104 protein-coding genes and 1 other RNA gene (1 of these 105 running past the window's edge) are annotated in these 115,343 nt (G+C 37.1%); 30 read left to right on the top strand and 75 right to left on the bottom strand.

The genetic code is table 11. The features are described 5' to 3' along the window. The 4 genes from Q0371_RS02535 to Q0371_RS02520 form a co-directional block, all read right to left on the bottom strand. On the bottom strand, positions 1 to 143 hold the 5' portion of the coding sequence (locus Q0371_RS02535) for a hypothetical protein (protein WP_169361415.1). The gene continues 85 nt to the left of window position 1, outside the view; the window shows 143 of its 228 coding nt (coding positions 1-143); the start codon lies at positions 141 to 143; its stop codon lies off the left edge, out of view. A 125-nt stretch (positions 144 to 268) separates the two neighbouring features. After that, complete coding sequence (locus tag Q0371_RS02530; protein WP_251553182.1) at positions 269 to 664, bottom strand: sporulation protein; 396 nt, start codon at positions 662 to 664, stop codon at positions 269 to 271. Between the two features lie 5 nt (positions 665 to 669). Then, positions 670 to 1,866 carry an AI-2E family transporter gene (locus Q0371_RS02525; RefSeq protein ID WP_169361413.1) on the bottom strand — a complete coding sequence of 399 codons (1,197 nt, stop codon included), beginning with the start codon at positions 1,864 to 1,866 and terminating at the stop codon, positions 670 to 672. 67 nt (positions 1,867 to 1,933) lie between these two features. After that, the gene (locus Q0371_RS02520; RefSeq protein WP_298467843.1) at positions 1,934 to 2,884 is read right to left on the bottom strand and encodes an LCP family protein; all 951 of its coding nucleotides are present in this window, start codon (positions 2,882 to 2,884) and stop codon (positions 1,934 to 1,936) included. A gap of 175 nt (positions 2,885 to 3,059) precedes the next feature. Between Q0371_RS02520 and msrA (Q0371_RS02515) the strand changes: the two genes are divergently transcribed. Next, on the top strand, positions 3,060 to 3,581 hold the full coding sequence (gene msrA / locus Q0371_RS02515) for a peptide-methionine (S)-S-oxide reductase MsrA (RefSeq protein ID WP_298467841.1): 522 nt from the start codon (positions 3,060 to 3,062) through the stop codon (positions 3,579 to 3,581). Between the two features lie 131 nt (positions 3,582 to 3,712). Here msrA (Q0371_RS02515) and Q0371_RS02510 read toward each other — a convergent pair whose 3' ends face one another. Next, the gene (locus tag Q0371_RS02510; RefSeq protein ID WP_298467839.1) at positions 3,713 to 3,952 is read right to left on the bottom strand and encodes a hypothetical protein; all 240 of its coding nucleotides are present in this window, start codon (positions 3,950 to 3,952) and stop codon (positions 3,713 to 3,715) included. Between the two features lie 424 nt (positions 3,953 to 4,376). On the opposite strand from Q0371_RS02510, the gene Q0371_RS02505 reads away from it, so the two are divergent. Continuing rightward, complete coding sequence (locus tag Q0371_RS02505; protein WP_169361410.1) at positions 4,377 to 5,978, top strand: ATP-binding cassette domain-containing protein; 1,602 nt, start codon at positions 4,377 to 4,379, stop codon at positions 5,976 to 5,978. 95 nt (positions 5,979 to 6,073) lie between these two features. On the opposite strand, the gene Q0371_RS02500 is transcribed toward Q0371_RS02505, so the two are convergent. The 4 genes from Q0371_RS02500 to Q0371_RS02485 all read right to left on the bottom strand — a co-directional run bounded on the left by Q0371_RS02500 (position 6,074) and on the right by Q0371_RS02485 (position 8,404). Continuing rightward, entirely contained in the window at positions 6,074 to 6,562 is a 489-nt protein-coding gene (locus tag Q0371_RS02500; RefSeq protein ID WP_298467836.1) for a DUF1232 domain-containing protein, read from the bottom strand. 182 nt (positions 6,563 to 6,744) lie between these two features. Beyond that, on the bottom strand, positions 6,745 to 7,557 hold the full coding sequence (locus Q0371_RS02495; protein ID WP_251553210.1) for an STAS domain-containing protein: 813 nt from the start codon (positions 7,555 to 7,557) through the stop codon (positions 6,745 to 6,747). A 178-nt stretch (positions 7,558 to 7,735) separates the two neighbouring features. Further along, positions 7,736 to 7,936: a cold-shock protein gene (locus Q0371_RS02490; protein ID WP_169360097.1), complete on the bottom strand. Its 201-nt coding sequence runs from the start codon at positions 7,934 to 7,936 to the stop codon at positions 7,736 to 7,738. A gap of 192 nt (positions 7,937 to 8,128) precedes the next feature. Next, positions 8,129 to 8,404, bottom strand: coding sequence for a DUF1033 family protein (locus tag Q0371_RS02485; protein ID WP_169360098.1), 276 nt, complete (start codon positions 8,402 to 8,404; stop codon positions 8,129 to 8,131). Between the two features lie 245 nt (positions 8,405 to 8,649). Between Q0371_RS02485 and Q0371_RS02480 the strand changes: the two genes are divergently transcribed. After that, the gene (locus Q0371_RS02480; protein ID WP_251553186.1) at positions 8,650 to 9,321 is read left to right on the top strand and encodes a 5-bromo-4-chloroindolyl phosphate hydrolysis family protein; all 672 of its coding nucleotides are present in this window, start codon (positions 8,650 to 8,652) and stop codon (positions 9,319 to 9,321) included. Beyond that, positions 9,299 to 10,495: a toxic anion resistance protein gene (locus tag Q0371_RS02475; protein WP_169360100.1), complete on the top strand. Its 1,197-nt coding sequence runs from the start codon at positions 9,299 to 9,301 to the stop codon at positions 10,493 to 10,495. The genes Q0371_RS02480 and Q0371_RS02475 overlap by 23 nt, the downstream gene beginning before the upstream one ends. Before the next feature lie 488 nt (positions 10,496 to 10,983). On the opposite strand, the gene Q0371_RS02470 is transcribed toward Q0371_RS02475, so the two are convergent. The 7 genes from Q0371_RS02470 to Q0371_RS02440 form a co-directional block, all read right to left on the bottom strand. After that, the gene (locus Q0371_RS02470; RefSeq protein WP_298467827.1) at positions 10,984 to 12,864 is read right to left on the bottom strand and encodes a VWA domain-containing protein; all 1,881 of its coding nucleotides are present in this window, start codon (positions 12,862 to 12,864) and stop codon (positions 10,984 to 10,986) included. A 9-nt stretch (positions 12,865 to 12,873) separates the two neighbouring features. Further along, positions 12,874 to 13,725, bottom strand: coding sequence for a MoxR family ATPase (locus Q0371_RS02465; protein WP_298467870.1), 852 nt, complete (start codon positions 13,723 to 13,725; stop codon positions 12,874 to 12,876). A 60-nt stretch (positions 13,726 to 13,785) separates the two neighbouring features. Then, on the bottom strand, positions 13,786 to 13,983 hold the full coding sequence (locus Q0371_RS02460; RefSeq protein WP_169360102.1) for a DUF6501 family protein: 198 nt from the start codon (positions 13,981 to 13,983) through the stop codon (positions 13,786 to 13,788). 400 nt (positions 13,984 to 14,383) lie between these two features. Next, positions 14,384 to 15,625 carry a 2-oxoglutarate dehydrogenase complex dihydrolipoyllysine-residue succinyltransferase gene (odhB, locus tag Q0371_RS02455; protein WP_298467824.1) on the bottom strand — a complete coding sequence of 414 codons (1,242 nt, stop codon included), beginning with the start codon at positions 15,623 to 15,625 and terminating at the stop codon, positions 14,384 to 14,386. 26 nt (positions 15,626 to 15,651) lie between these two features. Continuing rightward, the gene (locus tag Q0371_RS02450; RefSeq protein ID WP_298467821.1) at positions 15,652 to 18,453 is read right to left on the bottom strand and encodes a 2-oxoglutarate dehydrogenase E1 component; all 2,802 of its coding nucleotides are present in this window, start codon (positions 18,451 to 18,453) and stop codon (positions 15,652 to 15,654) included. A gap of 276 nt (positions 18,454 to 18,729) precedes the next feature. Further along, entirely contained in the window at positions 18,730 to 20,100 is a 1,371-nt protein-coding gene (locus tag Q0371_RS02445) for a HAMP domain-containing histidine kinase (protein WP_298467819.1), read from the bottom strand. Continuing rightward, a complete protein-coding gene (locus Q0371_RS02440; RefSeq protein ID WP_298467817.1) occupies positions 20,097 to 20,774 on the bottom strand; it encodes a response regulator transcription factor in 678 nt (225 codons plus the stop codon). The genes Q0371_RS02445 and Q0371_RS02440 overlap by 4 nt, the downstream gene beginning before the upstream one ends. 677 nt (positions 20,775 to 21,451) lie before the next feature. Between Q0371_RS02440 and Q0371_RS02435 the strand changes: the two genes are divergently transcribed. Continuing rightward, a complete protein-coding gene (locus Q0371_RS02435) occupies positions 21,452 to 21,997 on the top strand; it encodes a GNAT family N-acetyltransferase (RefSeq protein WP_298467814.1) in 546 nt (181 codons plus the stop codon). A 38-nt stretch (positions 21,998 to 22,035) separates the two neighbouring features. On the opposite strand, the gene Q0371_RS02430 is transcribed toward Q0371_RS02435, so the two are convergent. Further along, complete coding sequence (locus Q0371_RS02430) at positions 22,036 to 23,112, bottom strand: undecaprenyldiphospho-muramoylpentapeptide beta-N-acetylglucosaminyltransferase (protein WP_251553193.1); 1,077 nt, start codon at positions 23,110 to 23,112, stop codon at positions 22,036 to 22,038. Between the two features lie 40 nt (positions 23,113 to 23,152). On the opposite strand from Q0371_RS02430, the gene Q0371_RS02425 reads away from it, so the two are divergent. Continuing rightward, complete coding sequence (locus tag Q0371_RS02425; RefSeq protein WP_169360109.1) at positions 23,153 to 24,505, top strand: MATE family efflux transporter; 1,353 nt, start codon at positions 23,153 to 23,155, stop codon at positions 24,503 to 24,505. A gap of 290 nt (positions 24,506 to 24,795) precedes the next feature. Here Q0371_RS02425 and Q0371_RS02420 read toward each other — a convergent pair whose 3' ends face one another. The 6 genes from Q0371_RS02420 to Q0371_RS02395 form a co-directional block, all read right to left on the bottom strand. Next, positions 24,796 to 25,731 carry a CAP domain-containing protein gene (locus tag Q0371_RS02420; protein ID WP_298467808.1) on the bottom strand — a complete coding sequence of 312 codons (936 nt, stop codon included), beginning with the start codon at positions 25,729 to 25,731 and terminating at the stop codon, positions 24,796 to 24,798. A gap of 160 nt (positions 25,732 to 25,891) precedes the next feature. Continuing rightward, positions 25,892 to 26,146 carry a hypothetical protein gene (locus tag Q0371_RS02415; protein WP_298467806.1) on the bottom strand — a complete coding sequence of 85 codons (255 nt, stop codon included), beginning with the start codon at positions 26,144 to 26,146 and terminating at the stop codon, positions 25,892 to 25,894. Then, on the bottom strand, positions 26,139 to 27,044 hold the full coding sequence (locus Q0371_RS02410) for a GTP-binding protein (protein ID WP_298467867.1): 906 nt from the start codon (positions 27,042 to 27,044) through the stop codon (positions 26,139 to 26,141). The genes Q0371_RS02415 and Q0371_RS02410 overlap by 8 nt, the downstream gene beginning before the upstream one ends. Positions 27,045 to 27,174: 130 nt before the next feature. Continuing rightward, a complete protein-coding gene (locus tag Q0371_RS02405) occupies positions 27,175 to 28,701 on the bottom strand; it encodes a S41 family peptidase (RefSeq protein WP_340883628.1) in 1,527 nt (508 codons plus the stop codon). 73 nt (positions 28,702 to 28,774) lie between these two features. Further along, positions 28,775 to 29,476 carry a purine-nucleoside phosphorylase gene (gene deoD / locus Q0371_RS02400; RefSeq protein ID WP_169360112.1) on the bottom strand — a complete coding sequence of 234 codons (702 nt, stop codon included), beginning with the start codon at positions 29,474 to 29,476 and terminating at the stop codon, positions 28,775 to 28,777. A 72-nt stretch (positions 29,477 to 29,548) separates the two neighbouring features. After that, positions 29,549 to 29,770, bottom strand: coding sequence for a YozE family protein (locus Q0371_RS02395; protein ID WP_298467800.1), 222 nt, complete (start codon positions 29,768 to 29,770; stop codon positions 29,549 to 29,551). 119 nt (positions 29,771 to 29,889) lie between these two features. On the opposite strand from Q0371_RS02395, the gene Q0371_RS02390 reads away from it, so the two are divergent. Next, positions 29,890 to 31,734 carry a methyl-accepting chemotaxis protein gene (locus Q0371_RS02390; protein ID WP_298467797.1) on the top strand — a complete coding sequence of 615 codons (1,845 nt, stop codon included), beginning with the start codon at positions 29,890 to 29,892 and terminating at the stop codon, positions 31,732 to 31,734. Positions 31,735 to 31,987: 253 nt separating this feature from the next. On the opposite strand, the gene msrB is transcribed toward Q0371_RS02390, so the two are convergent. The 12 genes from msrB to Q0371_RS02330 form a co-directional block, all read right to left on the bottom strand. Next, positions 31,988 to 32,398, bottom strand: coding sequence for a peptide-methionine (R)-S-oxide reductase MsrB (gene msrB, locus Q0371_RS02385; RefSeq protein ID WP_169360115.1), 411 nt, complete (start codon positions 32,396 to 32,398; stop codon positions 31,988 to 31,990). Continuing rightward, a complete protein-coding gene (gene msrA / locus Q0371_RS02380; RefSeq protein ID WP_298467794.1) occupies positions 32,388 to 32,918 on the bottom strand; it encodes a peptide-methionine (S)-S-oxide reductase MsrA in 531 nt (176 codons plus the stop codon). Before msrA (Q0371_RS02380) ends, msrB begins: the two co-directional genes overlap by 11 nt. A 10-nt stretch (positions 32,919 to 32,928) precedes the next feature. Beyond that, positions 32,929 to 33,504, bottom strand: a complete 576-nt coding sequence (locus tag Q0371_RS02375; protein ID WP_169360117.1) for a YpmS family protein — start codon at positions 33,502 to 33,504, stop codon at positions 32,929 to 32,931. Between the two features lie 13 nt (positions 33,505 to 33,517). Next, the gene (locus tag Q0371_RS02370; RefSeq protein WP_298467791.1) at positions 33,518 to 34,330 is read right to left on the bottom strand and encodes a GDSL-type esterase/lipase family protein; all 813 of its coding nucleotides are present in this window, start codon (positions 34,328 to 34,330) and stop codon (positions 33,518 to 33,520) included. 91 nt (positions 34,331 to 34,421) lie between these two features. Further along, entirely contained in the window at positions 34,422 to 35,261 is an 840-nt protein-coding gene (locus tag Q0371_RS02365) for a DegV family protein (protein ID WP_298467788.1), read from the bottom strand. Between the two features lie 55 nt (positions 35,262 to 35,316). Then, the gene (locus Q0371_RS02360; protein WP_298467785.1) at positions 35,317 to 36,060 is read right to left on the bottom strand and encodes a lysophospholipid acyltransferase family protein; all 744 of its coding nucleotides are present in this window, start codon (positions 36,058 to 36,060) and stop codon (positions 35,317 to 35,319) included. Beyond that, positions 36,053 to 36,544, bottom strand: coding sequence for a dihydrofolate reductase (locus tag Q0371_RS02355; RefSeq protein ID WP_298467783.1), 492 nt, complete (start codon positions 36,542 to 36,544; stop codon positions 36,053 to 36,055). The genes Q0371_RS02360 and Q0371_RS02355 overlap by 8 nt, the downstream gene beginning before the upstream one ends. Positions 36,545 to 36,558: 14 nt before the next feature. Further along, entirely contained in the window at positions 36,559 to 37,503 is a 945-nt protein-coding gene (locus Q0371_RS02350) for a thymidylate synthase (protein ID WP_298467781.1), read from the bottom strand. Positions 37,504 to 37,542: 39 nt separating this feature from the next. Next, positions 37,543 to 38,118: a YpjP family protein gene (locus Q0371_RS02345; protein ID WP_169360121.1), complete on the bottom strand. Its 576-nt coding sequence runs from the start codon at positions 38,116 to 38,118 to the stop codon at positions 37,543 to 37,545. A gap of 300 nt (positions 38,119 to 38,418) precedes the next feature. After that, positions 38,419 to 39,198 (bottom strand): class I SAM-dependent methyltransferase, encoded by a 780-nt coding sequence (locus Q0371_RS02340; protein ID WP_298467776.1) that lies wholly within the window; start codon positions 39,196 to 39,198, stop codon positions 38,419 to 38,421. Further along, positions 39,199 to 39,630 carry a BrxA/BrxB family bacilliredoxin gene (locus tag Q0371_RS02335; protein WP_298467774.1) on the bottom strand — a complete coding sequence of 144 codons (432 nt, stop codon included), beginning with the start codon at positions 39,628 to 39,630 and terminating at the stop codon, positions 39,199 to 39,201. It lies immediately after the preceding gene. A 465-nt stretch (positions 39,631 to 40,095) separates the two neighbouring features. Next, complete coding sequence (locus Q0371_RS02330) at positions 40,096 to 40,293, bottom strand: alpha/beta-type small acid-soluble spore protein (protein ID WP_169360174.1); 198 nt, start codon at positions 40,291 to 40,293, stop codon at positions 40,096 to 40,098. Between the two features lie 247 nt (positions 40,294 to 40,540). Between Q0371_RS02330 and Q0371_RS02325 the strand changes: the two genes are divergently transcribed. Next, positions 40,541 to 40,843: a DUF1805 domain-containing protein gene (locus Q0371_RS02325; protein WP_169360175.1), complete on the top strand. Its 303-nt coding sequence runs from the start codon at positions 40,541 to 40,543 to the stop codon at positions 40,841 to 40,843. A 227-nt stretch (positions 40,844 to 41,070) separates the two neighbouring features. On the opposite strand, the gene Q0371_RS02320 is transcribed toward Q0371_RS02325, so the two are convergent. The 5 genes from Q0371_RS02320 to ssrS all read right to left on the bottom strand — a co-directional run bounded on the left by Q0371_RS02320 (position 41,071) and on the right by ssrS (position 49,321). Next, positions 41,071 to 41,640 carry a hypothetical protein gene (locus tag Q0371_RS02320; protein ID WP_169360176.1) on the bottom strand — a complete coding sequence of 190 codons (570 nt, stop codon included), beginning with the start codon at positions 41,638 to 41,640 and terminating at the stop codon, positions 41,071 to 41,073. A gap of 127 nt (positions 41,641 to 41,767) precedes the next feature. After that, positions 41,768 to 46,162: a S8 family peptidase gene (locus Q0371_RS02315; RefSeq protein ID WP_298467864.1), complete on the bottom strand. Its 4,395-nt coding sequence runs from the start codon at positions 46,160 to 46,162 to the stop codon at positions 41,768 to 41,770. Positions 46,163 to 46,936: 774 nt separating this feature from the next. Continuing rightward, positions 46,937 to 47,692, bottom strand: a complete 756-nt coding sequence (locus Q0371_RS02310; RefSeq protein ID WP_169360177.1) for a DUF2071 domain-containing protein — start codon at positions 47,690 to 47,692, stop codon at positions 46,937 to 46,939. Between the two features lie 422 nt (positions 47,693 to 48,114). Continuing rightward, positions 48,115 to 48,843, bottom strand: a complete 729-nt coding sequence (locus Q0371_RS02305; RefSeq protein WP_169360178.1) for a LysM peptidoglycan-binding and 3D domain-containing protein — start codon at positions 48,841 to 48,843, stop codon at positions 48,115 to 48,117. Between the two features lie 283 nt (positions 48,844 to 49,126). Next, a non-coding RNA gene (gene ssrS, locus Q0371_RS02300) (6S RNA) lies at positions 49,127 to 49,321 on the bottom strand. A gap of 121 nt (positions 49,322 to 49,442) precedes the next feature. Between ssrS and Q0371_RS02295 the strand changes: the two genes are divergently transcribed. After that, positions 49,443 to 50,249 (top strand): serine protease, encoded by an 807-nt coding sequence (locus Q0371_RS02295; protein ID WP_298467766.1) that lies wholly within the window; start codon positions 49,443 to 49,445, stop codon positions 50,247 to 50,249. A gap of 157 nt (positions 50,250 to 50,406) precedes the next feature. On the opposite strand, the gene Q0371_RS02290 is transcribed toward Q0371_RS02295, so the two are convergent. Both Q0371_RS02290 and Q0371_RS02285 read right to left on the bottom strand, forming a co-directional pair. After that, complete coding sequence (locus Q0371_RS02290) at positions 50,407 to 51,156, bottom strand: hypothetical protein (protein WP_169360180.1); 750 nt, start codon at positions 51,154 to 51,156, stop codon at positions 50,407 to 50,409. Between the two features lie 2 nt (positions 51,157 to 51,158). Further along, entirely contained in the window at positions 51,159 to 54,995 is a 3,837-nt protein-coding gene (locus Q0371_RS02285; RefSeq protein ID WP_298467762.1) for an AAA domain-containing protein, read from the bottom strand. A 419-nt stretch (positions 54,996 to 55,414) separates the two neighbouring features. On the opposite strand from Q0371_RS02285, the gene Q0371_RS02280 reads away from it, so the two are divergent. After that, positions 55,415 to 55,807 carry a DUF485 domain-containing protein gene (locus Q0371_RS02280; protein WP_169360182.1) on the top strand — a complete coding sequence of 131 codons (393 nt, stop codon included), beginning with the start codon at positions 55,415 to 55,417 and terminating at the stop codon, positions 55,805 to 55,807. A 5-nt stretch (positions 55,808 to 55,812) separates the two neighbouring features. After that, entirely contained in the window at positions 55,813 to 57,336 is a 1,524-nt protein-coding gene (locus Q0371_RS02275) for a sodium/solute symporter (protein ID WP_251556403.1), read from the top strand. A gap of 34 nt (positions 57,337 to 57,370) precedes the next feature. On the opposite strand, the gene Q0371_RS02270 is transcribed toward Q0371_RS02275, so the two are convergent. Next, a complete protein-coding gene (locus Q0371_RS02270) occupies positions 57,371 to 57,919 on the bottom strand; it encodes a YhcN/YlaJ family sporulation lipoprotein (protein WP_251556375.1) in 549 nt (182 codons plus the stop codon). Positions 57,920 to 58,094: 175 nt separating this feature from the next. On the opposite strand from Q0371_RS02270, the gene Q0371_RS02265 reads away from it, so the two are divergent. The 12 genes from Q0371_RS02265 (at position 58,095) to ugpC (ending at position 70,819) form a co-directional block, all read left to right on the top strand. Beyond that, on the top strand, positions 58,095 to 59,264 hold the full coding sequence (locus Q0371_RS02265; RefSeq protein ID WP_251556373.1) for a M20 family metallopeptidase: 1,170 nt from the start codon (positions 58,095 to 58,097) through the stop codon (positions 59,262 to 59,264). Positions 59,265 to 59,519: 255 nt separating this feature from the next. Further along, positions 59,520 to 60,131, top strand: coding sequence for a TerD family protein (locus Q0371_RS02260; protein ID WP_169360185.1), 612 nt, complete (start codon positions 59,520 to 59,522; stop codon positions 60,129 to 60,131). A 16-nt stretch (positions 60,132 to 60,147) separates the two neighbouring features. Next, complete coding sequence (locus Q0371_RS02255) at positions 60,148 to 60,723, top strand: TerD family protein (protein WP_169360186.1); 576 nt, start codon at positions 60,148 to 60,150, stop codon at positions 60,721 to 60,723. Positions 60,724 to 60,866: 143 nt separating this feature from the next. After that, positions 60,867 to 61,931 (top strand): HpcH/HpaI aldolase/citrate lyase family protein, encoded by a 1,065-nt coding sequence (locus tag Q0371_RS02250; protein ID WP_251556372.1) that lies wholly within the window; start codon positions 60,867 to 60,869, stop codon positions 61,929 to 61,931. Continuing rightward, on the top strand, positions 61,882 to 63,249 hold the full coding sequence (locus Q0371_RS02245) for a phosphoribosyltransferase family protein (RefSeq protein ID WP_298467754.1): 1,368 nt from the start codon (positions 61,882 to 61,884) through the stop codon (positions 63,247 to 63,249). Before Q0371_RS02250 ends, Q0371_RS02245 begins: the two co-directional genes overlap by 50 nt. Then, positions 63,242 to 64,351, top strand: coding sequence for a cysteine protease StiP domain-containing protein (locus tag Q0371_RS02240; protein ID WP_298467752.1), 1,110 nt, complete (start codon positions 63,242 to 63,244; stop codon positions 64,349 to 64,351). Before Q0371_RS02245 ends, Q0371_RS02240 begins: the two co-directional genes overlap by 8 nt. Continuing rightward, positions 64,348 to 65,163 carry an HAD hydrolase family protein gene (locus Q0371_RS02235; protein WP_169360189.1) on the top strand — a complete coding sequence of 272 codons (816 nt, stop codon included), beginning with the start codon at positions 64,348 to 64,350 and terminating at the stop codon, positions 65,161 to 65,163. Before Q0371_RS02240 ends, Q0371_RS02235 begins: the two co-directional genes overlap by 4 nt. A 15-nt stretch (positions 65,164 to 65,178) precedes the next feature. Next, positions 65,179 to 66,792: a YceG family protein gene (locus Q0371_RS02230; protein WP_298467748.1), complete on the top strand. Its 1,614-nt coding sequence runs from the start codon at positions 65,179 to 65,181 to the stop codon at positions 66,790 to 66,792. 39 nt (positions 66,793 to 66,831) lie between these two features. Then, a complete protein-coding gene (locus tag Q0371_RS02225) occupies positions 66,832 to 67,887 on the top strand; it encodes a toxic anion resistance protein (RefSeq protein ID WP_169360220.1) in 1,056 nt (351 codons plus the stop codon). A 41-nt stretch (positions 67,888 to 67,928) separates the two neighbouring features. After that, a complete protein-coding gene (locus Q0371_RS02220) occupies positions 67,929 to 68,507 on the top strand; it encodes a TerD family protein (protein ID WP_169360191.1) in 579 nt (192 codons plus the stop codon). 209 nt (positions 68,508 to 68,716) lie between these two features. Next, the gene (locus tag Q0371_RS02215) at positions 68,717 to 69,613 is read left to right on the top strand and encodes a helix-turn-helix domain-containing protein (RefSeq protein WP_298467746.1); all 897 of its coding nucleotides are present in this window, start codon (positions 68,717 to 68,719) and stop codon (positions 69,611 to 69,613) included. Positions 69,614 to 69,721: 108 nt separating this feature from the next. Then, positions 69,722 to 70,819, top strand: a complete 1,098-nt coding sequence (gene ugpC / locus Q0371_RS02210) for a sn-glycerol-3-phosphate ABC transporter ATP-binding protein UgpC (RefSeq protein WP_169360193.1) — start codon at positions 69,722 to 69,724, stop codon at positions 70,817 to 70,819. A 127-nt stretch (positions 70,820 to 70,946) separates the two neighbouring features. Here the strand turns inward: ugpC and Q0371_RS02205 are convergent, their stop codons facing one another. The 13 genes from Q0371_RS02205 to Q0371_RS02145 all read right to left on the bottom strand — a co-directional run bounded on the left by Q0371_RS02205 (position 70,947) and on the right by Q0371_RS02145 (position 87,267). Then, positions 70,947 to 74,027, bottom strand: coding sequence for a carbohydrate binding domain-containing protein (locus Q0371_RS02205; protein ID WP_298467744.1), 3,081 nt, complete (start codon positions 74,025 to 74,027; stop codon positions 70,947 to 70,949). 127 nt (positions 74,028 to 74,154) lie between these two features. Continuing rightward, entirely contained in the window at positions 74,155 to 75,114 is a 960-nt protein-coding gene (locus Q0371_RS02200) for a GNAT family N-acetyltransferase (RefSeq protein ID WP_298467742.1), read from the bottom strand. Positions 75,115 to 75,133: 19 nt separating this feature from the next. Continuing rightward, positions 75,134 to 76,726, bottom strand: coding sequence for an FAD-dependent oxidoreductase (locus tag Q0371_RS02195; protein ID WP_298467740.1), 1,593 nt, complete (start codon positions 76,724 to 76,726; stop codon positions 75,134 to 75,136). A 17-nt stretch (positions 76,727 to 76,743) separates the two neighbouring features. Then, the gene (locus Q0371_RS02190) at positions 76,744 to 78,408 is read right to left on the bottom strand and encodes an alpha-glucuronidase family glycosyl hydrolase (RefSeq protein ID WP_298467738.1); all 1,665 of its coding nucleotides are present in this window, start codon (positions 78,406 to 78,408) and stop codon (positions 76,744 to 76,746) included. 84 nt (positions 78,409 to 78,492) lie between these two features. Further along, positions 78,493 to 79,467 carry a Gfo/Idh/MocA family oxidoreductase gene (locus tag Q0371_RS02185; protein ID WP_298467736.1) on the bottom strand — a complete coding sequence of 325 codons (975 nt, stop codon included), beginning with the start codon at positions 79,465 to 79,467 and terminating at the stop codon, positions 78,493 to 78,495. Continuing rightward, entirely contained in the window at positions 79,464 to 80,150 is a 687-nt protein-coding gene (locus Q0371_RS02180) for a hypothetical protein (protein WP_298467734.1), read from the bottom strand. The genes Q0371_RS02185 and Q0371_RS02180 overlap by 4 nt, the downstream gene beginning before the upstream one ends. 13 nt (positions 80,151 to 80,163) lie before the next feature. Next, a complete protein-coding gene (locus tag Q0371_RS02175) occupies positions 80,164 to 81,006 on the bottom strand; it encodes a sugar phosphate isomerase/epimerase family protein (RefSeq protein WP_298467732.1) in 843 nt (280 codons plus the stop codon). A 23-nt stretch (positions 81,007 to 81,029) separates the two neighbouring features. Further along, positions 81,030 to 82,001: an alpha/beta fold hydrolase gene (locus Q0371_RS02170; protein WP_298467730.1), complete on the bottom strand. Its 972-nt coding sequence runs from the start codon at positions 81,999 to 82,001 to the stop codon at positions 81,030 to 81,032. A 37-nt stretch (positions 82,002 to 82,038) separates the two neighbouring features. Then, positions 82,039 to 83,091, bottom strand: a complete 1,053-nt coding sequence (locus Q0371_RS02165; RefSeq protein WP_298467728.1) for a Gfo/Idh/MocA family oxidoreductase — start codon at positions 83,089 to 83,091, stop codon at positions 82,039 to 82,041. Positions 83,092 to 83,124: 33 nt separating this feature from the next. Continuing rightward, complete coding sequence (locus Q0371_RS02160) at positions 83,125 to 84,126, bottom strand: zinc-binding alcohol dehydrogenase (RefSeq protein WP_298467727.1); 1,002 nt, start codon at positions 84,124 to 84,126, stop codon at positions 83,125 to 83,127. 42 nt (positions 84,127 to 84,168) lie between these two features. Further along, entirely contained in the window at positions 84,169 to 84,972 is an 804-nt protein-coding gene (locus tag Q0371_RS02155) for a carbohydrate ABC transporter permease (RefSeq protein WP_169360204.1), read from the bottom strand. A gap of 16 nt (positions 84,973 to 84,988) precedes the next feature. Next, entirely contained in the window at positions 84,989 to 85,885 is an 897-nt protein-coding gene (locus tag Q0371_RS02150) for a sugar ABC transporter permease (RefSeq protein ID WP_251556402.1), read from the bottom strand. 119 nt (positions 85,886 to 86,004) lie between these two features. Further along, on the bottom strand, positions 86,005 to 87,267 hold the full coding sequence (locus tag Q0371_RS02145) for a sugar ABC transporter substrate-binding protein (RefSeq protein ID WP_169360206.1): 1,263 nt from the start codon (positions 87,265 to 87,267) through the stop codon (positions 86,005 to 86,007). Positions 87,268 to 87,598: 331 nt separating this feature from the next. Here Q0371_RS02145 and Q0371_RS02140 point away from each other — a divergent pair, with 331 nt between their 5' ends. Then, on the top strand, positions 87,599 to 88,273 hold the full coding sequence (locus Q0371_RS02140; RefSeq protein WP_251556357.1) for a DUF624 domain-containing protein: 675 nt from the start codon (positions 87,599 to 87,601) through the stop codon (positions 88,271 to 88,273). Between the two features lie 45 nt (positions 88,274 to 88,318). Here the strand turns inward: Q0371_RS02140 and Q0371_RS02135 are convergent, their stop codons facing one another. Continuing rightward, on the bottom strand, positions 88,319 to 89,548 hold the full coding sequence (locus tag Q0371_RS02135) for a sugar ABC transporter substrate-binding protein (protein WP_298467720.1): 1,230 nt from the start codon (positions 89,546 to 89,548) through the stop codon (positions 88,319 to 88,321). Between the two features lie 313 nt (positions 89,549 to 89,861). On the opposite strand from Q0371_RS02135, the gene Q0371_RS02130 reads away from it, so the two are divergent. After that, positions 89,862 to 90,779 carry a DMT family transporter gene (locus tag Q0371_RS02130; protein ID WP_298467718.1) on the top strand — a complete coding sequence of 306 codons (918 nt, stop codon included), beginning with the start codon at positions 89,862 to 89,864 and terminating at the stop codon, positions 90,777 to 90,779. A 26-nt stretch (positions 90,780 to 90,805) separates the two neighbouring features. Here the strand turns inward: Q0371_RS02130 and Q0371_RS02125 are convergent, their stop codons facing one another. The 3 genes from Q0371_RS02125 to Q0371_RS02115 form a co-directional block, all read right to left on the bottom strand. Next, complete coding sequence (locus Q0371_RS02125; RefSeq protein WP_251556353.1) at positions 90,806 to 91,036, bottom strand: hypothetical protein; 231 nt, start codon at positions 91,034 to 91,036, stop codon at positions 90,806 to 90,808. 13 nt (positions 91,037 to 91,049) lie between these two features. Then, on the bottom strand, positions 91,050 to 92,306 hold the full coding sequence (locus Q0371_RS02120; RefSeq protein WP_298467712.1) for a cytochrome P450: 1,257 nt from the start codon (positions 92,304 to 92,306) through the stop codon (positions 91,050 to 91,052). Positions 92,307 to 92,603: 297 nt separating this feature from the next. Continuing rightward, complete coding sequence (locus tag Q0371_RS02115) at positions 92,604 to 93,842, bottom strand: MFS transporter (RefSeq protein ID WP_298467709.1); 1,239 nt, start codon at positions 93,840 to 93,842, stop codon at positions 92,604 to 92,606. Between the two features lie 174 nt (positions 93,843 to 94,016). On the opposite strand from Q0371_RS02115, the gene thrC reads away from it, so the two are divergent. Together thrC and thrB are read left to right on the top strand one after the other, a co-directional pair. After that, positions 94,017 to 95,075 (top strand): threonine synthase, encoded by a 1,059-nt coding sequence (gene thrC / locus Q0371_RS02110; protein ID WP_298467707.1) that lies wholly within the window; start codon positions 94,017 to 94,019, stop codon positions 95,073 to 95,075. After that, a complete protein-coding gene (thrB, locus tag Q0371_RS02105; RefSeq protein WP_298467704.1) occupies positions 95,075 to 96,016 on the top strand; it encodes a homoserine kinase in 942 nt (313 codons plus the stop codon). Before thrC ends, thrB begins: the two co-directional genes overlap by 1 nt. A 73-nt stretch (positions 96,017 to 96,089) precedes the next feature. Here the strand turns inward: thrB and zupT are convergent, their stop codons facing one another. The 6 genes from zupT to Q0371_RS02075 all read right to left on the bottom strand — a co-directional run bounded on the left by zupT (position 96,090) and on the right by Q0371_RS02075 (position 102,009). Continuing rightward, a complete protein-coding gene (gene zupT, locus Q0371_RS02100; protein WP_169358489.1) occupies positions 96,090 to 96,899 on the bottom strand; it encodes a zinc transporter ZupT in 810 nt (269 codons plus the stop codon). An 83-nt stretch (positions 96,900 to 96,982) separates the two neighbouring features. Continuing rightward, on the bottom strand, positions 96,983 to 97,609 hold the full coding sequence (locus Q0371_RS02095) for a uracil-DNA glycosylase (RefSeq protein ID WP_366518554.1): 627 nt from the start codon (positions 97,607 to 97,609) through the stop codon (positions 96,983 to 96,985). 70 nt (positions 97,610 to 97,679) lie between these two features. After that, positions 97,680 to 98,297 carry a phosphatase PAP2 family protein gene (locus tag Q0371_RS02090; protein ID WP_169358488.1) on the bottom strand — a complete coding sequence of 206 codons (618 nt, stop codon included), beginning with the start codon at positions 98,295 to 98,297 and terminating at the stop codon, positions 97,680 to 97,682. Between the two features lie 190 nt (positions 98,298 to 98,487). After that, a complete protein-coding gene (locus Q0371_RS02085) occupies positions 98,488 to 99,393 on the bottom strand; it encodes an NAD(P)/FAD-dependent oxidoreductase (protein WP_298467859.1) in 906 nt (301 codons plus the stop codon). A 211-nt stretch (positions 99,394 to 99,604) separates the two neighbouring features. Further along, positions 99,605 to 100,447: a DUF6612 family protein gene (locus Q0371_RS02080; RefSeq protein ID WP_298467694.1), complete on the bottom strand. Its 843-nt coding sequence runs from the start codon at positions 100,445 to 100,447 to the stop codon at positions 99,605 to 99,607. A gap of 74 nt (positions 100,448 to 100,521) precedes the next feature. Beyond that, a complete protein-coding gene (locus tag Q0371_RS02075) occupies positions 100,522 to 102,009 on the bottom strand; it encodes a peptide MFS transporter (RefSeq protein ID WP_251553304.1) in 1,488 nt (495 codons plus the stop codon). 133 nt (positions 102,010 to 102,142) lie between these two features. Here Q0371_RS02075 and Q0371_RS02070 point away from each other — a divergent pair, with 133 nt between their 5' ends. Then, positions 102,143 to 103,861 (top strand): ABC transporter ATP-binding protein, encoded by a 1,719-nt coding sequence (locus Q0371_RS02070; RefSeq protein WP_298467690.1) that lies wholly within the window; start codon positions 102,143 to 102,145, stop codon positions 103,859 to 103,861. 79 nt (positions 103,862 to 103,940) lie between these two features. Here the strand turns inward: Q0371_RS02070 and hflX are convergent, their stop codons facing one another. The 3 genes from hflX to Q0371_RS02055 all read right to left on the bottom strand — a co-directional run bounded on the left by hflX (position 103,941) and on the right by Q0371_RS02055 (position 106,997). Further along, a complete protein-coding gene (hflX, locus tag Q0371_RS02065) occupies positions 103,941 to 105,212 on the bottom strand; it encodes a GTPase HflX (protein WP_169358484.1) in 1,272 nt (423 codons plus the stop codon). Positions 105,213 to 105,227: 15 nt separating this feature from the next. After that, positions 105,228 to 105,968: a VOC family protein gene (locus Q0371_RS02060; protein ID WP_298467685.1), complete on the bottom strand. Its 741-nt coding sequence runs from the start codon at positions 105,966 to 105,968 to the stop codon at positions 105,228 to 105,230. Positions 105,969 to 106,361: 393 nt separating this feature from the next. Beyond that, positions 106,362 to 106,997, bottom strand: coding sequence for a redox-sensing transcriptional repressor Rex (locus tag Q0371_RS02055; RefSeq protein ID WP_298467683.1), 636 nt, complete (start codon positions 106,995 to 106,997; stop codon positions 106,362 to 106,364). A gap of 127 nt (positions 106,998 to 107,124) precedes the next feature. On the opposite strand from Q0371_RS02055, the gene Q0371_RS02050 reads away from it, so the two are divergent. Next, positions 107,125 to 109,056, top strand: a complete 1,932-nt coding sequence (locus Q0371_RS02050) for an ABC-F family ATP-binding cassette domain-containing protein (RefSeq protein WP_298467681.1) — start codon at positions 107,125 to 107,127, stop codon at positions 109,054 to 109,056. 503 nt (positions 109,057 to 109,559) lie between these two features. On the opposite strand, the gene tsaD is transcribed toward Q0371_RS02050, so the two are convergent. The 6 genes from tsaD to Q0371_RS02020 form a co-directional block, all read right to left on the bottom strand. Further along, positions 109,560 to 110,579 carry a tRNA (adenosine(37)-N6)-threonylcarbamoyltransferase complex transferase subunit TsaD gene (gene tsaD / locus Q0371_RS02045; RefSeq protein WP_169360462.1) on the bottom strand — a complete coding sequence of 340 codons (1,020 nt, stop codon included), beginning with the start codon at positions 110,577 to 110,579 and terminating at the stop codon, positions 109,560 to 109,562. Beyond that, complete coding sequence (rimI, locus tag Q0371_RS02040) at positions 110,576 to 111,034, bottom strand: ribosomal protein S18-alanine N-acetyltransferase (protein ID WP_298467676.1); 459 nt, start codon at positions 111,032 to 111,034, stop codon at positions 110,576 to 110,578. The genes tsaD and rimI overlap by 4 nt, the downstream gene beginning before the upstream one ends. Continuing rightward, positions 111,024 to 111,710 (bottom strand): tRNA (adenosine(37)-N6)-threonylcarbamoyltransferase complex dimerization subunit type 1 TsaB, encoded by a 687-nt coding sequence (tsaB, locus tag Q0371_RS02035; RefSeq protein ID WP_298467673.1) that lies wholly within the window; start codon positions 111,708 to 111,710, stop codon positions 111,024 to 111,026. Before tsaB ends, rimI begins: the two co-directional genes overlap by 11 nt. Next, positions 111,707 to 112,159: a tRNA (adenosine(37)-N6)-threonylcarbamoyltransferase complex ATPase subunit type 1 TsaE gene (tsaE, locus tag Q0371_RS02030; protein ID WP_298467671.1), complete on the bottom strand. Its 453-nt coding sequence runs from the start codon at positions 112,157 to 112,159 to the stop codon at positions 111,707 to 111,709. The genes tsaB and tsaE overlap by 4 nt, the downstream gene beginning before the upstream one ends. 364 nt (positions 112,160 to 112,523) lie before the next feature. Beyond that, positions 112,524 to 112,934 (bottom strand): YugN family protein, encoded by a 411-nt coding sequence (locus tag Q0371_RS02025; RefSeq protein ID WP_298467668.1) that lies wholly within the window; start codon positions 112,932 to 112,934, stop codon positions 112,524 to 112,526. Positions 112,935 to 112,996: 62 nt separating this feature from the next. Next, a complete protein-coding gene (locus Q0371_RS02020) occupies positions 112,997 to 113,623 on the bottom strand; it encodes a GDSL-type esterase/lipase family protein (RefSeq protein WP_298467665.1) in 627 nt (208 codons plus the stop codon). A gap of 99 nt (positions 113,624 to 113,722) precedes the next feature. Between Q0371_RS02020 and Q0371_RS02015 the strand changes: the two genes are divergently transcribed. Beyond that, on the top strand, positions 113,723 to 114,775 hold the full coding sequence (locus Q0371_RS02015; RefSeq protein WP_298467662.1) for an acyltransferase family protein: 1,053 nt from the start codon (positions 113,723 to 113,725) through the stop codon (positions 114,773 to 114,775). The last annotated feature ends 568 nt before the right edge of the window (positions 114,776 to 115,343 follow it).

Here is a 115,343-nt window from a genome sequence, read left to right as displayed (position 1 = left end):
TCTGCATTTCCTGATTCAGGCCCATAATTTTGCCTATTATTATCAATGATTTCAGGCGGTGGAAGTTCATTGGATGTGCGGTCTTCACCGCAGGCACTCAAGGGCAACAAAGTAAAAATCAATATAGCTATAATTTTTTTCATGTCATACTCCTTTTGATACTGCAACTAAAAATGACAAGCTGCAATTCCTTTTCACATAGAATGGACCAATCCAATCATTTTATCCACAAAAAAACCAGCATTAAAAATGCTGGTCTTTTTGCTAATTATTCTTCAATGTCGAAATGTATCTCATCTTCATCGTTATATTCAGAGCCATTTTCAAACAATACAGTCGTTCTCAATATAAGCGTTGTCATTTCCTCTGCACCATCTGGAAGCCATCTTTCATCTGGCATGATTTCAAAAGGAATCATTTGCATATCCTTTGAAGCTACTGTGCCTACCAGTTCTATAGAATGCTTGGAAACAACTTTGGGAGCTTCTCCATTAATCAATTTAAAGACTTCTAACTTAATATTCTCGATTTGCTCATAGTCATGAACTCCATCAATATAAATCGTACCTGAAAGATTGATCCCATGTTCAATATAAGGATGATCCACCACAGTATCAATCTTTATGGATTTCACTTCAATACTGGAGTTGAATTTTTTGGCCATTATTCTCATTCCACCTTGTTATTTGTGTACTCATAGTGTTTTTCAACAATTGGTTCAAATTTATTGTACCTCTTTTTAAACATTGTGTAAAAATGGGAAACGATAACTTTTAAAATAGCATAGCCAGGTATACCCAAAATTACTCCAGGAACTCCGAACATTGCACCAGAAGTAATCAATACAAAAATTATTGTAATCGGATGCACATGCAATGATTTGCCCATAATTTGTGGCGATATAAACTTCCCTTCAATTAACTGAACAATTGTCCAGACTACTGCAAGTTTGATAAGCATGAAAGGAGAGGTAACTAAGGCAATAATTGCAGCCGGAGTTATCGCTATAACTGGACCTAAGTATGGAACAACGCTCGTAACCATTGCTATAACACCCAACAATAATGCATAATCCATCCCAATGATGGTGAAACCAATAAAGATCATAATACCTATACACATAGAGACAAGAATTTGACCCTGAATATACGAGCTGATCTGCTTATCGATGCTAGTAAAAACCGACTTTATGTCATCTCTCATGCGGGGTGGAAAAATTTTTAGTACATAAGCAGGAAGCTTTTCCCCATCCTTTAAAAGATAGAATAAGATAAAAGGAACAGTAACGATTGCCAGTATAAAGCTAGTTAATATACCGATAACAGAGGAAATTCCTGTTGCAATTCCTGTAAAGGTTTCCTGGAAAAATGCACCTAGCTCCTTCGGTAAATCATACAGAAGATTAGCAACATCGGTTTCTATTTGCAAATAGTAGGTGCTTATAAGAGAGTTCGTTCTCAAGAATGAGTCTAAGCGGGTTAAGACTTCTATAAAATAACCTGGAAGCTCTTCTGCCAATTTAAAAAATTGAGCTTTTAAAAATGGAAACACTAAGAAAACTAATAAGGTAATAATACCAACCAAAGCTAAGAAGATGAGTAGTATACCAATCACTCGTTTAACTTTAATTTTTTCTAGCATACGCAATATTGGTCTAAGTAAATAATAGATGATGACTGCTAATATGATTGGTAGGATGACATTCCCTAGAAAAACGGTTAATGGGACAAATATGAAGGAAATTTCATCATAAATCATGATAATTAAGCCAATCATTAAAAGCAGTATAAGCGTAAATATAGTATTACGACCACCTAAAAATTTTATGTATCTAGTTGAGAAAAAAGAAGGTTTTTCAGGTTCCAATTTTACATAACATCCTTTCCTAACTTAATTTTACGAATGAATAAATTTTATCGCAAATTTAAAAGTCCTATTCCCCTAAAAAATCTTCTATGGCCTTTCTATTCTGATCCTCGTCAATCACTAAAACATCTCCTGCGTGACTATAGTTCTTATCGTAATAGCTTCCTGGTACAGGGACAGTCATTTTATCCATTTCTAGTTTTCCACTAACTATAGCATCCATGACTCGAATAACTTTATCCTTACGTGAATAGTCTGTTTGAATATATCCTTCAGCTGCACCTATAAATTTGGGTACATTAGAAACATTTTGTATGGAGATTACCTCGTCCTTTAATGCTTCCATTACTTTTTGTTGACGGGCAACCCTTCCAAAATCACCTTCTCCGTCGGCTCGGAATCGTGCATAACCAAGTATTTCCTGTCCATTGAGCTGTTGTTTACCTTTTGTAAGTGAAACTCCAATTTTTTCAGACATATCCTTTTCTACATCCATTGTAATTCCTTCAGGAGCGAGAATATCTACCAATGATTCAAAGCTTCTAAAATCTATTAATGCATAATGATGGATAGGTATATCAAACATATTCTGAAGAGTTGCCTGCAATAATGGCACTCCGTCTAAATAATAGGCTGTATTAAGCTTATAAGACTTGTAGTTAGGTATATCCGCATAAATATCTCGCATAAATGAAATGACTTTAACGTCATTTTTTTCTTTATCCCAAGAAATGACCATCATTGTATCTGTTCGGGATCTCTCTTTCCCTCCCGCTCCGGAATCTGCTCCAAGGACTAGAATATTTTCTCGTTCACCTTTTGACCAAGCATCCCCTTCAAAGTCAATATCCTGTTTTACTTTTGTTTCATTAGCTAAATTATAGCCTTCCCGATATTGTAAAAATGAGTAAATACCAATTGTTAACCCAGCTAGTAACAGAACAGTAAGGAATACTCTTCCTTTCCGTAGTTTTTTTTTCGGTTTATATCGTCTTTCTGTATTTCTTTCTTCAGTCATATTAAATCTCCCCTTGAGCTCTTCATAGATGCTGTTTTGATGGTGCACGTATTTAGTTTCCCATATTTATATCATACTCTTATAATAACGTATTTACAGTGCGTTGGTTTCAGAATTTTGTACAACTTGAAAAGTAATGGTAAAATCATTTTACTATAATAGGAGGGATATAAAAATGATAGAAAGAGCTACGTTCGCAGGAGGCTGTTTTTGGTGCATGGTAAAACCGTTTGATACTTGGGAAGGCATACATAAGGTAACATCAGGATATATGGGTGGTCATATCGAAAATCCCACATATGAACAAGTGAAAAAAGGGGACTCAGGTCATTTAGAGGTGGTAGAAATCCAGTATGACTCCTCTATCTTCGATTATGAGAAACTACTAGAAATATATTGGCAACAAATAGATCCAACGGATGCTGGTGGTCAATTCCAGGATCGAGGCGAAAGCTATACGACAGCAATATTCGTATATAATGAAGAACAACGTATGCTCGCAGAAAAGTCTAAAGAGCAGCTAGCGGCTAGCGGTAAATTTTCCAAACCGATTGTTACGGTAATTCGAGATGCTGAAACGTTTTACGAAGCAGAGGACTATCACCAAGACTTCTATAAAAAAAGTCCTGATCATTATAAAGAAGATCTTGCTCAATCAAGACGCGTGGAGTTTATCGAAGAACACTGGGAGAAATAATTAAAACTTAACGTCAGATTTTCAAGGTAAGATGCTGCAACTATGAGTGTATGGACTGCTGTCGTTCATACACTCGTAGGCATGTTCATTTAGCTTTCCAATGATTGATCCCTAACTATTTTTTTTCATGATTATTTAAAACCTTTTCCAACTACGGTTTCTTTATCCAAATCTACAAACACAGTCAAATCCGCGTTTTTATCAGAATCCGTATGATTAAATGTAACTGAATATACTTTGTCTCTGTCATAATCATCAAAAAGATATTTTTTATTTTCTTCTGTTACGTTAATCTCTTCAACCACAGAATCCATGGGAGAAGTTGGTATTAAATCTTGTTCAGATTCCGAAAGACTATTGAATGCTACCATCTCAATTTCAAGTGAAGAACATCCGAATAAAGTGATCATTAATAAAGATAATAGATGTAGCTTTAAAATTTTCTTTATAATCGTTTCCTCCCTATCATTTACCGTATACCTATCATAACATTAACATGCCCTTACTAGGGTTAGTGTCAGCCTTGACGTAGCAGTCTTATACTGATGACCAGGTAAACGATTTTTCTAAAAGTATTACTATATCCACCACGCCATACTTCTATCTTAAAACCATCAATATCTACCATATTGATTTCTCCATTAAATACACTCTGGATGGTTTCAACATTTTTAGGAATTTCCTTTAAAATATCCCACCAATAGGGTTAATATAAGCCCAACAAATCAACGTTTGATAGCTTTTGTTTGAACACCGTGCTATAATAAGAGCATTGTGAATTTTAGGAGGTATAGCATGATTGCAGTAAGTAATGTAAGTCTTCGATTTGGTGATCGTAAATTATTCGAAGATGTAAATATAAAGTTTACACCTGGTAACTGTTATGGGTTAATCGGTGCAAACGGAGCTGGTAAATCTACATTTATCAAAATCTTGTCGGGGGAAATTGAGCCACAAGAAGGTAATGTGATTATGAACCCAGATGAGCGCTTAGCGATTTTGAAGCAAAATCACTTTGAGTATGAAGAATACAATGTGCTTGAAACAGTGATCATGGGTCATAAACGTTTATATGAAGTAATGAACGAAAAAAATGCAATTTACATGAAGGAAGACTTTTCTGACGAAGATGGTATGCGTGCCGCTGAGTTAGAAGGAGAATTTGCAGACCTTAACGGTTGGGAAGCTGAATCAGAGGCAGCCATCCTTTTACAAGGACTAGGTATTCCTGATAGCATGCACCAAAAGAAACTGTCTGAATTAACTGGGTCAGAAAAAGTAAAAGTACTTTTAGCTCAAGCTTTATTTGGCAAACCAGATGTACTTTTACTAGATGAGCCTACCAACCATTTAGATATCAAAGCAATTCAATGGCTAGAAGATTTCCTTATCAACTTTGAAAATACTGTAATCGTAGTTTCGCATGACCGTCACTTTTTAAACAAAGTATGTACACACATTGCAGACCTAGATTTCAGCAAAATCCAAGTTTATGTAGGAAACTATGACTTCTGGTATGAATCAAGCCAGCTTGCTACTAAAATGGCTCAGGATCAAAATAGTAAAAAAGAAGAAAAAATTAAAGAACTACAAGCCTTCATTGCTCGCTTTAGTGCGAATGCATCTAAATCAAAGCAAGCAACATCTCGTAAAAAAATGTTAGATAAGATTGAACTAGATGATATTAGACCTTCTTCTCGTAAATATCCATATGTGAACTTCTCTATGAAGCGTGAAATTGGTAATGACGTATTACAGGTTCAAGATTTAGGTTACTCGCTAGAGAACGAAAAACTATTCTCAGGTATGAACTTCACTATGAACAAAGACGATAAAATTATCTTGTTAGGTGATGAGCTTGCTAAATCTGCTTTACTTCGTATGCTTGCAGAAGAGGAAGAGCCACAAGAAGGCTCTATTCGTTGGGGTGTAACTACATCTCGTGCGTACTTCCCATTAGACAATGCAAAATACTTTAACGGTACAGAAACTTCACTAGTTGATTGGTTACGCCAATATTCACCTGATGATGAAAGTGAAACATTCCTTCGTGGTTTCCTAGGACGTATGCTTTTCTCTGGGGAAGAAGTGAAGAAGAAACCTTCTGTCCTTTCTGGTGGAGAAAAAGTTCGTTGTATGCTTTCTAAAATGATGCTTTCCGAAAGTAATGTTTTATTGCTAGATGAGCCTACTAACCATTTAGACTTGGAATCCATCCAAGCATTGAATAATGGATTAATTGCGTTCAAAGGCGCTATGATATTCACTTCTCATGACCATCAGTTCATCCAAACGATTGCAAATCGTGTAATCGAAATCCGCAAGGACGGCTCTATTCTAGATAAACAGCTGACATACGATGAATTCTTAGAATGGAAAGAATCTCAAAAATTATAATACGTAAAAAGGGTATTCGTAAATATTTACGATACCCTTTTTTTTATATCCCATGGTACTTTTTTCGTATAAAAAAGGGTGTTAGACGTATAGTCTTACACCTTCTTAGATGTTTTTATAAAACGTCCTAGCAATGAACGTGCTGGTAATTTCCCAAGCAAGCTATCACTTGTTTCCGATACCTTTTTCATTGTATCTAACAGCTTATGTTCTCCAGCCCAATGCTCTTCTACGATCTCAGGGGAAAACTTATTTAAAAGCATATTGACAATAAATGCTGCAACAATAATATCATCCATGTATCCACCTGGTCCTATTAAGCCCTCGGGTAACATATCAATTGGAGTAATAAAGTATAGGATACCGCTACCAATAAGTGTTTTACTTTTTGCGTCAATGCGATCATCTAGCATAGATTTTATAAGTAAATGGAAAAAATCTGGAGCAAAAAGAAGGTATGGAGTAAACTTACCTAACTTGTTTGATTTGGAATCTACATATTTCGTTATTTTAGCACGTAGTTTTGTGTAAAAGTCTTGTTGCTCCTCATAGGAAGGTAATTCCTTTTTTAACTCTAAACTCATACAAAGCTCCCCTTTCTTGTTCTCACTATACCAAAAATTTTGGAAAAAGAAACTTAAATAGCACTCATTCGAGTATATTAATGAGCACTTCAAAGAGTTAGTTTTATAATTAGCCCTTTACTATAAAAAAATCATAGTAGTAAACTGGTGAAATCTATTTATATCTTACTTAAATATGGCCATTATTGTAAATACATTTTATCTAGTTTCAAGTATTCATTTAAAGCCTGCTGTAATGTGCCATAAGTTCTTGTATCTTTATCAAATAGCATGCCTAATCGAATCATTTGTCGAACAACCTCAGGTCTTAAACCAGTAATTACTGTTTGGCATCCCATCATTGATGTACCATAAATTGTCTTTAACAGATGTTCTATTACTTCTGTCTCCATTTCTGCTATACCTGATAAATCTATTATTAAAGTTTGGATTCTGAGTTTACTAATTTCAGTTAATACTTTTTCTTCTAGAATTGAAGTTCTATATGTATCTACTGATCCAATTAAAGGTAAAATACAAATGGAAGGTGTGATCGGTATTATTGGTACCGATAAAGTTTCAACTACTTTTTTCTGAGAGGATATCAAAGCATCTTTATAAGTTGAATAATTAATAAAAAATTCATTTAAGAAGTTGTCAATTCTATTATTTAGCTGCTTTTCAATTTTAAAGAAGTCCTCTAGGTCCATCATTTGATCGGAATCATTCAATTCCTTTATAAACCTCCACATGGTTCGACGGATAGCTTGCACCCATTCTAATTTAAAAGAAAGCGTTAAAGAATGAGTTGCCCACGCAATTCCTTCTTGTTTAGCAAATAGATCTAACTCCTCATCATTACCCTCGATAATGTTTTTAATAAGATGATGTGCATTGTTGATAAGGTCAATATCACCAACTCTTAAAATATCATTTATCTTATCTTTAACATTTACTGCCTCTGATAAAAGATTATCTTCGACTTTCCCCTTGTTACCTTCGAAATATTCTTTAATTCCTCCGTCTAATAATAGCTTTTCCAAGTGACATCCCCCTATAATTTAAATAAAATTAAACACTCGATTCTTATACCCAAATTCTTTGAATATTAAACACTATGTAGATAGTGTTTTCTTTAGAGTTTAATATATTTTTAGGAAAAAAAATAGCCCATCATAATGATGGGCTTCCTACTTATAGTTTTGTTACATTTGCAGCTTGTGGCCCGCGATTTCCTTCTACAACTTCAAATTCTACACTTTGGCCTTCTTCAAGTGATTTGAAGCCATCACCTTGAATAGCAGAGAAGTGTACGAATACATCATTTTCTCCTTCAATTTCGATGAATCCAAATCCTTTTTCTGCATTAAACCATTTTACAGTACCTTGTTTCATGTTATTACCTCCAAAAATAAAATTAACAATATGTAAACTAAAAATTCACATATTCCATGAAGTACCGACATCACATCATCGATCACTACATGGGATATGTGAATTGCTCAACCGGTTTATACTTTATTGTTACTATAAATTATAGCAGTTGGATAAATTTAGTCAACAAATAATTACATTATTCTAAATCGTTTACTTGATATTAAATATTATTCCATGGAAAATTTGTAAGTCATCTTCACACGACTCACAATAACATTGTTCCTTTACTGACCAAAATGCCCAGTACTTATTGTTTCTCATCTCTTCTTTTGGGAACTTCCTTCTTAATTCGGTTAGTTTTTTTTCTAAAAATGAGCGAGCTTGGTCCTCTTGATCAAATTCCGCTTTTTCCATTATAAACTCTTCCCAGCCCTCAAAAGCCCACCACGGCTCATAGTCTGCTTTCATATAAATAACCTCATACATATTGTAATCGCCTCTAATACTTTTTATTAATACATATTTTACTGCTCACAAAGAAAATGTCTACTCTTTTGACTTTTGAAACTGAATAAATTGAAAAAATTTGCTATTTACGTTAAGTTATAAATAACATCAAAGTAAATAAAAGAGAAATTAAACGGTAATATGCTCCCATTAATTTCGACATATATGAAACCTTCTTTTCTCTCGTTCGTATAATGTAGTGTATATATAAGGAGGTCTTGACTATGACACAAGTAATACAAACCGTCATTCGTCATATTATTAATGTTCCTGTCATGATTACATCATGGCTAATTTTCTTCTTCCCAGTTGAATTAGGTTTTTTTGTAAGCTCAGCGTTAGCAGTAGTTACCTACCTAACTTCTAATTTTGCTATCAAAAAAATTCAACAGAGATCTATTATGAAGAAATATGATTTAACTTCATCAGAGTATTTTCATATTCGAAAGCAGATTAAGGAAGCAACAGCAAAAGTTCGTACACTTAATAACCATTATTTAAAAGTACGATCAGTGAGCTCTTTTAAACAGCTTTTCGAATTAAATAGATTAGCAAAACGAATTATTGCTTTAGTTAAAGCAAACCCAAAGAAATTTTACCAAGCTGAAAACTTCTTCTACGCTCATTTAGATTCGGCAGTAGAGCTAACATCTAAGTATACATTCTTAGTTTCTCAGCCATCAAAGAACAAAGAAATGAAAATTGCTTTGCAGGATACTCGTGAAACACTAGAATCCATTAACTCTGTCATGGAAGATGACTTAAAAAATGTTCTTGCTAGTGACATGGAGCACTTAAGAATGGAACTTGATTTTGCTAAACTATCCGTATCTAAAAACGAAAAACCCTTATATCTAAAAGGAGAGACAACAAATGAGCGAAAATATCTCGAATAAAACAGACGATCTTTTAATGGACGAACTACTTAATAATCCATTTTCTCTAAATGAAACAAAGCCTCAAACTTTAACTAAACAAGCAAATGAGGCGCTACCAACTAAATTAATTGATCGCTTATCGGAAGAAGAGAAACAAAAAGCTAAGCAGCTAGCAGATCAAATACCTGCTGGTAATTATGAAGCGATTTTAACATATGGAGCCAATGCTCAAACAGAGCTTACCCGCTTTTCACATCAAATGCTGGACCATGTGCAAAAGAAAGATATCGGACCAGTTGGAGATATATTAGGCGATTTAATGAAAAAACTTTCAGAGCTAAATCCTGAAGAGCTTTCCAACGAAAAGAAGAGTGGCATTAAAAAGCTTTTTAATCGTGTAAACAGATCTGTTCAAGAAATGATGACAAAATATCAAAAGCTTAGTACGCAAATCGATCGTATCGGTATTCAATTAGAGCATTCAAAACGTGGTCTAGTAGAGGATGTTCAAATGTTAGATAAGCTATATGATCAAAACAAAACATATTTTCAAGCATTAAACGTTTATATTGCAGCTGCTGAACTAAAAAAAGATGAAATACTCAACGTTACGATCCCAGAACTAAAAAGAAAAGCAGAAATGTCAAACGACCAAATGGCTTACCAGGAAGTTAATGATATGGCCCAATTTGTAGATCGACTTGAAAAACGAGTTTATGACCTACAGCTTTCACGTCAGATTACCATTCAAAGTGCGCCACAAATACGTATGATCCAACAAACGAACCAAACGTTAGCTGAAAAAATACAATCTTCTATCATGACATCCATTCCATTATGGAAAAACCAGATTGCGATTGCCTTAACGTTAAATCGTCAGCAAAAAGCAGTAGCAGCTCAAAGACAAGTTACAAAAACAACTAACGACTTACTATTGAAAAACTCGGAAATGCTCAAAGTGAATAGTATTGAAACAGCTAAAGAAAATGAGCGAGGTATCGTAGAAATCGATACATTGAAGAAAACACAGGAAAATCTTCTGCAAACAATCGAGGAAACGATGCGTATTCAAGCAGATGGCAGAGTTAAGCGAAAAGCTGCTGAAATTGAAATTGGTCGAATGGAAGAAGAATTAAAACAACGTCTCCTTCTTATTGCAGACCAATCTAAAAACAGATCCGTACAACCATAAATTGCATATCAATAAAATAAAGACTGGAGTCCAACTCAGAATCTTGAGTTTGACTCCAGTCTTTTTATTTGGCTATGTTAAAGGATAATGTTTATATTTTTAAAATGATTTGGTGTTCCCTACTTCTATAAACAAAGGAACTTTTAAATGGCTATTAAGAACATAAATAGATTGTGAAATTGACAGTTTTTTAGCTTTGTTTATGCGAGTAAATTTTTTTAATGCTTTATAGATGCTAAAGCTGTTCCAGTTATTGATCGGAACGCCATACGGCGACTCCTACTGGATGAGTGAGAGTGAGACAGATAAGACATCACAACCACGCGCGTAAGCGATGGGTGATGGCTTATCGTTCAACCCGAGGAAAGCGTCCGGCTGGTGCGAAAAATCAATACTACTCTCTGATCTAAGATTTGTTTGCATTATAAATCAACCATAACCTTTAACATAGCCTCTTTATAAAACAATACTGAGATTGACTATTCTTCTTAGCTTTTTACGACATGCTGAAGCATTTTACGCAGTAAGCGCAACGTTTCATCTGAGAACCTCTCCATAGAGGAAGCTGTCGCTGTTTTCTTACCGAAGATAAGCTGGAACAGGTTAATTTGTTCGTCTGTTGGGTCCTCTTCATTAAGAAATAAATGAAGTATAGAAATCTGCTTTCGCTCGACTTCCAATACTGCCTCAGCAGTATCCATAATACCATTTTGTGCATAGCCAAAAGCTGAGGGCTCTCCGTCTGAGAAGACAAGTAGAAATTTATGTGTCTCTGGTCTAGTTTCTAAACGTTTGCCTATCCAACGGATTGCAAATCCATCTCGGTTATCCTCATGAGCTTCCATGGCCAAAATGTTTTGGCCACTATCCTTTTGTCCATCTTCTAATCGATGAATCCATTCAAATGTATTAGGCTGGCTAGTTTCAGTTGCCTCATAGGCATCTTCATAATGAAGTACGATTTCATGAACAATGTTTAATTCTCTTAGTACATCGTGGAATAATAAAACAGCCTTTTGGGTCTCTGGCATTTTATCCTGCATAGATGCAGACCCATCTACCAGTAAACCAAATACGGCGTTGAGTCTTGTACTTGGAGCATCTTTTTTGTAGAACGGCTTAGGTCTTTCCTCTGTCCATATAGACGTCATTCGAGTAGAAAGTCGACCTTTTGATAAATTGGTCCGCTTATCTACCTTTTTTTGTTCCATACGTTTTTTCATTTCATGGACAAAGGCCTTAACAAAGGGAGCTTGCTCCTGCCGGATTGTCTGCAGTTCTAATTTCGTATGTGGATGGAGCATGCTTTCAATTCTCTTTTCTTCGTATATCACATTTAAATGTTCATATCCAAAGCTCTTGCCTGCCTTCTTGGTACTTCCCATTTTATCCTCTACTTGATCTGACGAAAGATTTTCCTTCGTATTCCCAGAGGATTGTCCCCTACCCGTTTCCGTAATGTCATGACCCTCTCGGCCTTCTTCAGCGTTGACATTTTGTTCAGCTTTCCCATCTGTTCCGTGTTCCAGCTCATACTGTAGATGGACTCCGCTTTCCTGTTCATTTTCTCTATGCCAGGATCTAAATACTTCCTCGATTGTGTCTTTCCTTTCATCCTCACCTTTTATAGAATCCTTCATGCCTTGATGATAATGAAAGTCTTTATTCATTAAAGTATTAGGAGAAAGAATCGCATAAAATTGTAAAATAGAATCAGTCGAAATATATTCCCTTAAAAAATTTACAAGCTGATACGCTAAATTAATAGAGTCATTTGTAGATCTGTGATCGTATACTCTTTGAATCATGCTGTTAGTTTGAACAAACGAATCAGGACCTTTTGCATTAATTGTACCTTCATATAAACTAATATAAAGGTAACTAATATAAGCATCTGCTAAAAACCCTTTTTGAAGATTAACAATTAACTGTTGCTTATGAAAGGCAAGGTATGTCTCCACTCTTGCAATAAAGATTTTCCTTGTACCAATACGTCTTTTTTGTATATTTTCCATAAGGCGAAATTCCTCAAGACAAAACACTAGTTGATCCATTAATCTAGACAGAGTGTCATCTCTATCTTTTAAGTAGTCTAGCCAAGCGCCTATGCTGAAGTATTTCCAGAACCCTTCGGTTAAGAGATAGATGTCTGAAAGTCTCCCTTTATGCATCACCTCTTCACTTCGATGTCTCCAAAACACACTAATGGATATTGTTTGCTCCTCCGGCTGGAATTCTATTAGCTTTCGTTCATTAATAGTAATTCCCAGGTCTTTGGTCATTGCACGAGCAATTGTCTCGTAATGCATCAGTTGTCTAGCATCAATCGTTTCGTTGTTAAATTGTATAAAGCGATTTACTGAAGACATTATACCGCCTCACTTAACCCAAGAGGAAGCAAGCTCTAAAACGAGTCTCTTCTCTTGCTCATCATCTAGCTTTTCAGCAATTGCATATTCAATTGCTCTTAAAGGATCCATATATTGTGCTAAATCCATTGCATATTGGAGACTCCGAATAGATGCAGCATCCTCTGCTAAAAGACCTTGCTGCACTTGTGCCATTAAATCCTCTGCTAGGTTAAGCATTAGAGTATGAAGATCTTTAGGAGCATTTGGGAATAAATTATTAAACAGTTCTTCAAGTAATTCTCCGGTGATATAGGGAATAGAAAAAGAAACAAAACGATTTTTTAAAGCTTCATTCATAGGAGTAGTTCCAATATATCCTTCATTTATTGCTGCGATAACAGAAAAATCAGGATGTGCCTTAATAACCTCACCCGTATATGGATTAGTCAACATACGACGGTAATCTAATACACTATGTAAAATTGGCAAGGTTTCAGGCTTAGCCATGTTTATTTCATCTATATAAAGAATATGTCCCTTTTTCATCGCCTCAACTACAGGACCATCTACAAATTCAATCACATTAGTCCCTTCCTTAATGACAATCGTTTTAAAACCAAGCAATGCCTCCGCATCTAGGTCTACAGAACAGTTGATACTTTGTATTGGCTGTGAAAAAAAATGGGACACTGTTTCAGCTAGCTTAGTCTTTCCTGCTCCCGTTGGCCCCTTTAATAAAACAGGTTTTTTTAAGGAAACCGCTATTAGCACATCTTCATATAAATGGTCGATAGGCGAAACATATCCTCCCGTGCCAATCAGATCTATATCTTTCTCACTGTGTAATCGGCTAGTTCTTAGCTCTTTTTCATTTTTTATTAACTCAATCACGCTATTGTCCTCCTTAACAAAAAAAACTGATGAAGGCTCATCAGTTTTTTATTGAAAATATTCCTTGTAGTATCCGCCGACCTTACCGGTATTATCAATGACGAATAAAAATTCTTCTGTTTCATTTTTTACTTCGTATGTCTTTCCAACTGTCAATACATTGCTAACTAAGAATTTTTTAGCGTCTGTATGAATACATGTTACTGTCTTAGTAGTTGGCTTTAAAGCCCAATTAGTATGTATCATTTCAACCACTTCCTTTACCTATAGTATACGATTGAATTCATGAAAATTCAATCATGTTACTGCTGTATTTAGGTGTCACTTGCTCTGGTTTAGGTGACAGTTCTACTGCCTTTAGGTTCGCTTACTAATGATTTAGGTGTCAATGGTCAACGTATAGGTGCACTTTTACTCTTTAGGTGACATTCGCTCCCTTTTACGTGCGCTTTCCACGGGTTTAGGTGACTCTTCCACGCTTTTAGGTGCGCACCTCCTCTTTAGGTAACACTCCTTGGAAAACGCATACCGTATAGAACACACATGTAAGAAGTAGACAAAAAAAACACCGGAAAATCTACATACGTAGAATTTTCGGTGCTTTGAATATTTAAGGCTGGGTATATGCCAGCCTTAAATAAATATATTAAGAATTTAACATTAAGTCTTCTGGGCTTTCAAGAAGTTCTTTTACTGTTTTTAAGAATCCAACAGAATCTTTTCCATCGATAACACGGTGGTCATAAGAAAGAGCCACATACATCATTGGACGGATTTCAACTTCATTTCCAACAGCGATTGGACGTTTTTGGATTGTGTGCATTCCAAGAATACCAACTTGTGTACCATTTAAAATTGGTGTTGATAATAGTGAACCGAATACTCCACCGTTTGTGATAGTGAAAGAACCACCAGCCATGTCTGAAAGAGCTAACTTGTTATCGCGAGCTTTTTTAGCAAGACCAGCAATATCTCCTTCGATTTCTGCAAAGTTTTTACGGTCTGCATCACGTACGATTGGCACTACAAGCCCGCCTTCTGTAGATACAGCGATACCAATATCATAGAAATTATTTTTTACAATATAATCTCCATCAATTTGAGAATTTACGTAAGGATATTTTTTCAATGCTGCAACGACAGCTTTAGTAAAGAATGACATGAATCCTAAACGTACATCGTTATCATCAAAGAATTTATCTTTTTTACGAGAACGTAATGCCATTACATTCGTCATATCAATTTCATTAAATGTTGTTAACATTGCTGTGCTTTGTCTAACTTCTAACAGACGAGAAGCGATAGTTTGACGACGACGTGACATTTTCTCGCGAGTTGTGCGTCCATCATCTTCTTTTACTGGAGCTGCAGATTTTGAAGCTTCAGCTTTAGGTGCTGCAGGTTTAGAACCGTGAGCAGATACATCTTGAACTCGAACGCGTCCCATTGGATCTACTGGAGAAATCTCGCTTAAATTAATACCTTTTTCACGAGCTAACTTACGAGCAGCTGGGCTAGCAATTGTGCGGTCTTGTTCTTTAGAAGCGTCTTCATTAGCTTTAGCTACCTCTTCAGCTTTATTGCCACTTACTGCAGGTGTTTTTTCTTCTTTCGGTTCTTCCTTAGTTTCAGCTTTAGCTGCTGGTGCGCCTGAACCTGCACCTACGATAGCAATTACTTCGCCTACTTGTACCGTATCGCCTTCAGCAAAAAGTAATTCGCTAACAACTCCAGCTTCTTCTGAAATTACCTCTACATTTACTTTATCTGTTTCTAACTCAACGATAAACTCGCCTTTTTCCACTGTATCACCGGGTTGTTTTAACCATTGTGCAATGGTACCTTCTGTAATTGATTCTGCTAATTCGGGAACTATAATTTCTGCCACTTGATTTTCCTCCTCTATTGCTTTTCTTACAAGCTTTTCAATGCTTCTTCAATAATTCTTGCTTGCTCTACTTTATAAGTGTCGATATCACCTTCAGCAGGACTTGAGCGATGTACTCGCCCTACGTACTTAATATCTTTTCCTTTTGCAATATCCAGTAAATATGGAAGTGCAAAATTCCATGAGCCCATATTTTCTGTTTCTTCTTGAGCCCAAACAATTTGTTTAAGGTTTGGATAACGATCTACAATCGTTTGAATTTTCTCTTCTGGGAATGGGTAAAGTTGCTCCACACGAACTATATGCATGAAGTCATATCCTTCTCCATCCTTCACTTTGTCTGCTAAGTCAATTGCTAGTTTACCACTTGCAAAGACTACTTTTTCGACCTTGTCAGGTTGTTGGCCTAAGCCTGGCTGTTCAATAATAGTCTCAAACTTACCTTCAGTCAAATCTGCTACCTCTGCACCGACTAAAGGATGTCGAAGTAATGATTTAGGAGAAACGATTATTAATGGTCGAATTGCGTCTTCTTTTAGCATTTTAGCTTGTCTTCTAAGGATATGGAAATAGTTTGCGGCACTTGATAGATTCGCAACTGTCCAGTTATTTTCTGCAGCAAGCTGTAAATAACGCTCTAGACGTGCACTTGAGTGCTCTGAGCCTTGACCTTCTGAACCATGCGGTAATAGCATCACAAGTCCAGATTTCAATCCCCATTTAGATCGAGCCGAACTGATAAAATTGTCAAACATAACTTGCGCCATATTTGCGAAGTCCCCGTATTGGGCTTCCCAAATAGTTAATGAATTAGCATTCTCCAAGTTATAACCAAACTCATAGCCCAACACTGCTGTTTCTGTTAATGGACTGTTGTGAACGGTAAAGGAAGCTTTTGCATCACTAATATAGTGAATTGGTGTAAGTTCTGCACCTGTATTTTCATCATGTAACACTAAGTGTCTATGTGAGAATGTACCACGTTGTGCATCTTGACCAGTTAAGCGAACAGAGTTCCCTTCCTGAATAATCGTTGCTAGGGCAAGTGTTTCTGCATGACCCCAGTCGATTTTACCTTTCCCTTTAAATGGCTCTTCTCTACGTTTTAAAATTTTCTCTAATTTTTTGAACGCTTTGAAATCAGATGGCCAGCTTAATAATTCTTCATTGATTTTCTTCAGTCTGCCTTCCTCAACTCCAGTAGGTAGCTCAGGCATTCCCTCTAATACAGCATCAGGAATAATAATCTCATGTGCAGTAGTCTGTGGAAGCTCTTTCACGCGATCGTATGCTTCTTGCATTCCACTGAAGATAGTTTCATCCAGCTTTTTCACTTCGGCTTCTTGGATAACGTTTTCATTTACTAACTTTTGTCCGTAAATATTACGTACAGTCGGGTGTTTATGAATAATATGATACATTTGTGGATTAGTCACAAGTGGCTCATCCATTTCATTGTGGCCATATCTACGATAACCAAGTAAGTCAATAACAATGTCCTTACCAAATTTGTTACGGTATTCGTGAGCAAGTTTTGCTACGCCGATAACAGCCTCTGGATCATCTGCATTTACATGAATAACAGGAACTTCATATCCTTTAGCTGGGTCAGAAGAATAGAAAGTAGAACGTGAATCGTAATGCTCCGTTGTAAATCCGATCATATTATTTGCGATGATATGGATCGAACCTCCAGTTTGGAAGCCTCTTACTCTACTATAGTTTAACACTTCTGTGACGATACCTTGACCAGGGAAAGCCGCATCTCCATGAACTAAAATTGCATAAGCAGCATTTTTATCTTGAACTGGCAAACCTGCTTGATCCGTTGTTTCTTGAGCAGCACGAGTTTGCCCTGTTACTACAGGACTTACTACTTCTAAGTGAGAAGGGTTATATGCTAATTTAATCGTTAATCCAGATGGAGAATGGTAAGCAGCACCTTTATGGTATTTCACATCACCATACCATCCCTCAGAAAGCTCTAAAGAGCCGTCTTTTGGTTGAAAAGCTTCAGAAGGTACGTGTGCAAACTCTGCGAACATCATCTCATAAGGCTTGTTTAAAACGTGTGTTAATACATTTAAACGTCCACGGTGGGCCATACCAATGTTTACTTGTTTTGTTTTAGTGATATTAGATTGTCTAACAAGCTCGTCTATCAAAACCACTAATGAATCTAAACCTTCAATAGAGAAGCGTTTTGCTCCCACAAACGTACGGTGAATAAATTTCTCAAAACCTTCAATTTGAGTTAAACGTTTCAATAATTCCTTTTTTGTATCAGCAGATAAGTTTTCTAATACAACACCTTTTTCAATCTTGCCCTGTAACCACTTGCGCTCTTCTACATTCACAATATGAGAAATCTCAAAAGCTATTTTATTCGTATAAACAGATTTTAAGTACTCAATTGCCTCTAAACCGTTGGTAACTGTGTTTGGTGCATCAGCTAATAAAAAAGCTACAGGAACTTCTTTTAAATCAGCAGGAGTTAGACCGTAAGTCTTAAAATTGATTCGAGAATCATTTTTTTCTCTGTCATTTAAAGGATAGATATCTGCAGATAAGTGCCCGTGAGCTCGTATAGCATCAGCCAACTCGATTGCACGAATCACTTTATCGAAGTTGTTGGATTCCACAGTTGGTAAAGCAGCTCCTGTACCATTTGTAGTTGTATCCAGAACTGGTGCCCCATACTCTTCAAATAAGCTAACTAGTTCTTGATCCACTTCTTCTGGTGATTGAAGGTATAAATCATACTGCTCCATCACATAACCAAGATTGGGTCCTGAGAAAATGGACCAAGGTGTTTGATTGTTCGACATTTAAAAAAACCTCCAACATATTGTGCCACAATAGGCATTAATGAATTTGCATAAAAATAAGTGCAAAAGCCTGAAAATGAAAGATGTACATTTTTATTCTTTAAATCTTCACATTAATAGTTTACCACTCTTTTCATGAGACTTAAAGAATTCAAGAATTCAAGTATAAGAACAATTTTTCCATATCCATCTTACTACTCTCACTAAAAAATACAATCCTTTTTGGTAAATTAAATTAATCTTTTCTAAATTTTTTTATACATTTGAAATGAATGATTATTCACTTGTAAATTTAGGGAAATATATGGAAAATTTTGTTCCGTTTTGATTACTTTCTACGTTAATACTACCTTTATATGCAACAACTAGTCGTTGCACAATGCTAAGGCCCAATCCTGAGCCTCCTTTATTCTTTGAACGTGCCTCGTCTGCTGTATAGAAACGATCGAAGATTTTAGAAAGGGATTCTTTTTTAATACCAATCCCATTATCTGAAACAGTAATTACTACTTTGGAAGTGTCTTCCCAAGCTTCTATAATTATTTTCGGATCGTTTTCATTATATTTTATTGCATTCTCCATAAGGTTTCTAAGAATTTGCTCCAATGTCGTTGAGGGGATATTAACTGATATATTTTCATTTCCACGGTAAACAATTGATGAAGTTGGAGATAGCACCTCCAGTTGTTGTTCCAATTCCTTGACTACACTTAATAGACGGGTATTTGTATTCTCAAATGTTTGTTCATTTTTTGCAAGCTTTAACATTTCTTCTATTAAAACTTTCATTTTTTGAACTTCTGCTAAGGAAATGTCCAGGGATTCGTCCAGAACATCTCGTTGTTCCTTGCCCCATCTATTCAGCAGAGCCAGATGTCCTTCCACAACTTGAATAGGTGTTCGAAGTTCATGAGATACATTATGAATAAACTCGTCTTGTCTGGTGATTGTTTCATTTACCTCGTCCATTAATTCCTTATAGATTTTCATCAGCTCACCGATTTCATCTTTTGACAAACGTTCAAAATTAACTTCCTTAGAAAACCTTGTCCGTTTTGCCTCCTGCATTTCATCACGTAATTCCTTAATTGGACGTAACATGAATGCAGACAACGAATACCCTATAAATGCAGATAGTAATAGCGCTATGAGAGAAAATAACGTTATAGCCAACAATATATAGCGCATTAGTTCTTCAAAATTAGAAAGGCTGTGGGAAATTTCTATATATCCCTTAAATAATCCGAAGTCAATTTCAGCAGATTTATGAAAAATAGTCTGTCCTTCTACTTTGTCTTTTTCAAATTCATTTATTGAAGTGGGTTCGAATGCTGAAAATGGACTCGCATCATTAATGCGGAGAAGCTCGATTCCATCTGCATTTAAAACCCTTATAGACTGCTCTTGGTTAACAAGCTGGTTAATAAGTGTGCGATTTCTTTGAATGTCTTGAACGCTAATCACAGGACCCTGTGACTCAAAGAAGCTTACAACTTCGTTTAATGTGTTATGGGCCACTCTCTTTTCAGACATAAGCATCCAGTTGTATAGCGAAAAATATAAAATGGCACTCATCATTAAAAAACTTAAAAAAATAGACAGAGCAGAAGCATATGTCCATTTTTTTTGTAAAGTCCAGTTTTTCATGAACGAATCACGTATCCCACTCCTCTAACTGTTTCTATTAAAGCTGCAATTTCCTTCGGCAATTTCTTTCTAAGATGCCTAATATAAACATCCACTACATTTGTCTCTACTTCTGATTCATAACCCCATACAATTTCTAAAATCTGATCCCGAGTTAATACGATGTTAAGGTTTTGCATAAAACATACAAGAAGGTCATACTCTGTTTTCGTTAAAATAATCTCCTGCCCAAAATACGTAACCCTATATGCTTTTTGATTGACCTGTAAGCCACGTATCGATAAAACAGATTCCTGATTTAATGTGGTATGCCCCACCCTTCTTAATACAGCACGAATTCTAGCCAAAAGCTCTTCTATAGCGAATGGCTTGACCACATAGTCATCTGCTCCAGCCTCTAATCCTGAAACACGATCTATAACTGCATCTCTCGCAGTTATTAAAATAATAGGAATATCTTTAACTTTTCTAAACCTGCGACATATTTCTAAACCGTTTAAATTAGGTAGCATAACATCTACTAATAACAAATCGTAATGGTTTTCTAAAGCTAATTCATATCCCTCTCTTCCATCAAAAGATACGGTTACCTCAAAATTTTCATGTTTCAGCTCAAGTTCCACAAACTTCGCTATATTAATTTCATCTTCTATTAATAAAATATGATGTTTCACTTTCACACTTCCTTTAAAAATACCGTTCACTTTATATGAACGGCAGTAAAATTATATGAATTGTTTCTTCTCATCGATTTCAAATTCTGAAAAGAGAATTTAGGTCATAGTTATTATAATAAAATAAAGTGTATCGCGTGCTAAGCGGAGAAGCTTTTTGAGAGATGAACAATAGGTCTACCCTCTATTAACTTTTATACTATTTGTATAGAAAATCATCAGGTGAAAAGCATTCGTTTAAAACGATAAAGTACAATTACATGAACTAAAACCTCCTGTTGAAAATCCAAACAAATAAATAGAAAAATATAGGAAGATTTGATATATTCATTTATAATAGCTGTACTAGTAAATCATTTTCTATGTATCTTTTGTTTATGTAAATTAATCATATGTATTAATTGTGAAACATACAAGTATTAACAATATTTTTTTTAAAAATGTATAATTTAACTCTATGCAAAATGAAAAACTTAAAGTATATTATTCTATGCAAATAATTTTATAAGGCAAAGTATTTCTTTGCCGAGGGAAGGCAAATGGTGCGCCACCGGTTCTTGAGCTGGTTCTAGTAGGTTCGATTCCTACCCCGAAATTTTTTATGCAATTCAAATGAAAAATTTCAGGGGAACTAGAATGACTCTGCTCATTTTCAGTTCTGGAGGAGGCGTTTTTTTGTGTTGAAAAAAAGAGACTTACATGAGTGTACCGCTCTATTTGAGCTTATGTCAGATCCAACTATTATGCCATTCGTTCGTCATAAAGCTAATACCGCAGACGAATACTGGTTTTTAACCAAACAAATGATTGAGGAAGAATTAGCTGGAACGACTATTTCTCGAACAATCATCAGTGACTATGGACAACCAATAGGAACCATAAATCTATTTGATATTGAACACGGTGCTGGATTTTTAGGAACATGGATCGGCACACAATTCCAAGGTCAAGGTTATAATAAGAAAGCGAAGGAACAATTTTTAGAGGAATTGTTCTTTGAGCAGAATATACAAACAGTATTTTTACGTATTAGAAAAAATAATATTAAGAGCATCCGTGCAACTGAAAAGCTTGGCTATGCTTTAAAAGCAAATGATTCCCACCAAGTAATATACGAAGAGATTAATAAGGGTAATAACCATTTCGATTTATATTATATACCTAAGGACCTCTTCCTAATGAAAACACTTCAGCAGAATTCGGAAGAAGAACAAGCTATGTAACAGAAGAAACTCCCGTCAACTTTATGACGGGAGTTTCATTAGTTTTTATATGTTAGTAGTAGTTCCGTAAATTGCTCAGGTGTTTTGGAAGAACTCGCCAGACACTGTGCATCAATTATTTTTTCTTTGTTTAATGCTAAAGCTGAAAGAGAATTCATAAATGTCTCAGCGGTGAGACCCTCTTCTTCAAGGACAATAGCATAGCCTAATTTTTCAAAGAAGTTTGCATTTAATACTTGGTCTCCCCTGCTGGCGTTCTTGGACAAAGGTATTAATAACATAGGTTTTTTTAACTCTAAAAATTCAAAAATGGAGTTAGAGCCAGCTCGGCTTATTACATAGTTTGTGATTTTCAACAAATGGGGTAATTCATCCGTTACGTATTCAAAGGCTTTATAATTTGGTTTATCTATCAATGAAGGGTCTAGGTTTCCTTTACCACAAAGATGAATAATCTGAAATCGCTTGGTTAAAGTGTCTATATTATCTTTAATCGCAGCATTAATACTTTTAGAGCCCTGGCTTCCGCCCATAACGATAATTGTTTCTTTAAAAGGACTAAAGCCTGTCAGCTCTCTTGCAATTTTTTCATCTCCTTGAAACAGATCAGGGCGAATGATTGCTCCTATAGCGGAAGACTTATCCCTTGGAATATACTTTAATGTCTCTTCAAAAACCGTAAATATATGTTCTGCAAATGGTGTTGCAATTTTGTTTGCTAAACCAGGTGTGATGTCGGACTCATGTATTACGACTGGAATATTAGAAAGCTTTGCCGCCACTACAACTGGCACAGAAACAAATCCTCCTTTGGAAAATACAAGCGAAGGCTTTATTTTTCTTAAGGTTCTCATGGCTTGCATTGTTCCGTATAGGACTTTAAATGGATCTGAGAAATTTTTAATAGAGAAGTACCTTCTTAACTTACCATTAGAAATAGTGTGATAAGGTAAAGTGGGAAAGCTTTTTTCAATAATTGATTTTTCAATTCCATCAGCAGAACCAATATAATGGACTTCATATCCGTTTCTTAATAATTCTGGGATAATGGCTTCATTTAAAGATACATGACCAGCTGTTCCCCCGCCTGTCAGTACTATTTTGTTATTGTTCATGATAATCTCCTAACTATTTATCTAAAGGATGTATGCCCATATGGTAGAAACAAAAAACTTACAAGAAAAAACCAAGATAATGATTCAAATGGTACTACCAATTTTAATCACTCAGGTCGCACTCTATTTAATGACTTTCTTTGATATCTTGATGACAAGTAAATACAATATCAATCATCTAGCAGGCGTTTCTATAGGTTCTTCATTATGGGTGCCAGTATATACCGGGTTGACTGGTATTCTACTAGGCATTACGCCAATTGTAGCACAATTAATCGGTGCAAAAAAGCAAGAAGATGTGAGAACCTTTGTTCAACAAGGTTTATATATTGCTATTCTATTAGCTATTTTAGTTTTTATAGGAATTATTTTGTTTCTGGACCCTATCCTTCAAGCAATTCCTCTTGAAACTAGTGTACGCATAATAGCGGAAAAATATTTATGGATGATGTGCATCGGACTACTTCCTTTATTCCTATACAGTGTCCTACGATCGTTTATAGATGCATTAGGCAAGACCCGCATCTCCATGTTCATCACGTTACTGTCTGCACCAATTAATATCGCACTAAATTATGTGCTGATTTACGGTAAATTTGGATTGCCAGCTTTAGGTGGTGTTGGGGCTGGATTAGCCTCAGCAATAACTTATTGGCTCATTTTAATTATTACTATTTTCATCATAAAATACAATAAACCGTTTGCTGATCTACAAATATTCCAAGAATGGACGAAACCGTCGTTGGCCAAGTTAAAAACATTAACAGTGATCGGTTTACCAATAGGACTATCTATTTTTGCAGAGACTACTATTTTTTCTGCAGTCACGATTATGATGAGTGTATTTTCCACAGCAGTAATTTCAGCTCACCAAATAGCTATGAATTTTACTTCGTTGTTATATATGATTCCCTTAAGTATTGCAATGGGAGCTACTATTTTAGTAGGTCAAGAAGTAGGGGCTAAACGCTATCAGGATGCAAAATCCTACAGTTGGCTAGGAGTCGGGACAGCTGTGTCCTTTAGCTTTGTGTCAGCTACTATTTTACTTGTTTGGCGAGAACCTATAGCAGCCATTTACACAAACGATGTAGAGGTCATTAACTTAACCGTTCAATTTTTCTTTTTTGCTGCCCTCTTCCAATTATCTGATGCCATTCAAGCACCAGTTCAAGGAGCATTAAGGGGCTATAAGGATGTTACAATTACGTTTATCATGGCGATTATATCTTATTGGATAATAGGTTTACCTATTGGCTATATACTAGGTACTTACACAGCATACGGCCCATTTGGCTACTGGATAGGCTTAATTGCCGGCTTAACGGTCGGTGCACTTACCCTGGGAACACGTTTAGTATACTTACAGCGCAAGTTTGCTAAGCTTTATTAAATGATATTTGACAATAATCATAAACTTTATGGATAGCTAAACAGTTATATTTTAGATATTGATGTAATCCAAATCTAACTACAAGAAAAAGTGAAATCCATTTTTCCGATTTCACTTTTTTCTTCAATATTAAAAACTATGTCAATCTGGTAATTTCTCGTTAGTGCCCATGGAAAGCAATTACCGGAACGGTTATCAACTATAGATAAAATGAAAGCCTCGAAATATTTTACCAGGGTAAAATATTTCGAGGCTTTTGTTTTGAGAAGAGCTGTCTTAGCCTCTTTTAATTATTTGCTAATAAATTGTTGTGTCCAGTAATAACCACTATCAGATAATCCTACTCCAATATGTGTATAGCTACCGTTCATGATATTCGCTCTGTGACCAGCTGAATTCATCCAGCCTTGTACCACTTCTTGAGCTGATCGTTGTCCCATTGCAATATTTTCTGCAGCTGACTTGTAGCTAATCCCTAAAGATTTCATTTGATCAAAAGGTGAGCCATATGTAGGACTTGTATGTGAAAAATAATTATTATCCTTCATGTCCTGAGATTTAAGCTGTGCTGACTTAGTCAATGCAGAGTCGATTTGTAGAGGTGCTAAGCCTTCCTTTGCACGCTCGGCATTAGTTAGATCTACCACCTGTTGGATAACAGAAGATACTTGAGCTTGATTGGAATTACTGTTTGTTTCCGTTTTTTTAGTAGCTTGCTGAGTAGTTGGAGAAGTTGTAGCTACCTCTTTTTTTGGTTGAGCCGCTGGCACTGTTGATTCTTTTTTTACTGGAGCCTTCGCAGTTGTAGCTTCTTTTTTAGCAGCATTTGGTTTAGTTACTTCTACTTTTGCTGCAGTTTGTGTTTTTTCAACGACTGGTTTTTCTTTTATTTGATTGTTGGGTTTAGTAACCTCTTTTGTTTCTTTTTGTACCTTTTGGGTATTTTGTGCCACGTCATTTTTCTTTGCAGCCTCTGTTTTAATAGTATTTGCTAGGTTAGCAACGATTAACTCTTTATTTATATTAAACTTTTGAAGCATTTTGTTTATTTCTGTCTCACTTAAAGACAATTTTTGAGAGTTAATCTTTAGAGACTTCCATTCGATGGATGTTTTTGCCTCAGAAGTAGTTTTTGAATTACCAGCTGTTTCTGCTGATGCTGTTGCTGTTGTAGCAGTAAGTAATAATCCTCCTGCTAGCATACCTGCTAAAATCTTTTTGTTCATTTTCATTTCCTCCTTCTTTTGTGCTCTCTCATTTTATACACAAAATCAAAAGAAAAAATTATATAATATCTTCCATCTCGTCCATTCGAGTATTAAAAGATGGACGGGAGAAAGGATTCCGTTCCTTTGGTATGGTAGGATAAACCAATACATAAAAATATTAGTTTTCTAAAGCTCTTGACAATTTCATATATTCTTCGTGAATTACCAAAAGTATATCTTCTTGCTGTGAAATAGATAGTTTGCTATTTTTAACTCGTTCTGTGATCATTTCACGTTTTTTTTCAATGCTCTGCCTTACCCTCGGGTGAGTATATTCGTCTAGGAGCTCCGATTTAATGACATTACGTACTTCTTCTTCGGTAATATCATTCGTGGTGCGATTTTTATATAGCAATTTAAAAGCATCAATCATTAACCGAATCCCCTATAATCTCAAGCTTATTTATTTGCTCTCCGATAATTACAAGTTGGGGCTCCATTTTCATGTATTCAGGGAGCCATTGGATCATTCCATAAGCATATTGAAATAAATAAGGATATTTGTGTCCCTTAAGTGGAACATAACCCTTCATCCGATAGACGGAGTCAGGAAGACCTCTAACCCAATCCTCGAAGGCTTCTTGATCTATTGGTCCGTTAAAGGTATGAAGCCTTGAAGACAAGGAAAGTTGCTTGCCTATTGCCGCTTCTTTAACTTCTTTTTCATGAAAGGTAGCTTCCAAGTTAGCAAGTGCTTTTATAGAAATTTTACTGTTTGAGGCTTGAATGATCGGTGCATCCCCATTAATACCTTGGAGTTCCATAGAGGCAGTCGCAATCTCGTCATCAGTTAGTAAATCTACTTTATTGGCAACAATTAAATGTGCATGTTTGATTTGCTCAAGGAAGAGCATCCGTGTTCTGGGTGACAGCTTGTCGCGTTCTAACCATCTTTTGCAGTCGGCAACAGTAATAATACCTTTTATATTTAACTGATTTGCAAATATCGGTGAGAATACAGCATCTAATGCTTCAACAGGGTGTGCAGCTCCAGTAGTCTCTATTAATAACACATCAAAATCTTCCCCAGCCAACAACATTTGAAGCTGTGCTTCCATCTTCTCAGATCCTGTACAGCATATGCATCCTTCTAGCATTTCTTTAAGAGGGATGTCTTCCTCTACTGCTCTACTATCAAAAGCCAATTTACCTAACTCATTCATAATTACTGCTGGTTTAATACCTTCATTTTTGAATTGTGAGATTAAATTGGTTAACAAGGATGTTTTCCCGCTTCCTAAAAATCCACTCAATAAATATACATCTTTCAACATCCACACCTCTTCCTATGTATTTCCTAAAGAAATTCATCGTCAACTCGGCAACGTCAAAACTTCTTCTCTTGAATAAAGAGCTGACCATTGCAGGTCAGCTCTTTTAAGAAATAGATTATGCTATTACTTATTTTTTAATTAAATCCTTTGCTATCTCTTCTGCCTTTAATAATTGAGGATCTTCGTTTAGTAATTTTTCACGAAGCTTATTCATCAATGTATTAGCAGAATCACCGGTAAGCTCACCTGTAGCATCCAGTTTGTTGTCAGCTTGGAATTTTTTCACCGCAGAAACCATAGTCTCGTCAAAGCTAGTATTAATAGTACCTGGATCGTATCCAACTGCTTTTAACATTTCCTTAGCATTTTTAATAGCATCTGATGTCATACCTGTCTTTAAAACTTCAGAAGTATTTAAAGGAGATAACATCGCATAAGAAGGATATTGTACTTCGTAATCTGGTGCAATACCTTTATCATGTATCCAGTTACCTTTCGGTGTTAACCATTTTGCTGTTGTTATTTTAATATTAGAGCCATCAGGTAAATTGTTAAGAGACTGCACAGTTCCTTTACCAAACGAATTTACACCAACAATAGGCATATTTGCTGATTCGCTTAATGCTCCTGCAAGTATCTCAGATGCAGATGCACTCCCTTCGTCGATCAACACTGTAACAGGAAGATCCACTCGGAGACCAGGTGATGCAACAATCGCCTCTTTTACAAGTTTGTTTTTATCATCTTTTGTTTCAATTTGTACAATATTCTTGCCTTCTTCAACAAAAAGGTTTGAAATATCAACTGCCGAATCTAGCAGGCCACCTGGATTTTGTCTTACATCCAGAACTAATGACTCCATGCCTTCTTTTTTCAGATCATCGATCGCAGTAACTAACTCATCATACGTATCGTCAGAAAAGCTAGAAATCATAATATGCCCTACTTTGTCACTTAACATCTCAGGATAAACTGTTTCTATAGGGATATCATCTCGAACTATTGTCGTTTCAATTAATGCGCCTTCACCACGTTGAATCGTTAATGTAACTTCAGTGCCTTTTTTACCGCGAATTAATAAAACAGCTTCCGAAACACTGTAGCCTTTAATATCTTTCCCATCTACTTTTAAAACCTTATCATTAGGTAACAACCCAGACTTTTCGGCTGGAGAATTTTTAATAGGAGAAATAACCGTAATGATACCATCTTGCTCCTGTATTTCCGCTCCAATTCCTTGGAAGCTCGAATGAACACTGTCTTCAAACATAGATGCCTCTTCTGTATCCATGTATTCAGAATAAGGATCTTCCAGTGCATCGACCATGCCATTGATGGCACCATTAATCACTGTATCCTCATCAATATCCTTATAGTAATCTTTTTTTAATTTGTCATAAGCCATATATAACTTAGTGAATTCTTTTCGTTCACCTACATATTGTACCTGTGATTCTTGCCCTTTTATTTCACTAGCTTCATCCTCTTTTCCAAACATAAATAGAAGTGATGTAACGCCAGCCGTGATTATCATGAGACCAAAAATCATTAACCAAAGCATCAAAGGTTTAATCTTTACATATTTGGAAGATTCAGGCGATGATTGTTCCTGTTCTTCGTTTGTTCGTTGCTCTTGTTCGTCCAAAATCTTCACCCTTTTCACACAATTCGTTTTTCAAAAAATAGACTGCCAAAAATGACAGTCTGTTTTTTTTAAAATTACATCCTTATTTTAATGCTGCTTCTAATGCCACTACGATCATGTCATTAAATGTTGTTTGTCTTTCTTCTGAAGAAGTAACTTCTCCAGTAATAATGTGATCACTAACAGTCAATACGGCTAGAGCTTGTCTTCCGTATTTAGCAGCTAGTGTATATAATGCAGCAGCTTCCATTTCAACTGCAAGTACACCGTAGCTTGCCCATTTTTCATTTTGAGCATTTTCATTATAGAATAAATCAGCTGTAAATACATTACCTACGCGTAGGTTTAGTCCTGCTTCTTTACCTGCATTATATGCATTGTATAATAAATTGAAATCAGCAGTAGGAGCAAAGCTAATATCATCTAAAAGTACTTTATTCATAGAAGAGTCAGAAGATGCTGATTGAGCAAGAATAACGTCACGTACTTTTACGTCTTTTTGGATAGCTCCACAAGTTCCAACACGGATTAATTTTTGTACATCATATTCAGCCATTAATTCAGTTGTATATATAGAAATGGATGGTACTCCCATTCCTGTTCCTTGTACAGAAACTCTTTTCCCTTTATATGTACCTGTGTAACCAAACATATTACGCACTTCATTATATTGCACAACATCCTCTAAGAAAGTTTCAGCAATATATTTTGCACGAAGTGGATCTCCTGGTAGTAAAATCGTGTCAGCTATTTCACCTTTTTTTGCATTAATATGAATACTCATTAATATAACCTCATTTCTAAAACTTATCGTGTTTATGATACCTTTTTTTACTATAAAATGCAATGTAGAAGCCTAGAGGTTATTGTCTTCGTATAACTCCCATATTTCATCAAAAACTATTGCCGGCATCTCTGGATGCGCGAGCTCCTCAATATACTCGGAAAGTGGCTGAAAAGATGTTTCTGCTTTTGGAAAATCATGCTGTAAAAACATTTGTTCCGCAAATAGAGCTTTGGCATCGGTCTTTTGACCTCCCCGGAATTTTAATGCAAATAAATAAAACGATTGATTCATATTATTTTTCCTCCTTTAGTCCTGAAGTAGTATATTAATTTAAAATTTTGTAGATAATTCAGTCTAAAACAATTAAACTAAAAATTATGATGATAAAACATTAGAAAGGAATGGCTCAATTGAAATATGGATTTAAATCGAAAAAAAACAAAATACCTAGTACGCCCAAAGTACCTAAACCAAAGAAACAGCGCAAATCCCTTAGTAGTCGTTCATTTTCCCTTTTTAAAAGGAATGCAAACAAAAGCTTTCAAAATACCAATTTGTTAAATTCCATACGTGGCAGAGTACTCATCATTTTTTCCGTCCTTATTATAATTCTATTTTCCATGCTTGTCCTTACTTCGGCCAACATGCAATCATCTCAGAAGGAACTAGAAAACTTTATAAACGTGGACATAAAAGAGCAGTTAATGGTCAATCAAATATCTGCGGATATTGCTAAACTTTCAAATGCAGAACAAAGCTATATCATCACAGGTAAATCAAATTATATGTCAAGTTATAGAAGTTATAAAGATGCAATCGTTACTCGCTTTAAAGAATTGCAGACTATTTTTAAAAATCGTCCTGATGAGCTCAAAAAAGTAACGGCGATTAACGAGCATTTTAATACATACCTTCAATATTCTGAACGTGCATTAAGCCTAAGAGACCAAAAAGGATTTGAGGCTGCTCAAAAGCTTGTAAATGCAGGAAGTGGACGCGCAGCCATGAGCCATGTAGATGTCCAAATCGAAGCGATGAACGAAGTGTTAGCTAAAAAGAACGCTAAGCAAATTGCACTCTTAAAGAGCGAAAATCAAAACGCTTTGAACATATTTATAGGCTTAACGATTTTCTCTGTATTATTAACATTAGTATTTGGAATTGTACTATTTAATTCTATTAAAAGAAGCACTTACTCTATTAACCGTTCGATTTTAGAAATCGCTCAAGCTGGCGGTGATTTAACGAGAAGAGTAAAAGTAAGAACGAAAGACGAATTTGCTGAAATTGCTTCCAATACAAATGTTTTAATCGCTTCTATTGCTGATTTAGTTAGACGTGTAAGCCATTTAACCGAAAATGTATCAGCTAGCGGTCAGGAATTGATGGCCTCTTCTGACGACACTGCTATTACAATTCAGTCAATAGCGGATTCTACAAATGAGATAGCATCTGGTAGTGAGCAGACTATGAAAAGCATGACCTTAGCTATTCAAAAAATGAATTCACTAGAAGAAGCAACAAGATATTTGAATGAGGATGCACAAGCTGTAAAAGTAGCGACTGATCACATGACTGCCGCTGCCAAACAAGGAGCATTGTCTGTTCAACATTCTTCAAATGTTATGTTAAATATTGAAGAAACGATGGCTAATACCTCTCAGACTGTTCAATCTTTAGGAACTAAATCGTATGAGATAACTTCTATTATTAAAACCATCACTGCAATTGCAGAGCAAACTAACCTACTGGCTCTAAATGCGGCAATTGAGGCTGCACGTGCCGGAGAACATGGAAGAGGTTTTGCAGTAGTAGCAGATGAAGTAAGGAAGCTTGCAGAGCAATCTCAAAAAGCAGCAAAAGAGGTAACAGGAATTGTAACCTCCATTCAAACGGAGGTAACCTCTATTGTTAAACAAAATCACGAAGGGGTCGAAAATGTTATAAAAGGCGTTGAAGTAGCGAATGAAACAAGCACTTCCCTTGAACAAATTATGAAACAAACAGACGAAACGATTAGTATTATTAATAAAATGGTCAATCAGATAGAAAAAACACTGGAATTTAGCCAGGAAGTAGCTGCTTCCTTTATAGAAGTGACTCATATTGCAGAAAACACTGCGTCAAATACTGAAAACTCTGCTGCCGCCGCTGAACAAGGTAGTGCTGCCATGCAAGAAATCAATGCTTCCGCTGTAGAATTATCACACCAAGCGGACGAGCTTAGAAAAGTAGTAAACGAGTTCAAGTTATAATTTGTAAGGCATATAACCGTTTTAGCTAGCACTGAAAAATATAGTGCTAGCTTTTCTTATGTAAAAACCAAAAAAATTTGTGATAAATCACTTTGTGAAGGCTCTACTCTTGTGCAAGGACCATCTCTGCAAGGTTTGGATCCATTAACCCAATGCTTATGCATATCTCCGCAAGGTCCCCTTCCTCATTACACCCTCTACCTTTACCAATTACATAGAAAAAGCATGGATATGAAATCCATGCTTTTTTACATTAGAATAGTTTTAAGTATTCTCCATAGCCTTCTTCCTCTAGCTTGTCCTTGGGAACAAAACGCATAGCAGCTGAATTAATACAGTAGCGTAAGCCTGTTTCTTCTTTTGGACCATCAGGGAATACGTGACCAAGATGAGAGTTTGCTGTTTTACTTCTCACTTCTACTCTTCTCATACCATGAGAATCATCAAAATGCTCAGTTACCTCGTGGCTCTCGATTGGTCTAGTAAAGCTTGGCCAGCCACAACCAGCATCATATTTGTCCTTTGAATGGAATAATGGTTTGCCTGAAACAACATCTACATAAATTCCTTCATCAAAATGCTTATCATATTCTCCTTGAAAGGGTGGTTCTGTTCCATTTTGCTGAGTCACATAATACTGCATTTCAGTTAATTTATCCTTCATTTTGTAACCTCCTATTGTTTTCAACGAAGTTTGCTCTACCAGAACCAACAAAGTATCTATTATAATGACTTGGATTCTTTTTATAATAGTCTTGATGATATTCTTCTGCCTCATAAAACTCAGATGCAGGCAAAATTTTGGTAGCTATTTTTTTCGGAAATCGTCCAGAAGCATTTAAAGCATCCTTTGATTGTTCTGCTTTTTCTTGTTGCTCTTCATTATGATAAAAAATAGCCGTTTGATAGGAAGATCCCTTGTCGAAAAATTGCCCTTCTTCATCTGTTGGATCGATGTTTAGCCAAAATATATCCAGTAGTTGATCGTAAGAAAATTTTTCCGGATCATACGTAATTTGAACTGCCTCAAAGTGTCCGGTAGCATTTGAACACACTTGTTCATAAGTAGGGTTAGGTAAATTACCACCCGTATAACCGGAAACAACTTTTTCAATGCCGTCATAAGAATCAAACGGTTTTACCATACACCAAAAACAGCCACCTGCAAATGTTGCTTTTTCCATTTTATATCCCTCATTTCGATGGAACTATAATTTCTAAAACAATTTTGTCTTCTTGAAGATTCAATTCCTTCGCTCGAACATTCACACCAGACGCCATAGGAATACTAGCCAACTGAATTAAAACTTCTTCTTCATCAGGCTTCACTACCATCCAGCGAGGGAGGTCTATTGAATCTCGTAATAACTTTAACACAGTATCGGGTGGTAATTGAAGCTGTCCGACTTCAACCGACGATTGCTCCAAACGAATATTCCCATTCTCTTCGACAAAAGGTTCGAAATACATCTTTACAGGAAGAGTTAATGAGAAAATGGTTAACTCAGAGCTTAAAATAATTTGCTCCTCTACACTCAATTGAAGGGGAATAGGCTTATCATCCATCGCTGTAGCTATAAAAGTATTTGCTATTCCCTGAAAATCTTCCTTAGAGACATTTACAGTTAATACATGTCCGGAAGGGTCAGGTGTAGTAATACTTTCAACGTCAACATTTTCCGTTGGAGATGTAATCCAGTACAAAAGGGTTCCTATACTCCCTGCAATGATTAATAATAATAAAAAAAAGGCAATCATCCACTTATTCATCTAAACCAGCTCCTCAAAAGAACAATTCCCTACTTTGCTCATCTATCAAACCACAATTTTCTAAAGAATTTACTACGTTATCTACTATCAGCTCATACCCCTTGCTGTTCGGATGAAAAAAGTCGGTATGATAGACTAAGTTTGCATTAGAATCAAACAAAGTATCAATAGGTGCATAACAAGCATTTGTATTACTATAGGATAGCGATTCTATAGTGTCGTTCCAATCTGTTATGATTTGATCTACTTCGCTCGTTTCATCTGTAACTATGGTAATAGGGTTATAAATTCCAATCATTATTATTGGAGCACTACTATTAACCTCTCGAATTTGCTCTAAGATTTCATCATAATTTCGCTCAAAACGCTGTAATTCCTTTTGAAATGCCTCAATCTGAAGGTTAAAGAGATCTTTTCTAAATACCTTCATGACATCATTTCCACCAATGGTAATAGTGATTAAGTCTGCTTTACGAAGTTGATGATCGATTTCTCCATCTTTTAACAACTTTAGAAGTTGGTCACTTCGTCTTCCTCTTTTAGCAGTATTGGTTAACACGACATCTTCTATTCCCTTGTATTCTAAGATTTGATTTTTTAATCTTCCAACGTACCCATTCTTCTTTAGTTCATCTCCTACCCCTTGAGTAAGAGAATCTCCAAGACCTACAAGTTCTAATGTTCTCGGGAAAAATTCAGGCGGAATAATATATTCTTCAAATAAGACCGTTTCCTTTATCGGAAAGCTAACTTCTTCTATTTTTTCTGGCGCACAGCTAGCTAATAAAGAAATACAAACAAGAATAATTAAAAATTTATATTTCATATCTAACCCCTTTATTTAACTCCATTTATATACAAGATGATGTAAAACTATAAATAAAAGCAGGGAAAATTTGATCTTCCCTGCTTTGGCATTATTCTGTCATATACATAAATCCAATGGCACCTGGACCAGTATGCGTACTAATCACCGGGGAAGTAAAGGACACTTGAATATCTTTGAAACCCGAGTCTTTTATTAATTCCATTAAGGGTGTAGCCATAGACAATCCATTAGCATGAGAAATACCTACCGCTTTTACAACTTTACCTTTAGTGTCTTCCATAAACTGTTTAAACAAATAGTTGACTACTTGCTTATGACTTCTAGCTTTTGCCACAGGAGTATAAACTCCATTCGCAAGGCTCGCAATGGGTTTAATAGAAAGTAAAGATCCAATCATTGCTTTTCCCTTTCCAATACGTCCACCTTTCACTAAATTATCCAAAGTATCTACTACTACATATAGATCTGTTTTAGTGCATATGTCTAATACCTTCTCAACAATTGCATCTTTTGTAGCTCCATTAACAGCCATTTTAGCAGCTTCTTCCACCTGGAAATATAAAGCAAAGGAGATAAACTTGGAGTCAATAACAGTCACATCAGAATCTGTCAGGTCAGCAGCTGTTTGAGCAGATTTGACAGTACCACTCATACCACCGGTCATATGTATTGAGATAACTTGATCTCCATTCTTACCAAGTCTATCGTATAGCTCTTTGAACACCCCTACTGCAGGCTGGGAGGACTTAGGAAGTTCTTTAGAAGTACTCATCTTTTCTAAAAATTCCTCTGGTTGAATATTAACCCCATCAATATATGACTCCCCATCAATCTGAATCGTCAAAGGTACTACATGTATATTATACTTTTCAATTATCTCTTTAGTTAAATCAGCTGTAGAGTCTGTAACTATATGAACCTTTGGCACTGTATATCCCTTCCTTCCTAAGTATATTATAAGAAGAAAGATGTTAATCTGTAAACTATTTATGCCTGCTTTGAAGCTCATTAATTTTATTTGCAATAATTATATGTAAGTCTTCTTTTATTTGTTCTGAATTACTTACTTGAATCGTTTCTTTACTATATGAAGGAAGGATACTAATTTGAACATGTGCTGGACTAATTTTATTATTATTTTTCTCCATAATATTAGAGGTTCCATGAATCGCGATAGGAACAATAGGAACATCTGCGTCTTTAGCAATACGGACAAATCCCGATTTGAAGGCTCCTATCCCCTGTCCCTTACTTCTAGTTCCCTCCGGAAACATTAAAATAGAATGACCGTTTTGTAAATGTGATACTGTATCCTGAATTGATCGATAACTACTTTTTCGGTTTGTCCGGTCTAAAAACACACAATTCATTTCTTCCATCCATTTAGCTACTAGTGGGACCTTTTTTATCTCTATTTTAGAAATAAAGCCAAAAGGTTTTGGTATGTGTGTTAAAAGAGTAGGAATATCAAAGTTTCCTTCATGATTGCTTACGAATAAAACCGAGCCCTCTGGGAGGTTTTCCAATCCTTCTACAGTGAATTCGCTTTTTGTTCTTTTAAGAACACCACTGGCCCATTTTTGTGGTACTTCGTGGACAAGCAAGTCATATTGCTCTACTGATAGTAACCCTTTTTTAGACTTAATTTTGTTTAGTTTTGGAATGCTTATTGGTAAATAGCCAAACAAAAACCCAAAAGTTCTTAAAGAAGAAAACAACTTATTCACTAACCTTTCTATCGTAAACCAAATATACGTAAGTTATTCCGTCAGATGTCTTCATCTCTTCCGACTTCTCAGTAAGTACCCATTCATCGGAGCTATATGGTGGGAAGTAAGTATCACCTTTGAATGTTTGTTGAATGAATGTGATATATAGTCTGTCCGCTTTTGGTAGGATTGCTCTAAAAATCTGCTCTCCTCCAATTACCATAACCTCGTCGTGGTGACTCTTCGCCAATTCGATTGCATCCACTAAATTGTTTACTACCTCTGCTCCCTCGACTTTATAAGAGGAGTTTCTAGTAACAATTATACTTTTTCTACCTGGTAATACTTTCCCTATCGATTCATATGTATTCCGTCCCATAACCATTGCCTTGCTCATTGTTTTTTCTTTGAAATATGCTAAATCACCAGGTATATGCCAAGGCAAGTCTTTGTTATAGCCAATTACTCGATTTGGATCATGAGCTACGATTAGTGATATCATTAGTAATCTCTCCTTTATACAGCAATTGGTGCTTTGATTTTTGGATGTGGATCATAGCCTTCTATAGAAATGTCTTCGATTTCAAAATCAAAGATGGAAGCTTTTTCTTCATTTAAGACTAATGTCGGCAAAGCACGTGGTGTTCGTGATAGTTGCGTTTCCACCTGTTCATAGTGATTTGAATAAATATGAGCATCACCTAAAGTATGCACAAAATCTCCAACTTCTAATTTACATTCTTTTGCTATTAAATGAACAAGTAAAGCATAGGAAGCAATATTAAAAGGAACTCCTAAAAAAACATCAGCACTTCGTTGATAGAGTTGACAGGACAATTTTCCGTTCGCTACATAGAATTGCATAAAGGTGTGACAGGGCGGTAATGCCATATCATCGACCTCAGAGGGATTCCAAGCAGTAATGATATGTCGTCTGGAATCAGGGTTCTTTTCTAATCCATCTATCAAATTTGCAAGCTGATCAATCGTTTCACCGTTTTTACCAGGCCATGAGCGCCATTGTCTACCATACACCGGACCAAGGTCTCCAAATTCTTCTGCGAAACCCTCATCAGATAGAATGTTGTCACAGAAAACCTTCATTTGTTGATCCACTAAAGCCTTAAATTCAGGATCCTTCGAAGCTCGAACACCAAAGTTTGTCATATCTGGACCATTGTAAGCATCACTATTTACCCACTTTTCAAATGCCCATTCATCCCAAATATGGTTATTGGCCTTAATTAAGGTTTTAACGTTGGTATCTCCCTTTAAAAACCATAATAATTCACTTACTATCAAGCGAAAAGCAGTTTTTTTAGTAGTCATAAGAGGAAATCCTTTTGAAAGATCAAAACGCATTTGATAACCAAAAACACTTTTTGTTCCCGTTCCTGTTCGATCCCCTTTTTCAATCCCATGTTCTATAATGTGCTTACATAAATCTAAGTATTGTTGCATTTCCTTGCTCCTTTCCTTTTATAGCAAAAAAGCTCTCATCTAGGAGAGCCATTTAGGTGGGGTGTTCTTAGACCAATAAATTTCACCTAAAGCATAATGCTTTGAATATTTATCCTCTGCTAGGTGATAATGAAAATTAAAGTAGTAACCATCTAGCGGTTTTTTATCTGTTCTAACATGAAAACGCATCAAATCTTTTTTTGTAGTTTCATCAAAAATATGGAATATTTTTTCGTAATATTCTCCAGAAGGCTGTTCTGTTATAGCTAGATTAGCTGCTTTTTGATCGTCAACAGAAACTAATGTTGTATTAATTGCCTGTTGAATTCTAGGAAAAATAACTTCATCAAACTCATTTTGAATAACAGGGCCTATTCTAGCACCAAACTTAATGTAAGCTTGTTCTTTAGCGGCCAAAGTAATCTTTTCACTATAATCAATGGATTCTTTAAGACTAACCTGGTCATACTCTACCGTATGCTTCTCTGCAGAGACCGACTTCATCGGCACTTTGCTCTCTAACAGTTGCTCCCAAATAACATGGTTAGGTGAGATCAGTCCAAATGTTAGAAATGCCACAGTAATAATAATCGATTTTTGGAACCATTTTTTCATGTTTAATCACCTTCAATTATGTACAATTTAGTAAAAGCAATATTATAAACATATACGAAATCGAGAACAAAAGGTTTCATCTTCCTAGTATTCATTGTACAATAAAAAGGGTAAACAATCAGTAGTTTTTTAAACTAAGGAGGAAATTCTTATGAGCACAGATATTATCATTGGAATCGGATTTTTATTTTTATTAGGTTATTTAACTTCTTTAAACTTCACGCACTGATTTAAAAGTAAATAGTTCATTATTCTAAAACAAAGAGGGAAGCGACTTGTATAGTCACTTCCCTCTTTGTTTTATACTTCAATTATTCCGTAATGAAATTTGGAACTTAATCTTGTCAGTCGGGTAAAACCAAAATCCTCAAACATAGGAGAGCGGAAATGCGCCTTTAAAACCACTCGCTTCTTGGCAACTCGCTTCGCTTGCTCGACCCACTCTGTATAAAGAGTTCCAATAGCCCCTATTTCTCTAAGGGCTTGAAAATTATTAGACTCGGCTATTTCCTCTTCAAACATCGGATCCATATACACAACATCAAATGAGTTATCCTTTACCGTTTTTAAAAAGTCTACAGCATCTTGATGAATCACTTGAATTCTTCGCATGGAATTTTCTAATTCACTAAAATCCGTTTCATAGCTTTTTAATCCTCGATTAATAATATAAGCAATCATCTTTTCCTTTTCTAGTGCAACTACTTTTCCAGGATCTCCTACTGTGTAAGCAGCAATTAAGCTATCAGAACATAGACCAGCTGTAGTATCTAAAAACCTTTCCCCCAACTTTAAGCCTGTTGCTTCAAGGAAAGGGTCTTTTCCCGCTTTTAACAATCTTTTTAAACGAAAGGCTGCAGAATTTGGGTGAAAGAAAAAAGGAGTGGTCGAACCATATGCAAAAAACTCCAGCCTTTCCTTACCAACTACTAAAACATCCGCTAACTGCTCCTTTTGTATTTTTTCCACTGACTTTTTATTTCGGTCTATGAAGTTTATACATAAATCAGCAGCTATATCTTTTGCTACCCGAGTATATTCGGGATTCGTTCTTCCAGCAGTCGTTATAACTGTTTTCATTTAAGCAATTATGTCAGTGAGAACACCTGTCAGGTGGTCTTTGATTGTTTCCATAGAGTTACTTTCAATTTGCTCTCTAGAGATAAAATAAGCTAATTCTCCATCCTTCCATATAGCAATGGAAGGTGAACTTGGTGGGACTTCACTAAAATAATCTCTCATAGTAGCAGTCGCCTCTTGATCTTGTCCTGCAAAAACAGTAACAAGATGATCTGGTTTCTTTGGTAATTCGCCAATCGCTTCAGTAACAGCAGGTCTTGCGAGCCCCGCTGCACAACCACATACCGAGTTAATCACTATTAATGACACACCTTCTTCTTTCATATGCTCATGCACTTGATCAGGTGTAGTCAGCTCTTTAAAACCAGCATTCGTCAGCTCACTTCTCATTGGTTTAACTACTTGCTTCATATATTCATCATATGCGTTCATCTCTTCGCCCACTTTCACGTATGTTCAATTACCCATTCTTAAAGGGTATTCTATTTTCTATTCTACTTTTGTTTAAGTTTTTTTTCACTCATTTTTACTTATAGTACATTAACCTCTTGATAGTCTAGTGCTATATTTCCCTTAAATCCTTTATTTTTAACTTATCTGTCTCACTCATCCCTGCTTATGTCGCCGTCTGGCGCTCCAATTCAATACATGGAAACAGCTTGAGCATCGATAAAGCGCAAATAATTTCCTCGTATCAACAAAGCTTAAAACTGTCCCCAACCTCAATTTTATAATCTATTTATGTTCTTAATAGCCATTTGAATGTTCCTAAAGAATTATTAGTCAAAATCCACCAATAACTTTAACAAAGCTTTTTTTATGAGAAAGTATTCGGTATTACAAAACATAATTCAAAAACAAAAAACCGATGGCATAAAGCCACCGGTCTCAATTTAATTATTTTTGAAAACCGCTCATTTGTCCTTGAGCTTGAGCTACTAAACGCTTAGTAATTTCTCCGCCAACGGATCCGTTAGCACGCGCTGTAGATTCTCCTCCAAGTTGTACTCCAAATTCTTGAGCGATTTCATATTTCATTTGGTCAAGAGCTTGTTTAACACCTGGTACAAGTAGTTTGTTGTTGTTGTTTGACATTTCTCTCACCTCCTTGTGAGATTATATTGTGCCAAATCTTTTGATATATACAAGAAATAAAATTTTAGACAAAAAACTTTTTCAAACCTTTTAACTGCATTGTTCTAATGATTATGGTTATCCTTTATATCAAAACCAAAATTTTAAATGAAATATTTTAGGCTCCTTAAACTTTAGCTCGTTAATATTCACCTATTTCCTACTTCTTACATAATCTGAAGGGAAAGCTTAAAGGAGTGAATATTTATTGATTAAAGTGCACCCAGTTGACATTGACGGAAACACATTTATAGCTGTTTCAGTTGAGCTTCCAAAAACGACTTTGCTAACCGTTTCCAATGACAAAGGTTACATTATGTGTGGAGCATTAGATGTTGGCTTGCTCAATGAAAAGTTAAAAGATAGGAACATAATTGCAGGCAGAGCTGTAGGAGTAAAAACAATTGAACAGCTTATAAATGCTCCGCTGGAATCCGTTACTTTAGAGGCAGAGAAATTAGGTATTGAGACTGGAATGATTGGAAGAGAAGCATTACTAAGAATGCTTTAAAGCTGCCCTTCCAGCAAAAAGTAAAAGCCATATCTTAAACTTCTCCTTAATTTCAGCACTCTTTAGGACATCATATCTAATACATGTACTTGTAAGAGGATGACCGTGTTTTTATGATCATCCTCCTTTTAGTTAGTATGTAGTTAAATTATATAAGTATTTATTTTTCAAGGTTTTTGATAAAAGGAAAACATCGATAACAAATAATCATAATTCCATAAGCGCTATTATTCATTCCAAGTTTCTACATGCTCAATAGGAACCTCAGCTGCCTTTACCCTCCACCTGATGCTTGATGCTACATCTAATACATGAGTGTTCTCTTTAATCGTAAACTTTTCTCCATTATTAAAGTAAAAGCTGTAATAAGGAAGTTCCTCAGATTTTTCGTCTACCATATAATAGGAAACCTTATTTAACTCTTCCCACTGATAAATTTCTTTTTCTGTTGAAAACATTTTTCTATAAGAAATTTGGTCCTCATTAAGTGAAATATATGACAAGGAAGCATAATAAAACGTTACCACGCTTAAAGCAAAAGCAATTAATGCGGTTGGAATAGAGATCTTCCAACTTTTTAATAACCCCAGAAGAACAAAACACAAAGCAAACGTAAAAACACTTATCCCCAATACCCAATAATTAATAGATGGTACATAAGTAAGCCACGAGTTTCTATCATAATAGATAGTATCGGCTACAATATTTGGCATTAATAAAATATAAATTGGTGAAAATAAAACCACGCATGCAGCAATTACTAAAAAAATATGTTTTATATTATATTCTCTTCTCATACCTATCCCCTTTGTTTACATAATTTGCTATTACCTAATATTATCATATTTTACCGAATGTTATGAATATTTTTAAAAACAAAAAAGTCAGTGAGATATCTCACTGACTTTTTGTGTTAAATATTTCTTAGTTCTCTTCTGTTTCTTTTACAGGCTCCTCTAATTCAGCTGGTTTTTCTACCGCTGGCTGTGAAGAGGTTGGAGCATCAACATTAATAAACAATTTACCTGCTGCTTTTTGACGTGTTTCATTTCCAAAGCCATCAATTGCTATTACTTCGATTACTGCTCCATTTGCTACTGTATCTGCTGGCACTGTCCAATAACCAACATAATGGCCATTACCAGTTTCCATCATTGGTAATTCTGTAGCATTTTGTACATCTCCAACATTTGTAAGTGGCATATGAATAACAAATGTAGGTTTTAAACCAGGCTCACTGTCAAATTCAATTTTAACACTACGGCCAGTTTTAAGATTTAAATCTGTTGCTGGTTTTAGGTTAGAGATTTCTGGAGCAATGGAGTCAGTAGTAACCTTAATTGTCTTAGTTTCTACATTTCCTGCTGCATCCTTCGCCTCTACAGTAATTTCATTTAATCCTTCTTCTAAAAGGATACGTTTAGAGAATTTGCCGTTAGTTACTGTTGCTGGTTGTCCATTTACATGAACATATTCCAAATTAGCATCTGCAATAGTACCTTCTACAGTAACACTTTCACGATTTGTTTTTTCTCCATCAACTGGTTTTGTAATAGTTAATTCAGGCTTTTGAGTGTCTAAAGTAACTGTTACTGGTGCAGACTCTCCAGTTTCACGACCATCTAAAGTAGATACAACTGTAAATTCATTTTCACCTTCTGTTAATACTGCATCAAGTGCGAATTTACCGTCATTACCAACCTCAGTAGATCCTACTACTTCACCATTTTGCTTCAACTCTATAGTTGTAGTTGGTGACGCAGATCCTTCTATTGTAATGTTTTCTTCGTTAGTCACTAAACCTTGTTCAGGTGAAGTGATAACTGGACCTACAACCTCGTAGCTTACACGAGCTCGGATCATATAGTTACCCTCAGCAGCAGGTGCAGGAGTCCATGCACCTGAAACTCCTTGGTAGCTTCTACCAGCATTTGGTCCATCTTCATCTGTAGCTAGACCTGGAGTGTTAGGGTTTGCAAATGTTTGGCGATACACCATATGGAAGTCTCCATTTACAACGATGTTGTGTTCCGTTAAGTCAACAACCGTCCAATCACCATTACGTAATGCTGTTGCATTAACAGGACCAGCAATCATTTTCCCTGGTGCTCCATCAATACCACTTGCATCCCAAACTTCTACTGCGAATGCTGTTCCACCTGGTACTGGCCATTCTGTTGTCCAGAATTTAAATACTCCATCTGTTACAATTCCACTTTCCTTACCTTCAGGAAGTGACATTTTTACAGACCATGCATTTCCAGCTGCGTTAAATGCTCTTGCATTTTCTGCAGTTCCATCATCGTAACCAATTTCCCCACCTGGATAAGTGTAAAAAGGTTCTAAAGCAATATCTTTTGTAATTGGCTCACCGTCAATTGTTACAGGAACTTCTTGACCATGGTAGCCACGAGCGATAACTTTTAACGTGTACTCTCCTACATATGCAGTAATCTCATAGTTACCATTTTCATCAGTAACGACTGGTGAGATATTTGCATCCTCTACTAGAAGAATAGTTGCTCCAGCAATTCCTTCTCCTGTAGAAGCATCTGTAATTGTACCGCTAATCGTATTTTGTTCAACTTCATCTAAAGTAAAGTTTGCAGTTGCTGTTTCATCTGCTTCAATCACTACTGATTTTTCTTCAGACTCGAAACCATAAGCTTCTGCTTTTACTGTAAATGTACCTGCAGCATGGGTCATTGAGTAAGAACCATCTGCTGGGTTTGTGTAAACAGAGCGATTTGTTTCAAGTACGCTAACTTGTGCACCAAGTGGTAGTAATGCAGGAGCATTTGTATCTTCCACTACTGGTGGCGCTGCCTTTACTTCAGGTAAAACAGGTTTAATTTTATTTGGATCTACTGCCGGTTTTTTCACGTCAATATCTTTTTGATTGTTATTTCCTTTACCGCCTGTGATAGCTGAATTTCCATTGTTGCTATTTCCATTGTTATTACCTTTTCCTTTTGAAACAGTACCAGTTTGAGAAACATCCGTTAAAGCTACGTCATCAATATACCAACCGTCTCTTTGTACACTTCCATCAGAAAATGCATTAAATCCAAGATAGATACGTTGACCCGCATATTCAGAAAGGTCTACCTCTACATCTCCCCATGCTGTAGATATTCCTGTAACCCTTAATAACTGTGTCCAGTTTACTTGGTCAGTAGAAACAACTATATGTCCATAATCCCAAGCTGTACCAGATGAAGCTTGTTCAAAATTATGCCACTGCTTGAACTGAAGATATGAATTTCCTTCTGGCAAATCAATTGGAGGTGCCACAAGTGTTGCGTTCATATTATTTGCATACTGACCAGCTAGATTAGTAGCATATACCTTTTCTCCAGATGCTGCATTTCCAGGACCAGATGTTGGTACGCCCCACTCCCAGCTGTTTTGGTTCCCAAAAGAGTACCATCCAGTTGGTTGTGCTTCAAAATCTTCTGAGTATCCTACAGTAACGCCAGGTTTTACTTCTATTGTATACTCTTCACTTGTTACTTCGTTGTTACCAAAATCTGTTGCAGTCCAAGTGTATTTAAAGGAAGTGCCTGTGATTAGATCTCCAGGGACCACTACTGTGTATACTCCAGACTTAAAGTCACCAGATGAGCGCCCAGCTTCGATTTCTTGCCAAGCTCCGTTTTCATCTTGATATTTTAATACTACAGAAGAAACACTAATATCATCTGTAACATTTGCAGTTAAAGTTAAAGCCATACCTTCATATGTTTCAGAAGGAGCAGAGTGTTCAAGAACTGGCGCTTCATTATCCTCGCCCTCTTTAGTTACTTGTCCTTTTAAAGTACCAAGTCCAGTAAGAATAGAAGACACTGCAGCTTCAGCATCTACTAAACCATATCCATAGCCATGGTTTGGCACTGTTGTATATTGGGTATCTGTTAAAGGAATAGCTGTATTTAATAAAATCTCTTCCATTTGATCTACGGTAAGATTTGCATTTACCTGTCTAAGTAATGCAGCAACACCAGATACAGCTGGTCCTGCCATAGAAGTTCCATTCCAACCACCTTCATATCCGCCACCAGGGATAGAAGATCGAATGTTGACTCCTGGAGCTGAAATGTCAGGTTTAATCTCAGCATATGGAGATGGACCGCGAAGAGAGAAACTTCCAACTATATTGTTAATATCCGTTGCGCCAGTTGCGAAAGACTCAGGATAGTTAGATGGTGCCGCTACTGAACCAGGCCCACCTGGGTTAGAAAAAGTAGTATTTCCTGCAGAGAATTCTGGGAATATTTCAGCAGCACGCCAGTTGATTACAACATCGCGGTACCACTCATCTAGTCCTGCTCCGCCACCCCATGAGTTGTTGACAACATCTGGAGCTAAATCTACTCGTGTATTTCCACTTGCATCAGTAGGAGCTAATATCCACTGTGCAGCTTCTAATAAATCAACGTCAGAACCACCGGAAGCTGTAAATGCTTTAACAGCAATAAATTTAGCACCTGGAGCAACACCAATTTGATTAGAACCGTTTGGCTCACTACCTACCATCGTTCCAGTTACGTGCGTTCCATGATCTTGATCATCGAAAGGTGTTGGACTTGCTGAAGAAGTCGCATCAAACCAGTTAAAGTCATGTGATACTTGACCTGTTGCTTTGTTGTACCCACGGTATTTTTCTTTAAGGGCTGGATGATCCCATTGAACACCCGTATCAATACTTGCGACTACAGTACCAGATCCATCAATGCCCATTTCCCAGACTTGTGGTGCCTTAACTCGATCAATATTCCATTCTACATTTGCGACCTCTGCTTTAGGTGCTACTGCATCTTTTGTTTTAGTAACAAACAGTTGTCGTGTCTCATTGGGAAGTATCTTTTCTACCTCAGGAAAAGTAGCTATTTTTTCAGCAATTTCTTTTGTCGTTGTTACAGACATCCCATTTACGATATAATAAGATTCTAAATCGCTAGCATTTCCTTTGGAAACTTCTTGTTCAAGAAACTCCATCACAGTTTCTTGTGATTCCATGGAAGTGGTTTTTAGTTCTGACACAACTGCTGACCTCTGAATCAGCTTTGTGTTATGAGCTGAAAGATTTTTCGACTCGGCATTTTTTCTAGCCTCTGAAGCTACTTTTGCCGAGTCAGCCTTTTCTTTAAACTTTATCAAGAAAGTAACCTTTTCATCTTCTTTAAAGTCTTCTAGTAATCTACTGCTCATTTTATCCTTGACAGAAATACTGTTCGGACTTGAATCTCGCAATGACTGGTGCAATTTGCTGCTTGCTTCTGCACTAACTACATTGGGAGCGATCAGTGAAAATGTCATAAGTAAAGTTGCTGCGATACTGACGGCCTTGTTTCGTTTAGTTCGTCTACTGCTCCTACTCAACTTTCATTCCTCCTCTGATTTTAGCTGGATCTTTTACTCCTACTAATCTAGGTTCTTTACCACATAGGAAACACAAAAACACCCTTTCCCCCTTTCCTAATTGTAAGTTTAGGTAAACAGATTCCATGGTGTCTGAACAAAAGCTCTTGATGTATTTACAACTATATACTATAATTCAAAGGATTTTTGTCGAATTTTGACGCTAACTAGTTCAAATATTCCAATTTGATTGTATACGCCTACTTTACGCTTATTTTTTGTAGGTATTTAGATCTTTTCGGGAGAGACAAAATTTTAAAAATAATTCTTAAACCCTTTATTCTCAAAGGACAAGGTTATTTTAAAATTTCAGTAAGAATTAGTTTATTCTGAAAAATGAATAAATTAACCTAAATAGAGATCTTTTTTATTGCTTAATCACTCCATTTAATACCTTCTAGGTATATATACTTTTCATTATTAAATTAAAAAAGGGCATATATGAAAGGTTTCTTATGCGTTTTAATTATTTACAACGATTATTAAGAACCATTTTTTAATCATTACTTAATACCCAACACAAATTAATGTTTAACTATTTTTCTAAACAACTCTTTTTGCGTGAATAGTGCCTTTTAAACATTTCCACTATTTTGCAGAGAATCCGACATTTTAAAAAAACACAAAAAAGGAAGCAAATGGAGTTATTTGCTTCCTTACACATTATTCCTTCTAGGGATTTACAAGTGACCATATACGGACCTTCTTCCTCTTAGAAAAATGAAGAATAGGTGTATTGTTTTCTACAAAAATAGATTGATGAGATAACATTGTATTCAAATTAAAATTTGCTTCAGCTTTTTGCAATTGCCATGGCTCATGCAAAATGTCACACCGTTTGACTTCTTCACTTCCATTTACCGTGTATAGACAATAGCGTTCAGCCATCCATTCGTCAAATGAACCTTTTTGTGGATAATAAGGATCTGAAATTGGCTTATAGCTACAATTTAAAAGAGCTCCACTATCATCTAATCTTTTACTATCATAATTTACAAATTCCTCTTTATAACTGACATTCATATCAGCTACTACGTAAGGCAAATGATATAAGGTTCTTGCTCCACTCACCGCCAGTAAATTGGTGGTATCCATGCTTATGAAATACACACCTGGCTTACCATCTACTGAGACGTACGTTCTTACATTAAGTTCAGGAAAAGCTGATATTCCAGGAATCGGGGGTACTGCCTTCATCCTGCTTTTGGTAATTTGGAAAGGAACAATGCCAATCCATCCGACATCATCAAAAGAATCAATTGTTAAGGCCTCTGGGACTAAGCTTCGTAGTTTATCCATTTTAATCGGGTAGTGTGCAAATAAGAGATCGTTCCAAGTTTGTTGCATTACCCAGGGCAGGCTTGGAAGCGGCCACTGACGGTGACTGTCATCCCAACCACCTTCTTCTATTTTTGAGTGATATTTCATACTTTTATCACCTCATTAACATTTATTATTCTGTATAAGTACCCTGCTGAGTTTAAATTATTCGTGAGTTAGGGTATCGATTTATTTAATACCTAATTACTCCAATCAATATACTTATCTTGTTTAATTTTTAATATAAAAAAAGCCCCACTTCTTCAACAGTGGGGCCCGATTTTTTATATAAAATCGGATGAGAAAGACGAAGGGAGATCTTCTTCAGCTATCAACTGTTTCTCATACCAATATTATACCCATTATGAGCATTTTTATTTACTAGTAATTAATTACATTTAGTAATTAATATGGAATAAAAGGGTTTGAAATTACTTTATGTGTAATTATTATCCTTTGAATAACAAATACCTACCTATAATATTCCTCTTTTAACCAATAAAATAATATTTTTGTTTATCTTTAAAACTTTAGTCAAGTATTTTAACTTTCACCGATTGACGACCCCAGTTAATCGCATCATTATAAGAAGGCATGTAAACATCTATCTTATTTCCTTTTATTGCGCCTCCAATATCTCCAGCAATGGCTTCCCCATAACCTTCAACCCAAACTTTGGAACCAAGAGGTATGACAGTAGGATCTACTGCAACCACTTTTTGATTGGGGTTCGCATTTAAGTCGATCCCCGTTGAAGTAATTCCTGAACAGCCTTCACAGGAAGCAGTGTATGCAGTAGCGGTTACGGTTAATTCTTTTACATCCGTTGATGCTGCTGGTTTACTAGGGGTTGAGCTATTAGCTGAACTCTGAGATGCACTCACTTGTGGCTGCACCTTATCTCCACTAACGACTAGCTTATCACCGGGGTGTATTAAGTCATCTATAAGTTGGTTACTTGTCATTAGTTCGGTAACGCTCATCCCATACATAACCGCAACACCATAGATAGTGTCTCCCGAAACAACTGTATAAGTTCCTGTAGATTCCTCTACCTGTAATTGTTGTGATGGGTATATAATTGTTGAATCTAAATCGTTCCATACTTGTATATTTTCTACACTGACATTATTCTCTTGTGAAATTGACCAAAGAGTGTCACCTTTTTCTACCGTGTGAACACTTGATGCAGAAGCTTGTCCTGCTGTCCCTACTGATAGTGCCGCAATAGCAGTTAGTGCTACAATGTGTTTTTTCATAAAATGAATTTCCTCCTTTTCACTAACGACCCCTAGCTTAACATGTTAAGATGACAAAGGTATTTCAGGATAGTGTTAGGGAGATAATAAATTTATGACAGAAAAAAACTGCATGTTACAAATGACTACTCGCTGAAATCTTTCTAAAAATTTTAATTGTTCCTTCATATTCATTTGCTGTCGATGACATATTTCCCCTTTATTGCTTTTCTTTATCTAACACAAAAAACACCCCTACCATCTCTGGTAAGAGTGTCTATATATCTTGCTATAAAATTCTTATTAGGAAGCCGCCTTTGCCGTATCTTATATGAAAGTTTTAAACCACCACTCCTCAAAGTGGGTGTTCGCAGATACCTTCTTTGCATGTCTTCATTGTCTAAAAGAGAATGAAGCTTGTCATTCCGGCTCTATATAAAACTCCCTGTTACAGCATAAAGGTTAAAACTTAATATTCATACGCACAATGCAGCTTGTATTCATATATTAAACCTTTTGTACTCATATTTCAAGTGAAATTAATTCTTATCTTACCAATTAATAGACAACATTTATGTATAATAGATGTACAAGTTGCAATCAGTAAGGATGTGAGTAAGATGCCTGATGATCGAAAAAAGGAAAAATGGGAAGAGGATATTGATGATGAAGAATTGCAGCAATTAGTTTTGGAGGCACAAGCTGAGGCACTGCTCAAAGCTAAAGAGGAAAAAAACCTTCCTACACGAAAGCGCCCATTTCCAAAGTGGATCTTTTACTTGATGGCATTGGTCTTATTTATTAATACTTTTGGTATTATCTTGCAGGTTTACTCCATTCCGGCTATTGAATTCGTCAAAACGTCAGCTCGCCTATCAGCTCAGGAGAATATAGCAGAGTATAAGAAATCGGTTGTAGTTGTTCTCACAGACGATAGTAAAGGCACTGGATTTTCCATTTCAGAAAACGGGATCATTCTAACCAATTATCATGTAATTGAAGACAAAAATAATATTACTGTCGGCTTCCCTGATGATGGGCGATTTCGAGCTGATGTGATAGAATCCTATCCCGAAATTGACTTAGCCGTTTTGCAAGTCTCCAGCAATGAAGACTTCCCGTATTTAACCTTAGCTGAGCAAATGGAAGCTAAGCAAGGTGATCCTATCATCTTTATCGGCAATCCATTGCACTTTACAGGGATAGCCAATGAGGGAACATTAATAGAACCCTACCAATTAAGTGACTGGGATGTACCTATCATGATGATGGAGGCCCCTGTGTACAGAGGCAATAGTGGAAGTCCGGTGTTTAATCAAGAAGGCCTTGTTATTGGTATAGTTTTTGCTACCCTGGAGCATGAAAGCCATGGTAAGGTTGGTTTGTTTGTACCTATAGAGGAATATTACAAGGCTACTACTAAATAGGTTAAGTTAGATAAGCTGATTATCATCCGGCCCACGACATAATGCAATGACTAGTGATAATTAAGTCATTTGCAAAGAGCTCTACAGACAATAATAACGCCCCCAGAATTTTACGGTTTGTAAAACTCTGGGGGCATCTTCAGTTTTTTTATAATGATTATAAAAATTTCTCTCTCCAACGCAGTCGTTCTTTTTCATTTAACTGCGTTTCTAGTGCTTCGTCCCATTGATCGGTCAGCGTATTCCATACTCTTGCGAAAAACAGGTCCTCCTGCTCATTATAAATAATGTATTCTAAGCACGGGATATCATCAATGTACATTTCAGTAGATGAGATAATTTCGGAAATGATTATTAATTCCTCTCCTTCATGATCTTCCATGTTAGATTGATGTAGAGCGTCTAACAGAATTGCTTGTTCTATAGCCAGCTTTTTTTCATCTTTAGCGTATCTATACACCTGGAGCAGCTCCTCACCTTCTGAGGCAGGCTTTATATCTCCGGTTAAAAAATTATTATGGGTAGGACTAAACAGTATATGATGTGTCCCAGGTTCCTGCTCCTCTTCGAAGATTCCCTGTTCTAGTTGTTGTTTACCTTTTGCCGTTAGTACAATATTAGCTTCTCTTTTTTCTATTAAACCTGACTTTCTCATAACCTCTATTAAATCATCGATGAATAGCTGCTCCACCATCAACAATTCACTAAGCTGGGCAGAGGTGTTAATATTCGCTTTTTGAAAGGAGATTAACATCATTTTCATCAGTACGTCCATTTTTGTACGCTTCACTCGTTTATATTCCACTTCAATTGTATGGACTGGAACACACCAATTTAGTGATTCCATTATTTTCACCTTAGAATTTTGGTAAATTTCTTTTTCTAAGCGTTTTTGTAATGATTGCATATTTAAACTCCTATGCGACTCCCTTGTCCAATCACATCTGGATCACGAAAGCCTTCCTTCTGTTTTACTATTGTTTTTAAACGACCATACATTTCTCTGGAGCTTTTTTGCTTAGCTCGTTTCGTAAACATTTCCACACTGCCTACTATGACTAGCAGCTCTCTAGCACGAGATAATGCTACATTCAGTCGACGATAATCATTAGCAAATCCAATGTCTCCACTCTTGTCCTGGTTGTTACGTACCATGCTCAAAAGGATGACGTCCATTTCCATTCCTTGAAACTTGTCTACCGTTCCAGTTCTAAAATGCAAATGCTTTAAGTTCATTTCCTGTTGAATGAGTCGATCAATTCTTTTTACTTGTTCACCATAGAAGCTAATAACTCCAATGCTTTTCTTTTCATGTTGCTCCATTCTTCCCTCTTGCTTAGCTTTCTCTGTAGCTTTGTCCAAGTCAATGAGAATCTTTCTAATTGAATCGAGCTCAGCTTGATTGAATCTACTCTTACCGTCCTTCATACGTTCTTCAAAGTATCGTTTTTCATTAGGCATATCAACCCATAGAAGATGGTCGGTTCTTTTGACAATCTCAGAATCTAATAAATGGTCCCTCATCGCATCAGAATCGGTTAGGCCACATTGTAACCTGTAGTTCTCTTCCTCATAAAACGGCGTAATAGTTTCCATAATACTCTCATGCATTCGATATTGAATCGCTAGCATTGTTTTATTGCTCTTAGGTAAATTTTTGAAGAGACGTTCGAAAAGAGACTCTTTGAGCAACTTTTTCAACTCTTCTTTTTCTTCGAAGCTATCGCTTTCTTCAAGAATAGCCTGAAGCGTTTCATCTAACGTATCCTCTCCAACTAATGGAGGAAGCTGATGATGATCACCTACTAGAATAATCTTCTTTCCTTTTAACATCGGCAACAAGAGTTCTGGTGGTGTAGCTTTGGATACCTCGTCAATGATGACAACATCGAAGGTTGGATAATTCTCCATAAATTCTTTTCTAGCAGATGCAACACAAGTAGTCCCAATCACATTCGCATGACGCACATATAGCTTTCTTATCTCATCTAAGTCATGATCGTTAGCTTCCTGTAAAAGAGAAAACCATTCCGTTTGAAGAGCTTGAGTTATAGGTAGGCGCTCTAATTCAATGTGTATCTGCGCACTTTCTTTTTCTAAAGCCGTGTAGCTCTCTTCCAATTTCTTTAATGCATTTTCTGGATTTTGGAGTATGATTTCATCTAAAATCTTTAAGCGCTTTTCCTGGTCTAGACCTTCTGCATTTACCATCTTAGCTTCTTGTTCATTTTTTTGTAGAATATCTTCTTGCTCCTGAAGTTGAGTTTTAAGCTTCTCTAATTCAGCCTTTTTGTGGCCTAACTTCGCGCTGTAAACCGATACTTTCTCCAATGTTTCATCCAGAGCTGCTCTCTTTTTTTGTTTATCTAACAAGCTGGTTTCAAGAGCCTCTTGTGTTGGAAGGCCTTCAAAGTCACCAGATTCAGCGGAAATGTCCTTAATTTGTTTCTCTAAATTGGTAAGTTGGTGTTTCTGATTTGTCCCAACAATTATTAACTCTCTTGTTTGGTTATTAATAGCTTTGAACCCGTTTTCCAATTCAGTGGCTACTTGGGCCTTGATAGCCTGATACTTGGTAATGGAATTGCTCTTAGACAGTTGAATGCTTGCTTGTTGCTTTAAAACAAATTTCTCTCTTACATAAAGACCCTCTAGCAGAATAGCTAATTTCTCAGTAGTCAGCTCTTCTTCATCTGAAGTCATAATATGCTTTAATCTGTTCATAAATTGGTGAATTTCTTTAACCGTGTAGTTGGAATCAAAAACGACACCACTTCTGCCCATATTGCTTTTGACTGACTCTACAGGGTACTTATGTTTTTTTAGTAGTTTTTCTATAAATGCTATGGCCGAGCTCAATCGAGCATTTAACTCCTGCCAATCACTTGAAGACTTTATGCTTTCAATTAACAAATCCAACTCTTCCATCTGGCGGTTAACAAGAAATGATGGAACAATCCCACATAGCTTTAGACGCTCCTTCAGTTCATCCACCTTACGGATTGTTTGGATTTCTTTTTTAAGAGCTTCTAATGCCCCTAATTTTTTTTGAAGTTTTTGATGTTGTTCTCTCGTGTTTTCTATTTCTTGTTGAGCTTTTTGTAAAGAACGTACTGATTTTTGATACAAAATCTGATCTTGGATACTTTCCAATTCCTTCGTTAGCTGCTCCGTTTGTTCTGTTAATTGTTCTATTGAAGGATTAGCTTCCAGGAACTGCTCCATAGCCTTTATATCCTGAGCTAGTTGTTGAACTGCAGGACCAATACTTTGAATAGTGAGTTCAATTTCTTCACATTCCTTTTTTAATGAAACTAAGGCTTTTTTTAATGCTCTTATTTGTTGACTACGTTCATCATACTCGGTCTGTGCTATGACTTTCTTTTCAATAGCTTCTATTAAACGTTGCTTTTCTTCATCAAGACTCTTTGTCTCTAGGACAATATTATTCAATCTGTCTTTTAGTAGGTTTTCTTGAGAAGCATGATGCTCTATTACATTGGAAAGTGTTGCAAGCGTCTGTTCCTTCCAATACTGCCCCACATTTTCTTCTATAAATCTTTTCCCTTCTTCTTCTATGCTCTCCGTTCTACCAAACCGTAATATACGAATTTCTTTGTTAGATAGTAACCTACTAAGGGCATTATCTACCGCTAAGTTTGACTGAGAGGCTACAAGGGTGCGAAGTCCAGCTTTAGCATTCTGCTGACATATTTCGGAAATAACAGTTGTTTTACCCGTGCCTGGGGGACCCTGAATAACATATAAGTCTTCTGCAGACATAGCACCAACGACTGCCTCCTGTTGAAATTCATTAAGCCTATTATGGAATTCCAGTTCTTTTTGTTTATTCGTAATTCTAATTGTAGGACGATCTTCAAATAGAATTTTTTCTAGGTTGGCATTTGCTGCTAAGCCATTCTGAAGATCCTCAAAACCTTTTCGTAGTCGACGTATTTGACTAAGGGTTGCAAAATTACTAAAAACCACTTCCTTAGCTTTAGGGTTCAAACTATTTTTCCTTGCCATTTCCCTAATCCTTGGTCTTAGCTCTATTTCAATCGTGTTTTTATTCCTATTTGCTTTTAATACATCCCCAATGTCATTTTGGTAACCCTTGAAGCTAATGCTAAGCCCTCTTATTTTATTCCATTCGTTACCGTTAACTTCACAGCCTACTAATGACATCCTACTAAAATCTTCGTTAAATATAAGTTTAGAAAAGCTTGCAGTTATATCTGCAATATCCGCATTTCGTTCCTGTATTTTTAAATAACCTTCCCAGCTTGATATCCGCTTCTTCACGTACTCAGAGCGTTCCTCTGCTACAGGTAACTCTCGTATCTTTGTATGTAACTGTATCGGTAACCCAGCACCGTTATTTTTTGATGTAACGAATGATAGGTTAACTGGTAGCCTTCTATTTGTCTGCACCGGCACTCGAGAACCCCGTACATGAAATCCGGTTGCAAGAAACCCATTGTTCTGTAGTACACAGTCCATTATTGCTACCTTGCCATCCAGTTTTTCAGTAAGCTGCAAGTTCTCTATGTTGTCAAAGTATAAGGAAAGCGAGATATTTCCTTGTGCATTAACCGGACGTTTCTCAATGTAAACTTGAAACGATTTTTGTATATTAAAAAAGTCGTGTTCATCAGCTGACCACTCCTGTATTCCTTTGCGAGCATTATTAGTCATCATTAAATTGCAGCGCATTGTTTTTTCTAGAGTTGAAACATTACTCATGAACAGACCTCCTTTTAGATTTTTTAGTCCAACTTTTATATGTTAGCATTTTTTAAGGATTTCTTAAATTATCAATCACTATTTTAATTTGGTTATATTTAGAAAGGTTAATTTTTTTATTGCACTCAACTAGTAAAACACAAACTATATACTCCTTAGTTATCCAACTCACCCTGTAGTAAAATTCCATAAATACAATCTCGCCATGCACATGTTAACGTATCGTAAAAGTTCTCTGCACCCGTCCATAAGCAAAAACATTTTAGAAAAGAAAAAATTGTATTATATTAATATAATTTTCTAAATAATTACAATATTATAATTTTTTGTTTGTAATTTTTATTATTTTTCCCTATTATTAAAATACAGTTTTCTAACTTAATATTCAGAAAGCTAGTAAAGTTGAAGGAGGAAGGAAAATGCCAAAGAAAGCTGGAAGTGTATTAAACCCTGCTAGTCCTCAAAAAACCTCTAAAAAAGTGAAAAAAAGCGGAAAGGAACCACCACTTTACAACTATGAGGCTATTGCACACAGCCCTGAATTTGTTGCCTTAAAAAAGAAGAAAAGAAATTTTATCGTTCCAATAACGATTTTCTTTCTGCTATTTTATATTTCTTTACCAATTTTAACGTCTTATACAACTATATTAAACAAGCCAGCAATTGGAGATATAACTTGGGTTTGGGTTTTTGCTCTTGCTCAATTCATCATGACTTGGACCTTATGTATGATCTATGTTCGTAAAGCAGAGGGGTTTGATAAGGATGCGGAAGAAATAATCGAAAAGGAAAAGGCAGGTGATTATGTATGAATGGCATGAGTACAGTCGGTCTTATATTTTTTGTAGGAATCGTAGCATTAACTCTATTTGTCACATACATTGCGTCCAAACGAACTAACTCTGCTAGTGAATTTTACACTGCCGGTGGAGGTTTGTCTGGCTGGCAAAATGGGATAGCCATCGCAGGAGATTACCTTTCTGCTGCATCATTCCTCGGAATTGCCGGAGCTATCGCACTTTTTGGTTTTGATGGTTTTTTCTATAGTATAGGTTACTTAGTAGCATATTTAGTTGTACTTTACATCGTAGCAGAGCCTCTAAGAAATTTGGGGAAATATACGTTAGCCGATATGATTAATGCACGCTTTAACCAAAAGAAAGTACGTGGAGCTGCCGCGATTAGCACTATTACAATCGTTTTGTTCTATATGATTGCACAGCTTGTGGGTGCAGGTGCACTAATACAACTATTACTAGGCATTGATTACTGGATTGCTGTACTAATCGTAGGAACAATGATGACCATCTATGTTCTTTGGGGTGGAATGGCTGCAACGAGCTGGGTACAGATCATTAAGGCTGTATTGTTAATGATTGGGACAGTCCTTATCTCGTTTTTAGTATTATGGAAATTCAACTTTAATATCCTTGGTATGTTCACTGAGATGAAAACGGTTACAGAGCAAGGAGAAAACTTCTTAAATCCTGGAGTAAAGTATACGAATGGCTTGGACACAATTTCTATGATGATCGCCTTAGTATTAGGTACAGCAGGCTTACCTCATATTCTTATGCGATTCTTCACAGTAAAAGATGCTAAAACTGCCCGCTCTTCTGTGGTGTATGCAACATGGATTGTAGGTATCTTCTATGTTCTTACTATTTTCCTAGGTTTCGGAGCTGCTTACTTTGTAGGAGCTAGCGACATTATGTCTGCAAACTCAGCAGGAAACATGGCAGCACCATTACTAGCGCAGGCACTAGGAGGGGATATCCTCATGTCTTTCGTATCTGCTGTTGCCTTCGCCACTATATTAGCAGTAGTAGCAGGACTAGTGCTATCAGGTGCATCTGCATTTGCCCATGATATTTATGGACAAATCATAAAGAAAGGAAAAGCAACTGAAAAACAGCAAATGAGAGCGGCTCGTTTTGCTTCTGTTGGGGTTTCACTTCTATCTATTGTTTTAGCCTTAGGAGCACAAACGATGAATGTTGCGTTCTTGGTTTCACTAGCATTCTGTATCGCTGCAAGTGCTAATTTACCGGTGATCATCTACACCATCTATTGGAAAAAGTTCAATACCACTGGAGCTATGACAGCAATTGTCACCGGGCTAGTTACTGCTCTAGTATTAGTTTCCTTAAGTCCAAACCTTTGGGGAACAGATGGCACTCATTTATTTAATGGTACAGCTCTTTTCCCATTAACTAACCCTGCGATTTTTTCAGTACCTGCTGGGTTCTTGGGTGGCTATATAGGCACATTAATAGGAGCAAGAGCAGATCAGAAGAAATATGCAGAGGTCGATGTCAAAGCAAATATCGGGTTAAAATAAGAAAAAGGCGAAGAGAATTACCTCTTCGCCTTTTTTATTTAGCTGTATCAGGAAATACACGTTGTACTGTATCTGTAAACTCATCAAAGAATCCTTCAACCGGCTCCCCTGCTTTAATCTTTGTTCCGTACTCTTCCATACGGCCAACAAAATCAGGATCCAAAGATACATACACGTTCTCAAAATTTAAATTACCTTTACCTTCTTTAGCTTTTTCAGATATACGAGTTTTTAACTCATCGTTATCTTCTGTTCCTTCTTTCGCTTTAACAGCAACATATGCATTTGTATCCGTCACTAACACATGAGCAACATCTACTTCATCCAATTCTGCAATTTTTGCAGCCACGTCATCTGCTACATCAACCTTTTGATCTCCGTTTGTAGAAACGTCTTTTCCTTCTTCTTCACCAATTTCTCCATCGTTCCCAGTATCAACTGTTGCATTAGGATCCATATTCCCATCTTGAGTTGTATCCGTTGTCGTATCTGTTGTTTTATCATCCTTAGCATCATCATTTCCACATGCTGTTAAGAACCCTATTATAAGAATAGCGATTAATATCTTCATCTTTTTTATCATTTTATTTTCTCCTTTTCAATAAATTATTACAGTCGTATGATGTGAGTTCTGTAAGAAAATATGCACCAAAATAAAAAATAGATTATTTAAATAATTTAAAATAGACTTTCTATTATCTGTTATAATTTTTAGAAGTAATTGTTAATTAAAAATATATAAAAGAGGTGTTTTTAAGATGACTAATGATTTATTTCGAAGATTAGAAGAAGGTTTTAATGACATGGTAACAATTAGAAGGTATTTACATATGCATCCTGAGGTATCCTTTCAAGAGACTAACACTGCCAAATATATTCAAAACTTTTACTTACAACTTGGTATACCTTTTGACGCCAATGTGGGCGGAAATGGTGTTGTCGCAAGAGTTAAAGGGGCACGCCCTGGGAAAACGGTTGCTTTGCGTGCAGACTTTGATGCACTACCCATTCAAGATGAGAAGGAAGTTCCGTATAAATCTACAGTACCTGGTGTAATGCACGCCTGTGGACATGATGGACATACTGCTACACTGCTCATTCTTGCCCGTACTATACATGAGTTAAAAGATGAACTGAGCGGAGAATACGTATTTATACATCAGCATGCGGAGGAATATGCACCAGGTGGTGCAAAACCAATGATAGAAGCTGGCTGCTTACATGACGTAGATGTAATTTTTGGTACCCATTTATGGTCTCAAACTCCCCTTCACACAATTGCCTATCGCTCCGGCCCAATTATGGCTGCAGCAGATCGTTTTATCATCAAAATTCAAGGGCGCGGTGGTCATGGCGCTAATCCTCATGACACAAAAGATGCCATTTTGGCTGCTTCACAACTAGTAGTTAATTTGCAGCAAATTGTCTCAAGAAGAGTCAATCCGGTAGAGTCGGCTGTTCTTTCTGTCGGTTCATTTGTTGCCGACAATGCATTTAACATTATCGCTGATTCGGTTAAATTGAGCGGAACCATTAGAACATTTACTCCTGCTGTAAGAGATTTAATGGAGAATGAGTTACGACGCGTGTTAGACGGAACTTGTCTGACTGCAGACTGTACCTATACACTCACATATGAAAGAGGATACCCTCCAGTCATTAACCATAAAGAAGAAACAGAATATCTTGCTGAAATAGCAAGACAAATCCCAGATGTCAAAGAGGTACAGGAATCGGAGCTTTTAATGATTGGTGAGGATTATGGCTATTATCTCGAACAAATTCCAGGGACGTTTTTCTTCACCGGAGCTATGCCTGATGGAGATGTCTACCCACATCATAGCCCGATGTTTGATTTTGATGAAAAGGCCATGCTAACAGCAGCTAAAACGTTAGGGCATGCCGCTATTCTCTATCAAAAGAAATAAAGCTCGGATGAAGCAACAAGTGACTCACACTTAACTTCTGCGTGGCTCTGCTTGAAAACTTCAGGAGAAAGCAGAAACCGAATTTAAATTGTCACAGTCTTTGTTCTGATATCGGCTTATATATTTCCAATTTCCCATGTAAACCGTTAAAATATATTAGTATGAATAACGATAAAAATTTTATTACTTAATGAAACTATTTAAGCGGTAGTTACGTAAAATTAATTAAATAAAGAAATTTGGGGAGGTTTATCAATGGCTATTAATCTTGTAAAAGGACAAAAAATTGATCTTACTAAAGGTAGGTCTTCTTTAAAAAGTGTCATGGTTGGACTTGGATGGGATCCAGTAAGTCAAAAAAGCGGTGGGTTTTTAGGTAGTCTTTTTGGCGGTGGTTCTAGTGGCGCTGCTATAGACTGTGACGCTTCAGTTCTACTTTTAAACGAAAATGGAAAGTTATCTTCCAAACAACAATTAATATATTTTGGAAACAAAACTTCTAACAATGGCAGCGTGGTACATATGGGTGACAACCGTACCGGAGATGGTGACGGAGACGATGAGGTAATTAACGTAAACCTTAAATCAGTTGCAAGTTCTGTTCATAGACTTTTATTTGTCGTTAATATTTACCAAGCAAAACAACGAAAACAAGATTTTGGCTTGATAAAAAATGCATTTATTCGTTTAGTGGACAACGATACAAGACAAGAATTAGTACATTATAATCTTTCTGATAATTATTCTGGGAAAACTTCACTTTTCCTTGGGGAACTATATCGCGATGGTGAAGAGTGGAAATTCTCGGCTATTGGAGAAGGTACAGCAGACACTGATATTTCATCTATAGCAAACAAATACTTATAAGGAGTGGGATATAAACATGGCTATTAATTTATCTAAAGGACAAAAGGTAGACTTAACTAAAGGTAATCCAGGGTTAACAAACATTATTGTAGGTCTAGGCTGGGATACAAACAAATATGACGGCAGAAACGACTTCGACCTTGACTCTTCCGTTTTCTTATTAAATAGCAGTGGAAAATGTGCATCTGAGGCTGATTTTATTTTTTATAACAATACTTCAGGTAGTAATGGAGCAGTTGTTCATACAGGAGATAATCGCACAGGCGAAGGCGATGGCGATGATGAGCAAGTTAATATAAACCTTGCAAACGTTACAAGTTCTATTGAAAAAATTGCTTTTAGCATTACTATTCACGATGCAGAAGCTAGAGGTCAAAACTTTGGTCAAGTAAATAATTCATACGTACGAATTATCAATGCAGACACTCAGGAAGAACTAATTCGCTACGATTTAGGAGAAGATTTCTCAATTGAAACAGCAGTAGTTGTAGGTGAATTGTATCGCCACAATAACGAGTGGAAATTTAATGCAATTGGTAGCGGCTACCAAGGTGGATTAGGAGCTTTAGTTTCTGACTTTGGCTTAAACTAGTTAAATCTTTTCTAAAGCAAGGGTTTTCTCCTTGCTTTTTTTTTACAAAGAGTATATTTAATAGAACTTGGGTGACCTATAGCCCCTTCTTCTTTCAAGGAGTGATTACCATCAGACATTTTAAGGGTTTAAGTGAAAATGAAGTGAATAATTTTTTTCATCTACCTCCTAAAGAATTTTCAAAAACGACAGACAAGCTAAAATTGGGGATTGCTATGGGTGCCACTTTATATATTCCTGGCCTAATGAGTAATTTTTCTTCAAAATTAATCAAGAGATCTTTTGAAAATCTTACTAGTGTAATTATGTGTTTAGAGGATTCTATTTCAGATAACGCGCTAACAGAAGCCGAAAACAATGTAGTAGAACAACTGCACACCTTAGCTGAAGCGATCAGCGCAAATGCTACCCTACAGTATGATTTGCCCCTCCTATTTATAAGAATTCGAAGCGTAGACCAGTTACAGAGAATTGCTAGTCAGTTAGGAAATGATTTAGACCTTATCACGGGTATAGTCTTCCCTAAATGTAATTCTACTAATGCTAATGATTTCTTTTCATGCTTGGATTCCTTAAACCAAGCAAGATCCGTTACGCTATATGGTTTGCCTATTATTGAATCAAAAGAGATTATTTATAAAGAGTCTCGACAAGAGGAGCTCCAAAAGCTTTATAAGATTTTCTTGAATTACGAACGTCTCATATTAACCATTAGAGTTGGGGCAACAGACTTCTCTAGCCTTTTTAGCCTTAGACGGCCATATAATAGAACTGTTTACGAGCTACAATTAATTGGAGATTGTTTAACAGAAATTCTAAACACGTTTAGACGCTATGAGGATAACTTTATAATTTCAGGTCCTGTATTTGAATACTTTGATGATAAAAGTAAGGACATCTTATGGGAAGAAGTTCAACTAGACCTTTTGAATGGATTTTACGGTAAAACGTGCATTCATCCAAGCCAAGTAGATATCGTTAATGCTGTCTATCCTGTTTCTAAGGAGACGTTTGACGACGCTAGCATGATCGTTGGAAACAGATATGGAAATAATGGAATTTTAAGTAGCCCTTCAAAAAATAAAATGAATGAGGTTAAACCTCATTATAGTTGGGCTTTAAAAATACTGGCGCAAGCAGAAATATATGGGGTGCTAAATGAAAATGTTACCACACACGACTTTATCGGCTACATCAAGAACATATAATTTACATGGAAATTTAAAGCTAACCATTGATGTTCAAAATAATCCATACAACCTTAATCCAGATAAGCTTTTTGAAATGGGAGTAAGAATAAATAAAAAAAGACAATTTCTCTTTATTAGTCGCCTGCTCGGGAAACACCTACCAGTAGACCCTTCTCTTTCACTAGGAACTGGGACTGTTCTTGCTTCTATGTTAATGGAAAATGAAGGTTTACCTGCTCATCCACAGTTAATGGATATTATTCAAATGATTGATTCCGGCCAGTCAGACCGCACGCTTAGCCTTAGCTCTTTAAAATATAAGGTTAAATTACCGACTAATACTGTCTTTATAGGCTTCGCAGAAACTGCCACCGGTTTAGGTCATGCTGTTTTTAATCATTTTGATGAGGCTCAGTATATTCATACTACGCGTGAAGAAATCATCAATCTCTCCCCTTCTTTTGTTTTTGAAGAAGAGCATTCTCATGCTACCTCTCACCGAGTATATGCTTCAGAGAACGTGTTAAAGGAAGCGGAAACGATTGTACTTATCGATGATGAAATAACCTCTGGCCTCACACTTTCCAATTTAATTATATCCTTAAATAAAAAGTTCCCAAAAAAGCAGTTCAAAATATTGTCTATTCTGGATTGGAGAAGTGTAGAAAATATAAACAACTTTACTGACTTAATGAAACAAAATGGGATTCATGCCGAAATAATTTCAATTCTTTCTGGTCAATTCACTCTACACAATACAGCTACCATCAAAGAGGAAGTCATACCTTACCTAAAAGGGGGAGAAGAAGTTCATGTGTCTTTAGAGGATGACATCCCCTCTCAGTGCACCACTCCCTATTTTAGCGAACATGCAATTTATAGCACTCTCACTGGTAGATTTGGCCTGACGAGTGAAAGCCATGCAGCAATGGACGACTGGATACATAAATTACTTGAAAAGCTGAAATTAGATAGGGATAAACCAACGCTTGTAATAGGCATAGGAGAAAACATATATATTCCAAGCCGTATTGCTCTCGCACTAGGTAAACATACCAAGATCCAAACAACGACTAGAAGCCCAATCTTTGCAAAAAATGAGGAACACTATCCAATTAAAAGTAAGTGTAAATTTATTTTGCCTGATTCAAATGATGTTGAACAATACTTATATAACGTTGCAGAACATGAATTTGAACAAATCTTAGTAGTTGCAGAGTCTGTTAAAAATAAAGAAACCTGGTCTCCTTTACTAAGCTATTTGCACAGCAAAGGATCGGTCACATGGTTATCCCTTACATCGCCAGCTAACAGAGGGGGATTAGACGATGCTTAAGACTGATCACTTAGTTAAAACTAGTTACTCACCAGAAGACATTACCTTCTTACTAAAGGATATGTCCAAAATTCAAATTGAATCGAACATAGATAATCGAGAAAAGGCATTTTCTTTAGGGCATCATTACTCTGAGTCCTTACCTATAGAATATCGCCCCTCTCCAGAGTATCTTCGTTTATACAATCAGGCTATGAACCAGCTTTCTAGCTATATAGCTCAGTTAGTAGGCATTGTCACTAGACGCGTCCACAAATATGCAGGAACCGATCAAGTCGTCATCATTTCCTTGGCACGCGCAGGAAGCCCAGTAGGAATTTTAATGAGAAGATATGCTCGTACTTTTTTAGGCTTAGACTGGCCACATTTTAGCGTATCCATCTTAAGAGGAAAAGGGATTGACGAAAATGCTATAAAAACAGTGCGTGATCTATACCCTAATCATCATTTACAATTTGTAGATGGTTGGACAGGAAAAGGTGCCATTCAAAAAGAGTTGACCAAGTCCGTTCAACATTTGAATGAACAAGGACTTCACTTAAACGATGACCTTGCAGTCCTTTCCGATCCTGGTGGATGTGCAACGTTATATAGCACAAGAGACGATATTCTAATACCTAATGCCTTTTTAAATTCTACTGTATCTGGCTTAATCAGTAGAACTATTCTAAATAACGCCTATCAGTCACCAGAGGATTTTCATGGGGCCAAGTACTACGCGGAGCTTGAGGATGAGGATGTGTCCAACTCTTTTGTCGATCAAATAACTGCTCATTTTTCTGCTGAAGAGGAAAATATCCTAAAGCAGTTTAATGAATTCCCTGTTAAGAACGTAAGAACCTGGTCAGGCATGCAGGTAGCTCAAGAAATCGCACACAAATATTACAAAAACTCTGACCTCACCAAAGTAAAGCCTAGTATTGGGGAAACGACTAGAACGTTATTAAGAAGGAAACCTCATAAAATTCTCTTAAGAGATGAAAATGAGGAAGCTGTTAAGCATATTTTAAGCTTATGCCAAGAAAAAAATATACCTATTGAAATAATCCCTGACCTTTATTACCGTGCTATTGGGCTTATAGAATCGGAGGAATTAATATGACTATTCTATTTGCGAGTGATTTAGATCGAACACTCATATATAGTAAAAAATCTAGAGGTCTCGAAGTAAGTGAACAGGATCTAGCCATAGTAGAGTGGCGTGAGAACAATCCGACAGCATTCATGACCAAGGAAGGACTAGAAATTTTTAAAGAACTCTCCTCTTCCATTGAATTTTTGCCAGTCACAACTAGAACTAGTAAACAATATGAACGCTTGTTTAGATTGTATAATCCTCAGGAGAAGCCAACATACTCCATTGTTTCCAATGGAGCTGTAATATTAGAAAATGGTAAACCTATTCCGGAATGGTCTGATAAAATAGAGGTACAGCTTGAGAACGACTGTACCTCTGTCTCTCACGTACTATCACAGATTGAACCTTATATTCAAAGAGGCTCCGTCTTAAAATCCTTACAGGCAGAGAACTGGTTTGTGTATATGATTATAGATGAGGAGAGATTTACAGTTGAGGACTTGGAAGACCTATCCCAACTCTTTTACAAGCAAGGCTTTACCTTGTCTAAACAAGGAAGAAAGTTGTACGTAATGCCTAATTGTATTAACAAATCTCTCGCTCTTGAGTTTGTAGCTGATCGAGTAGAGGCAGAAACAGTAATTGCAGCAGGTGATTCATTATTAGACTTAGATATGGTTTTGAGTGCTGATTACGGTTTCATCCCTCAGCATGGAGAAGTTATATTAAATAATTCGCACCTCCCATCTCACGTCCAAGTAACCGATCAAACTGGTGTATTGGCAGGTGAGGAAATAATAAAAAAAGTTCATAATATTTGTTATAATATGTATTAACAGGAGGTAAAACCCATGGTGAAGTTAAATCCAATAAGGATGCAGTCGTGGGATTCATCTAACATTGGGAAATGGCTAAAAAACTCTTTAGAAGACCCTAGCATAGTGACAGTCGATCAAGATAGCCTGACATATCCCCAGTTATTATGCCAATTTATTGGTGTTTCTATGGATGAAGATGAGTATTTTACTATTTTGCATACACAATTAAATGATTCTGATGGTAAGCTGATTAATCTTACTAATTCTCTTAATAAAAATATTGCACCTGATAAACTACGTGCTATTAATCAGCTTTTTGAAATACATCGCCAGGAAAAAGGACTGTCTCCGAATCGAATGGTTGCCTTTTTGGAAGGTCATTTTTTACTCCCAAAACTCAATGATACCGATTTAAATAGACGTATAAGGATTGTTTTAATCGATTTATTAAAACAGCTCCAATCTAACTATGTTGAAGGGACACAGCACCATGAGTATCGACGGATAACGATTGATATGATTAAATGGATATTCAATCATGTCGAGCCTGTTTTAGAAAAATTAGACTTTCAAACTGGTCTGCCCGGCTTCCTCTGGTACGGTGATGCTACTCCTAGTGAGAGATGGTTTCTAAAGTTTTTAGGAGCTTATGGATTTCATATCGTCATATTTAATCCCTGCGATGAATCCTGGCCAATGCAAATGCTTGGAATAGATGAGGAACATTCCTTTAAATTTCCCAAAATAGCAAGCAAGCCAAGTGAATTTCCAAATGAGATGCCTAAAATTGCTGGTACAGTTGCTTTTAGAGCTACTCAAGAAATAAATGAACTCTTGCATCACGATGATTCAGGTCTTTATAAGCCTTTTCAATTTAAATCATATTCCATAAATTCCTTAAGGTTAAAAACCACCGAGGATGAAGCATTCTTAATAGCTAAAGAACGTGCAATGATTCGGCCTCACTTTCAAGTAAGCAGTCAGCAAGTAACTATTCCCGTCGTTTTTGCTAAATACATGGGAATAGACCGCAATCGAAAGCGTTTTTGGAACAACGTGCATTCCTTAACCTCTCGAGAGGATACCCATGTGATTCGTCAATTCCCATTTACTAAGGAACAAAAGACAAATCCAGTTTTTCATTATCGAAATGCTTTAAACTCTGACGGAATGTTAGATCCTGAGATTATGAAATCTTCTAATTGGTGGTCTTATGGTAAGCTACCTTCAGGTACACAAACAGCGATAGGTGAAGCCATTGCTAAGCATGTGCGTGATCCCATTCTTATTCCTCAGGGAAACGAAACACATGAGGAATTACAATTATATGCGTTCTCTCAATCCATGTTTATACCTGATTTTGTTATACGTCTGTTTCAAACGTTTGATTACCCTCAATTTGTTCCAACTATCTTCCTTTATAACGAAGAAAAGGGACCCGAGTTGAGTAGAGCAGATGCAAACGCTCTATGCATCATGCATCATCTTGGTTTAGATATTATATTGGTAAATCCGCAAGGACATTTGGATATAGAAAAATGGGTTCAAGAAGGAATGTTTGATCTGCACTGGATGGATGATAGATCCTTCAATGAGCCTTTTAAAGAAGAGAATGTAGTAAGTAAGATTTTTAAAAAATTTAGATGATATAGGGGTTGAAGTAGTTTGGAACTAGAAAAATTAGAAATGGACCAAAAGGAACAGCTTTTAGAGGAAAGCAATGAACTCAAAACACAATTGAAGAGAGATCCTCAGGTTTTACAATTGGTTGCGAAAATTGATCCTAAAAACCAAGTAGAGTTGTTAGAGTTTGGTCGCGAGCCAGCAAACGAAATCTCTGCTTTTACAGGAAGAATTTTAAACACAATAAAATCTAGTAGTATGGAAGAATCCAGCGAGCTTTTAAAACAGCTTGGTAAAATTATGGATAAGTTCGATAAAAAAGATTTTGTAGAAAAGCCATCTCTATTGAGCAAGGTGTTCAAAAAGGGTGAGAAGCTAATTGAAAAGCTCTTCAATAAGTATCAAACAATGGGGAAAGAAATAGACAAAGTCTTCATTGAAATTACGAAATATGAAAAAGAGATGAAAGCTTCTACTCAAACGTTAGAAGAACTCTACGATAAAAACTTCACTTATTTCATGGAGCTAGAGAAATATATTGTTGCAGGTGAATTAAAGCTTAACCAGTTACGCCAGCAGCTCCCTGCCCTACAGGAAAAAGCAGAGAGAGGCGATCAGCTTGTTTTAATGGATTTGAATTCCCTTCAAAATGCCATTGAGCTACTAGATCAAAGAATTTATGACTTAGAAATGGCTAAACAAGTTGCCTATCAGTCTGCCCCTCAAATCCGAATGCTGCAACGAGGTAATACCAAGCTTATAGGGAAGATTAACTCTGCATTTGTGACTACCATTCCTATATTTAAAACTGGTCTAATCAATGCTATTTCTGCCAAACGACAAAACTTGGTTGCCCAATCGATGAGTGAATTAGACCGTCGAACAAACGAAATGCTGTTAAGAAATGCGAATGACATTTCTAGGCAAAGTGTAGATATCGCCAGAATGTCAGGTCAGCCTAGTATTAAAATTGAAACGATTGAGCAAACGTGGGAAACAATTATGCGTGGGATGAACGAAACAAAGGCGATTGAAGATGAAAACCGTAAAATGAGAGAACAAGGTCGTCTTCGATTAGAAGAGCTTCAAAAGAAATATGAAGATGGTCAAAGAAAATAAAACACTTACTCAGTACTCACTAATTTAAAGGAGGAATTGAAATGTCAGTTATTAACCTATCTAAAGGACAAAAGATTGATCTTACAAAAACGAATCCTGGATTAACAAAAATTATGGTTGGATTAGGTTGGGATACAAATCGCTATAGTGGTGGTCATGACTTTGATTTAGACGCCTCTGCTTTCTTAGTTGATTCAAATGGAAAGGCACTAAGCGATAAAAGTTTCATCTTCTATAACAATCTTCAAAGTGAGGATGGCTCAGTTGTTCATACTGGAGATAATCGCACAGGTGATGGCGATGGTGACGATGAGCAATTGTTAGTGAACCTTCAACAAGTCCCTAGCGGTGTGCATAGAGTAGTTTTTACCGTTACTATTCATGATGCAGAGGCTAGGAATCAGAACTTTGGTCAGGTTTCTAATGCCTTTATCCGGATTGTAAATGACGAGACGCATGAAGAAATAGTTCGATACGATTTGGGAGAGGACTTTTCCATTGAAACGGCACTTGTTGTTGGTGAGATATACAGACACGGAAATGAGTGGAAGTTTAACGCAATTGGGAGCGGTTTCCAAGGTGGCTTAGCCTCTTTAATAACGGAATTTGGTCTTAGCTAAGCAATTTAATAAGTGCATGACAAGCTTACAAGAAAGATTGAACTTTATATCTCAAGCCCGCACAGTAAAGGAAATCTCTCGAGTTCATATGAAACTTGGGAGATTTCTATTTTGAGCCATTAATTTCCTGATATATATGTTTAGATGTCTACTTTGCATACTAATCTACCACCGTTCCAGAAAGAGATTCATGAGAAAGGAGTTCAACTATGCTGAAAGATTTATCTTCCCTCTTTCCTTCCTATCATAAATTTTCAGAATACCCAAACAACACAGACAAGGACGTTCATACTTTTCATGATCCTTCTAGTAATCAGTGGATACAAATAAAGAAGAATGAAGTATCCTCTCGGGACTTTTCGCTACTCTCTTCTTTCTACACAGTAGTAGATTTAACATTGCCATCTGATTACTCACTTTCTGAAAGGTGGAATCGTTTTCTTCAAGGCTCTGGTGAGCTACCTATTGAGGCAGGCAAGAAAATTCGTATTATACAGCTTGTGATAAAGAGTAATAGCTTTCAAAATACAGACTTGGCCAAGGCCGTTCAATTATTTTTCGAGGATGCTGTGCAACTTGTTTTCGTAGCCCCCAACAATGCCTTACTGATTGAACAAAAGTCTACATATACTCAGTCTCCAGAGGACCTGGCTTCCTTTATCTCAGCTTTAGAAAGTGATTTTTTTATAAAAGCCCAGCTCTTTATCGGGAAGTTCTATCCTGTAGATGAACAAACACCTTCACGTTATGCTTTAGAAAGAGAATGGTTTTCTAATGGAATAGGCAACTATTTTCCTGGACGAATTTATACACTCGAAAGCATATTTCCGACCATCCTAACCAATGAAATGTCGGAAAGCTTGAGACAAATCATTCACCACGAAGTGTTAATTCCAATTGAATTTGACACGGAGCTACTGCAAACCGTCCGTGCATTTTTCGAAAATGGCTTCAACGCCTCTATCACTTCAAAAAAATTACATATTCACCGGAATACACTTCATTATAGATTGTCAAAATTTCAGGAAATCACAGGTATATCAGTCCGTGACTTTGGCGGAGCACTCATTGTTTATTGTGCTAGCTTGCTCGTAAACTATGAATAACAACATGCACAATATATTTCTAAAAACCTTGTGCATATCATCTATATAAGCCATTAATCTCTATTGTTAAACTTAATGTATGGAAAAAACAATTTGGGGGGATTTACAATGGAAAAAATGGTTCTCGAAAATATTTATAAGATATATGATGATACTTCTACTGCAGTTTCAGACTTTAACTTACACGTACAAGACAAAGAATTTATCGTTTTAGTTGGGCCATCTGGTTGCGGTAAATCGACAACACTTCGTATGATTGCAGGCCTAGAGGAAATTTCTAAAGGTGAGCTTCGTATCGAGGGTAAGCTTATGAATAATGTGGCTCCTAAAGATCGCGACATCGCAATGGTGTTCCAAAACTACGCACTTTATCCGCATATGTCTGTCTATGATAATATGGCTTTCGGGTTAAAACTAAGAAAATTCCCTAAAGCTGATATTGACAAGCGAGTGAAGAATGCAGCTGAAATTCTAGGTCTTGAGCCACTTCTAAATAGAAAACCAAAAGCTTTGTCTGGCGGTCAGCGTCAGCGTGTGGCATTAGGACGTGCAATCGTCCGTGATGCTAAGCTGTTCTTAATGGATGAGCCATTATCTAATCTAGATGCCAAATTACGTGTACAAATGCGTGCTGAAATTATTAAGCTTCACCACCGACTTAAAACAACTACTGTATACGTTACCCATGACCAAACAGAGGCAATGACAATGGCTTCACGTTTAGTAGTTATGAAGGACGGCCTTATTCAACAGGTCGGTACACCGAAAGACGTGTATGAAAACCCGGAAAATGTTTTCGTTGGAGGCTTTATTGGATCACCTGCCATGAACTTCTTCCAAGGGCAAGTAAAAGACGGTTACTTTGTAGCCGGCGAGAATAAGATTAAATTATCTCCAGAAAAGGCTTCTCTTCTAAATGGGCAAGGCTACAACGGTAAAGATATTATTTTCGGAATCCGTCCAGAGCATATTTCTGCCGACCCAGAGGATCTGACTAGAACACCAGAATCCGTAGTGAACGCACATGTAGATGTATGTGAATTAACAGGTGCTGAGTTCATGGTGTACTCCACTCTAGGAGAACAGCAATACGTTGCTCGAATTAATGCCGATTCTCTTTTAGAAACAGGGCAAAACATACAGCTTACATTTGATATGTCTAAGGCTCACTTCTTTGACAAGGAAACAGAAAGCCGCATACGATAATATAAATTTGCCCACAGCCCATTAAAGGGTTGTGGGCTTTTATAATGCTATGCTGTAGAAAATATCAGTAAAAAAAGTGCTATGTTTAGCACTTTTTTCACCCACCTATGAATATGTTTTCCAGATTTTATTCCTTAATGATAAACTCTTCCGATAACGGCACCATATTCTCCTTTATCTTCTTACCTTCCCACGCAGTTACTTTTAGTTGATACCCCTTAATGTTTTTAGGCATCTTAAGCTTTGTCGACATTTTCATCGTCTTACCTTTTGGGATTGTTCTTGAGCTTTGATCTTGATCAACTACTTTTCCATTCTCATCAAGTAACTCCATTAATACTAAAATATCTTGATTTTTATTTTTAGTATTTATAACCTCTATGGCAGCTGTAATCTTTTTCTCCTTCGTAAGCTTTTGTATTTCCTTTCCTTTTTCATCTTGGAATTTCACATTCACTTCCATTGCATATTCCGGAATCTCTGCTTGTTGCTCCCATTGAATACTATATGTTTTCTTTGACTTACCATCTGGAGCAGTGACTGAAATAATAGTTACTTGTCCTTCGTCTTTTATATCTATATTCGCTTCTGTCTGATTTGCTATAGCTTGTAAGCTCGATCTTTCTTGTTCCGGTAAACTATATTGGCTTTTCCCTGGTGAAAAATTAGAAATAGTCTTTCCGCCAATTAAAATAGATTTTAGTGTAGCGTCTGTTTCAGGTACTGCAATCATTTGTAGCTTGTTGCCTTGTGCGTAATAAATGCTTCCGTTCATCCCTACCGTCATATTATTCATAAAGCGATCTACGATAACTTTATGTGACAAGGTTTCTGGATCAATAGCAACTAACTTTCGAGAAAGTGTCGTATAAAGCATTCCATCTGGTGCCCATTCTAGTCGGTAAGGTAGCCACTTACTGCTATTATATAAGCTTGGATGAATGGTTTTACTCTTAACCACTTCCTTCGTTTCTGGATCCATCGCAAATATTGTCCCATCAACTATGCCCCATAGGTTACCATCAGGTCCAAATGAGATCTCACCAATCATTCTTGGAGTTTCATCTATTCCAGGAATAGCAGGGGTAAATTCTTCTATTTTTTTGGAAGTAGCTACATCCCATACAAATATCTTAGCCTCTTTTGCTTTTGGGTCCAAGCCTAGTCCGCCCCAAATGGATGTGCTGCCATATAGCTTTCCGTCCTTATAGGCTAATCCAATAATACTTTGATCTTCTACTACATTTCTATATTGTGACCATTTACCGGTGTCTTCATCGAATATGGCTAGAACTCCACCTAATACCCCGTAATCTGGTACCGTACCAACGAATAGCTTATTATCTCCCGATGTAAGTGTAAAAGGTCTATCTTGATGATCAGTAATATCATATTCTAGCTTAGGGTTACTATTTAAATCTATCTCCTTGTTCGGATCATAGCTATAAATCATCGCTCCTACATATGTTCCATAATATACTTTGTCATTTAGAAAGCCGATGCCTTCTGGTTGGGCAAAGGAAGGTATATTCACTTCCCTTTCATTCGTAAATGGGTTATATATACTTAGTCCACGCTGGTAGCCACCCATATATAATTTTCCATCTTGTCCAGCTTCTAGCGCCTGAATCTCTACGGATTGTGAGGCAATATCCATGTCAATAAACGTTATTTCATTTTTTATTGGCTCGTATAATATATATTCGCCATACTGCGTAATCATAGCAAGAACTGTCTCTCCATTGCTTAATGTTATCCATTCCATATCTTTAACTCGTACTGTGTCTGGTAATAAAGGAATACCTTCAATCTCTTTTGTTTCATTTTTACTAAAATCGTACTGATACAATTTCTTTTCAAACTTAAAGTAAATTAAATTGTTATTGTGTGGAGAAGGGTCTGAAATCATATTGCTATAACTAAATTGATTAATCACTTCATGCGTCTCTCTATCAAGAACTAGCATAGTTACTGAACCAGCGGAAACAAACAGCTTATCATTTACGATAAAAATATTTTCGATCATGCCATCTGTACCTGTTTGGCCTTCAATTATTATTTCTTCTTTTTCTCCTGTAGATCTATCAATCTTGATCAAATGCTTTTTAGTACCTACTCCGACGTAAATAGAGTCATCAGTTACTCCAATTCCTCTCGCATATTGCTGACCTTCCTTTGCAGTACCAAAGTTACGGAAAGCACCTCTTTCTATGTCATATTCGAATACAGCTGCATGAGGATAAGTGGACCCATAAATCTTCCCATCAGCGGTACCTTCTAAATCCCACACCCAGTTATCAGATGGATTGACCCCTAATTCTTCTACTTTCTTCTCCTCTGGTAAATATCGATAAAGCTTACCATCACCTGTTCCTGCAAAATACACATTTTGATCGGAACCAATTGTGATTGCCCATAAAGCCTCTGTTCCTTCTATTACTTTAGAAAATTTAAGATCTCCTGTTTCAGCATTTAAAACAGAAAATGTTCCCGGAAGGCCATTAGAATGATAATATACTTCATTTTCTCCAAGGCTATTTTTTTGAATAACTGCTGCTTGTCCTAACTGCACGTTAACCATTTCACCTAAATCGACTGGAGAAGCATATTCTCTTTCTAATGGAATGTCTTCTACTGCTTGCTCCCAAGTAACGTCATCAAAGTAAGCCTCTGTTAAGCTAATTACGCCAGAGTAGAAGGCTAGCCTTGCATATGCTGCATTCGCAGGAACCTCAGTAAAGACTTTTAGTTCTGTCCAATTGTCTTTAGGTAAGTTTCCAAATAACTCTGTTTTGACATTGTTAGTGAGCTTTCTATTGTCTTTGTCGTAATAGTGCACCTCATACACAATATTATGAGTTTGCTTTACCACATTTGTCATGACCTTTGCAGTATAGGATTTACCAGGAGTGACCGATACTCTGTCACTAAATATCCTACTACCTGCTTTGTCCGATTCGTCTTTAAAGTGTAGGCTATGACTCCCCTCGTGAGAAATAGTGTTGGTAATAACTGCTGGAGTACTACTGTTATTTTCCATCGACCATCCTGGTATAGTAGAAGGGTCATTATTTACCTCTTCAAATCCAGGGTTTCGTATCTCACTTGAAGCTTCCTCCGCATGAGATATGGATAATGGCGTAAAGTTTCCTAACGCCACGCTTGTACAAAGAACCGTAATCATTACAATTTTAAAGAATTCTCTCATTTATTTTTCCTCCTATTTATATAGTTATTAGTACTAGTCTTAAGAATAGTTTTTGCTATGATTAGTGAGGGTTGTCGACTTTGAATGAGTCTAAAATCGAGTACTTCTTTCTTCTGTAAACTCTATTTCAATTTGTACCTGCTAAATCCTTTAAATATATCCCATATCCTTTCCAAATATCGAAATCTAGTTTTTTATAAAAGTCTACTAATATCGTCCAATCGATAATAATAGTTCCGACTTTTCTTTCCTGTAATAGAACCATTGCCGCCTGTACAATTCCTAATCCATATCCTTGCTTTTGTTCGCTCGAATCTACTCCAAGGGGTCCAATCCCTCCAACCTTAGTTGTAAAGGAAGGACTCCAATAAACATTCTGCGCAATCGTTGGGGATGCATCATCATTGATTCGACAAAATCCAATGATACGTCCATTCTTTTTGAGTACTACAAACTCTCTTCCATTTCCATTCGATTCAAAATATTTGATCGCCTCGTATTCCCATCTGCCAGGAAAAGACTTGTTTAAAAAGGTAAGAAACTCTTCCTTTTCATCCGGTTGTAAGATTGAATAAGACACTGTCTTGTCTTCGGGCATGGAATAGTTCTTACTTAGATGATTAATCAAGTCATATGTGTCGATTCTTTTCACATAGCCCTTCTTTTCAACCCACTGTTGTGTCTCCCCAAATTGTAGAGGTACTCCAGAGAAATAATGAAAAGGATCTCCGCCTAACTGAACCTCCTCTATACCATGATCTTTTAAAGTTTCTTCGGCCTTATTAAGTAGCTTTGTCCCTAACCCTTTATTCCGGTAATTTGTGTCAACCAAGAGTACCTGAACCCACCCCCTTTTAGAATCCATTTTTACATTTACTTTCTCCTGCCACTTTTTAGCTATAATAAATCCTATTATGTTATTTTGGTCATCTACCGCTATGGCACAACCATCTTCTAGAATATTCTTGTCTTCCAAACTATTTTGGTTAAAAAGTTTTTGACGCATTGGATATTCTTCTCCCAATTCTTTGTTCCAGAGCTCGACCATTTCCTCTAATCTACTAGCATCCCAAGGCAATATTTTCATTTCACGTCATTCCTTTCTACTATTCTCCAAATGTCTCTTGCATACGTTTGATAGGGTCATCCTTCATGTCGCTACTCCATTCAACCACCTGGTTTACTTTCATTAGTTCTTGTTTTAGTTCCTGATAATCTATTTCTTGGACAGATGTATTATGTTTGATGGCTAGATTTGCTGCAACACTTGCAGATTGTCCAAGAATCATGAATACTGGCTCCATTCGTATAGATCCAAAAGCAATGTGAGAGCTGGATAAACAAACTGGAACAAGCAAATTAGTACACTCCTCTACTTTTGGACGTATGGAGCGGTAGGATATCTCAAATGGAGAAATCGGGACCTGCACATCTCCCTCATTTACACATCTTCCATCAATCACCACACGTCGGCAGTTATGAGAATCCATATGGAAGGAAGCCAATCCAATTGGGTCTTCAACAAAGGATTGTCCAAGACAGTTATGGTCTGTCATGACGTAATCTGATATCATTCTTCTTGCTTCTCTAATATAAAGCTGATGCGGCCAATGTCCCGTTTCCATAAATTCGTCCTTTGGTAGACCCCAAGATGCTACTTCCTCACGGATTGACTGTGGGACTCGTTCATCATTAGATAAAAAATAGAGCATCCCAAGATCATAATTTACGTGGTCTTGAAAAATCTCCTCTCGTCTTTCGTAGCTACCCTCAGGCCATTCATAATTCTTACCAATATTATCAGTGGAGATTGCACCGTGGTTATTTAAATCCGATTTGTCATTTGGGAGTGGAGTATGTAGCTTCATAGCATCCCAAACGCCCGACTTAATATAGCGTAATAAAAGCTCATAACGCTGTGGCTCATAGTTAGGGGGTTTTGGAAAAGAAATTCGATTTTTAGGGTTATTTGTTAAACAAATTCGAAAGTTATAGGCTTGAATCCGATGATCCCCCTGTCCCTGGTATCCTAAAGACTCTTTACTATCTACACTTATACCTGGTAATAGTCCACTGTCCTCCTGACCCTCTATCTTATACGGGTCAATCCACTTCTCAAATTTATGATGTGGTGCACCAAATTGAACGCCATTATAGATTTCCTTATAAGTGGCATTCGACTCTCTACCTACAAAATAGGAAACGTCCGCTAGCGCAAGTAAGTCTCCCTCATAGCTACAATCCATAAAGACTTTCCCTTTAAAACGATTACCACTCTCCATGATGATTTCCTTTATTTCTCGATCCTTTTTAATAACTTCATGTAAGTGTTCATTTAGAAATACCGGGATGTTATACTCTTCCATCCAGGATGCAAATATAGATTGTGCAGCCTTTGGTTCAAATCTCCATTGTTTTTCCTTACGGTAGTATTTAGCTACCTCATTATAAAACTCTTTAGCAAGTCCACCAATGGCATTTTCTGCGCCAAGGTCTGTGGCACCTAAGCCGCTAGCGGTCATGCCTCCAATATTCCGGCTAAATTCTACCACTGCTACTGACAATCCATTTCGTCGCGCCTGAACAGCGGCAGTTAAACCTGCTGGAGTTCCACCGTATATAATTAAGTCTCTCTCCACAATTTTAGATTCTTTATTTTTGGGTGTAGGCTTGTAATAGTAAAGTTCTTTAAAATTCATTCGCTTCCCTCCTTCTCTTATTTCTCGTTCCATTCTTTTAGAGTTCTTGCAGCTACTGTTTTTAAAAAATAGAAGTATATGTTGGCTAATTCTGTTGGTGTATAAGATTGTGAAATATCTTTTGATTGAGTAGACAGCAGCCTTTCTGTCTCTTCAAAATCCCACTGTCCAAAAAACTTACCTATCTCGTTTAGACAGTTTGCAACGTCCTGCCGCTCTGCCATATCTGTAACCTTTTCTGGATCGACGACTCTAGCTGGAAATAACGGTACGTTCCATTTAGTGTGAGGTGAGATTATTTCTTCTAACAAAAGAAATGCTTCTTTAATCTGTGTCGAATCAGAAGCATAGATCTGAAAATATTGTTCTAGAGACTCACTTAAACTCTGTCCCCAAACAAGCTTCGTATATATATAATTATTAAAATGTTGGACCCACTTCCATGGGTAACTTTTGTCTAATTCCGTAGAGTGATCTTTCACATGTGGCGGGACAATCAGATTTAAAATTCCCGTTACGTTTTGACGTCGATAATCCCTTACGTCTTCATCAATTCTTTTTGCCAGGGGTGGGAATAGCTCACTTAGCATGAAATGGTCGCTATAATATTCTAAAACGGTTAGATTTCTACCATTCTGTGTGGCTCCCGCGTTCCAATCCTTCAATGCATGACTTGCTCTTTGCTGATTAATCTCCTGTGATTCTATACTTTCTGCGTAATTTCTTCCCCAGTATGCAAATAGAATATCAACTTCTGACGAGATATTCGTGTTATTGTCGCGCTCTAGCATGTTCCACGAAAGTCCAGCGTTGTAGACTATATGCTCGACCTCTACTTGCTGCCCACTACTCTTTAAAGATTTATTCAAATTTTCAGTAAATAAAATATAGTTCGACATGAAGTCACTGGCGTTTTTCTCTCCAATACCCACATCCTCTGGCCACAAGGATATTCTAGAAATTACCTCATTCTCTTTACAAATAGCTACAATTTTTTGAATGACCTTCTCCTGTATTTCCTTATCTCTTGTAAAGAATTGAATATTTTCTTGCTTAGCACTCTGAATACCTATCTCGTTTAATAAAAATTGAAGTGAATGGCCGCCTAATGTTACCTTTACTCCTCTTTTTTTTAAGGTCGGAGCTACATACCTTTTTACTTTTTCCCATAAAAAGAAAGTAAAAAAATATTCATTATGGCCATTCTTTACTCCCCAATCTATTAATGAATTAATAAATGTTGAGTCATCAATGGTTTCAATAATATTTCCTCTTCTTTCAAAAGTAGGATTAAAAGTAGAAAGTTCTTCTTGCTCTTGAAGCGGCGCTGCAACTATTTCTTCTTGATCCAACTGAGTCCATCTATAGCCTAAATACATTTCACAATACTTATAAATTCCATATAAAACAGAGCGTGGCTCCTCCCCAATAATCCATGTGTTGGTGCCTTGTTTTACTATGCTGTAGCCGTCTAGACTTAAAACAACAGGTAGTTTGGAATCAATCGATAATGATTCGTATCGTTCTCTTGTTATTAATAAAATTTGATGATCGTCGCTATCTTTAAAGCATTCAACAAGTTTCAAGGAGCCTTCGATACCGGCTTTTTCTAACAACCTTTTTAACTCTTCCACTGCAAATAGAATTGGCTCTTGTTTGCTAAAGTAAGTAATCAAATTCATAATATCACTGCCTTTTAGATTAATATCTTGATTTCTAGCTACAGTAAAAGGCCCATGTTCTTCTAGACACGTGCCTGTAGAATTCTATAATTTAATTGGTTGCTTTAATTTACTAGACTCATATGCAGCCAAGGCGACTTCAAGCGACTTTAAACCATCATAGCCAGTAACCGATGGCTCTCTTCCTTCTTTTACACATTGAACAAAATCTTGTACTAACCCAAAATCCATATCATTTCCATAGAAAACGTGTTCAAGAGATTTTTCTCCACTAACAAACATACGGAAATGCTCCTTGAAGGCATCTACCTTAACTATTTGCTTGGTACCAATGACTTCAATCGTTGCATCACCCCAAGTGGGATATTGAGCAAATCTTGACCAGCTAGGATCATGAGAAGCAATTACACCGTTTGCAAATTCTAACGTAAGCAGACCCGCATCATCTATTGCAATATCATGATAATAGGAGTCAACTATAGCAGACACTTCTGAAACTTCCTGTCCTATATACCAACGCATTATATCTACCATATGTACCGTATGATCAAGCACTGCTCCTCCTCCAGCCGCTTCTTCTTCTATAAACCAACCACCAGGGTTTTGTCCTCTATTTGTGGTACGAAAAGCAATAATCTCTCCTAGCTCTCCTTTATCAATTAACTCTTTTAAATGACTAATTGGAGTACTAAATCTTACGGGGTAAGCTATTTGCAAAATGACCGACTGCTCTTTACATACTTCAATCATTTCCTTTGCATCCTCTATATTAGTAGCAATTGGCTTTTCACATAAAATATGCTTTTTAGCTTTAGCTGCATTGATTACCATCTCTTTATGTCGATTATTTTCGCTACAAACGATCACTGCATCCATGTCTAAGGAGAGAAATTCCTCTTGATTGTTAAAATAGGGCGCACCAAACAAAGCAGCTGCCTGTTGCCCTCTCTCTGCCGACTCATCAAAGATACCAACAATCTGCACGTCTTTCATTTTTGTTAGAGCGTTCGCGTAACTGTTTGCATGCATATGAGCAAAACTCATCATACCTATTTTCATATAAGTGTACCTCCAGCTATGAAATCCCGATAGAATTTCACTTTTTCAATCAGTACAGCATCTACCTTTTTTGCAGAGCGCATTACATCATCTGCATTGTATTGTAATGGAAGAAGCTGACCGTTCAACTCCTCACTATCAAATTCAACAATACGCTTCATTCCACTCCATTCCACTTCAACTCGTTCCACATTTGCAATCGTAAATTCGACATGGGCCATGGCTCCACTTTCAAAACGGATCATGAGAATCATATGACTTATACCAGAATCTCGCTTAGACCTTTTTATTTGTCTCACTTTAGGTTCACCAAATAATAAGGAAAGTACATAGAGGTCTCCTGCCATAATATCTAGGTTATACTCTCTTACCATTCTTCGAAAACGAAATACGCCATTTGCCTTGCTGCCATTCTCTATTACTTCTTTTATTTTTTTGTAGAAAGGATAACACTCCAATTCAAAATATACCTTGGCGTCACTATCCTCATTTACATAACTAAGTAAGTCTGCTGGAATGAAAATATTATATCCACTTTTCTCTAGAGCTCTTAAGTTTTTCTCTGTAGCGTCCATAACAAAAGAACCTTGTTCACCGTTAATCTCCACTAGCTTTTCAACAGACTGAAGCCTACTTGCCTGTCCTAGCTCCACTTCAGTAAAATCACCTAAAATAATACTCATGATTAATCACTCCTCAATTCAACAGCTTTCTAAGTCGACGCACGGCCTCTTCGTTAGCAAGCTTCGCATCCTCAAAGCCTTCATATTCAATAGAAAGCCAACCCTGGTAATCCTGTTTTTTAAGTCCTTCCACGATATAAGTTAAATCTACTTTCCCGTCACCTGGGATAACCCCGATTAGCTCTTTTCCTTCCGTTGAACGAAAGCCTTTTACGGTTTCATGAACTTCCTTCTCTCTGAAATCCTTAAAGTGAACATGAGCTATTTCATTCTTAAGCCGGTCAAATGCCTTCGTAGGCTCTTCGTGGACTAATAAAAAATTTCCCGTATCAAAGGTAGATTTCACATACGGACTGTTGACTGCTTTAATAATTTCCTGAATCTGCTGACTTTTTCCCGCTAAAAGACCATGATTTTCAATAGCCAATACTATCTTTTCCTGTTCAGCTACCTTTGCACTTTCCTTCAAGCCCTCGATGATCCAATCAAAACAATCTTCATAGATAAGACCCTCTCTAATATCTCCACAAAAAACACGAACTGTATTAGCATCCAATGCCTTGGCGACACGAATGCCTTCTAGTACTTTCTCAACTTCCGCTTTTCGTTCTGTCTTGTTTTGATGAACAAAGTTATTTGTAATATCATAAGCTGATACTTCTAGATTGGTTTTGTGCAGTTTCTCGACAACTTTCTGTATCTCTTCATCCTTGTTAACAGGATTTTGCCAGTAAATATCTAAAAGCTCTACGCCATCCAAAGATATATTTTTTGCATAATCAATAAAATCTGAAACTGACCAATTCTCTCCTCGAAGAGTGGAAGCTAAGCTATACATACTTATACTAACTTTCATTTGTTCCCCTCCTATCTATCCCTTCAGCTCCAATACTTTCTGACAAAAGCTAACTTCTTTTCTTCATGAAAAGGGTTAACCTCATGTGCATATTGAGGGTAGACTTCTATTTCCTTACTTTTTGTTCGTAAATGGTTATAGGCTGCAAAGACAGTGGATGGTGGTGTTACAGAATCCTCTAATCCAATAGACATTAGAGTCGGGCAATTAATAGATTCACAGAAATGTACACAATCAATATGGCCAAGTGTATTCATCAATGTTTCATAGGTGTCATATTGTGGGTCTGTATACTTGAAATAGTTGATAAACTCCATATACGGTCCTGCCAAAGACACCTCTAAGGCTCTTTCAAAATTTGCGAGGAATGGATAATCAGAGACTACTAGTTCTATCCTTCGATCCAATCCTGCAATTGCTAAGGCTAAGCCCCCTCCTTGAGAGCTTCCTACAACTCCTAGTTTTGTTGGGTTAAAAAGAGCCTGCGGTGAATTAATCCATTCAAGCTGAAATAGAAGGTCCTTAAGCACATTCGTATAATAATAATTATCTGGATCATGGATACCATTTAGCATCCAACCAAGACTTCTACTTCCATTATTGTATTTAGCGTAGTCCGGTGAGCTTCCTTGCGCTCGAACATCAAAGGCATACACAGCTATCCCCATAGAAATCCATTTTAAATAGTCTAAGGGCAGTCCACGGCTACCTGTATATCCATGGATATTTAATATAACAGGACATCGTTCAACACCTTTAGGCTTAATAGCCCATCCTTTTAATGGTGTCCCATCCCAGCTTTCGAACACCAAATCTGCTACCTCCATAGTGGGAATCACGTAATCCTTCCAAACAACTGTGACATTTGGTTGGATATTGCTTATTTTCTTCTTTTGTCCTTCCCAAAACACCTGAAAGTCTACCGGCTTATGAATAAGCTTTGGCTGGTATTCCTTTAAATGGTTTAAAGAATAGTCTCCAATTTGTCTACCCAAATCGATTTAGCTCCTCCTTTCTAAGCAAACTTTGTCCTTACAAATAAACTTCTTTACCTGTTTGAGCAGATTCATAAATAGCATTCAACATTTTCATTACTTCGACCCCATCTTCAACAGGTGCAACAGGTGATTTCCCATCTAAGCAGCATTCTACAAAATGGTTTATCTCATTAGTAAAAGAGCCTGCAAAGTCAAAGCTTTTGTTGTCAACCTGCGGAAGAATATTTAAGATCGTATCGTTCTGCTCCGTCACAATAATTAGCTCTGGTTCTATTTCAGCTCCTCCTTTGTCTCCAAACAATTTAACACTTACTTGATCCTCTTTTGCCTGAAGCGTAAAGCTTACATCTACCGCCAAAGATGCACCGTTTTCAAAACGAATTAATCCATTTGCTAAATCTTCCACGTTATTTAAAGAAGAGTCGTAGTCAGCTGCCTTGTAAAAGGAAAGATTTTTGACATTACTTCGATTACCGAGTTTGGAATACGTGTTGCCACTGACAGAAACTGGTCTAGGCCTCCCCATCAAAAACCAGCAAAGATCTATCATGTGAACGCCTAAATCCATAAGGGCTCCTCCCCCAGATTTAGATTTATCACTAAACCAGCCACCTGGATTTCCTAGCCTTCTTAAACAAGATGCTTTTGCATAATAGATTTCCCCCAAATAATCCTGGTCGATGAATTGTTTTAAGATATTAGAGTTGTTACCATGTCTTCTAACAAATCCGACGAGTAAAACTTTACCGGACTTTACTACTGCAGCCTCGACTGCCAACGCCTCTTCGACCGTCATGCATAAGGGCTTTTCCACTAATACATGCTTCCCTGCTTCCAGTGCAGCAATAGCAATTTCAGCATGTGTATTGTTCCATGTACAAATGCTTACTGCATCTACGTCTTTGTTAGCTAATAGATCTTTATAGTTGGTATACATATGAGTAACACCATATTGATGGCCACATTCCGTAAGTCTTTGTTCATTTTGATCGCATAATGCCACTAGCTCCACCCGATTATGTAGAATATAAGGGGTAATATGAAATTGTGAAATAGATCCTCCACCAATCACGCCAACCTTCAACATTAAAATGCTCCTCTCCAGTTATAAAACTACTTCCTAACGAAAACGTATAAGCTTCGTCAGGGTTTTAGATTTCTTATCAGTCAAATCTTTATATGCAGCTGGCGCCTGATCTATGTTCACTTCTTCCGTTATAAATGAATTAATCTTAATACGCTTTTCATTCACTAATCTTAAATATTCAGCTACATTTCTTCCCTCTGTCCAACGCACATATCCATAAGGATAATCCACTGCCTGTTTCTCATAGACAGGGTCATATCTCCCTGGCCCACCTGCTCTAGAGATGAGAATTTGAGCTTCCTTCCCAAACATTAACTCTCGTGGAAAGTCCGGCTCAATATCTCCTACAATAACGACCTTTCCTTGGTTGCGTATCCACTCCAAGCTTTGACCAGTAAGCGTTGACCGTTTGCCTCCCGCACAAAGCAATACAGCGTCTGCTCCTCGGTTGAATGTACGTACATTAATCTCTTCTTTCATGTCCTCTAAATTCGAAAAGGAAGTAATTCCTGATTCTTCTTTTAACATAGCTCCTCTTTCAGCTTGTACATCGTATGCAAGAACATCATAGGCAGCAGCATGAGCTATCTTTGCAATCATCTGCCCTAACAATCCAAGCCCAACAATCACCACTGTTTCTCCAAATGCTAATTTCGCTTTTCGAAGTGCATGAATAGCTATTGCTCCGATTCCAGCGAGGGCAGCTTCTTTTGGATCCATACCATTTGGAACCTTGGCACATAAGGTGGTTGGTACACATAAATACTCAGAATGCCCCACGTAGGGTGCACCGTAGCAAGCAACTATATCTCCTTCTTGAAAATCAGTGATTCCGTTCCCGCATTCCTCAACAATACCAACAGCACTATACCCTAATGAAATCTCTCGGGAATTGCTCGCTGATATTAAACTCAACTCGGTTCCGGGAGATATAGCGCTATACAACGTTTTGATCATAAGATAGGAAGGTAAAATATCCATTTTAGGCCTTTCTTCTATATAAACCATTTGATCTTTAGCAATAACTGACTTCACTTCAATCGCTCCTTACATCAAAACCTATTTGGTTAGAATTCATCATTTCAAACCTGACATTTGAATTCCCTCTGTAAAATATCGTTGGAAGAATAGGAAAATAAGAAAAGTCGGTATAAAAGAAACTGCTGAACCTGCCATTTCTATCCCAAAGTTTCCTTCCTTCCCTAACATCGAAGCCAAGCCAAGTGTTACTGGGAACATTTTTTCCTGAGTTAAATAAATTAGTGGCTGAAATAAATCGTTCCAGTTGGAGATAAAGGCAAAAGTTCCAACTGTAGCGACTACCGGAATAGAGAGAGGTAAAATAACTTTAAAGAATATCTGTAAATCATTTGCCCCGTCTATATATGCAGCCTCTTCTAAATCATTTGGTATTCCCTGTAGAAACTGTCTTACTAGGAAAACCCCCATAATTCCCCAGAGCTCTGGAACAATAAGCGCCCAATAGGTATTGATCCATCCAAAGTCAGAGAACATAATATATTTTGGTATGATCAACAATTGTTGAGGAATCATAATAACCCCCATAAACACCCAAAATATAACCTCTCTCCCAAAGAATTTTTTCTTTGCGAAAATATAACCTAGGATTGCACAAAAAATCATCTGACTAGCTACGGGTATCACAGTAATAACAACGGAGTTAAAAATCCATCGGAGAAATTGGCCATCTCTCATAATATAAAAGTAGTTTTTTAGAGTTGGTTCATCTGGAATCCAAAAAAGCGGGTCTAATTGTGCATATTCTACATTTTTAAAAGACCCTAAAATCATAATGATAAAGGGCATTAGAAAACAAAAACCCAATATAAACAAAGCAACATAGGAAATTACCTTTTTCAAACACTTTCATCCCCTTCTAGTAGAGATTAGACTCTTTCCCTAAAAATCTTCTTTGTAAGAGCGAGATCATTAGGATGATGAAGAATAGCACATAGGAAAGTACTGCAGCATAGCTTAAATTCAGGCTAGTAAAGCCTTGATTGTATAAGTAATAAACAATAGTCGTTGTTGCATAGTTTGGTCCTCCACCTGTTAGCAAGTAAGCTGAGTCAAAAATTTGGAACGACCCAATAGTAGTAGTGATCGCTACATAAAAATGAATAGGCTTCAATAGAGGAAAAGTTACTTTCCAAAAGATTTTACTTGTCGATGCGCCATCCATTTTAGCCGCCTCATATAGCCCCTTGTCTATCGATTGGAGACCAGCGAAGTAATAAATCATAGTGCTCCCGGCAACCTTAAAGACACTTAATGCGGCTAAAACAGGTAAAGCCTGACTAGAATCAGATAAGAATAGCTGAGGCTCAATACCGATGAACCCTATTAGATAGTTAATCATTCCTTCCTCTGTCCCTCTGAATAACCATCCCCATATGCCAGCGATAATTACAAAAGATGTGACAACAGGTAAAAAGAAAATCCCTTTAAAAAATCCAGCCATCTTAACACCCGAATTAATAATTAAGGCTAGTATTAAGCCCACTGCCATTGTCGGGACAATATAATAAACTGAAAACATCACTGTATTCCATAAGGCCTTCCACGCAATACTATCGCTTAAAAAGTATTTCCAATGCTTAAGCCCTACAAATTCTGGATCACCAATTACCTTCCAATCCATGAATGTTAAATAAAAGCTTAAAAGGAATGGGTACACTTGGAAAATAGCAAAATGTATTAAGATCGGAATAAGAAAAATATAGACGATTGCATTACGATCCCATTGTCTTTTTAATCTAGCCCTTAGCGTCATCCCATTTTTCTTGGACGCTAAAGGTTTACCTATTGTATTTACCAGTGTAAACACCCTTTCATATGTAGATTAATCATATAGAGAGCTTGATCTGTCAAAGACCAAACTCCCTATTAGATTTACTTTACTTTTCCTTTAATTGCTTCAGCAGCTGCATCAGCAGCCTCTTTTGGAGTTTTCTTGCCTTCCATCATCGTTTGAAGCTCCGCTTGAATCAAAGGCATAATGTTGCGTCCCTCTGGGTGTATAACTCCTGGTAAAGCAAACTCAGTATAAGTCGCTAGCTGAGCTAAATATTTTTGCTCTTCAAAGATATCCTTTGCAGATTCACGCGTTGGAATATACTGAGTAACCTGATTAAATTTACGTTGGTTTTCAGCATTCGTCATAACTTTTACAAATTCAGCTGCTGCATCTGGATTCTCAGAGTTAATAGGTACTACGAACATACCAGTAGTTCCATAAGTAACTTGTTCTTTATTTTTTAATGGGGGTGCAATAACAAATTCAAATGTGTCTTTACTTAACATACGGCTAATAGATGCTCCAGATCCTTGGACAGAAAGCAGTTTACCACCATCCCATAAAGCATCGTGCTCTAATGCGGTAATAGAATCCTTTGGAATCCACTCGTTTTTATACATTTTGTTGATAAATTCGAACGCTTCTACACCAGCATCGCTGTTAATTTTTACTTCATTGTCTGCTGTAAGTACTTCTCCACCAGCCTGCCAAAGATATGGATATAATGTACCGTTCATAGAACCTCCACCTTGGAAGCTAGATGCGTAATACCCTTTTGCTTTTGCTTTTTCTGCCCATTTCTCAAACTCTTCCCATGTTGCTGGCAGTTTGGATGGATCTTCACCGATTTCCTTGATAATATCTACATTGTAAAGGAAGGTATAAGCTTCTTGTAGAATAGGTAAACCGTATACTTTATCCTTCCATGTAGTGGAAACTAGAGCACTTTCAACAAAGTCCTCCATATCGTTGTCCTTTAAATATGGGCTAAGATCCGTTAGCATCCCTGCTTCGGCATATTGTGGCATTTGGTCAGGGATAGCATAAAATACATCCGGACCATTGTTAGCAGCTAAAGCAGTAAGAACCTTTTGGTCACGATTTGCCCAAGGAATTTGCTCAAAGTTGACCTTTACTCCTGTAGCCTCTTCGTAAGAAGCAATAATTTCATCCCACATTTTACCTTCAACTTCCTGATCCCCTGTATACGGATGTGCCCAAACAGTTATTTCTCCTGAAAAACCATCCTTTCCAGCTTCTCCAGACGTTTCTATTTTTTCCCCTGCCTCATCATCACTACAAGCTACCATCAAGGCGCTAAACACTAACAATATTAAAAATAACCACAGCTTTTTCATATATTTACCCCTTCCCCTTTTTAAAATATGTTGTTTGGATTAATAACTGTTGCTTAATTACTAAATCCCTCCTCCTAATAATCTGCTCTGGCTCGTTCTTTCTCTGTAACGTCTCCAACATTCACAGATATAAATTGTAAAAACTTCGAGTACATTTTTAAGAAAGCGCTATCAAGTTCAAATTATAAAACTATTTACTTTCTTAATAGCCTAAAATATACTGAAATTACAAAATAATAAGTTAACTTTTATTTATCTTATATGATTAACAATAAAGAGACAATGTCTATAAATAGTCTTTAATTAATAGACTTCTGTTTGAGAGGAGAAAATGAAGCTGAACTGGGATAATTTTAATAAAGTTGCATATTGGATGTTGTCACTAATTTACTTGAATTTATTGTGGATTATGTTCACTGTTTTAGGCTTAGGGATTTTAGGTCTATTCCCTTCCACTGTCGCATTATTTGGGGTTGTAAGATTGATGATCATGAAGGAAGGCAAAGAACCATTTAAAGTCTTTCAATCTTTTTGGAGAATCTTTAAAAAAGACTTCTGGAAAGCAAATAGTTTTGGCTTATTTTTTGCTTTCATTTGTTATTTTTTAATTTTTGACTTTCAATTTGTTCAATTAAGTAATGGCCAATTTAATTTTTTATTACCTGCTCTATTTTTCATCCTAATCTCTAGTATTCTTACACTACTATTTTTCTTTCCTGTTTATGTTCATTTTGAGCTAAAATACTTTCAATACATAAAACAGTCGTTTCTCATTGCTATTACGTCTCCCTTAGAGCTTTTTGGCATCTTAGCAAGTACATTAGCTATGTACTTTTTTCTAACATTTTTACCTGGAGCCATACCACTTTTCTCAGGAAGCCTTCTAGCCTATGCAATAACCGTGTTAAGTTTTAGAGCCTTTAGAAGAATTGAGCAAAAACAAAAAGTACAACAAGAAAAACCATTAGTTAGTAAAGACATGTTGGTTGAGGACCTGAAATCTTAAAAAAGAGAGCGGGATCTATTCTTTAGATCACGCTCTCTTTTCTTGTTACTTTAGCTTTCCTTCAATAGCTTTGGCTGCTGCATCTGCCGCTTCTTTAGGAGTTTTCTTACCTTCTAGCATGGTTTGAAGTTCTGCTTGTATTAACGGCATAATATTACGCCCTTCCGGATGAATGACTCCTGACTGTGTAAACTCCGTGTAAGAAGCTAATTGGGCGAGATATTTTTGATCGTCATAAATATCTTTTGCTGACTCTCTAGTAGGAATGAATTGAGTTTCTCTATTAAATTTCCTTTGGTTTTCAGCATTTGTAATTACTTTAATAAACTCTGCAGCTGCATCCTTATTATCTGAATTTACCGGAACAACAAACATGCCAGTGGTACCATAGGTAGCTTGTTTTTTATTCTTTAATGGCGGAGCAATGACAAACTCAAAAGTCTCTTTTTCTAGCATTCTACTTACTGATTTTCCTGCTCCTTGAATAGATAACAGTTTTCCGCTATCCCATAAGGCATCATGGTCTAAGGCAGTAATCGAATCCTGCGGAATCCAACCATTACTATATAATTTGTTAATAAATTCAAATGCCTCTACGCCACTTTCATTATTAATCATTACTTTATTGTCTTCCGTTAGTATTTCACCGCCAGCCTGCCATAAATAAGGATACAGAGTACCATTCATTGAGCCTCCTCCTTGGAAGCTAGAAGCATAATAACCTTTTTCTTTAGCTTTAGCTGCCCATTCTTCAAACTCTTCCCACGTAGTTGGAAGCTTGGAAGGATCTTCCCCAATCGCTTTCACAACTTCAACGTTGTACATAAAGGTTTCGACTGATTGTAATATCGGCACACCATACATTTTCCCCTTCCACTTAGTTGGAACCAGGGAGCTTTCCACAAAATCGTCCATATCGTTGTTTTCCATGTAAGGGCTAAGGTCAACTAGCATTCCCGCTTCAGCATATTGAGGCATTTGGTCAGGGATGGCATAAAATACATCTGGACCATTATTTGCTGCAAGTGCAGTCAATATTTTTTGATCTCGATTAGCCCAAGGAATTTGTTGGAAGTTAACCTTCACACCAGAGGCATCTTCATAAGAAGCGATTAACTCCTTCCACATTTCCCCTTCCTTATCCTGATTGTCCGTGTACGGATGAGCCCATACAGTTATTTCCCCTTTACTTTGAGAATCCGTTGTTCCAGTATCATCACTACAACCAACCATCAGTAACCCACTTACCAGCAATAAAAAAAATAACTTTTTCAATTGACCTACCCCTTCGATTTGTTTTCTAGCTGCTCTTCTCTTTTCGATTCTGCTTCTAGTTCACCCCTTTCGAAATAATAAGGACTTTTTTCCAATTATGTCAAATGTAAATCATTTAGTTTCTTAATAGTATATGACTGATATGAAAGAGACAATGTCGTAATATAGTCTCTAATTTTCTACACAATGGGTATTTTTTTATTTTGTGTGCCAAATAGCTGTCGTCATGTTGTTTAAATTTCATATATGTTGTAAGATTCATTAGTTATATTAAAATAAAGAATCTTACAACATAAGGCTCGGTGAATGATAGATGAATACAAAAGCTTTTTTTCTCGCAATTATGACTGTAGCTATCTGGGGATCTTCTTTTGCAGCGATTAGTGCAAGTTTAAATGGAGGCTTTCCTCCGGGTCACTTATCTTTATATAGATTTTTGATAGCCTCACTTATTTTTGCTGTTGTTGCATTCTGGCCAGGAAGTAAATTTAAACTTCCTGAGAAAAGTGACATATGGAAAATATTAATATTAGGGTGGATTGGTATTAGCCTCTACCATGTTTGCGTGACATTTGGACAAATGACCATTTCTGCAGGGACGGCAGGTATGCTTATCGGTTCTGCACCAATTGTTACCACTGTGATGGCTGTCGTTATATTAAATGAACGACTAGGAAAAGTAGGTTGGGTAGGATTAGGGTTTGGATTTGTTGGAATAATACTTATCGCTTTAGGGACTGGAGACTCATCCTTTGATATCTCTCCGGGAGTATTCCTAGTTCTAACTGCAGCCATTGCCACTTCTATTTTTTTCGTATATCAAAAGCCTTTATTTAAGAAATATAGCGCTATTGAGCTTACTGCTTACTTTACTTGGGCTGGTACTGTACCATTTCTCTTTTTTTCACCTGGACTATTCGATACTCTTCAAAACGCAACTGTAGAAGCAAATCTATCTGCAATTTACATTGGTATATTTCCTACAGCATTAGCCTACCTTACTTGGGCAATAGCGTTATCTAAGAGCAATGCCAGCTCTATTTCCAATACATTATACGCAGAGCCAGTTGTTGCTATAATTATTACTTGGATTTGGCTTCATGAGCTTCCTTCTCCACTTTCTATTGTTGGTGGGACCATTGCAATAAGCAGCTTATTACTCGTTAACTTGTATGGAAAGAAACAGCGGCTTACCTTAAAGCAAGAAAATACAGCCAAAAATCACATATGAAAAAAGGTACCCATGAAGACTATGCTTCATTTGGGTACCTTTTTACTTTTATCTATACGATGGTATTCAGACAGTTGGGTTACACGGACATTCTTCGTATTCAATTCATGGTAGATGCCTCTACTATCCCAAAAGGAAATAAACTGATCCCTTTCATTTCGGATCAGACTTTCCGCTTCCTCCAATGATTCTAAGTGAATAAACCTTCTTATATAGTGGTTTTCATCAAAGAAGTAAGTGATCTTAAATTCTTTCATCTTTAGTCTCCTATTATTGCTTGCTTTTTACATTGGCCATTATAACCTTACTATGTGGAAGACTTGGTATACTTACCATGCTATAGCTTAAATCCTGATTTGGAAGGTCGTACTCTAGCTTATTTGCAAGATATTGAAGGCTCACCTTCATTACTTCAATAGTTACCCATTCTCCTGCACAGCGATGACCCATATTGAAATCTCCACCACCTTGAGGTATAAAGCTAAATGGGCTCTCGTCCCACTGTGCAAAACGATCGGGATTGAAAATTTCTGGGTTGTCCCATAGATGAGGATCATGGTTGGTTCCATACAAGTCTAATAACGTTAAGGTTCCTTCTTCAAATTGAAAATCGTTCCAGATAAAGTCTTTTTTCACTCTAGCGATTGTCGCAGGGAAAAAAGGATAAAATCTTCTGACCTCCTGTACAAACATTTGAAGGAATTCGTCTTCTTTTAAAAGTTTCGGTTTATTTTCAGGATATTGATGCACGGCCAAGCCGGTGAAGGTAATATAAACGGAGATTGCTACAATTGGTCTAATAATATTCAACACTTCTACAGCAACTATTTCTTTATCTAATAGCTTGCCATCTATGTCCTTATGAAAGGAAAAACTGTTGAGAGCAGTTCCCTCTGGTGGCTGTAGCTCGCTATTTCTTACTTGTTCCACCAGCTCTCCAATCCAATCCTCTAATTCTTTTCTAGCGTGCCTTCCCATCCAATGTTCAGGTCCTAGCGCAGAAGCAGACTCAAATAATTTAGTCAGCTGCTCTGTACGTTTTTTTACTTCGCCCTCATTTAAAGGCACCCCTGCCCATTCACATGCCAGCTTACATAATAATTCTCTCGATTCATCATATAGAACGACTTGGTCTTTCTGTTCCCATTCTCTACTTTTGATATCCCAATTTTTTTGAGTAAGACGGTTTAAACGCTCTAGATGATTTGGCGTCATGATAGACATGAACATCCCTTTTCTATTTCTATGCTCTTCCTCGTCCAATCCTTGAACTCCGCCTACTCCAAATAGTGTCTTTTGAAGTCTTTTTGGAGCTGCTCCCGTTCTTATGAACTTATCGTTATCATAGAAAAGCTTAGCCGCCTCTTCGCCACCCATACAGATCGCCTTCTGCCCCAGCAATCTTGTTTCAAAGATATTAGATGCAAAGCTTTTACGTCTATTCGCTAAAAACATATACCCCTCACGTAACAACGTGAGACTATGATCTAGACCCTCTTCCTTTGGCATCTGCCTTGAATTAGTCATTTAACCATCTCCTTATTTGCTTCTATTGTTTGTTTACTTTTCCCTTTTTAATCTGGTTAAAACAAGAAAAGCGGAATCGCCTATCACTGCCCCGACAGGCAAATGGGAAAAAGCGAGGAGGCAGCTCCTCAGCCACCGGAGCTTTTAACCATTTGACCCGAGGGGCAAGGCGATGGAGCTAGACATCAAGAAAAGCGCAAGCGCCTATCTCTGCCCCGACAGGCAAATGGGGCAAAGCGAGGAAGAATTTCCTAAACAATAAAAAAACTGCCTCATAGGAAGCAGCTTTTTACCTTCTTATTCTAGTTCCACTTGTTTAGTTTCCGTTCCTAAGAATATAATTGCTATTACACCTATGATAATGGCAATACAGAAGATACCAAAGATCCATCCAATTTCATACCCAGCAGTCACTAGAGAACCTACTAATAATGGGCCAAGTATTCCACCAATACGTCCGACAGATGCAGCCATACCTGATCCTGTTGCACGAATAACAGTTGGATACTGCTCTGGTGAGTATGCATACAATGCTCCCCACGCTCCCAAGTTAAAGAAGGACAGCAGCATACCAGATACGATCAAGACCGCTGTTGTTTCTGCAGACCCAAATACAAAAGCACTTGCCGCAGTCCCTAACAAATAGGTAACAAGAACAAATTTACGTCCTGCTTTCTCAATTAGCCAAGCAGCAGAAAAATAACCAGGTAATTGGGCTAAGGTCATAATGAGAACATACTCAAAGCTTTGGATAAGAGAGAAACCTTTCATGACCATCACACTCGGTAGCCATAAAAACATCCCGTAATAAGAAAACACGACAGTAAACCAGACAATCCATAACATGAGTGTTGCTTTTGCATACTTCTTTGCCCATACGCCCTTCATATTTTGGATGATAGATCTAGTTTCAGTATTTTTTTCAGTATTTTTTTCAGTATATTTTGGAGAGTCAGGTAGCTTTAAACGCAAATAGATCGCATAAAACGCAGGTAACGCAGTGATCAATAGTGCAACTCTCCAACCATAGTCAGGAATTATAAAGTAAGCAATCAATGCGGAAATAATCCAACCAGCTGCCCAGAAGCTTTCTAGTAAGACAACTACTCGTCCTCTTTCCTTTGCCTCCACACTTTCTGACACTAAAGTAGACGCAACAGGTAGCTCTCCCCCAAGCCCCATACCTACAAGAAAGCGTAGAGCTAAAAATGCAAATAACGTGGTAGTTAAAGCAGATAGACCACTTGCTACGGAAAACAAGATGAGCGTTATCATAAATATTTTCTTTCTGCCAACCTTATCGGCCAATACTCCAAATACTAGAGCACCTACTGCCATACCAATGGAGTTAACACTTCCAATCCAGCCCATTTCAGTTGGGGTTAGTGCCCACTCAGTAGCTAAGGCTGCGATAACGAAAGATAAAATTCCGACGTCCATTGCATCGAACATCCATGCTAGCCCTGCTATACCAAGCAATTTATTTTTAGATAATGGCTTTTGTTTACTAACTTTTTCTTCATTAATTGTAGTCATTTTATTCCCCTGTCTTTACACCTGTAATGTTTTTAGTTTACATGATTAGTATACTCATTGTTTAGGTAACTTACAATATAAATTTTTTCTTGTTTTTTTGAAATATTTAGAGTAAAATGTCCTTTATACAAATACAAATGTTTACTCAAGAAGAACAGAAGGGCGGAAATTTACATGGCTTGGCAAGGACTTATTGAACAATACAAAGAATTCTTACCTGTTACAGAAAATACACCTAAACTTACATTATTAGAGGGGAATACCCCTCTTATTAAATTAGAAAATTTATCAGAAGAATTAGGAATTGAGCTATTCGCAAAAATAGAAGGAGCAAATCCAACAGGATCCTTCAAAGATAGAGGAATGGTATTTGCAGTAGCTAAGGCGAAAGAGGAAGGTAGCAAAGCAGTTATTTGTGCGTCTACTGGTAACACCTCAGCTGCTGCAGCTGCCTATGCAGCAAGAGCCGGAATGCGTGCAGTAATTGTCATACCTGAGGGAAAGGTCGCTGCTGGGAAACTAGCTCAGGCTTATATGTATGGAGCTGAAGTTATTCAAATAGAAGGTAACTTTGACGTCGCATTAGATATGGTTCGTACTATTAGCGAATCTTCCCCGATTACTCTAGTAAACTCTGTAAATCCTTATAGAATAGAAGGACAAAAAACTGCATCTTTCGAGATTTGCGATGTACTTGGAGCTGCTCCAGATTATTTAGCAATACCAGTTGGCAATGCCGGGAATATTACAGCCTATTGGAAGGGGTTTAAGGAATATAACGACAAAAAGCAAACTGGACTACCCAAAATATTTGGTTTTGAAGCAGAGGGTGCTGCCGCTATAGTTCAAGGCAAACCTATAGAATTTCCTGAGACAATTGCCACAGCCATTCGGATCGGTAATCCAGCAAGCTGGGAATATGCCGTTGCTGCAAGGGATGAATCAGGAGGACTTATCGAGGCTGTATCTGATGATGAGATGATTGCGGCATATAAGCTAATTGCTAGTAGAGAGGGTATCTTTGCAGAACCTGCATCCTGTGCATCCATCGCTGGAGTTTTAAGATCTGTCAAGGAAGGTAAGATAAAACCTGGCAGCAAGGTCGTTGCCATTCTAACTGGAAATGGGTTAAAGGATCCGCAAACTGCAATTGATGTAAAAGTGGAACCACCACATAAAATTGAAAGTAACGCAACTGCACTAAGTGCATTTATAGAGGGGGTGCTCGCATAATGTCATGGACTATTTCAATACCAGCAAGCACAGCAAACTTAGGTCCTGGTTTTGACTCAATAGGTATTGCATTAGACAAGTATTTAGAAGTTGAGGTAGAACTTGCTCCCCAGATTTCTATCGAAAATTTGACTGAGAATCTGCCAGTCGTCTCCGACCCAGCTGATCATCTGATTGTCCAGGCTGCTTCTAAAACAGCAGCTATGCATGGACTGGAACTACCAGCTTGTGCATTACGATTAAAAAGCGAAATCCCTCTAGCCCGCGGTATGGGAAGTAGTGCGTCTGCAGTAGTTGCTGGAATTGAGGTAGCCAATCAATTGCTAGAGCTTCAGCTGACTGCTCATGACAAGCTAAAAATAGCTACAATGATAGAAGGCCATCCTGATAATGCGGCTGCCTCTATTTTTGGAGGCTTTACTATATCTTCTAGTACTGATTATGGAGAAATTCACGTTTTTCATTCATACCATATAAATGCTAGTTTTGTATTAGCTATTCCTTCATTTGAACTTAAAACAGAACTAGCTAGAAATGTCTTACCTGAGCATTACACACGACCAATCGCGACACAGGCTAGTGCTTCTGCAAATTTATTGGTAGCTGCTTTCCTCTCTCAGTCCTTTGAGCAGGCAGGTATATACATGGAAGAGGATTTGTTTCATGAGCCTTATCGATTAGACCTAATCCCACATAGTAGAGCTCTAAAAATTGCAGCAAAAAAAGCTGGTGCTTTCGGTACTTGTATTAGTGGTGCTGGCCCTACCCTGTTGTCTCTTGTACAAAAAGGAAAGGAAATGGAGTTTATCTCTCAAATGAAAGACTCTTTTCCTAGCTTTGAATTTGTGCCAACCTCTATCAATAAAACAGGAATTGTTTCTTTAAAGCAAAAACCAAGCAAAGAGGTATCAAAACGGCCACCTCAGCTTTCCTCTATTTAAATAGGAATCTCCGTTCTGTTCATATAAAAAGCAGTGAAAGTCTCTCATCACGAGAAGACCTTCACTGCCTTTTTTATGCCATTAATACTAAACTTAAAGCCATCACAAGCATCCCAGCTACAACCCCATACATTGAAGAATGAGTTTCATCATACTTCTTCGCAGCAGGCAATAGCTCATCTAACGAAATAAATACCATAATACCGGCAACTGCCGCAAAAATTATCCCGAACATTACACCATTTAAAAATGGCATCAATATTAGAAAGGCAACTAAAGCACCTACTGGTTCTGCCAGCCCGGATAGGAATGAAAGTTTAAATGCTTTCATTCGACTACCCGTAGCATAAAATATAGGAACCGCTACGGCAATCCCCTCTGGAATATTATGAATAGCTACTGCAATAGCTATTGCTATACCAAGGTTAGGATCCTGTAATGCTGAAGCAAAGGTTGCAATCCCCTCTGGGAAATTATGAATACCAATAGCAAGTGCAGTAAACATACCCATTTTCATTAAACGAGCATCTTCTGCATTCGCTGGTTTGAGTTTCATATCCTCAACACCTTTTACTTCATGCGGATTTTCATGTGAAGGAATCAACCTATCTATTAAAGCGATGAAAAACATCCCGCCGAAGAAACCAGCTAAAGTAACCCAATAGCCATTAGTAGAACCTAGCTCTTCTACTAATGAATCTTTGGCCTTAACAAATATCTCTACGAGGGAAACATAAATCATCACGCCAGCTGAAAACCCAAGTGCTACAGATAGAAACTTTTTGTTTGTTCTAGTAGTAAGTAAAGACAATAAGCTCCCTATTCCAGTAGCTAGGCCAGCAAATAAAGTAAGTAATAATGCAAAAACTACATTTCCATCCATTGACCCATCTTCTTTCTCTCTAATTTAAGCTTATTATACTTAAAAAGTTTCCTTTAAGCAACTTTCTTCAACCTAAGAAAGTGTCAAAATTTTTGCGTTTTAATGTAATCCCCTATCGTTTTCCAATCATCTTCTAGAAATTCTCTGTTGGAAGGGCGATAGAATACAGAAGCAGGATGATAGGTTGGAATAATTGTATAGGTTTCACTAGACCAAGTATATTGGGTGGAGTTTAAAGACTCTAAAATTTGAACCGGTCTTTGCAATAATTGACCGTGTAATTTAGAAACTGTCGCACTTTTTCCAAGTAAGCGTTGTAATCCCACATTACCTAACGTAACGATTAGTACTGGAGAAATATTTAATAGTTCAAAATCTAATATTGGAGCATGAGCAATGATCTCACTTTGAGTGGGTGGGCGATTATACTTCTTTTTTACCGTCTCACCGTTTCTTTCTTTTTTATCTTTCCATATGAATGGACGGCTTCTTACAGCACTTGTCATATATACATCTTCTCTTGTTAGTCCTATACTAGCTAACGATTTTTTTAGTTCCTCCCCTGCTCTCCCTACAAAAGGGAGACCTTGTATAGCCTCGTTCTCTCCAGGTGCTTCTCCCACGAGCATAAGAGTAGGCTTTCTCGGTCCTTTACCTTTTACAAAACCTTCAACCGGTGATCCCTCTATTCTTTTTATGCATATATCCATTAAATGGTTCGGTATCTCAAACACTTTCTTCCCTCCTTACAAAAAATCCTCTCCACGAATCGGAAAGGATTTATAATCTATTCTTTTTATTTTTTCTCTTACGCTTTCTATATTCGTACCAAAGAGCCACCAGTACAAACCATGTATACCCTACCATCCACCCAGCAAACACATCGGATGCATAGTGTCGAGACTCTGCTATTCGAGAAAGTCCTATCATGACGGACATGAATATGGCCCCCAACCAAATGGTTACGGTGATTTTTCTATTAGTCTGATGCTCAGTAGCTAAATAAGCAATTGTAAACAAATAGAGCAGGCCAACCATCGCATGACCAGAGGGGAAACTATAAGTTTCTAATTGGGAAGGGACGTCGGGACGTTCTCGTTGGATTACTCTTTTAAGCAGCTGGTTCAAGGCATTCCCTACCCCAACCGTAAATAAAACAAATAGCATGCCTCGATAATTATGAGAACGTATCCATAGTAATAAAATAATTAATAACGCGATAAGTAAAATAAATTTGGTATCACCAAAATAGTGAAATGCTGTGATAAATGAATTACCTTCAAGAAGGTTGCCCATTTTTTGATCTAACGACACTACTTCATCTTTAGCTATATTCAAAAACAGCATTGTAAACCCTAGTAATGTAACAAATCCTAGTGGATAAAACCATTTTTTCACAGAATCCCTCCTATTTATTATAAGAATTATAAGCCAGATAGCTTACAAGTACAAAGAATTAGCGAATGATATAGATTCATAAGCTAATTTTAGAGAGGGGACAGAGGTTCTAAGCAACCTCTGCTTTCAAGGGTAATCGATTAGGAGAATAGACAGATTTTAATGAGTCAAAGATGCAATTATAAAAATACTAGAATCGTTCCTCCGTCAAATCTGTGTTAATGGAGACGGCCGCCTTGTTTCCATCTGCAGCTGCAATCATAAGAGATGAAGGTATAGGCTTCCTAGATTCTCCAGCGACATATACATTTTTTTGTGTTGTGCGACAACGTGGATCAGTCATCACCCTTCCTTTCTCGTCTATTTCACAACCTAATTTCTCAGCAAAATAGTTTGGGCGATAATACGTGGGAGCAACAAATCCAAGAGTTCTATTAATAATCTCACCGGACGCCAACTTTACCTCTTTGAGATAACCCTCTTCACCTACAAGTTCCTCTATTCGATCATTTTTTATTTCAATATTATGCTTGGCAAGCTCGCGCATACCTTCCTGTGATAAGTCATTTCCATTAGTTAGCACCAACAGGTCATTTGACCAATTATAAATGAGTTTAACCATATGAAGGATGTGTTCTTCCTTTTCAGCTAGAATTAGAAGTGGCTTATCCCGTAACTCCCACCCATCACAATAAGGACAACTAAAGAGGCTTTTTCCATAGAACTTCCGAATACTTTCAATCGGAAATACTTCCTGAATACCTGTTGCGAGCAATAATTTTTCGGAAACATATTCATTATTGTCTCTTGTTTTAACGATAAAATTACCTTCCTCTTTCTCTCTCCTTACTTCAATAATGGTCTTATTAAAGTAACTTACATTCGGGTAATTTTTTAATTCGCTTAGCCCAATCCCTTTGAATTCATGTGGTTTTATGCCATCTCTTGTTATAAATCCATGTGATTCATGAGTTACTCTATTACGATTTGTCCCATCGTCGAATAAGGCAATTTTTCTTCGCGCTCTTCCTAAAGTTAAACTAGCACCCAGGCCTGCGGGGCCGCCTCCGATAATAATACAGTCATACATTGATATTGCCTCCTTACATATGCCAAGTCAAAGAGGTTAGCATGCTAACCTTCCTTTTATTAAATAATTTTCCCCTTTTATTGTTCCCTAAATTTAATGTTTCCTAACATTACTTTATTAAGAAAACTTTAAAAAACTAAAGGGCTTGAAGGAAATAGAAAAAGCCTGCCTATAAATGTTGAATTATCCAACAATTATAGGCAGGCTTTACTCATTTTTATATAGTTATCGCACTATCAATAACTTCTTGAGGAATTTCAATTTTTTCTACTCCATTAAAGTTAGAGAAATCTGTCTTCATATCTTGATTCATATTAATAGATTCGCCTTCTGCCTCCATATCCATATCTACAGTAACATCAACCTTAGTAGTTTGGAAGCTCTCTTTATCAATATGAATTAAATAGCTGATTGAATTAATTTTTACATCTAGCTGTACGTCTTCTCCAGCCTGTGCCATGCTTTGAAGCGTTTCATCTATTTGAGCTTGTACTAATTCATTAAATTTGTCACCTGATGCATCAAGTGTCAAAATATAATTTTTATCATCTTGTTCAAATTTAAAGTCTTTAATATAATCTTCAAGTTCAGCAAGCGAGCTAGCAGGATTAGCTGAGTTAGTTTGTGCCATGACGTCACCCAGTGCATCTGTTGGTAGCTTCATCCACTGCTTCCCTGTTCCCTCATACATATAGAACTCAGTTCCATTGAAGTACATCTCTGTTTCCATCGACTCGTCCATTGATCCGTCTTCTGTTTTCATAGAAGTTGTTCCTTTTTGGTGCATTTGCATTGGTTCAATAACTACATCCATATCCATGTCAGCCTTAAGCTCTACGTTTGCTTCTTCACTTGGTATATTCATTTTTTGGTGTAGATTCACTTTAGCAGAAACACTTTTCAGTTCCTCAGATACTTCCATTGACTTGTTATATACTTCTTCCAAAGTCATATCAGTAGTTTCTTTTACTTCCTTATTAGCCGGCGTAGCAGTGTCGTTACAAGCAGCTAATGCAAAAGTCATCGTAGTAGCCGCTAATAGCATTTTCCATTTCTTCATGTTAGTCCCATCCCTTCTTTGTTTCACACTTAACATACGAACAAATTATTGAAAGGTTTCACTTTTTTTACAAATTAACGAATACCACGCATGTATTTTTGGATGACCGGTGTCATTAGATAAAGAATTACCCCTAACCCTATTGCAATTGCACCTATTACTCCAAAGTACATAATTTCTGTTTCTGGCTTGTACAATTTTACAACCTGCGCATTAATTGCTTGTGCAGAGGCATTTGTCATAAACCATAAACTCATCGTTTGTGCAGCAAAAGCAGCTGGAGCTAGCTTTGTAGTTGCAGACAAACCAACTGGTGAAAGAAGCAACTCACCAAGTACTACTAAGAAAAAGCTTAGAACAAGCCACATAGGATTAGCTAACGTATCAGTACCATTAAAGTAAGCAGGGAAAATCATTACGACAAAGGACAGACCCGCAAAGAATAACCCATATGCAAATTTACGAGGGGTTGACGGTTGTCTATTCCCAAGTTTCACCCATAGCCACGCAAAGACTGGAGCAAGGGCGATGATAAATAATGGATTCAACGATTGGAACCACGCAGGTGAAATTTCAAATGACCCAAGAGTTAGATCTACACGCTCATCTGCATATTGAGCTAAAATGTTAGAACCTTGTTCTTGAATTGCCCAGAACATCATAGCTGCTACGAAAAGTGGAATGTAAGCAAGTAAACGAGACTTTTCATCTTCCGTTGACTTATCACTTCTATACATAATAATGAAGTATAGAGTTGGGATTAAAATACCAAGTATGGAGATAGTCATAGTGAAAACGTTAATCGTCATAATACCAGCTTGAATCAGATAATAACCAAGTGCAACAATAATTACTACAGCTATTGCTAATCTCGTAAAGAATTTTTTCTTTCCTTCTTTAGTAAGCGGATTTGGTACATAAGATCCTGCCAAGCCTAAATATTTTTTCTTAGTTAGTAAAAAGACTACTAATCCGATTGCCATACCTACAGCTGCCAAACCAAATCCTAAATGGAAGTTATACTCTAAGCCGATTGTCCCAACAATTAATGGTGCAATGAAAGCTCCCATATTAATACCCATATAGAAAATACTGAAACCTGAATCTCTACGAGCATCCTCAGCGGAATATAAATCACCGACAATAGTAGAAATATTAGACTTTAATAAACCAGTACCAATAATGATAAATGCCATGGATATGAATAAGGTAGTTAAACCACCTGGGAATGCCAGTACAATATGACCGATCATAATTAATACTCCGCCATAGAACACTGTTCTAGTAGTACCGAATAGTCTATCGGCTATCCAACCACCAATAATCCCAGACATATAAACTAAGGAACCATAAACAGCCATAATAGAGTTAGCTGTTGATCGTTCTAGCCCTAAACCGCCTTGAGTCACTTCGTAATACATATAATAGATTAAAATTGCGCGCATACCGTAGTATGAAAAACGCTCCCAAAACTCCGTAAAGAACAAAGATAGAAGCCCTTTCGGCTGTCCAAAAAATCCTGTTTGCGGTACGGATTTTACTATTTCTTCTTTCGATAACATCTAATTACGCCTCATTTCTACAAAATAATAATTAAAATATTTCCTATTCTTTCAAAAAAGAAACATTATAATATTTCGACAACTGAAATTATTCGTTATAATAGTCGTTATGATAATGAAAAGGGGATACGAAATGCTCAAGAAATTTTTTTCATTTTACAAACCACATAAACGATTATTTATTATTGATTTTAGCAGTGCCGTTTTTGTTGCAATTTTAGAACTAGCATTCCCAGTAGCTGTGCAATGGTTTATCGATGACCTTCTGCCCTCAGGAAATTGGGAGACAATCGTTCGTGTAGGTATAGTTCTCTTATTCGTCTATATTATTAGTACTGTACTCCAATATATCGTGAGCTACTTGGGGCACAAGTTAGGTATTAACATTGAGACAGATATGAGACAAAAACTATTTAACCATGTCCAACGACAATCATTTCGTTTTTTTGATAACACGAAAACGGGCCACATTATGAGTAGAATCACAAATGACCTGTTTGATATCGGAGAACTAGCACATCATGGACCCGAGGACCTATTTATTGCCATAATGACTATTATAGGTACCTTCACTATTATGTTCAACATTAATCCCGAGTTGGCTATTATTGCTATTATAATGGTTCCATTTTTATCTATTGTAGCAACCTATGGGAATATCATGATGAATAAAGCTTGGAAAAATATGTACGGGAAAATCGCTGACGTCAATGCAAGAGTAGAAGACAGCGTTTCCGGAGTACGAGTTGTCCAATCCTTTACAAATGAAAATTTTGAAATTTCAAGATTCAAGGAAGATAATTCACAATTCCGAATAGCGAAACTAAAAGCTTACAAAGTCATGGCAGGTACTCATTCTACCATCTATATGATGACAAGGCTAGTAACTTTAGTTGTCCTGGTAGTAGGAGCATGGTTCTCTTTTCAAAACTACATAACTTATGGAGAGCTAGTAAGTTTTATTTTATATGTAAATGTACTAATTAAGCCAGTGGATAAAATTACCGCTTTATTGGAATTATATCCAAAAGGAATGGCTGGATTTAAGCGCTTCTTAGAATTAGTGGAGCAAGAGCCTGAAATCGAAGATAAACCGAATGCAATTCAAGTAAATCATTTAAACGGTAATATTTCCTTTAGTCATGTTAGCTTCCAATACGATGAGCACAAAACTGTGTTAAAGGATATTAACCTTTCCATACGTGCTGGTGAAACAGTAGCGTTTGTTGGCCCTTCCGGGGCAGGTAAAACAACCATTTGTTCCTTAATACCTCGTTTTTACGATGTTAGTGACGGGGCAATTTCTGTTGATGGGATCAATATACAAGATTTATCGCTTCAATCACTCCGTTCACAAATCGGAATAGTCCAACAGGATGTATTTTTGTTTACCGGCACCATTCGAGAAAATATTGCTTATGGAAAAAAGGATGCTACGGAAGAGGAAATTCGTAGCGCAGCTAAGAAAGCACATTTAGAAAGCTTAATCGCTTCCTTACCAGCTGGGTATGATACACAAATAGGAGAGCGTGGACTAAAATTGTCAGGTGGACAAAAACAAAGACTGGCAATAGCTCGAATGTTTTTAAAGAATCCGCCTATTCTCATTTTGGATGAGGCAACTTCTGCTCTCGATACAGAAACAGAAAAAATTATCCAGCAATCACTAATGGAGTTGGCAGAGGATCGTACAACTCTTATAATTGCCCACCGCTTAGCGACAATTAGAGACGCGGACCGGGTAATTGTAGTAACTGAGGATGGAATTGCTGAAGATGGATCATATAACGAGCTTGTGGCTAAAGAAGGTATTTTTGCAAGACTTCATAACATACAGTTTCAACAAGTTTAAACTACAATATACTGAGCTAATTTGAAAAAACAGCATAAAAAAAGAAGAAGCTCCGAAAATTATTCGGAGCTTCTTCTTTTTATGGTTGATACACAAATTCTTCTAAACGATCATAATCTGATTTTTTTAATTCCACGTGTACTAGCGTTCCTTCTTCCTCATATGAGGTCGACTTAACCGTGGCTTTCTCATTCAGATATGAAACGATATCTCCTCGATCAAATGGAATTAGCAGATCGCACTGAACATAGTCAGAGAATATATATTTTTTTATAATATCTAGTAGTTCATCTAAACCTTTCCCATCTTTTGCAGATATCCAGATATTACTTCCTGCAACGTGTGGGTACATCATGTCTGCTAAATCGGATTTATTGTAAACAAAAATTGTTGGAACGTCCTTTACTCCTACTTCAAGTAGCGTTTCATTCGTCACATCCATCATATATCGGTGTTCATCATTAGAAACATCGACCACGTGTAATAGTAGATTAGCGTCCCTTGCTTCCTCAAGTGTTGATCGGAATGCCTTCACTAGATGATGGGGTAGTTTACTGACGAATCCTACTGTATCAGTTAATAGGAATTCCTTTTGGTCTGGTAGTTTAATTTGACGGACGGAAGTTTCCAATGTAGCAAATAGCATGTCTTTCTCAAATACTTGCTTCGATTGTTCTTGTCCAATCTTTTGAAGCAGTTGGTTCATAATCGTAGACTTTCCGGCGTTCGTATAGCCAACTAGAGAAACAACAGGTATATTATTTTTTTTACGTTGCTTTCTTTGCGTTTCCCTTTGATCCTTAACTAGTTCTAGCTCTCTCTTCAGCTTTGCTATTTGGTCTTCGATTTTACGACGATCCAGTTCTAGCTTTGTTTCCCCAGCACCACGGTTACTAACTCCTCCACCCGTACTACCACCCTGACGACCAAGGGAGGCTCGCAGACCGACAAGTCTCGGTAGCATATATTGAAGTTGTGCTAGTTCCACTTGCATTTGTGCCTCATTAGATTTTGCACGTCTTGCAAAAATGTCTAAAATTAGCATAGTACGATCTATTACCTTGCATTCTAAATCCCGCTCTAGGTTTCTTATTTGAGATGGAGAAAGTTCATCGTTAAATATAACGAGATTTGCATCTGTAGCATCGAAGAGATTTTTTATCTCCTCTACTTTACCTGTTCCTACATAATGAGAAGATGTCACTCGCTCTAAATTTTGAGTGATTTCACCAACAACCTCCACGTCTAAAGCTGCAGCTAAATTAATAAGCTCCTCTAATTCATATTCGAAATGCTCATCTTTTTGTAGCTTAACTGCAACTACAATCGCTCTTTCATCTAACTGTTCCATTATAAAATCCTCCTCTTAATCGAAACGATATACTCCTTGTTCGTAAATTATAGCTTCTTGGTTAGGGAGGCCTTTAATTTGCACACTAACAAGCCTTTCTTTAGTCCCTTGTTTCAGCTGTTTAAATATTAAATTTGTATTGGGTAAGAATAACGTTTGGTGATCGTAAGTAACATTCAGATAGCTAGTCCATTTCTCTATTACTTCCCTTGGATTTTCTACATGAAACTCACAGCTCTCAATGGTAAGTTGGAGATTACTATTGTTCACTGTTCCCTCCTTCTGAAGCAACTCATATCTTTCATCATCCGTTTCTTCCCATTCTATAAAAAATGGCGCAGGTAAGCTGTCACTAACTTCTTCTTTAATAAATAGCATTTTCCATTTACGTAAAGATCCAGCCGCTGTCTTTCTTTCAGCATACAATACTCCTGTTGTTTCTATACCTTTATTTTCTAAGTCTTTTCTAAGTACTTCCAAATCGTTTGCCCTAATGCAAATCGTTCCAAAACCTGGACCTTCTTTTAAATCATGGAGCATTAATTCTACTAAAGGGTGTACTACACGCCTAGCTACCTGTTCCTCTTCCATCGCTAACCATTCTACATAACTATTTTTCGTATAAAGAAGCGCATTATACGTCCCCCAGTTTAAATGCTGTCCACCAACCACGGCATGAATTCCTTGCTGTTGCCAATCTCCGGTCACTTCTGTAGGTTTTTTATTTACAAAATGAACAATATGGTCTAAAAACATACATTCACCTCTTATCTCAAAATTATCCTTTTATAAAATTAAGTATACAGGAAAACTGAAAAAAGCACCGATTATAACCTCGGTGCTTAAATCCTAAGTGTAAGCTCAGATCACAGCTAATACTAACTCTAGAGAACATGAACTGCGAGGAACTGCCTCCTCACTTTCCCCCATTTGCCTGTCGGGGCAGACATAGGCGGTTTCGCTTTTCTTGGTGTCTAACTACTCCGCCTTGCCCCTCGGGGTCAAATGGGTAAATACTCCGGTGGCTGAGGAGCTGCCTCCTCGCATTTCCCCATTTGCCTGTCGGGGCAGACATAGGCGGTTTCGCTTTTCTTGGTGTCTAGCTGCACCGCCTTGCCTGTCGGGGCAGTGACAGGCGCCTTCGCTTTTCTATATATCGTTTCGAATCATATAGATTAGTGTTTGAAGTTCTACGGAAAGGTCTATTGTATGTACGCGAATCTCTTCAGGGGTGCTGATTGGAACAGGAGTGAAATTTAAAATCCCCTTTACATCTGATCCAACTAGGAGGTTGGCCACCTCTTGGGCAGAACGGCTTGGAAGAGTGAAAATGACTAATTCAATTCCGTATTCCTTCAGTTTTTCTAGCATCACACTGGAATGAAAAACTGGGATATCGCTAATAATGGTTCCTTCGAGTGGTGCCTTCGTATCAAATGCGACTACTATTCTAGTATTATGATTTTTTTGGAAATTATATTTTACAAATGCTGTCCCTAAGCTACCAACACCTATCAATGCAACCTTCGCGGCTTCGTCTTGATCTAATGTTTTTCTGAAAAACTCTAGTAGATGGGGTACATCGTAGCCATAGCCTTTTTTACCTAATGCACCAAAATGAGAAAAGTCTCTCCGGATGGTTGCCGAGTCGATTTTCATCGCTTCACTTAGCTGTTGGGATGAAATACGTTTATGCTCTGCATTGTGAAAGCTTTGCAAAAATCTATAATATAAAGGAAGTCGTTTCATCGTCGCTTGAGGAATGCGAGGTACATCACGTTTCATAAGTATCCTCCTAATGTATAAGGCAAATTCATTTTTTCACGTTACCTTTCTTTCATTGTAAAGGGAGAACGTTGCAACGACAAGTCCTATCTATTACACTTAGGATAGAATTGAGGTGCAAATAATCGTGATCGTTTTACAAGTAAACCAAGTAACTAAATCCTTTAACGGGGAAGATATATTAACAAACGTAAAGCTAGAGGTTCAAGACCGTGACCGAGTTGCACTAGTCGGTCGTAACGGTGCTGGGAAATCTACCTTACTTAAAATAATTGCTGGAGAAATGTCCTATGATTCCGGTGACATTATCCTGCCAAAAAATATTAGACTAGGCTACTTAGAACAGCATGCCGGTTTAGAATCCAAGCTGACCATTTGGGAGGAAATGAAATCCATCTTCAGTCATTTAATAGACTCCGAAAAAGAATTACGTTCATTAGAAGCCCAAATGGCTGACCCTGCTGTCTATGAGGATTCAGAAGCCTACGCTAAAGTAGCTGCTACATATGACGAGTTACAGCTTGCATTTAACGAGGCTGGTGGCTATCGCTTTGAATCTGACATCCGCTCTATCTTACATGGGATGCAGTTTTTCCCGGACGACTATGACAAGCCTGTACAAGCCTTATCTGGCGGACAAAAAACGCGCCTAGCTTTAGCTAAAATGCTATTAAGTAAGCCCGATTTACTCATACTCGATGAGCCTACAAACCATTTGGATATCCAAACACTCAGCTTCTTAGAAAACTATTTGAAAAACTATAGTGGAGCCATTTTAATCGTATCCCATGACCGGTACTTCCTAGATCAGGTAGTAAATCTAGTGTACGAGGTTTCTCGCCATAATGTTACGAGATACGTTGGTAACTACAGTGCCTATTTAACGCAAAAGGCAAAAAATTATGAGCTGGATAAAAAGAAGTATGAGAAGCAACAAGAGGAAAAGGCAAAGCTAGAGGATTTTGTTAGTCGTAACCTGGCTCGTGCCTCCACAACCAAGATGGCGCAGTCTCGAAGAAAAGTAATCGAGAAGACAGACTGGATGGATGCACCTGATGGCGATGAAAAATCTGCTAACTTCGGTTTTACCATCGACCGGCCTAGTGGTAACGACGTTTTGCGCTTAGAGGACGTGGCAGTTGGCTACTCCAATAAAACCGTCTCCTCTAACATCTCATTTTCTGTGTACAAGCAGGACCGGATTGCATTAGTTGGACCGAATGGCGTCGGTAAATCCACCTTGCTGAAAACAATTATGAAGCAGCTTCCATCTGCTGGCGGGCATATTCAATACGGGACGAATGTGCAATTTGGTTACTATGACCAGGAACAGGCAGCTCTTTCCGGCAATAAAACCGTTTTGAAAGAGCTATGGGATGAATGGCCTCTCATGAATGAAAAGGATGTTCGCAATGTACTAGGTCGCTTCCTGTTCTCTGGAGACGATGTGCAAAAAACCGTCTCTACGCTATCCGGTGGAGAAAAGGCTAGACTTGCACTTGCCAAGCTCATGCTATTGAAATCAAATACGCTAGTTCTAGATGAGCCTACGAACCATTTAGATTTAGATAGCAAAGAGGTTTTAGAGAATGCTTTGCTCGATTTCCCTGGAACAATTATCTTCGTGTCACATGACCGTTATTTTATTAACCGAATTGCAACAAAGGTAATTGAACTCTCCTCCAAAGAAGCAACACTGTTTTTAGGTGACTATGACTATTATCTAGAGAAAAAGGAAGAGCTCGAGGAATTAGCAATGGAAAGCTCGATTGCACAAAATACAGTCGTCCAAAAGGTCAATACCTCGACGATTGATAAAGAAGCGAAGAAAAAGGAAAGACAAATTCGACGTCAAATCGATGAGCTCGAGGAACAAATTCCTGCTATCGATTCAGAAATCGCATTACTCGAGGAAAAGCTATGTGATCCAGAAGTCTTCCAGGATCATGAGGCAGTCCAAAAATTACAGAGTGAGCTCGATAACCTTAAGGTAAAGCAAGACACTATCTCCAATGAATGGCTGGAGCTACAGGAACAATTAGAAGAAATTACAGGGTAAGCCGATTGACTCGGTTTACCTTTTTTTATATGGGGAAAAATATATAATGTCGAACTATTTGTTTTTGGGATTAACTATTCAATTTATAAAGAAAACAGTCAGATTAATGGGACAAGCCAACCAATTATTAAATTGATCGAGTCGGTTTATGGTACAAAGTTATCTAATCGCTCTAACAGGATATCAGATACCCATGTTGTATTTTGTCGAACGATGGCATATATAGGTCAAGCCCCTTTTTCCTAAAAATCTTTTTCCACATATTTATTAACATCAAAAGTACTGTCATATCAATCTATCAACAGGTTTATCCACATTGTCCACAGATTAAAAACTTAGTTTTCCACAAGTTGTGAGTATAAATAACCACAATATATTGAAAACACACAACTTACTAACAAGTTATCAACAAATTGTGCATAAGTACGAATGTTCTCTATTGACAACCGAAATAATACATGGTAAAAAATCCTCTTTTCTTGTCGAAGAAAAGAGGATTTCGTTTAGTTCCAGCTATTTAATTCTAACCCAGGACGACCATTCATCGCTAAATCCCCTATTTGCCCTGCTGAAAATTTAGAGCTACCAGCAGCTGCGATCATGGCTGCATTGTCTGTACATAATTTGATCGGAGGCACATAAAAAGGAATATTCTCTTTTTGGAATGCTTCTTCCAATGCTTTTCGCAGTCCTTTATTTGCTGCTACACCACCAGCAGCAATTACTTGCTTCACATTAAACTCCCTAGCTGCACGAAGCGTTTTAGTAGTGAGTACTTCTATTACGCTCTCTTGGAAGCCTGCGGCAAGATGGTTAGGATTGATTGCTTCCCCTCTTTGCTCCGCATTATGCTGATAATTGATGACTGCTGATTTTAAGCCACTAAAACTAAAATCATAAGAGCCTTCCTCTAGCCAAGCCCTTGGGAAAGGCACTGCTTGATCGCTCTCATTTGCTAGACGATCTATGTGTGGACCGCCAGGATAAGGGAGATTCAAGACTCTAGCTACTTTGTCATAAGCCTCTCCAGCTGCATCATCGCGTGTTTCTCCGATTAGCTCAAACTGACCGTCTTCTTTCATCAACACTAGCTCGGTATGCCCTCCTGATACTACTAGAGCAAGTAACGGAAATTCCATCGGCTGGACCAACGCATTTGCATAAATATGCCCCGCAATATGATGAACTCCTACTAAAGGCAGACCGTTTGCAAACGAGAATGCTTTTGCAGCGTTTATTCCTATTAATAGGGCACCTACTAGCCCAGGGCCTTCGGTTACTGCCACTGCATCTAAATCCTGAGGAGTCATGTCCGCTTGCTTTAAAGCCTCTTCGATAACCAGTGTGATTTGCTCCACATGATGACGAGAAGCAACCTCTGGAACTACTCCACCAAAGCGCTTGTGACTTTCTATTTGTGATGCTACGACATTGGATATTATTTCTGTTCCATTTTTGACAATGGAAGCCGCTGTTTCATCACAGCTTGTTTCTATTCCTAAAATATATTGATCTTTTGTCATTTGAATTCCACCCACATTACAAGAGCATCCTCTTGTGTATCTGTATAATAATTTTTACGAATGCCTCCATCCTGGAAGCCAAGCTTGTAATATAAATTTTTTGCAACCGTATTGGATACGCGTACCTCTAACGTCATAAGTACTCCTTGTTGTTCCTTTACAATACGGATCGCCTCACGCATCAAGCCTTCTCCAATTCGATGGCCTCGCATACGTTCTGCTACTGCCACATTCGTGATATGACTTTCATCCATGACAATCCACATCCCACAATAGCCGACAATATCCTTTTCCTCTGTCTCCGCTACTAAATAGTAGGAATATAGATTAGTCGTCATTTCATGCTCGAATGCCTCTCTAGTCCATGGATGTGCGAATGCCTCTTCTTCTATTAAAAGCACCTGGTCTATGTCTTCTATAGTCATTTTGCGATAGGTAATCGTTTTAGTTTCCATTTTTCTTCTGCTCTTTCATCCAGTTTGCCTCTGCCTCTGTTATTCGTAAATATTCTGGAACCGTAGTATGTACGTCTTTTGGCTCCATATTTTGCGCAATTTCTATTAGGACTGCAGCACTTGGTAATGAAAATGATGCTCCTGCTTGGTGGACTTTATCGCCAAGCACCTCTTTTATTTGGTTCCAATGAAGAGCTACATCCATTCCTACAAATAAAATGGGCTGCCCCATCTCATCTAAAGTAGATAGCAAATCTGCCATAGACATATGAGATTCCTTAACTAATTTACCGTCCGTATAAATTCCCGCAAATACATTTCCACGTCGAGCATCCATAATGGAACACACCGTCCCTTGGAAATATGGTGCGTTCCCTGCAAGCACCTGCAAACTTGAAACCGAGTAAATTGGAATATTTAACGTCCAAGCGAGCGTCTTTCCGATTGTCACACCGATTCGCACTCCCGTATAAGAGCCTGGCCCTTTTGCCACCGCAATCGCATCTAGCTCGTTAGGCTGAATATTAGCTTTTTTCATAAGCTCCTCTATTGCTGGCATCGTTCCAATGGAATGAGTTACCTTCACAGAGGACTTATATTCTGCAAGCACCTGCCCGTCCTTTACGACTGCTACCGCAAGCGGTGTATGAGATGTATCTATTCCTAACCAAATCATTCAAAAAGCTCCTCACATAATTGTTCATATCTCTTCCCAAAAGGCTCAAACGTAAATCGACGCTTGTCATTGTCCAGTCGATGAATCTGTATTGCCAATCGTTCAGGCGGCAAATCCTCCTGTATTAAATGAGCCCACTCAATAATGCTTACTGCATCACCGTAAAAAAGCTCGTCCCAGCCCAGATCCTCATCGCTATCCGCTAAACGGTAAACATCCAAATGGTTTAAAGGTAACCTACCCTCATATTGCTTCATTATGGTAAACGTTGGGCTGTTCACGTTTCTTGTGATTCCAAGACCCTTCGCCACACTTTTCGTAAATGTTGTCTTCCCTGCTCCCAAATCTCCCTCTAATGTAAGGACATCTGCAGGCTGTAATAACTCAGCTAGCTGTCGGGCCAAAACTTCCGTCTCCAGCTCCGAATCAATCAATCGCTCATACATCATCGATCGCTTTCCTTTCAAGTACAAATCTATTTGACTCTATTATAAAGAATAACCGCTCATAATGTAACTCTAGGACATTTATATGTACAGAACTCTTTGAATGAAGAACAGCTCTAACAGATAGCTGAATGCTCCGATTACGACAATCAAAGCCTAGATTACTACAATCAACCGGTAGTTTGCGACAATCAACCCCTGGATTACTACAATCAACCTCTAGATTACTACAATCCTCACATCTTTTACGACAATCAATCGCAGGCTCTTCCACATCTCCTTCCCTATCCCCCTACCAGCTTGCGAATCCCTATTCCAACAAACAAAAGGACCACCTCACCTATGTGAGACAGCCCTTCTATTAATGTTATTGCAATAATCGAAGCACTTTTTCTACTTCCTGCTCGCCAGCATGCTCCCAGCGGTTCTTGTCGGTAATGTTACCGTCTTGATCTACGGGTGATTGAAACTGATCAAATCCAGTCGTTGTTAGCAACGAATTTTCATCCTTATCTAAACCAACGTTAACGACATGTTTGATTAAATAAGGAGATTGGAATTTAATATGTGCCTCATAATCATCAAGCTCTCCTTGAGTCACCGTAAAAGGGATACGAAGATAGATGGTTTCTCCTTCCTCACGGCAAAGGATAGAATCAAAGCTACCTTTATGGTAATCCCAGTTCCCTCCGATTGTATAACCTAAACTCGAGATACGGTCATGTAAATCTCCAAAAAATGCTGTCTTACCTTCTAATTCTGTGTTTAACTGAAGCATTGCTATCACTCCTTCATTGGATACTCATGTATAGAGTTTCCCAATGCCAGTAATAACATACGTTATTTTTCTTTTTCAAAAAACAAGCCGATTACCTTTTCCAATAAACCCTTTTTAGGATGATTCAAGTTTATCTCGATAAGTTTTTGAGCGATTAAATCGGACAGCATGTCATAGCCTGCTTCCCCAAAATGAAGACCATCGTTCTTTTCGCCAACTAATAGCTCTTTGTAATCTTCTCTTGAATACATAGCAGTAAAAAAATCTATGTAGTGACTACCTGTCTCTTCAGCTACCTCTCTTACAACGGTTGTATATTGTAGCAAGGACTCATTAGAGCGATTCTCCTGAAAAGATTCATCTACTGGAGGCGGTGAAATAAGAATCGTCTTACTTGGACCAATGACCTTCGCAAAGGTGGTTATATTACGCTTGAATAATTCTAAGTCTACTAAACGATATGTGGCAGAATCATTCGAACCAAAAAGAACTGTGACATAGTCAGGTTTTTTAGCAATTACATCTGCAGCGAAACGTTCAATCGCCTGTTCAGTAGTATTGCCCGAGACTCCGGCGTTGATAAAATTATAGTTCGGTAATTTCTGAGATAGCTTATACGTAAGCGCCGGACTTGGATTACCTTCCTTTCTAGCGGTGATACTATCACCAAAACAAACAACAGTTGTCATTTTTATCAAGCCTCCATTCTATTATTTTTTTCTCTCCTTAAGTTTATATTCACTAAAAAGTGGCTATACAAACATATGAGACGGCTATGGAGGAACATCATGAACAAGAAACGAGTCACATGGGTAGACGTAACTAAGGGTTTTTTAATGATCCTCGTTGTTATAGGACACTACCCTGGAGAACTAGATTTCCCTCTATCAAAGTATATTTACTGGTTTCATATGCCAGCATTTTTTCTATTGAGTGGAATCTTTTTCAAAGAAATCAAAGAAGATACATCATCTAATAAAACAGTAAAGAAAAGATTTCTACAACTAATGGTACCTTATCTATTTTTCCTTTTAACGATTACAGGTATTCGATATGGTATGGAAATATCCCAAGGAAACCATGATTTTTCTTGGTATTTAAATGATTTATGGAAATTATTCATTGCCGGTAGATTCGTACGGGGTGCTTACGGAGTTTTCTGGTTTGTCACCACTCTATTCTTTACTTATCTATTATTTATGTGGATGACAAAATATTTAAGCAAAGTACAACAAATAAGTCTCCTTGCGTTTTGCTATATTGCAGCGCATCTTCAAAGTATTTTTGCTAGAGAAGTAATCAGTGAATCAGCAGTAGAATCAGCACAATCTATCCCAATGGTATGGAATTTAGATGTCGTATTGATGGCAGTAGTATACTTTTCTTTAGGCTACTACGGTAAATCACTGTGGATGAATGTGACCAAGCCTTGGCTATTCAGCGCAGGAGCGTTAGCTTTTGGAATGATTCTACTAGATCAAAATGGATTGATAAATTACAAACTGAGCATGAAATTTCTTCGTTATGATCATATGCTATTAGATTTAATTATCCCGATTTCCTTTATCATTGTAATCGTAGGCCTTTTCCAAAGAATTACTAAAATTCTTTCACTGGAATGGCTTCGAAAAATTGAAAATCATTCCATAGCTATTATGTACTTACATATTTTTACGGACATGATTTTGAACGATTACTTTGAATATGGAGTTGTCGGTTACACTATATTATGTACAGTTATTCCAATTATTATTTCTATTATCATTCAAAACGTTATCCCATATGGTAAATTTTTGCTCGGAGATATCCGCGCGAAAAGACCAATGCAGATAGAGATTTAAAAACCGCCAAATGGCGGTTTTTTAATGTATAAACAAGTATTACATAAATAAAACAGAACATTAGTTCGTAAATATGTTATAATAGAAAGTGCAATTGCATACCAGGTTGGGCGGCGGTCACTTCTTTCAAAGGGGTGATGCCAATGACAATTTACGAATCGATCAATTTGTTAATGCAGCTAAGTGCTGTCTTCCTAACAGCTTTTTCTATCGTAGTGACATTGATTATTTTCTTCATAAAAAAGAAATAACCGTCCCCTGGCAAAGGTTTGACGGTTATTTCTGACCTAGGACCAACCGCTCTTTCTGCGGCTGCATATTGTAGGACTGGATATTGCAGTATCCAGTCCTTTAACTTGCTTATTTAAAGCTATTATATACAGAAACCGACATACATTCAACTTATAGCTGGTCAAATATGCCTTACTTTTCTGCATATCTCCCAGGATTATTAATACTAATGAATTACTTTATGATATGCAATATTCTCTTATAACATTCAAAGATTCTTTCAACAAGAAAAGCGCAAGCGCCTGTCACTGCCCCGACAGGCAAATGGGGAAAAGCG

The sequence above is a fragment of the uncultured Psychrobacillus sp. genome, assembly GCF_938022135.1.
Classification (GTDB): Bacteria; Bacillota; Bacilli; order Bacillales_A; family Planococcaceae; genus Psychrobacillus.
The sequence above is the reverse complement of the archived record's forward strand: the minus strand, read 5'-3'. Positions and strand labels throughout refer to the sequence as shown.

What these genes read in the sequence shown, in the direction of transcription:
- Q0371_RS02505 (WP_169361410.1), top strand. Translation starts at nt 4,377, where the DNA reads ATGATTGCAGTAAGTAATGTAAGTCTTCGATTTGGTGATCGTAAATTA.
- Q0371_RS02115 (WP_298467709.1), bottom strand. Translation starts at nt 93,842, where the DNA reads ATGACTACAATTAATGAAGAAAAAGTTAGTAAACAAAAGCCATTATCT.
- Q0371_RS02095 (WP_366518554.1), bottom strand. Translation starts at nt 97,609, where the DNA reads ATGGATATATGCATAAAAAGAATAGAGGGATCACCGGTTGAAGGTTTT.
- Q0371_RS02310 (WP_169360177.1), bottom strand. Translation starts at nt 47,692, where the DNA reads ATGAAATATCACTCAAAAATAGAAGAAGGTGGTTGGGATGACAGTCAC.
- Q0371_RS02355 (WP_298467783.1), bottom strand. Translation starts at nt 36,544, where the DNA reads ATGATATCACTAATCGTAGCTCATGATCCAAATCGAGTAATTGGCTAT.
- Q0371_RS02295 (WP_298467766.1), top strand. Translation starts at nt 49,443, where the DNA reads ATGCCTGATGATCGAAAAAAGGAAAAATGGGAAGAGGATATTGATGAT.
- Q0371_RS02280 (WP_169360182.1), top strand. Translation starts at nt 55,415, where the DNA reads ATGCCAAAGAAAGCTGGAAGTGTATTAAACCCTGCTAGTCCTCAAAAA.
- msrA (WP_298467794.1), bottom strand. Translation starts at nt 32,918, where the DNA reads ATGGAAAAAGCAACATTTGCAGGTGGCTGTTTTTGGTGTATGGTAAAA.
- Q0371_RS02415 (WP_298467806.1), bottom strand. Translation starts at nt 26,146, where the DNA reads ATGATTGATGCTTTTAAATTGCTATATAAAAATCGCACCACGAATGAT.
- Q0371_RS02470 (WP_298467827.1), bottom strand. Translation starts at nt 12,864, where the DNA reads ATGTCTTCAGTAAATCGCTTTATACAATTTAACAACGAAACGATTGAT.
- Q0371_RS02020 (WP_298467665.1), bottom strand. Translation starts at nt 113,623, where the DNA reads ATGACAACTGTTGTTTGTTTTGGTGATAGTATCACCGCTAGAAAGGAA.
- Q0371_RS02025 (WP_298467668.1), bottom strand. Translation starts at nt 112,934, where the DNA reads ATGCTTCAGTTAAACACAGAATTAGAAGGTAAGACAGCATTTTTTGGA.
- Q0371_RS02125 (WP_251556353.1), bottom strand. Translation starts at nt 91,036, where the DNA reads ATGAAAGAATTTAAGATCACTTACTTCTTTGATGAAAACCACTATATA.
- Q0371_RS02230 (WP_298467748.1), top strand. Translation starts at nt 65,179, where the DNA reads ATGGTGAAGTTAAATCCAATAAGGATGCAGTCGTGGGATTCATCTAAC.
- Q0371_RS02420 (WP_298467808.1), bottom strand. Translation starts at nt 25,731, where the DNA reads ATGAACAAAAAGATTTTAGCAGGTATGCTAGCAGGAGGATTATTACTT.
- deoD (WP_169360112.1), bottom strand. Translation starts at nt 29,476, where the DNA reads ATGAGTATTCATATTAATGCAAAAAAAGGTGAAATAGCTGACACGATT.
- Q0371_RS02180 (WP_298467734.1), bottom strand. Translation starts at nt 80,150, where the DNA reads ATGAGTATTATTTTAGGTGATTTTACTGAAGTGGAGCTAGGACAGGCA.
- Q0371_RS02345 (WP_169360121.1), bottom strand. Translation starts at nt 38,118, where the DNA reads ATGAAAAAATGGTTCCAAAAATCGATTATTATTACTGTGGCATTTCTA.
- zupT (WP_169358489.1), bottom strand. Translation starts at nt 96,899, where the DNA reads ATGGATGGAAATGTAGTTTTTGCATTATTACTTACTTTATTTGCTGGC.
- Q0371_RS02140 (WP_251556357.1), top strand. Translation starts at nt 87,599, where the DNA reads ATGAAGCTGAACTGGGATAATTTTAATAAAGTTGCATATTGGATGTTG.
- Q0371_RS02430 (WP_251553193.1), bottom strand. Translation starts at nt 23,112, where the DNA reads ATGAACAATAACAAAATAGTACTGACAGGCGGGGGAACAGCTGGTCAT.
- Q0371_RS02175 (WP_298467732.1), bottom strand. Translation starts at nt 81,006, where the DNA reads ATGAAAGTTAGTATAAGTATGTATAGCTTAGCTTCCACTCTTCGAGGA.
- Q0371_RS02475 (WP_169360100.1), top strand. Translation starts at nt 9,299, where the DNA reads ATGAGCGAAAATATCTCGAATAAAACAGACGATCTTTTAATGGACGAA.
- Q0371_RS02195 (WP_298467740.1), bottom strand. Translation starts at nt 76,726, where the DNA reads ATGAATTTTAAAGAACTTTACTATTACAAGCCTACACCCAAAAATAAA.
- Q0371_RS02055 (WP_298467683.1), bottom strand. Translation starts at nt 106,997, where the DNA reads ATGAAACGTGATGTACCTCGCATTCCTCAAGCGACGATGAAACGACTT.
- hflX (WP_169358484.1), bottom strand. Translation starts at nt 105,212, where the DNA reads ATGGAACAGTTAGATGAAAGAGCGATTGTAGTTGCAGTTAAGCTACAA.
- Q0371_RS02450 (WP_298467821.1), bottom strand. Translation starts at nt 18,453, where the DNA reads ATGTCGAACAATCAAACACCTTGGTCCATTTTCTCAGGACCCAATCTT.
- thrB (WP_298467704.1), top strand. Translation starts at nt 95,075, where the DNA reads ATGTCATGGACTATTTCAATACCAGCAAGCACAGCAAACTTAGGTCCT.
- Q0371_RS02350 (WP_298467781.1), bottom strand. Translation starts at nt 37,503, where the DNA reads ATGCAACAATACTTAGATTTATGTAAGCACATTATAGAACATGGGATT.
- Q0371_RS02145 (WP_169360206.1), bottom strand. Translation starts at nt 87,267, where the DNA reads ATGAAAAAGCTGTGGTTATTTTTAATATTGTTAGTGTTTAGCGCCTTG.
- tsaE (WP_298467671.1), bottom strand. Translation starts at nt 112,159, where the DNA reads ATGATGTATGAGCGATTGATTGATTCGGAGCTGGAGACGGAAGTTTTG.
- Q0371_RS02340 (WP_298467776.1), bottom strand. Translation starts at nt 39,198, where the DNA reads ATGAAAACAGTTATAACGACTGCTGGAAGAACGAATCCCGAATATACT.
- Q0371_RS02510 (WP_298467839.1), bottom strand. Translation starts at nt 3,952, where the DNA reads ATGGTAGCATTCAATAGTCTTTCGGAATCTGAACAAGATTTAATACCA.
- Q0371_RS02165 (WP_298467728.1), bottom strand. Translation starts at nt 83,091, where the DNA reads ATGTTGAAGGTTGGCGTGATTGGTGGAGGATCTATTTCACAATTTCAT.
- Q0371_RS02285 (WP_298467762.1), bottom strand. Translation starts at nt 54,995, where the DNA reads ATGAGTAATGTTTCAACTCTAGAAAAAACAATGCGCTGCAATTTAATG.
- Q0371_RS02190 (WP_298467738.1), bottom strand. Translation starts at nt 78,408, where the DNA reads ATGAATTTGATTACTTACTTTAGCAAACAAGAGCCAATTCTATTTGCA.
- Q0371_RS02445 (WP_298467819.1), bottom strand. Translation starts at nt 20,100, where the DNA reads ATGAAAAACTGGACTTTACAAAAAAAATGGACATATGCTTCTGCTCTG.
- Q0371_RS02260 (WP_169360185.1), top strand. Translation starts at nt 59,520, where the DNA reads ATGGCTATTAATCTTGTAAAAGGACAAAAAATTGATCTTACTAAAGGT.
- Q0371_RS02490 (WP_169360097.1), bottom strand. Translation starts at nt 7,936, where the DNA reads ATGAAACAAGGTACTGTAAAATGGTTTAATGCAGAAAAAGGATTTGGA.
- Q0371_RS02245 (WP_298467754.1), top strand. Translation starts at nt 61,882, where the DNA reads ATGAAAATGTTACCACACACGACTTTATCGGCTACATCAAGAACATAT.
- Q0371_RS02460 (WP_169360102.1), bottom strand. Translation starts at nt 13,983, where the DNA reads ATGATACATACTAATTGGGCTTTAAAGCCAACTACTAAGACAGTAACA.
- Q0371_RS02425 (WP_169360109.1), top strand. Translation starts at nt 23,153, where the DNA reads ATGGTAGAAACAAAAAACTTACAAGAAAAAACCAAGATAATGATTCAA.
- Q0371_RS02330 (WP_169360174.1), bottom strand. Translation starts at nt 40,293, where the DNA reads ATGTCAAACAACAACAACAAACTACTTGTACCAGGTGTTAAACAAGCT.
- Q0371_RS02205 (WP_298467744.1), bottom strand. Translation starts at nt 74,027, where the DNA reads ATGAGAGAATTCTTTAAAATTGTAATGATTACGGTTCTTTGTACAAGC.
- Q0371_RS02075 (WP_251553304.1), bottom strand. Translation starts at nt 102,009, where the DNA reads ATGTTATCGAAAGAAGAAATAGTAAAATCCGTACCGCAAACAGGATTT.
- Q0371_RS02480 (WP_251553186.1), top strand. Translation starts at nt 8,650, where the DNA reads ATGACACAAGTAATACAAACCGTCATTCGTCATATTATTAATGTTCCT.
- Q0371_RS02120 (WP_298467712.1), bottom strand. Translation starts at nt 92,306, where the DNA reads ATGACTAATTCAAGGCAGATGCCAAAGGAAGAGGGTCTAGATCATAGT.
- Q0371_RS02150 (WP_251556402.1), bottom strand. Translation starts at nt 85,885, where the DNA reads ATGACGCTAAGGGCTAGATTAAAAAGACAATGGGATCGTAATGCAATC.
- Q0371_RS02375 (WP_169360117.1), bottom strand. Translation starts at nt 33,504, where the DNA reads ATGAATAAGTGGATGATTGCCTTTTTTTTATTATTATTAATCATTGCA.
- Q0371_RS02270 (WP_251556375.1), bottom strand. Translation starts at nt 57,919, where the DNA reads ATGATAAAAAAGATGAAGATATTAATCGCTATTCTTATAATAGGGTTC.
- Q0371_RS02015 (WP_298467662.1), top strand. Translation starts at nt 113,723, where the DNA reads ATGAACAAGAAACGAGTCACATGGGTAGACGTAACTAAGGGTTTTTTA.
- Q0371_RS02485 (WP_169360098.1), bottom strand. Translation starts at nt 8,404, where the DNA reads ATGTATGAGGTTATTTATATGAAAGCAGACTATGAGCCGTGGTGGGCT.
- msrB (WP_169360115.1), bottom strand. Translation starts at nt 32,398, where the DNA reads ATGAAGGATAAATTAACTGAAATGCAGTATTATGTGACTCAGCAAAAT.
- Q0371_RS02070 (WP_298467690.1), top strand. Translation starts at nt 102,143, where the DNA reads ATGCTCAAGAAATTTTTTTCATTTTACAAACCACATAAACGATTATTT.
- Q0371_RS02185 (WP_298467736.1), bottom strand. Translation starts at nt 79,467, where the DNA reads ATGAAAATAGGTATGATGAGTTTTGCTCATATGCATGCAAACAGTTAC.
- msrA (WP_298467841.1), top strand. Translation starts at nt 3,060, where the DNA reads ATGATAGAAAGAGCTACGTTCGCAGGAGGCTGTTTTTGGTGCATGGTA.
- rimI (WP_298467676.1), bottom strand. Translation starts at nt 111,034, where the DNA reads ATGGAAACTAAAACGATTACCTATCGCAAAATGACTATAGAAGACATA.
- Q0371_RS02200 (WP_298467742.1), bottom strand. Translation starts at nt 75,114, where the DNA reads ATGAAAATATTGCCTTGGGATGCTAGTAGATTAGAGGAAATGGTCGAG.
- Q0371_RS02240 (WP_298467752.1), top strand. Translation starts at nt 63,242, where the DNA reads ATGCTTAAGACTGATCACTTAGTTAAAACTAGTTACTCACCAGAAGAC.
- Q0371_RS02080 (WP_298467694.1), bottom strand. Translation starts at nt 100,447, where the DNA reads ATGAAGAAATGGAAAATGCTATTAGCGGCTACTACGATGACTTTTGCA.
- tsaB (WP_298467673.1), bottom strand. Translation starts at nt 111,710, where the DNA reads ATGATTTGGTTAGGAATAGATACATCTCATACACCGCTTGCGGTAGCA.
- tsaD (WP_169360462.1), bottom strand. Translation starts at nt 110,579, where the DNA reads ATGACAAAAGATCAATATATTTTAGGAATAGAAACAAGCTGTGATGAA.
- Q0371_RS02215 (WP_298467746.1), top strand. Translation starts at nt 68,717, where the DNA reads ATGCTGAAAGATTTATCTTCCCTCTTTCCTTCCTATCATAAATTTTCA.
- Q0371_RS02275 (WP_251556403.1), top strand. Translation starts at nt 55,813, where the DNA reads ATGAGTACAGTCGGTCTTATATTTTTTGTAGGAATCGTAGCATTAACT.
- Q0371_RS02235 (WP_169360189.1), top strand. Translation starts at nt 64,348, where the DNA reads ATGACTATTCTATTTGCGAGTGATTTAGATCGAACACTCATATATAGT.
- Q0371_RS02305 (WP_169360178.1), bottom strand. Translation starts at nt 48,843, where the DNA reads ATGAAAAAACACATTGTAGCACTAACTGCTATTGCGGCACTATCAGTA.
- ugpC (WP_169360193.1), top strand. Translation starts at nt 69,722, where the DNA reads ATGGAAAAAATGGTTCTCGAAAATATTTATAAGATATATGATGATACT.
- Q0371_RS02335 (WP_298467774.1), bottom strand. Translation starts at nt 39,630, where the DNA reads ATGAACGCATATGATGAATATATGAAGCAAGTAGTTAAACCAATGAGA.
- Q0371_RS02130 (WP_298467718.1), top strand. Translation starts at nt 89,862, where the DNA reads ATGAATACAAAAGCTTTTTTTCTCGCAATTATGACTGTAGCTATCTGG.
- Q0371_RS02060 (WP_298467685.1), bottom strand. Translation starts at nt 105,968, where the DNA reads ATGTTTTTAGACCATATTGTTCATTTTGTAAATAAAAAACCTACAGAA.
- Q0371_RS02220 (WP_169360191.1), top strand. Translation starts at nt 67,929, where the DNA reads ATGTCAGTTATTAACCTATCTAAAGGACAAAAGATTGATCTTACAAAA.
- Q0371_RS02370 (WP_298467791.1), bottom strand. Translation starts at nt 34,330, where the DNA reads ATGAAATATAAATTTTTAATTATTCTTGTTTGTATTTCTTTATTAGCT.
- Q0371_RS02255 (WP_169360186.1), top strand. Translation starts at nt 60,148, where the DNA reads ATGGCTATTAATTTATCTAAAGGACAAAAGGTAGACTTAACTAAAGGT.
- Q0371_RS02320 (WP_169360176.1), bottom strand. Translation starts at nt 41,640, where the DNA reads ATGAGAAGAGAATATAATATAAAACATATTTTTTTAGTAATTGCTGCA.
- Q0371_RS02290 (WP_169360180.1), bottom strand. Translation starts at nt 51,156, where the DNA reads ATGCAATCATTACAAAAACGCTTAGAAAAAGAAATTTACCAAAATTCT.
- Q0371_RS02500 (WP_298467836.1), bottom strand. Translation starts at nt 6,562, where the DNA reads ATGAGTTTAGAGTTAAAAAAGGAATTACCTTCCTATGAGGAGCAACAA.
- Q0371_RS02225 (WP_169360220.1), top strand. Translation starts at nt 66,832, where the DNA reads ATGGACCAAAAGGAACAGCTTTTAGAGGAAAGCAATGAACTCAAAACA.
- Q0371_RS02395 (WP_298467800.1), bottom strand. Translation starts at nt 29,770, where the DNA reads ATGAATCAATCGTTTTATTTATTTGCATTAAAATTCCGGGGAGGTCAA.
- Q0371_RS02530 (WP_251553182.1), bottom strand. Translation starts at nt 664, where the DNA reads ATGGCCAAAAAATTCAACTCCAGTATTGAAGTGAAATCCATAAAGATT.
- Q0371_RS02520 (WP_298467843.1), bottom strand. Translation starts at nt 2,884, where the DNA reads ATGACTGAAGAAAGAAATACAGAAAGACGATATAAACCGAAAAAAAAA.
- Q0371_RS02265 (WP_251556373.1), top strand. Translation starts at nt 58,095, where the DNA reads ATGACTAATGATTTATTTCGAAGATTAGAAGAAGGTTTTAATGACATG.
- thrC (WP_298467707.1), top strand. Translation starts at nt 94,017, where the DNA reads ATGGCTTGGCAAGGACTTATTGAACAATACAAAGAATTCTTACCTGTT.
- Q0371_RS02315 (WP_298467864.1), bottom strand. Translation starts at nt 46,162, where the DNA reads ATGACATTTTCACTGATCGCTCCCAATGTAGTTAGTGCAGAAGCAAGC.